This window comes from Comamonas granuli NBRC 101663 (assembly GCF_000739995.1).
GTDB lineage: Bacteria > Pseudomonadota > Gammaproteobacteria > Burkholderiales > Burkholderiaceae_C > Simplicispira > Simplicispira granuli.
Map to the genome: position 1 here is coordinate 165,433 of NZ_BBJX01000001.1, position 112,173 is coordinate 277,605.

Genomic DNA, 112,173 nt, shown 5'->3' on the forward strand with positions numbered 1-112,173 from the left:
GAATCAGCGCGCAGTCATGAAAATAATGTATGGCAGCGCCAAACCCGCCCCGCGCGCCCTGCCTGGGGATGCGCGCCGCACCAGGGCCTGGTGCGGCCCGGTCCTACACGGCGGCGCCGCTGCCGGCCTGCGTCTGCAGGTATTCCCACAGCGCCTGCGCGGTGCCCTTGGGCGGCTCCTTGCCGGTGGGCTTTTCGCGGTAGGCGCGCACGTCCATGACCATCTCCAGCGGTGCGCCGCCCGGGGGCACGGCGCTGACCAGGCGGCGCGCCTTGAGCTCCTTCTTCACCGCGCTGTAGGGCAGGAAGGCCACGCCCTGCCCTTCCAGCGCCATGGCCTTGAGGCCCTCGGCCATGTCGGTCTCGTACACGCGGTCGAGGTGGATGGGCGTGCTCGACTGCTTGAGGATGAGCTCGGTGATGCGCCCGAGGTAGGCGCCCGGCGCGTAGCCCAGGTAGGGCAGCGGCTCACTGGGCTTGCCCGGCAGGCAGTACAGGGGGCGGCCCTCGGCGTCGGGCTTGCTGTAGGGGGCCAGGGGCTCCTTGCCCAGGCTGACCATCTCGTAGCGGTCGGCGCCGAGCTGGAAGGGCTGCGAGTCGTGGTGGTAGGTGATGAGCAGGTCGCAACTGCCCTCGACCAGGCGCATGAGCGCGTCGTGCACGTTGAGCGCGATGAGCCGGCTCTTGAAGGGGCCGAACTTGTCGCGCAGGCCCGCCACCCAGTTGGGGAAGAAGGTGAACGCCAGCGTGTGCGGCACGGCGAACTCGATCATGTCCTGGCTGGTGGTGCCGTGCGTGCGCAGCATGGCGCGCGTGTTCTGCAGGGCCTGCAGGATTTCCAGCGACTGGTCGTACAGCGTCTTGCCGGCCGCCGTCAGGTGCGTGGGGTAGGAGCTGCGGTCCACCAGGTCCGTGCCCGCCCAGGCCTCCAGCGCCTGGATGCGGCGCGAGAACGCCGGCTGCGTGACGTGGCGCAACTGGGCGGAGCGGCTGAAGCTGCGCGTTTCGGCCAGGCTGACAAAATCCTCAAGCCATTTGGTTTCCATCGGCGAATTATCACTCCGCCGCGCCGCCGGCCGCCGGCGCCGCGCATGGGAAATCCCCGGGAACGCGCGCACGCCGCACCCCGCATAATGCGCTGTCGCCCTGCCTGGGCGGCCGGGCGCTGCGCCCGTGGCCGAGTACCCCCCGATCCCATGTCCCACGCCCCTGCCCCGGGTTCCGATCCCGACGACTGCGCCCCCGTGGCGCCCGAGCCCACTGCCGAACCGCGCTCGCTGCGCCTGGAAGACGCACTCACCGCTGGCGCCATGGCGCTGCTGGCGCTGATCACCTTCGCCAACGTCATCGTGCGCTATTTCACCGACTCCTCGTTCGCCTGGACGGAGGAGCTCTCGGTCTTTCTGATGATCGTGCTCGCGCTGGTGGGCGGCTCCTCGGCCGTGGCGCGCGACCGGCATATCCGCATCGAGCTCTTCTGCGCCAGCGGCACGGCGCGGCGGCGCCGGCGCCTGGCGCAACTGGGCGCGGCCCTGGTGGCCCTGCTGTTCGCCCTGATCGCGGTGGTGAGCGTGCGCGTGGTCTGGGACGACTGGCGCTTCGAGGAGACCTCGCCCGGCATCGGCGTGCCGCAGTGGTGGTATTCGGCCTGGCTGCCGGTGCTCGCAGCGCTGATCGCCTGGCGCGCCGTGGGCCTGTTCCTGCAGCGCACGCGCCAGCCCGACGCCGCCTACCTCGCGGACGAGGCCGCGCCCGCACCGGAGCGCCAGCCATGATCGCCACGCTGCTGTTTGCCGCCTTCGCCGTGCTGATGTTCCTGGGCGTGCCCATTGGCGCGGCCCTGGGCCTGGCGGGCGCCACGGCCATCGGCCTGGCCAATGCCGAGTCGCAGTGGTTCGGCCTGCTGGCCGTGCCGCAGAACTTCTATGCCGGCCTGGGCAAGTACCCGCTGCTGGCCATCCCCATGTTCGTGCTGGTGGGCTCCATCTTCGACCGCTCGGGCGTAGCGCTGCGCCTGGTGAACTTTGCCGTGGCCATCGTCGGGCGCGGCCCGGGCATGCTGCCGCTGGTGGCCATTGCCGTGGCCATGTTCATGGGCGGCATCTCGGGCTCGGGCCCGGCCACGGCGGCGGCCGTGGGCGGCGTGATGATCGCCGCCATGGCGCGCGCAGGCTATCCGGCGGCGTTCTCGGCCGCCGTGGTCGCCGGCGCCGCGGCCACCGACATCCTGATCCCGCCCTCGGTGGCCTTCATCGTGTACTCGGTGCTCGTGGCGGGCGCCTCGGTGCCCGCGCTGTTCGCCGCGGGCATGTTCCCCGGCGTGCTGGCCGGGCTGGCGCTGGTCATCCCCGCCGTGTGGCTGGCGCGGCGCCACCACATGGGCCACCTGGAGGCCGACCTGCCGCGCCCGCCGTTCTGGCGCAGCCTGCGCGAGGCCGCCTGGGGGCTGGCCGCGCCCGTGGTCATCCTGGGCGGCATGCGCATGGGCTGGTTCACGCCCACCGAGGCCGCCGTCGTCGCCGTGTTCTACGGCCTGTTCGTGGGCATGGTGGTGCACCGCACCATCCGCGTGCGCGATCTGTTCGAGATCCTGCGCGAGGCGGGCGAGCTCTCGGCCGTGATCCTGGTCGTGGTCTCGCTCGCCGGCATCTTCGCGTTCTCGCTCTCCACGCTGGGCGTGATCGACCCCGTCACGCGCGCCATCGTGGACTCGGGCCTGGGCGAGGCGGGCACCCTGGCCGTGCTGCTGGTGCTGCTGCTCGTCATGGGCATGTTCCTCGACGGCATCTCCATCATGCTGATCTTCGTGCCTCTGGTGCTGCCGCTGGTGCAGCACTACCAGTGGGACGTGGTGTGGTTCGGCACGGTGCTGGTGCTCACCATCGCCATCGGCCAGTTCACACCGCCCATGGCCGTGAACCTGATGGTGGCCTCCAAGATCGCCCAGGTGCGCATGGAGGCGACCACGCGCTGGGTGCTCTGGTTGGTGCTGGCCATGTGCGTGGCCATGCTGCTCGTCGTCGTCTTCCCGCCCATTGCCCTGTGGCTGCCGGCCCGCCTGGGGTATTGATGTTTTGTGGCTCCAGTGCTTGATGGGCAAGCGCTGGCAGCTTCTTTTTCTGTAGCAAACCAAGGAGACCTGAACCATGCAACTGCGCACCTTCCTCACTGCCACCGCGGCCGCCGCCACGCTGCTGACCCTGGGCCTGGGCACCGCCCAGGCCCAGGCCTACAAGAGCGAATACCGCATGTCGCTGGTCGTGGGCACGGCCTTCCCCTGGGGCAAGGGCGGCGAGATCTGGGCCCACAAGGTCAAGGAGAAGACCCAGGGCCGCATCAACATCAAGCTCTACCCCGGTGTGTCGCTGATCCAGGGCGACCAGACGCGCGAGTTCTCGGCCCTGCGCCAGGGCGTGATCGACATGGCCGTGGGCTCGACCATCAACTGGTCGCCCCAGGTCAAACAGCTCAACCTGTTCTCCCTGCCCTTTCTCATGCCGGACTACGCCGCCATCGACGCGCTGACCCAGGGCGAGGTGGGCAAGCAGCTCTTTGCCACGCTGGACAAGGCCGGCGTCGTGCCCCTGGCCTGGGGCGAGAACGGCTACCGCGAGCTCTCCAACTCCAAGCACGCGGTCAAGAGCCCAGCCGACATGAAGGGCCTGAAGATCCGCGTGGTGGGCTCGCCGCTGTTTGTGGACACCTTCACCGCCCTGGGCGCCAACCCCACACAGATGAGCTGGGCCGACGCCCAGCCCGCCTTTGCCAGCGGTGCCGTCGATGGGCAGGAAAACCCCATGAGCATCTTCACCGCCGCCAAGCTGCACAACGTGAACCAGAAATACCTCACGCTGTGGGGCTATGTGGCCGACCCGCTGGTGTTCGTGGTGAACAAGGAGGTCTGGAACTCCTGGACGCCCGCCGACCGCGAGGCCGTGCGCCAGGCCGCCATCGAGGCAGGCAAGGAGCAGATCGCCATCGCGCGCAAGGGCCTGGTCGAGCCCGGCCAGCCGCTGTTCAAGGACATCGAGGCCAATGGCGTGACCGTCACGCGCCTGTCGCCACAGGAGCGCGAGGCCTTCGTCAAGGCCACCCGCCCGGTGTACGCCAAGTGGAAGGCGCAGATCGGCGCCGACCTGGTGGACAAGGCGGAGAAGGCCATCGCAGCGCGCAAGCCCTGAGAAGGTGTGAACGAACCCACCATGCCCGCTCATCCCGCCAAAACACACCCGCTCGGCGTTGCAAATGCTCGCCATAGCACGCGCTATGGCTGCGCTTTGCGCCTTGATCGGCCGCGTTGTGACGGCCTGCTCGGGCACGCCGGATTCATTCATACCTTCTGAGCATGCCTGCGGGCCGCCCCGGGCGGCGGCCCTGGCGCCGCGCGCCCAGGCGGCGCCCTCAACAGCTATTATTTCAATAGCTGGCAGCGCTTGATGGATCAGCGCTAGGGGCTTTTTTCCCCATTGTTTTGCTGCAGCGCCCACATGCGCGCATAGCGCCCGCCGGCGGCCAGCAGCGCGGCGTGCGTGCCGCGCTCGGCGATGCGGCCGGCCTCCATCACCAGGATTTCGTGCGCATCGACCACGGTGGAGAGGCGGTGCGCGATCACCAGCGTGGTCTTGCCCTGCGCCACGGCGCGCAGTTCGGCCTGGATGGCGCGCTCGTTCTGCGAGTCCAGGGCGCTGGTGGCCTCGTCGAAGACCAGGATGGGCGGGTTCTTGAGCAGCGTGCGCGCAATGGCCACGCGCTGCTTCTCGCCGCCCGAGAGCTTGAGGCCGCGCTCGCCCACCATGGTCGCGTAGCCCAGGGGCTGGGCGGCGATGAAATCGTGGATGTGCGCGGCGCGCGCGGCCTGCTCCACCTCGGCCTGGGTGGCGCTGGTGCGGCCGTAGGCGATGTTGTAGGCCACGGTGTCGTTGAACAGCACGGTGTCCTGCGGCACGATGCCGATGGCGCGGCGCAGGCTCTCCTGCGTGACGGCGCGGATGTCCTGCCCGGCGATGGTGATGCGCCCGCCCTGCACGTCGTAGAAGCGAAACAGCAGGCGCGCCAGCGTGCTCTTGCCCGCGCCCGAGGGGCCGACCACGGCCACCGTGCGGCCCGCCGGGATCTCGAAGCTCACGCCCTGCAGGATGGGCCGCGCCGGGTCGTAGGCGAAGTGCACGTCCTCGAAGCGCACGCTGGGCTGCTGCAGGCCCTGCAGGGCCGGGGCGCCCGGCGCGTCGGCCACTTCCTGCGGCCGGTCCATCAGGGTGAACATCTTGTCGAGGTCGGTGAGGCTTTGCTTGATCTCGCGGTAGATCACGCCGAGAAAGTTCAGCGGGATGTAGATCTGGATCATGAAGGCGTTGACCATGACCAGGTCGCCCAGCGTCAGGCGGCCGGCGGCCACGCCCTCGGTGGCGCGCCAGAGCATGGCCACCAGCCCCACGGCGATGATGCACTGCTGCCCGGTGTTGAGCAGCGAGAGCGAACTGCGGCTCTTGAGCTGCGCCAGGCGCAGGCGCTCGAGGCTCTCGTCGTAGCGGTGCGCCTCGAACTGCTCGTTGTTGAAGTACTTGACGGTCTCGTAGTTCAGCAGCGAGTCGATGGCCTTGCTGTGCGCGGCCGAGTCGAACTGGTTGGCCTGGCGGCGAAACTGGATGCGCCACTCCGTCACGCCCACGGTGAAGGCGATGTACAGCGCCAGCGCCGTGAGCGTGATCACGGCAAAGCCCGCGTCGAAGCGGCTGCCCAGCACGGCCAGCACGAGCAGCACCTCGACCAGCGTGGCCGCGATGTTGAACAGCGCGAACGACACCAGCGACTCGATGCCGCGCACGCCGCGCTCGATGTCGCGCGTCATGCCGCCGGTCTGGCGCTCCAGGTGAAAGCGCAGCGACAGGCCGTGCAGGTGCTCGAAGGTGCGCAGCGCAATGCTGCGCGCCGCGCCGTGCGTGGCCTTGGCGAACACCAGCTCGCGCAGCTCGTTGAACAGCGAGGTGCACAGGCGCAGCCCCCCATAGGCCAGCAGCAGGCCCACGGGCACCACGAGCAGCGCGGTGGCGGCGCCCGGTGGCGGCGCCATGGTGTCAACAAGCTGCTTGAGCAGCAGCGGCACGCCCACGTTGGCCAGCTTGGCCCCCACCATGAAGGCGATGGCGGCCAGCACGCGCCCGCGGTACTGCCAGAGGTAGGGCAGCAGGCGGCCGAGCGTGCTCCAGTCGGAATGCGTGCGCGCCGTCTCGACGGCGGCGGGGGAGGAGGAATCGCCGTGGCGGCGCATGGTCATAATGCCTGTTGCAAACCAAACCCGAGATCGTACCCATGTCCCTGGATTCCAGCCGTCCCCCCGCCGATTTGCCCACCGACAAGGAACTGGTGCTCAAGGTCATTCCCATGCCCGCGGACACCAATGGCAACGGCGACATCTTCGGCGGCTGGGTCATGGCCCAGGTGGACCTGGCCGGCTCGGTGCTGCCCGCGCGGCTGGCGCAGGGGCGCATGGCCACGGTGGCGGTCAACGAGTTCATCTTCAAGCACCCGGTGCGCGTGGGCGACATCCTGTCGCTCTACGCCGGCATCACGCGCGTGGGGCGCACCTCCATCACCGTGGAGGTGGAGGTCTTTGCCGAGCGCTTTGCCCAGCAGGGGGAGTACGCCAAGGTGACCGAGGCGCGCCTGACCTATGTGGCCATAGACGCCGACGGCCGCCCGCGCCCGCTGCCGGCGCGCTGAGCGCAGCGCCCCCGTCCCTCAAAAGCGCGCGAAGTCCGGCGCGCGCTTTTCGATGAAGGCCGTCACCGCCTCGGCCAGCTCGGGCGACTGCAGGCTCGCCTGCAGCGCCTCGCCCTCGGCCGCCAGCGCCGCCTGCAGCGCCGCCGCATGGCCCTGGCGCAGCAGGCGCTTGGCCGCGGCCACCGGGGCGGGCGCGAGCTGCGCCAGCGCCTCGGCCGTCTGGCGCGCATGCGCCAGGGCCTGGCCCTCGGGCGTCACCTGCGTCACCAGGCCGGCGCGCAAGGCGGTTTCGGCGTCGAAAGGCTCGCCCAGCAGCACGATCTGGCTCGCCAGGCGCATGCCCGCGCTCAGCGGCAGCAGGTAGCTGGAGCCGAACTCGGGCACCAGGCCCAACCGTGCGAACGGCAACTGGAAGCGCGTGCCCTGCGCGGCGTACACGAAGTCGCAGTGCAGCAGCAGCGTGCTGCCGCCGCCGATGGCCAGCCCATGCACGGCAGCCACCAGGGGCTTGCCAAAGCGCGTGAGGCGCTGCAGCAGCCGTGACAGGGCGGACTTGTCGTAGCCTTCGGCGAGCAGGCCGTGCTGCACGCTCTTGAGGTTGGCGCCGGCGCAGAACGCATCGCCCTCGGCGCTCAGCAGCACCACGCGCACGGCGGGGTCGGCGTCGGCCTGGGCCAGGTGCGCCTCCAGGGCATCGAACCAGGCGTCGTCCATGAGGTTGCGCAGGCCCGGCTGGCCAAAGCGCAGGTGCAGCACCTTGTTCTGGATTGCGGAATGGAAGGTGGGGGTCATCAAGCGGTCTCCATGAAAACGGGGGGCGGCGGGCCGAGGAACAGGGCCAGGGCCTGCTCCGCCAGGGCATCGGGCGGCAACGGCCCCTCGGGCCGGTACCACTGCACGGTCCAGTTGAGCGCGCCCAGGATGAACAGGCGCGCCAGGCGCGGCTCGGCGCGCAGCAGGCCGGCGGCGTGCAGGGCCTGCAGCACGGGCATCCAGGGCGCCTCGTACGCGGTCTTCAGGCGCGCAATGGCACTGCGCTGCGCGGGCGAGAGCGCGCGCCACTCGTACAGCATCACGGGGATGAAGTCGCCCTCGGGGCCGAACAGGACTTGCATGTGGTGGCGCACCAGCGCCGCCAGGCGTGCATGCGCCGGCGCATCGGCCGGCAAGGCCTGAAGCAGGGCGTCCTGGCTGCGCACGGCCTGCTCCAGGCCCTCGTGCACCACGGCGTGCAACAGCGCGCTCTTGCTCTCGAAATGGTAGAACGGCGAGCCGCTGCGCATGCCGGCAGCAGCGGCGATGTCGCGCGTGCTCACGGCGGCGAAGCCGCGGCTGCGGAACAGGCGCGCGGCGCTGCGCACCAGCTCGCGGCGGCGGTTGCCTTCGTCGCGCGCCTCGGGGGGCTTGCGCGGACGCCCGCGCGCACGCCGAGGCGCGTCAGCGGCAGCGGTGTCGTGCACGTCCATGCACCGCACGATAGCCGGGCTTCAGGTTTTTAGCAAGCGCTTGCTTGGTGAATATACCGGGCGGGCGCGGCACCCCGGAGGTATTTGACTTCCGTGGCCCATGCTGCAGGCAACACCCACAGCACATGCAACGGGCGCGGCCAGACCAGCGGCCGCCGCGCAAGGGCAGCCCCGCCGCGCTGGCGGCGTCCCCCTGCCCGCAGCGCACAGCGCTGCGAGAGCGGGGGGAAGGCCCGCAGGGCCTCAGGGGGGTGTTCTATTTCTTCAAGCCGGGACGGCAACCGCCTCTGCCGGCCGGCTGGCGCGCGCTGCCGTGCCCACCTCGACCTCGCCGCTGAGCTGGCCGCCCTCCTCGATCACGAGCTTGCCGTAGCGCACCTTGCCGCTGACCCGGCCTGTGCCGTGGATGACCAGCTTCTGGCGCGCCGTGAGCGTGCCGCTGAACTCGCCGTGGATCTCGGCGATGTCGATCTCGGCGGCGCCGCGGAAGGCCCCCTGCTCGGCAATCTGGATCACGCGCGAATCCATGGTCGCCTCGACCGTCCCCTCGACCACCAGCGTATCGCAGTCGGTGATCTCGACCCCCTTGAGCTTGATGTTGGGCCCCACGGTGAGCTTGCTGCCCGTGGTCTCGGGCACCGCCTTGGGCGCGGCGGCGGCGGCCTGCGCTGCGGCTGCGCTGCTGGCGGCGGCCTGGGCCGCGGCGTGGGACGTGCCCGCGGCATGCGGCAGCACGGCGGACGAGGAACGGGGGGCGAGCGCATCGGGTTCGCGCCGGCCAAAGAAGGGGTTTTGCACGGCCATCGGTTCTCCTGAGGACAAAAAGCCCATGGTAGGAGCCGTGCCCGCGCCAAACACCCTGCATTGCGCAAGATCGGTAACCAGGTGGTTCAACCGTTGCATGCGCTTGCAGTCTTTGCAAAGGCCCACAGGCCCGCGCGGTCTCAGGACACGATGTAGGCGGCCGCCCCGGCGGACATGAGCTTGCCGTCGGGGCCGAGGAACTCCATGCGCGTGGTGGCCACGCGCGAGCCCAGGCGCAGCACCTCGGCGCGCAGCTCGAAGTGGCTGCCGATGCCGGGGCGCAGGTAGTCGATGCGCAGGTCGATGGTGCCCAGCTTGGCGAAGCGGTGCAGGCGCTGCAGGGGCTCTTCGTCCATGTGGCGCGCGCCGATGGCGGCCATGACCGCCAGGCCGCCCATGGCATCCAGCCCGGCGCTGATGACGCCGCCGTGGATGCGGTTGTAGGCGAAGTGGCCCACGAGCTCGGGCTTCATGGCGATGCGGCCCACGACCCCGTCGGCCTGCAGGCGCTCGATCTTCAGGCCCAGCACCTGGTTGAAGGCGATGCGCTCCTCGAAGATGGCCTTGAGCCCGGCGACGAACTCGGGCTCGAAGGGCGGCGGCGGTGCGGAGGACTTGCTCATGGGACTCCTGGGCTGGGCGGGCGCTGCGCCCAAAAGCTATGAATCTTATAGCTGCTAGCGCTCTGTTCAAGAGCGCCAGAGCCTATTTTCATCCCAAACCCATCAGCATTGGCTGAAGTCTGGCTTGCGTTTTTGCATGAAGGCGGTGAAGGCTTCGCGCGCGGCGGGTTCGCCCAGCATGCGGCCAAAGCTCGCACCTTCGGTGGCCATGCGTTCGAGCACGGGCGCAGTCTGCCCGAGCTTCATCAGGCGCTTGGTCTCCACCAGGGCGGACAGCGGCTTGGCCGCGAGCTTGCGCGCCTGGGCCTGGGCCACGGCATTGCATTCGGTGGGCGGCACCACGCGGTTGACCAGACCCACCTCCAGCGCCGCCTCGGCCATGAAGGGCTCGCCCAGCAAGAGCGCCTCGGCCGCGCGGTGGTAGCCCAGCATCTGCGGCAGCAGCAGGCTGGAGGCCGCCTCGGGGCACAAACCCAGGTTGACGAAGGGCATGGAGAACGCGGCGTTGTCGCCCGCGTAGACCAGGTCGCAGTGCAGCAGCAGGGTGGTGCCTATGCCCACGGCCGGCCCGCAGACGGCGGCGACCACGGGTTTGGGAAAGCTGGCGATGGCGCGCAGGAAGCGGAACACCGGCGAATCCTGCGAGGCCGGCGGCTGCTGCAGGAAGTCGCCGATGTCGTTGCCGGCGCTGAAGACCGTGGGGTCGCCCTGGATCACGACCACGCGCACGCTGTCGTCCTGCGCGGCGGCTTCCAGGGCGTCGGCCAGCGCGGCGTACATGGCGCGGGTGATGGAGTTCTTCTTGTCCACGCGGTGGAAGGTCAGCGTGGTGATGCCGCCTTCGGCGTGCACGAGGATGTCGGTCTGCGGTTCGCTCATGGGAGATCCTGGGGGTGTGCGAGGGCGCGGGCCCTCATTCCTTGTAGTAGACGATCTGGTGGCTGGTGGCGAGCATGGTGCCCGCCTCGTTCCACAACTGCGCGGTCTGGTCGAAGAAGCCGTTGCGGAACTCCTGCGCACGTGCCTGCCCGAGCACGAAGCCCGTGCCGGTGGCCTGCAGTTGCGCGGCGCTGGCGTGGAAGTACACGGTGATGGACACCGTGCCCGCGGGCACCTGCACCGCACGGCGCAGCCACACGCGCGGGAAGAACACGTCGGCCAGCGCGGCGAGCGCGCAGAAATCCAGCGGCCGCTCGGGCGTGTCGCGGATCCACAGTTGCGTGAGGCTGCTGTCGCCCTGGCCGTTCCAGCGCTGCGGCAGCGCGCCCGCGACGGGGCGCAATTCGTAGCGGTTGAACCACTCCACGCCGCCCACCGGGCCGATGCGCTCCAGCGCCTCGGGCTGGGGCACGGCGGGCATGGGCTGATCCGACAGGCTCCAGGTCTCGCGCCGCGCGGCCGTCACGGCCGTGGCCGTGGTCGTGACCACGCTGGCGCCCTGGGCGTCGGTCTGCAGCAGCGAGACCGTCCAGTGCTGCGTGGAGCGGTTGGTGCGCACCGGCACGGCCTGCACGGTGAACGGCCCCGTGGACAGCGCCGCGGCGTAGTTCACGGTGAGCGACAGCGGATCGCCCAGGCGCTCGGGGTGCAGCAGGATGGCCTGCAGCAGCGTCGCGGCCGTGATGCCGCCGAACGGCCCGACCATGTTCCAGTACGCTGCGTGGGTGTGCCCGCGGTAGTGGCCCGGCGCCGTGGCTTCGAGCGCGAGGGCCTGATCGAAGGGGTGGTGGTGTGTGCTCATGGTGCCGAGTGTGCCGCGAATCCGCGCATCATGCCGTCGTGCCGGCGACTGGCGTGCCGGTGTGCGCCAGCCCCTGTAGCTGCGCCACCGCGCGCGGCCACAGCGTCTGGCGGAACTGCTCGCGGAAGAAACCGAAATGCCCGATGCGCAGTGCCTTCACGTCCTGCGGCGCGATGCGCTCGACGCGCGTGGGCGCGTTGCTGTAGAGATTGACCAGGGCGTGCGTGCCGCGCAGCGTCATGAGTTCGTCGTCGCTCATGGACAGCGCCAGCACCGGAAAGCGCACCGCGCCGTAGCTCTGCGCCACGGCCGGCCCCTCGGCGCCCACGCTGTAGGTGGGGCTCAGGCACCAGCGGCGCCACTGCAGGATCACGCCGGCCGGCAGGTCACCCACCTTGCGCAGCTTGCGGCCGGGGAAGTAGCCGCACAGGCGCGTGGCCAGCGGCACCAGCACCCACCAGAAGTACGGAACCATGCGCTTCAAGCGCGGCGCGTTGTCGCGCCAGTAGCCGCTGCCGGCGGCCACGCTGAGCAGGCCGTCCACCTGACTGGGGTCACGCAGCAGGCCGGGCAGCTGCGCGCCCAGGCTGTGGCCCAGCAGGTACAGCGGTTGCTGCGGCAGCGCCGCGCGGGCGGCCGCGATCACGGCCTCGTAGTCGCGCGCCCAGTCGAACAGGTCGGCGCGCACCTCGCGCATCGGGCCCACGAGCGAATCGCCATGACCCCGGTAATCGAACGTGGTGACGCGAAAGCCCTGCTGCGCCAGCCACTGCGCGAACGAGGCGTAGTAATCCTGCCGCACCCCCATGGCCCCGCCGATGACCACGCTGGCGCGCGCCGCGCCCTCGGGCTCGAACACGCACAGCGCCACGCTGACACCTTCATCGACCCGCAAGGTCTGCTTGTTCATGCCTGTCTCCTGTCCATCATGCCGATCTGCGTCGACTTGAGTTTCAGAACACTCCGCCCTCAAGAAAGGGCCTGCACCCCGCCCTCAAGGGCGTAGCGAGCGGGATGGGCTGCTAGGCGGACGGAGCGCAGCAACCGGAGCGTACTTGCGGTACGCGAGGATTGCGAGCACCGCCCAACGACGCAGACCGCCCGCGCAGTAGCCTTACACCGCCTCGAAGATGCCGGCGGCGCCTTGGCCTGTGCCCACGCACATCGTCACCATGCCGTACTTCAGCTTGTGGCGGCGCAGCGCGTGCACCACCGTGGCGGCGCGGATGGCGCCCGTGGCGCCCAGCGGGTGGCCCAGGGCGATGGCGCCGCCCATGGGGTTGACCTTGGCCGGGTCCAGGCCCAGCGTGTTGACCACGGCGAGCGACTGGGCGGCAAAGGCTTCGTTGAGCTCGAACCAGCCGATGTCCTCGTGCTTGAGGCCGGCGTAGCGCAGCGCGGCGGGAATGGCCTCGATGGGGCCGATGCCCATGATCTCGGGCGGCACGCCGCGCGCGGCGTAGCTCACGAAGCGCGCCAGCGGCGTCAAGCCGAACTGCTTGACGGCCTTCTCGCTCGCCAGGATCAGCGCGCCCGCGCCGTCGCTGGTCTGCGAGCTGTTGCCGGCCGTGACGCTGCCGCGCGCGGCGAACACGGGCTTGAGCTTGGCCAGGCCTTCGAGCGAGGTGTCGGGGCGCGGACCTTCGTCCAGGTTCACGGTGCGGGTCTTGATCCTGACTTCACCGGTGGCCAGGTCGGGCGTGCGCTCGACCACGTCGATGGGCGTGATTTCGTCGGTGAACTCGCCGGCCTTCTGCGCCTTGAGGGCGCGCAGGTGGGATTCGAGCGCAAAGGCGTCCTGCATCTCGCGCGTTACCTTCCACTGCTGGGCCACCTTCTCGGCCGTCAGGCCCATGCCGTAGGCGATGCCGACGTTCTCGTCACGGGCGAACACCTCGGGGTTGAACGAGGGCTTGTTGCCGCCCATGGGCACCATGCTCATGGATTCGGCGCCACCGGCGATCAGCACGTCGGCCTCGCCCACGCGGATGCGGTCGGCGGCCATCTGGATGGCCGTGACGCCCGAGGCGCAGAAGCGGTTGACGGTGACGCCGCCCACGGGGTGGTCGAACGCCAGGCCCATGGCGATGCGGGCCATGTTCATGCCCTGCTCGCCCTCGGGGAAGGAGCAGCCGATGATGGCGTCTTCGATCGCCTTGGGGTCCAGCGTGGGGACCTGCAGCATGGCGCTCTTGATGGCGGCCACCAGCAGGTCGTCGGGGCGGGTGTTGCGGAAGTAGCCGCGGCCCGAGCGCCCGATGGGCGTGCGCGTGGCGGCAACGATGTAGGCGTCTTGGACTTGTTTCATGATGAGATCCTTACCTTGAGAGGTTGGGGCCTAGGCCCGCTGCTTGGCTGCGGCGTTGGGTCCCGCAACGGCACTGGTGGTTTTCTTGGCCGAGGGCACCCAGGCCCAGATGAATTCGCATTCGACCGGCTGCGCGCCCGATTCGTCGCTCACCTGCACGGCCACGGTGACTTCGCCCTTGTCGCTTTGCTGCATGAGCGCACGCTGCTCGTCGGTCAGCGTGGCCACGGCGCGCAGGGCGCCCTGGGCACGCCGCTTGAAGGCGACGCGCAACTCCTTGGCCAACGGCAGGCAGTCGTCGCGCACGTTCATGCCCACCACCATGCCGGTGGCCGTTTCGGCCAGCAGTGTCATGGCGGCGGCGTGCACGCCGTGGATATGGTTCTGCACGCGGCGCTGGTTGGCCACGGCGATCTCCACGCGCTGCGGCGTCAGCGCCACGTACTGCAGGCCAGCCGTGCCGGTGAACGGTACGGCGCGGCGCAGCACCCAGTTGCGCGCCCAGGGGCGGGCGAACGCGGGCACCCGGTCGAGCTGGCCCAGGGTGCGGGCCAGACGGTTGGGGCGCGCGAACGCGCTGGCGGCGGGAGCGGCGTTCATGTCAGTTGCGCACGGGCTTGCCGGTGGACAGCATGCCCATGATGCGTTCCTGGGTCTTGGGGTGGTCGAGCAGGCTGCAGAAGGCCTTGCGCTCCAGGGCCATGAGGTACTCCTCGCTGACCAGGGTGCCGGCATCCACCTCGCCGCCGCACACCACGCCCGCGATCAGGCTGGCGATGTGGAAGTCGTGCGCGCTGATGAAGCCGCCGTCACGCATGTTGACGAGCTGCGCCTTGATGGTGGCAATGCCGCTGCGGCCCGCCACGGGGAACAGGCGCTTGTGCGGTGCACGGTAGCCGCTGGCAAACATGGCCTTGGCCTCGTTGATGGCAACGAACAGCAGTTCGTCCTTGTGCGCCACGACCACGTCGCTCTCGAGCAGGTAGCCGAGCTTGCGCGACTCCAGCGCGCTGGTGCCCACCTTGGCCATGGCGGCGGCGGTGAAGCCTTCGGTCAGGAAGGGCAGCACGTCCTTGGAGGTGGATAGCTGCATGTTCTCGGCCGCGCGGCGGGCGATGTAGGTCAGGCCGCCCGCGCCGGGCACCAGGCCCACGCCGACTTCGACCAGGCCGATGTAGCTTTCCATGGCCGCCACGCGCTTGCTCGAATAGATGGCCAGCTCACAGCCACCGCCCAGGGCGATGCCGCGGATGGCGGACACCACGGGCACGTTGGAGTAGCGCAGCGCCAGCATGGCTTTCTGCAGTTCGGCCTCGGCGCCTTCCACGGCCTTGGCGCCGCCCATCATGAAGGCGGGCAGCATGGACTGCAGGTCGGCGCCGGCAGAGAACATCTCGTCGGGCGACCAGACCACCAGGCCCTGGTAGCGCTCCTCGGCCATGGCCTGGGCCTTGAGCAGGCCCTCGATCACACCGCCGCCGATGGCGTGCATCTTGGTCTTGATGGAGGCGATGAGCACCTGCTCGTCCAGCGTCCACAGGCGGATGGACTCGTCCTCGAACAGCGTGGTGCCCGCCGTCTTGGCGCTGGGGGCGTTGGCGCCCAGCACGCTCTCGGGGAAATGCTGGCGCGCATACACGGGCAGGCTGCGCGGGGGCACGAACTGGCCGGTGGTGGGGTTGAACGAGCCTTCGGGCTGGTGCACACCGCCGCGCTCGGCCACGGGGCCCTTGAACACCCACTCGGGCAGCGGTGCCTTGCACAGCGCCTTGCCGGCGTCGATGTCTTCCTGGACCATCTGGGCGACTTCCAGCCAGCCTGCTTCTTGCCACAGCTCGAAGGGGCCCTGCTTCATGCCAAAGCCCCAGCGCATGCAGAAGTCCACATCGCGGGCGTTGTCGGCGATCGATGCCAGGTGCACGGCGGCGTAGTGGAAGCTGTTGCGCAGGATGGCCCACAGGAACTGGCCTTGCGCGCCTTCGGCATTGCGCAGGAGCTTGAGGCGCTCGGCCGCGGGCTTCTTGAGCATGCGGGCATAGACCTCGTCGGCCTTCTGGCCTGCGGGCACATAGTCCTTGCTCGCCAGGTCGAAGCGCAACACGTCGCGGCCCACCTTCTTGAAGAAGCCAGCCTTGGTCTTCTGGCCCAGGTGGCCCATGTCCAGCAGGGTCTTGAGCACTTCGGGCGTGGCGAAGCTGGCGTAGAAGGGGTCGGTCTCGATGGACAGCGTGTCCTGCAGCGTCTTGATGACGTGGGCCATGGTGTCCAGGCCCACCACGTCGGCGGTGCGGAAGGTGCCGCTCGAGGCGCGGCCCAGCTTCTTGCCGGTGAGGTCATCGACCACGTCGTAGCTCAGGCCGAAGTTCTCGACCTCTTTCATGGTGGCCAGCATGCCGGCGATGCCCACGCGGTTGGCGATGAAGTTGGGCGAGTCCTTGGCGCGCACCACGCCCTTGCCCAGCGTGCTGGTGACAAAGGCTTCGAGCGCGTCGAGGTAGCGCGCCTCGGTCGTAGGGGTGTTGATCAGCTCCACCAGCGCCATGTAGCGCGGCGGGTTGAAGAAGTGGATGCCGCAGAAGCGCGGCTTGATGGCGTCGGGCAGCGCCTCGGAGAGCTGGGTGATCGACAGGCCCGAGGTGTTGGACGCCACGATGGCGTGAGGCGCGACGTGCGGCGCGATCTTCTGGTACAGGTCGAGCTTCCAGTCCATGCGCTCGGCGATGGCCTCGATGACGAGGTCGCATTCCTTGAGCAGGTCCATGTGCTCTTCGTAGTTGGCCTGCTGGATCAGCGCGGCGTCCTCCGCCACGCCCAGGGGCGCGGGCTTGAGCTTCTTGAGGTTGTCGACGGCGCGGGTGACGATGCCGTTCTTGGCACCTTCCTTGGCCGGCAGGTCGAACAGCACCACGGGCACCTTGACGTTGACCAGGTGCGCAGCGATCTGCGCGCCCATCACGCCAGCGCCGAGCACGGCGACTTTCTTCACTTGAAATCGGGACATGTTATGCGTTCCTTGTTGAATGGCCTTGCCGCGCGCGGGCAAGGCGGCAGGCCTTACTGGACCCGGATCCAGGTCTGCGTGCGGCCGAAGGGGCCGATGGAGCCGCGCACTTCGAGCTTCTTGCCGCCCTCGACGGGCGTGAGGCGCAGGGTGTAGTTGCGGCCGTTCTCGGGGTCGAGGATCTTGCCGCCCTCCCACACATCCTTGCCATCGGCCTTCTTGGCGTTGCGGATGATCTCCAGGCCCAGCAGCGGCTTGTCCTTGCGGTCGTCGCTGCACTCCTTGCACAGGTCGTCGGGCTTGGCGTCCTTGGTCAGGCGCCTTTCGAGCAGGCCGCTGAGCACGCCCTGGCCGTCGGCCTTGATGCGGATCTCGGCCTTGGCCTCACCGGTCTTGTCGTCCACGTTGCGCCACAGGCCCTCGGGCGTCATCTGGGCCCACGAAGGGGCGGCAATCACTATGGAAACGATAGCTGCTAGCGCTTTATTCATGGGCGTTCCAGTGCAAAAAGACTTGAAATCGGTGGGCCATGGGCTGGTTACGCCAGCACCAGGTCGGTGTCCATCAGCGCCTTGGCGCCGGTGCGGGCGGTGCGCATCAGCGTCGCCGTCTCGGGGAAGAGCTTGGCGAAGTAGAAGCGCGCCGTCTGCAGCTTGGCCTGGTAGAACGGGTCGGTGCTGCCCTCGGCGATCTTGCGCAGCGCCACCTGCGCCATGCGGGCAAAGAAGTAGCCGAACACCAGGTGGCCGGCCACGCGCAGGTAGTCCACGGCGGCAGCGCCCACTTCGTCGGGGTTCTGGAAGCCCTTGAAGCCGATCTCGGTGGTGAACTTGGTCATCTGGTCGCCGAGCACGGCGATGGGGTTGATGAACTCGGCCATCTTCTCGTTCACGCCCTCCTCCTCCACCAGCTTGGCGACGAGCTTGCCGAACTTGCGCAGCGTGGCGCCGTTGTTCGACAGCACCTTGCGGCCCAGCAGGTCCAGCGACTGCACGGTGTTGGTGCCTTCATAGATCATGTTGATGCGGTTGTCGCGCACGTACTGCTCCATGCCCCATTCCTTGATGTAGCCATGGCCGCCGAAGACCTGCATGCAGGCATTGGTGGCGATGTGGCCGTTGTCGGTCAGGAAGGCCTTGGCGATGGGCGTGAGCAGCGCAAGCAGGTCGCCGCTGTCCTTGCGCACCTTCTCGTCGGGGTGGTGGTGCTCCTTCTCCAGCAGCATGGCGCAGAAGGCCTCCAGCGCACGGCCGCCGTCGGCGTAGGCCCGGGCGGTGAGCAGCATCTTGCGCACGTCGGGGTGCACGATGATGGGGTCGGCGGGCTGGTCCTTGGCCTTGGGGCCGCTGAGCGAGCGCATCTGGATACGGTCCTTGGCGTAGGCCAGGGCGTTCTGGAAGGCCACCTCGGTCAGGCCCAGGGACTGGTTGCCCACGCCCAGGCGCGCGGCGTTCATCATCACGAACATGCCCTGCATGCCCTTGTTGGGCTGGCCGACCATGGTGCCCACGGCGCCTTCGAGCGTCATCTGGCAGGTGGCGCTGGCCTTGATGCCCATCTTGTGCTCCAGGCCGGAGCAGTAGATGCCGTTGCGCTCACCCAGGGAGCCGTCCTTGTTCACATGGAACTTGGGCACGATGAACAGGCTGATGCCCTTGATGCCGGGGGGCGCATCGGGCAGGCGGGCGAGCACCAGGTGGATGATGTTCTCGGCCATGTCGTGCTCGCCGGCGCTGATGAAGATCTTGTTGCCGGTGATCTTGTAGGTGCCGTCGGCCTGGGGCTCGGCCTTGGTGCGCATCAGGCCCAGGTCGGTGCCGCAGTGGGGCTCGGTCAGGCACATGGTGCCGGTCCACTCGCCGCTGGTCATCTTGGGCAGGTAGGTCTGCTTCTGCTCGGGCGTGCCGTGCGCTTCCAGCGCGGCATAGGCGCCGTGCGTGAGGCCGGGGTACATGGTCCAGGCCTGGTTGGCGCTGTTGAGCATCTCGTAGAACATGGTGTTGACCACGTAGGGCAGGCCCTGGCCGCCGTACTCGGGGTCGCAGCCCAGCGCCGCCCAGCCGCCCTCGATGTACTGGGCGTAGGCTTCCTTGAAGCCCTTGGGCGTGGTCACGCTGTGGTGCACCGGGTCCAGCGTGCAGCCCTCGGCGTCGCCCGAGGCATTGAGCGGGAAGGCCACCTCGGCGGCGAATTTGCCGCCCTCTTCGAGCACCGCATTGATGGTGTCGGCGTCGATGTCGGCGTGCTTGGGCACCTGCTTGAGCTCATCCACGACGTTGAACACTTCGTGGAGCACAAACTGCATGTCGCGCAATGGCGGCGTGTAGGAAGGCATGGGGCTACTCCTTGGGGGTTGGGGTGGAAACGGGGGAGGAAACCGCCGCGGGCACAGGGGCGCCGTAGCGGGCGAGAATGTTGTCGAAGCCGGTGACGGCGCGCGCGATGGAGCCGGGGCTCTTGAGGAAGCGCGCCTCGTAGTGCAGCGCCAGGATCAGGCCGTGGATCTCGAACAGGATCTGGTCCTCATCCACCTGGGCCTGCAATTGGCCCAGCTCCTTGGCCTGGGTGATGGCACGGCGCATCGCGGCCAGCCAGGTGAGCACCGACTGCGCCAGGGCGTCGCGCACCGGGCCGGTGCGCTCGTCGAACTCCACGGCGCCGCTGATGTAGATGCAGCCCGAGTCGATCTCGACCGAGGTGCGCTTCATCCAGTTGCCGAACAGGGCCCGCAGGCGCGGAATTCCGCGCGGCTCGGACATGGCGGGGTAGAACACCTCCTGCTCGAAGCAGTGGTGGTATTCGCGGATCACGGAGACCTGCAGCTCCTCGCGCGAGCCGAAGTGCGCAAACACGCCGGACTTGCTCATGCCCATCACGTCGGCCAGGGCGCCGATGGACAGCCCCTCCAACCCGATGTGCGTGGCCAGGCCCAGGGCGGCCTCGATGATGGCCTGTTTGGTTTGCTGCCCCTTCTGCAGCACGCGGCTGCTCGCCGTGCGCGCACGGCTGGCACGGGACGGGGCGAGGGGGGATCCGGAGGCTGGCATAGGGCTTACAAAAACGAACGGTCGTTCTATTTTGCAGCAATTTCCTACCAGTGCCTACCCCACCCCCAAAAATAGAGAGGCACCTCCAAATTGGCGTTGCACGCGTGCCACCGCCGCGCTCACAGCATGCGCGCCAGGCTTTCCTGCAGGTGCTCGGTCGGCAGGCGCTCGCCCGTGCGCACGAAACGGTGCAGCCGCCCCAGGGCAAAGGCCATGAGCATGCTGGCCCCCACTTGCGCATCGACGCTGGGCGTCGCCGATCCCGCCGCGCCCGCGGCCGTGCGCAGGCACTGGCGCAGGCTCGATTCGATGCGCTCGAAAAACCGGTTCATGCGCGCCTGCAACCGCTCGTGCTCCAGCACCAGGGCGTCGCCCGCCATCACGCGCGCCAGGCCCGGGTTGCGCTCGCCAAACTGCAGCAGCAGCGCCACCACGCGCGCCGCCTGCGCCACGCCGCCCTCCTCGGGCAGGGCGCTGGCCTCCTGCGCAGGCTCGCCCTCGCGCCCCACGATCTGGGCCACGCGCGAGAACACCGCGTCCTCGATGAAGTCGATCAAGGCCTCGAACATCTGCGCCTTGCTGGCAAAGTGCCGGTACAGCGCCGCCTCGCTCACCTGCAGCCGCGCCGCCAGCGCCGCCGTGGTGATGCGCTCCGCACCCGGCTGCTCCAGCATGGCGGCCAGCGCCTGCAGGATCTGCTCGCGCCGCTCGCCCGGCCGCGGCCGGCGCCGCGGGGCTGGGGGGAGCCGGGTGGCGTCGTCCATGTCAATGGCTCTTGATCATGGTGCCGTAGGCCTGGTCGGTCAGGATCTCCAGCAGCATGGCATGGGGCACGCGCCCATCGACGATGTGCACCGCCTTCACGCCCGCCCGGGCCGCGTCGATCGCCCCGGCCAGCTTGGGCAGCATGCCGCCCGAGATCGTGCCGTCCTGCACGAGCGCATCAACCTCGCGCGGCGTCAGCTCGGTGATCAGCTGCCCCTGCTTGTCGAGCACGCCGGGGATGTTGGTGAGCAGCAGCAGCTTTTCCGCCCGCAGCACCTCGGCCAGCTTGCTCGCCACCACGTCGGCATTGATGTTGTAGCTCTCGTTGTTCTCGCCGAAGCCGATGGGGCTGACCACGGGAATGAAGGCGTCGTCCTGCAGCGCCTTGACCACGCTGGGGTCTATGGCCACGATGTCGCCCACCTGGCCCACGTCGTGCTCCAGCGCGGGGTCCTTGTGGTCCAGCAGCTTGAGCTTCTTCGCGCGGATCAGGCCGCCATCGCGCCCCGTCAGGCCCACGGCCTTGCCACCCGCCTGGTTGATCAAACCCACGATGTCCTGCTGCACCTCGCCGGCCAGCACCCATTCGACCACTTCCATGGTCTCGGCGTCCGTCACGCGCATGCCCTGGATGAACTGGCCCTGCTTGCCCAGGCGCTTCAGGGCCGTCTCGATCTGCGGACCGCCGCCGTGCACCACCACCGGGTTCATGCCCACGAGCTTGAGCAGCACCACGTCCTCGGCGAAGTCCTGCTGCAGCTCCGGGTCGGTCATGGCGTTGCCGCCGTACTTGATGACCAGGGTCTTGCCGTGGAACTTGCGGATGTAGGGCAGCGCCTGCGCAAGGATCTCGGCCTTGTCGCGCGGGGCAATGGAGAGAAGGGCTTCAGTGGTCATGGAACGGGGCACAAAGGCGCGAAAACTCAGGAATCCGCAAATTGTGCCGCATTCCACCGCGGGCTCAGCGCCGCAGCCAGGCCGGCACCTTGAAGCGCACAATGGCCAGGTAAGCCGCCACGTAGGTCACCACGAACAGGGCACAAAAGGCCATGAGCACCCAGGTGTTGTTCCAGAACAGCACCGCCGGCACCACTGTGAGCAGCGTGAACCCCCACAGATAGGGCGAGGTGCGGTTGTTGCGCATCAGCATGCGGCGCGAGGCATCGTCATGGAACACGCTGCGCACGATGCGCCGGTAGATGAGCTGGTGGAAATGCAGCGCATCGGCCACCCCCGGCGAGACGCCGCGCACCCATTTGCGGTACATGGAGAACACCGTCTCCCACACCGGGTAGATGAGCAGCAGCATCGGGAACCAGGGCGAGACCTGCGCATTGCGCTGCACCAGCGACACGCTGGCCAGCGCAATCACCACGCCCCACACATAGGCCCCACCATCGCCGGCGAACAGCATGCCGCGCGGGTAGTTCCAGAGCAGAAAGCCCCCCGTGGCCGCCGCCGTGGACACCAGCAGCGCCGCCAGCGCCCGGTCCCCCACCTGCAGCGCCACATGCGCCAGCGCCAGGCACACGATGACGGCCACCATGCCCGCCAGGCCGTTGTAGCCGTCGATGATGTTGAAGGCATGGGGCAGGCCGGCGATGGCGAGCAGCGCCAGGGCCATGCCGATCCAGGGCGCGCCCGCCCACAGCCAGTCCAGCCAGGGCAGGTCCAGGCGCGGCACCGCCAGGCCCAGCAACAGCACGGCCAGCAGGCCCGAGACCGCCGTCAGGCCCAGGCGGTAGCGCACGGTGAGCCGCTGGGTCAAATCCTCCGCGATACCACCGGCCGCTGCCGGCAGCAGGGTCAGCAGCCACAGGGCCACCCAGCCGCCCAGCCGCAGCGAGCCCACATCTCCCAGCCAGGACTGCGCCATGCCCAGCCCCCAGGCGGCCATGGTCCCCAGCAGCACCGCCAGGCCGCCCAGGCGCGGAACATCGCCATGGTGAAAGCGCTGCGGCATGCCCTCGCTGTAGTTGGCGGCGTGGCTGCGCATCCAGCGCACGATGAAGCCCGCAGCCAGTGCTGCGACGACAAAAGCCACCACGGACAGGAGAATCATGGAGCGCCGATGTTACCCGTGCCGGTACCACGCGCCGGTAACGCTTTGCACGCCCAGCGGTAGGCCGGCGACCGCCACAGGCGCAGCAGGCTGGACACGTGCCAATACAAGTGATCCCAGCGCCGGTGGCTGGCGCGCTGCCCGGCATGCACCACGCGCACCGCTGCGCGCGCCAGCACCCATCCCGCGCGGCGCAGGCGCAGGCACAGGTCCACGTCTTCGCAATACATGAAGTACGCCTCGTCAAAGCCCCGCAGGTCTTGCCACACCCGCTGCGGCAGCACCATGCAGGCCGCGTTGACCCAATCCACGCGCGCCTCGCGCCGCCCCAGCACACGGCGCCGCCAGAGCGCCGCAGGCGTTGGCAATTCCCGCTCGCTGTCCTGCACCTGCCCTTGCGCATCCACCTGCTCCGGGTAGGCGCAGCCCACCCCGGGCCGGCGCGCCTGCTCCAGCAGGGCCGGGAATGGGTCCGCAGCCGCCAGCGCCACATCGGGGTTGAGCACACAGACGAAGGCCTCGGCGGCGCCGGCCAAGGCCCGGTTGTGGTTCGCGCCGAAGCCCAGCGGTGCCGCATTGCGGCGCACCTCGAGGGCGAAGGGCCAGCCCCCCGCAGGGGCAGCCGGCTCGGGTTCAGGCAGGTTCAGCGTCAGCACCACCCGGGTGACGGCCCCGGCGCTGTGCGCTGCCATGCCGTGCAGCAATGCCTGCACGCTCGCGCCGTGCCCATGGCTCACGATGGAGACGGCCAAGCCATGGCCTGCGTCCGCCGATCCCATGTGCGCTCAGGGCTGCAGCCAGCCGTTCACTTCCACCACACTGGCCAGCCGGTCATCACCCGCCAGCGACTGCAGGCGCAAACGCGAGACCAGGTACACATACCGTGCCTGCGCCAGGTCGCGCAGCGCGGCGATGCGCTGCTGCTCGGCGTTGAGCACGTCCAGCGAGGTGCGCGACCCCGCCTCATAAGACTTGCGGCTCGACAGCACGGCCTGCTCGGCCGAGCGCACCGCCTGCTCCAGCGCCTTGATGCGCAGCACGCCCTCGGTCACGCCGCGGAATTCGCGGTACACGCGCACGCCCAGGTCGCGCCGCGTGGCTTCGAGCATCTCCTGCACGCGCGTCTGCGTGGCGACGGCCTGGCGCACGGTGGAGCTCACATACCCGCCGGAATAGAGCGGGATCGACAGCTGCAGGCCGAGGGTCTTGTTGTCGTAGCGTGAATTCACGCTGGTCACGGTATCGCTATTGGTCCTGGCCCACTGCGCCACCGCATCCAGGGTGGGCCGATGGCCTGCCTTGGCTTTCTCGATCTCCTGGCGTGCCGCTTCAAGCTGCGCTTGCAGGGATTGCAGTTCCGGACTGTGCTCTTCAGCGCGCGCGATCCACTCCTGCACCGAGGCAGGCACAGGCTCCTGGGGCACGAAGCGCGCGGCATCGACCCCGGCCAGCGCCTCCACCGGCTGGCCCGTCAAGGTCTCAAGGCGGTGGCGGGTATAGCTTTCGTTCTGGCGCGCCTCCAGCTCCTGGGCGACGGTCATGTCCAGCCGCGCCTGGGCGTCATCCACGTCGGTGCGCGTGCCCGATCCGGCAGCGAAGCCCTTGCGCGCCGCGTCGAGCTGCGTGGTGTACGTGGCCTTTTGCGCCTGCACCAGCGCCACCTGCTCACGCGCCAGCAAGGCGTCGAAGTAGCTCTCCCCGACGCGCACCACCAGGCTCTGCTCGTCGCGCTCCAAGGTCGCATCGGCGTCCTGCACCTGTGCCTCGGCCTGCTTGAGCTGTGCCGTGAGATAGGGGCGGTACAGGGGCTGGCGCACCGACAGCACCTGGCTGCCCGACCAGTACTGTGTCTGGCTGGTGGTCGGCTGGCCGAGGAAGTTACGCCCCTCGCTGGTCAGGTCGTTGTAGTTGCGCCCGGCATTGAACGAGACATTGGGGAGCAATTGAGAACGTGCCTGGGGCAGGCGCTCGCGCCCCGCCTCGGCGGCGGCGCGCGATGCACGGATGCTGGCATCGTTCTCCAGCGCAGCCTCGTAGGCCTGGCGCAAGTCCATGCCCCATGCGGAAGCTGCCAGCCCGGCCGCCAGCGCCGCCCCCACCAAGGCGCCCCGCAGGCGGCGGCCCGCCCCAGGCGCTGCATCACCATCGACGAAGAACACCATGGTTCACTCCTCCTTCATCGAGGCCGACACGCGCTTGATCAGCGGATGCAGCAGATACGTCAGCATGGAACGCTCGCCCGTCTTGAACACCACTTCCACCGGCATGCCCGGCTGCATGCGGCGCTTGCCCAGACCCTGGATGCCCTCGGGCGTGAGCTGCACGCGCGCCAGGTAGTAGCTGATGCCGGAGTGCGGGTCGGTGAGCAGGTCGCCCGATACCGACACCACCTGGCCCGCGACCACCAGTTGCGGCGAATGCGCGAAGGAGTTGAAACGCACGTCCACCGGCAGGTCGGCGTGCACGCGGTCGATCAGGTGCGGCGCCACCTGCACCTCCAGCAGCAAGGCCTCGTTGCCGGGCACGATGTCCATGAGCTTCTGTCCCGGCGCAACGACGCCACCCACCGTCTGCACCGCCAGCCCCACGACCTGGCCAGCCGCCGGGGCCTTGATCTCGGTGCGCCCCAGATCGTCGGACAAGGCCTTGAACTTCTGCTCCTCGGAGAGCACCTCGCGGCTCACGTCGGCCAGTTGCGTGTCCACCTCACGCCGGTAGTCCTGCTGGCGCGAGATGGCCCGCTGGCGCAGCTCGCCGATGGCGCGCTGGGCACGCACCGTATTGCCCTGGATGTCGGCGATCGCCGATCGCACGTCCGCCACCATGCGCTCGAGTTCCAGTTGCCGGTTGCGCGGCGCATAGCCTTCCTTGACCAGGCCGCGCAGATTGCCCAGCTCCTCGTCCACCAGCGCCAACTGGCTCTTGCGGTTGGTCAGCATGCCGGCATATGCCTCCAGCAGGCCCTGCTGCCCCTGGATGCTTTCCTCGATGGACTGCAGGTCCGAGCGCAGCAGGCTGCGCCGCGTCATGAACAACTGCTCCTGGTTGAACATCTGCTGGCGGATCAGCGGATCCGCCGCCGCCTTCTCCAGGTCCGGGTGGAAACTGACCTTCGCCGCGCCGGTCTGCTCGGCCTGCAGGCGCCCCTGCATGGCGCGCAGCCCCAGGTAGCGCTGGCGCGCCGACTCGTAATTGGCGCGCGCCATGGCCTCGTCCAGGCGGATGAGCAACTGCCCCTCCTTCACCTCGGCGCCCTCGTGCACGAGCACTTCCTTCACGATGCCGCCGCTCAGGTGCTGGACCGCCTTGCGCTTGGTGTCCAGCGCGACGAGGCCCTGCCCCGGCACCCCTTCGTCCAGGGGCGCCAGGCCGGCCCACAGCAGAAAACCGCCAAAACCCACGGCCAGCGCCCACAGGCCGATGCGCCCCGCGCGCCGTGCCTCGCGCGCTCCGGAGGTATCCGCCGCGGCTGCACGCTCCGCGCCCTGGGCCAGACTGGCCTCGATGTTCTGAGAATTCATGAGTGGTGTAGCCATGATCCAACTCGGCAATCAAAAAATGTCAAAAAAGTCCAGTGGCGCAGCCTATGCAGGCTGGGCGGCTCCCAGCGCCCCGCCAGGCTGTGCCGGTGTCGGTGCCTGTGCCGTGCGCAGCGCCGCCAGCACCGCATCGCGCGGGCCGTCGGCCTGCACGCGCCCGTCGCGCAGGATCAGCAAGCGGTCGGCCACCGCCAGAATGCCCGGGCGGTGGGTGATCAGCACCACCGTCCTGCCTGCCGCCTTCAGGCCCTGCACCGAGCGCACCAGCGCCAGTTCGCCCACATCGTCCAGGTTGGCGTTGGGCTCGTCGAGCACCACCAGCACCGGATCGCCGTACACCGCCCGCGCCAGCCCGATGCGCTGGCGCTGCCCGCCCGACAGCAGGCCGCCCGCTTCGCCGATCGGCGTGTCGTAGCCCTTGGGAAAGCGCAGAATCATCTCGTGCAGACCGGCACTGCGTGCCGCGGCGATCACCTTCTCGGACTGGACCTCGCCAAAACGGGCGATGTTTTCGGCGATCGTGCCCTCGAACAGCTCGACGTCCTGCGGCAGATAGCCCAGGTAAGGCCCCAGCTCGGTACGGTCCCAGCCCTCGATGGGCAAGCCGTCGAGCAGCACCTCACCCGCCACATCGGGCCAGATGCCCACCATGGTGCGCGCCAGCGTGGATTTGCCCGACCCCGAAGGCCCGAGCACCACCGTCACCGTCCCGGGCTGCACGGCCAGGCTCACGCCTTGCAGGATGGGCGCCTTGCGCCCGGGCGCGGTGGCCACTACGTCGCGCAGCGTCAATGCGCCCTGGGGCGCCACGCGCTTGAGCGCCGGATCGCGCGCCGGGTGCTCGCTCAGCAGGGCCTCCAGGCGCTCGAAGGCCGAACGGGCGCCAATGAAGGCACGCCACGTGCTCACCACCATGTCGATGGGCGCGAGTGCGCGCGACATCAGGATGTTGGAAGCAATCATGCCCCCGGGGGACAACTGCCCGTCGATCACCAGCAGCGCCCCCGCGCCCAGCGCCAGGGACTGCTGCGAATAACGGATGAACTTGCTCCACGCCGTGATGCGGTGCGCCAGCGACTGGGAGGCCGACTGCAGCGCCAGCGCGCCCTCGTGGCGCTCCTGCCAGTGCGGACGCAGGTTGTGCACCATGCCCATGGACTCCAGCACCTCGGCATTGCGCAGCTTGCTCTGCAGATAGCCGCCCGCCTCGGACGCCGCCTTGCTCGCTGCCTCGGCAGGCGCCACGGTGCGGCGGTGGCCGAACCAGGCCAGCGCGAGCTGCACCAGTGCAAAGAATATCGAGAGCCAGCCCAGGAACGGGTGCATGAAGAACAGCACCGCAATGTAGATGGGCGCCCAGGGAACGTCAAAGAACGCAAAAATGCCGTTGCCCGTGAGGAACTGGCGGATCTGGATCAGGTCGCCAAAGGCGCGCGCCGGCCCGGTGCTCGACTGGCTCAGGTAGGCCTCGAAGCTGGCGTTGAACACGCGCGTGCCCAGCGCCTCGTCCAGGCGCACACCGGAGCGCACCAGCACGCGCGAGCGCATCCACTCGGAAAACGCCATCACGGCAAACAGGAACAGCGTGATCAGCGACATGGCCAGCAGGGTCAGCTCGCTGCGGCTCATGAGCACGCGGTCGTACACCTGCAGCATGTACAGCGTGGGCGTGAGCATGAGCACGTTGGCCACCATGCTGAACGCGCCCACCATGATGAATTCGCGCCGGAAGGCCCACAGCACCTGCGTGAGCTCGCTGCGCTCGAAAAAGGAAGGATTTTTCATGTTCTGATTCCCGTGCCTGCCTCAGGCCGTGCCCAGCGCCTGCTGCGCCACCTGCTGCTGCGCCTGTTGCTGGGCTTGCTGCTGCGCTGCTTTCTGCAGGGCCGCCAGCACCTCGTCGCGCGGGCCGAAGGCCTGCGTCTGGCCGTCGCGCAGCACCAGCATCTTGTCCGCCACGGCCAGCACGCTGGTGCGGTGCGTCATCACGACGAAGGTCGTGCCGCGCGACTTCATGAGCCGGATGGCGTTGGCCAGTGCGGCATCGCCCTCCTCGTCCAGGCTGGAGTTGGGCTCGTCGAGCACCACGAACACCGGGTCGCCATAAATGGCGCGCGCCAGGCCCACGCGCTGGCGCTGGCCGCCCGAGAGCATGGCGCCGTCGCGCCCCACCGGGCTGTCATAGCCCTGCGGCAGAGCCATGATGAACTCGTGCAGCCCCACGGCGCGCGCCGCTGCTTCCACCTTGGACTGATCCACCTCGCCGAAGCGCGCGATGTTCTCAGCCACCGTGCCATCGAAAAGTTCCACGCCCTGGGGCAGGTAGCCCACGTGCGCGCCCAGCTCCGATTTGTCCCAGGTGAACACGTCTGCGCCATCCAGGCGCACCTTGCCCACCATGGAAGGCCACAGCCCCATGAGCAGCCGCGCCAGCGTGGTCTTGCCCGAAGCCGAAGGTCCGACCACGGCCAGCACCTCGCCCGGGTTGAGCGCAAACGTCACGCCGCGCAGAATCTGCGCCGTGCCGCCCGGCGCGCCGGCCATCAGCGGTTCGACCTGGAGCGCGCCGCGCGGCGCGGGCAGCGGCATGCCCTCGCCGCGCTCGGGCACGGCGCGCAGCAACTGGTCCAGCCGCGCCCAGGCATCGCGCACATTCACCACCGACTGCCACTGCGATACCGCCTGCACCAGCGGGGCCACCACGCGCCCGCCGAACACCGAGGCCATGATCATCATCACATCACCGCCATTGAGCGTGCCGTGCAGCAGCAGCCAGCAGCCCAGCCCCAGCAGGCCCGAGCTCAGCGTGGTCTGCAGGAACTTCGATACCGCCTGGTAGCCGCCCGCCGCCTCGGAGGCCCGCGCCTGCAGGTTCAGGAACTCGCGCTGCTTGGCCATCCAGCGCGCATGGATGTCGCGCAGCATGCCCATGGACTCGATCACCTGCGCATTGCGCAGCGAACCATCGGCATATTGCTGCGCGGCAATGGCGCTGCGGTTGGCCTGCATCAGCGGCGGCTTGGTGGCGCGCTCGTTGAGCCAGGCCACCAGCGTGATCACGCAGGCAAACGCGATCGAGGTCCAGCCCAGCACTGGATTGATGAGGAACAGCAGCACCAGCATGATCACCGACACCGGCGACTCCATCAGCCCCAGCAGCACCGGCGAATAGAGGAATTCGCGGATTTGCCGGAAGTCGTTCAGCGGCTGCTGCGTCCCGCCCGGAATGCGCCGCAGGTTGGCGTCGAAAATGGCATGGAAGACGCGCGAGCGCATGCGCTCGTCGAGCTCCACGCTGGCGGCGCGCATGACCTCGCTGCGCGCCCATTCCAGCAGCTCCATGACCACGTACACGCCCAGGATCAGCAGCGTCAGCATGGCCAGCGTCGTGTGGCTGCGGCTGTTGACCACGCGGCCATACACCTCCAGCATGTAACCCGAGGGCGCGAGCACCAGCAGGCTGGACAGCAGGCTGAACCAGCCCACACGCACGAAATAAGGCCGCAGCGCGGCCACGGCCGCACGCAACTCGGACGGAGCCTGGTTCACGGCAGGGTTGGGAGCATTCATACGGTTTCTTCCACCATCACATATTCAGGAATCTCGGCATCCCGGCCCTCCGCGGGGGCCGCGCCCTCCGGCGGCGCATCGGGATCCGCCAGGAAAAATGACAAGCCATACACGCCATCGGCACCCCGCGCCAGCACGATCTCGCGCAGTTTGCGCTCGTGGAACAGCGCTTCGTCCTGGGCCTGCAGCGCCAACTGGAAGCGCATGCGCCCATCGAGGGTGAACATGGACAACTGCCCCGCCTTCAGGCTCAGCGTATGGCGGTCGAAATACACCGGACAACTGTCCGCAAAGCGCAGCAGCGGCAGGGGCTTGTCCCCCAGCCGCGACAAATGAAAAGGGCTGGCCGGATGCTGGAACACCATGCGGCAGGTGCGCGAGACCGAATAGATGGCGTTGCACACCATCTGCGAGCCCATTTCGGGGAACTGCTCGCGCAACTGCCGGTAGGCCAGATGGTGCAAGGCCACCCGGTTCCACACCCGCGTCTGCTGCACCAGCGGCGCCAGGGCATTGCACACCCGGGCAAATCCTTGCTGCAAGGCCTGCAGGCGCGCCGCCTGCTCAGGCGATGCGTTCAAGGGGATGCGCAGCACGGAATTCATATAGGACGCGCAGTGTATCAAACTCCTATATGAAATTCCTGCGAGATTTGGCTGCGTGACAAATAAACCACACACGCCTGGTCAGCCACCCCCCAAAGCCTCCACCCACGCCAATTGCTGCGGCAGGCATACGCGGCGCAAGTCGTACTGCGCCTGCGCAAAGGCACGCGCCCTGGCTCCCAGTACGGCGCGGGCGCCCGCATCGTCCAGCAAGCCGCACACCGTGCCGGCCAGCGCCTGTACATCGAAGAAGTCCACCAATCGGCCGGTATCACCGTCGATGATGGCCTCCCGCACAGGGGCGGTATCGCTGGCCACAATGGCGCAGCCGGCGCTCATGGCCTCCAGCAGGCTCCAGCCCAGCACGAAAGGGTATGTCAGGTACACATGGACCGCGGACACCTGCAGCAGCGCAACATACTGTGCATACGGCAACTGCCCCAGAAAATGCACCCGCTCCCAATCGGCATCCGCCACCTGGCCGCGCACCTCGTCGATAAAGATCTGCTTCCAGGTACTGCCCTGCGGAGCGGGGGCGCCATAGCTCACGCCGTCGCCCCCCACGATCAGCACGCGAGCGCGCGGGCGCTGTCGCAGGATCTCGGGCAAGGCCCGCATGAACACGTGGTAACCCCGGTATGGCTCCAGGTTGCGGTTCACAAAGGTGACCACCTCGTCGCCATGCGCCAGCTCCAGGCCCGCGCCCAGTCTGATCCGCACCTGGGGATTGGGCGCCACGGCCTGCGTATCGATGCCGTCATGGATCACGGCGATGCGCTCGCGCAGGCGTGCCGGAAACGTGCGGGCCTGCCATTGCGTGGGCGCCAAAGCGGCGTCTGCCACCTCCATGTGCAGCAGATGGTTCACGTTTTTCATGTGCAGCCGCGCCGCCTCGCCCGGCCCCTGCGAGGGGAACTCCGGGTCGAACCCCACATCCGCACCGCGGGCGTGGTAGTAGAACTCGCAGTAAATACCCAGCCGCGCTTGCGGCCACACCTCTTTGAGGAACAGGCTCTCGCCCCATCCGGGGTGGGCAATGATCACGTCCGGCGCAAACCCCTCGGCAGCCAGGCGCACGGCTTTTGCCAAGGCCGCCTCGCCGCGAATCACCTTGCTCTCCAGGTCCAGCAACCAGGGGTGGACACCCGGGGCATTGCCCTGCTGCGGCATGTAGCGCTCCACGCGCACTCCCTGCCATGGCGCAGGCGCATCCGCTCGCCCCATGGCCAGGGCCCGTACCTCATGCCCCGCAGTGGCGGCCAGGGCGGGCGCCAGGTGCTTGAACTGGCCAGGGAAATTCTGGTGAACGAACAGTATCTTCATGGAGCGGCGCACAGCAGGCAGAACGCCGGACTGTACACGCGCCCTCGTGCGCTGGCCGCTCAGCCGCCCAGGACCGGGTCCAGCGGCACGGGCAGGGTGCCCACCAGCGAAGCATTCCAGGAGCCATCCAGGTGCGCCACATGGAAAATCTCCTGCGGGCCCGCCACCCCATCGGTCACCTGCGTCACATCAGTGTTGTTCAGGATCAGCCACACGTCGGCGCTGTTGCGCGTATCGGCCGTGATGACCACCGACTTGTTCACCTGCGCAGGCTGGCGGAACAGCTTGCCCGGACCGAACAGCGCCAGCACATCGGCCGCGGTGGCCGCGCGCGACACCAAGGATGCGCCCGAGCCGCTCACCCAGGCGCCATTGTTCTCCACCAGCACCACCGCGCCATTGGCCAGGACCAAGCCCGGTGCATCGGTGGCCAGCCGTGCCGTCAGAGCAGAAATATCCACCGACTTGTTGAGCAGCCGCGAAAAATCCAACTGGTCCTTGCCCTCACCAAAATCCGTGATGGTGACCGGCGCACCGCCCGCCTGGTACACCGTGCTGTCCGGCAGAACGAAGCGGTCGTCCCCCAGCCCGCCGGTCGCCGTATCCCGCCCGCCCGTGAAGAAGATCGTGTCCGCACCGGCAGAGCCCAGCCAGCGATCAGCCTGCGCCGTCCCCAGCAAGGTCGACCCGCCCACCGGCGCCGTCACCGACACGGCCTGCGACGGCCCGGCGGTGAACACCAGCTTGCCCTTGCCTACGGCATCGCCAGCATCGATGCTGGTAACCCCGCGCGCCATCTCGGCATTGAAATCCACCACCGAGCCTGACAGCCCTCCATCCAGGCTGTAGAACACCTTGAAGGCCGCCTTGCCCGCGAGCGTGTACCGGCCCAGTGCGGCATTCCACACCAGATCGCCCGCCAGGTCGCCATACAGCCTGACGGCGTTGCCCTGGCGGTAGAACGCCAGCTCCCCGCCCGTGGCAGACAGCCCCCCGGCCGCCAGTGCGGCGATGATGCGGCCATCCGTCGTTGCAGGTTGCGTCGCCAGCTCTGCCACTGACGCTTCGCGGCCCGCGCCCGCCAGGTACAGCAGCGCCGTCTCCACCCGGTCGGGCGGCGCCGTGGCCAGCGACGGCAGGCCGGAGACCACCGCCAGCATCTGCGCGCGGGACAGCCCGGCGTCGAGCAAATCCGTCAATTGCTGCGCCAGCACGGGGCTGAAGGCCCCCAGCGCACGCCCGAGCAGGGCCGAAACAAAATCACCATGGCGCGGATAACCGGCGTCGCTCAAGGCAAACCCCGGCACCCCCAGCACAATGCCGGCCAGATCCGCCAGCGTGCTCCCGCCGCGCAGCATGTCCATCATGGTGCCAAACAGCGGCGCATCCGGCGCACGGTTGAACGCCAGGAAAAACATGCGCACCAGCTCGTCCGCCGGGCTTTCCTGCATCACCGTGGCCGAGGTGTACAGCGTCTTGAGCACCTCGCCATACGTTGCGGTGCCGCTATCGACCCGCTGCGCCAGGACGGAGAGCATGACGGGTGACGGCTGCTGCAGCGACAGCGCCTTGTAGAACCGCGTGACCGTATCGAGCGATGAGGGGGTAGTGGACTTGACCATGCGGCCCAGTATAGGCAGCGCCCTCGCCCGCCATGGGCCGAATAGCCGCGTCTACGCGCCGCAATTGCACCCATCCCGCCAGGGACAGACGCCATCGCCCCCCATCATCAGTGGAGGGCGCCCGCCTGCGGCGCCCCCGCGCCGCCGCCCGCCTCCGCCAGCCAGGCGGGCCAGGGCTCCATGGGCCAGGGCGCCTGGCGCCAGGCATGGCAAACAATGCCCAGCCACTGGCGCAAGGCCTGCGCTGGCATGGCCATGGCCGCCACCGGCCCCTGGTTGCCCAGGAATACCAGCCGCACCCCGGCAGGCCCGTGGGCCAGGTCAATCGATTCCACCAGCCACTCGGGGCTGGCAGCCTGCGCCGCCACGGGGGCCTGCGGCTCCAGGCCCGCACAAGCAGCCTGCTGGGCGAACCCCTGCAGCGTGCCGGCGTACAGATGCTGCAGCGGCTCGTGCTGTTGCGGCGCATCGTGCTCCTGCAGCCAGGCCAGCAAGGGCGGCAACAGGCGCAGCAGCAGGCGCTGTGTCAGCCACAGCACCACCGGCAGGCCCTGTGGCAGCTCGCCCGCCAGCGAGAAACGGTCCTGCACCCTGTCGTAGCGGGTGGTGACACGCGCCATCTCCGGCACCATGCCACCGCCCATGGTCAGGCTGCGGGCAACTGCGCGCGCAGTGCCTGCAGGTATGCCGCCCGTGCCGTCTGGGCCATACCCAACTGCACTCGCAGGCGGGCGATCTCCTGGTCGGCCACCTGGATGTTGCCGATCTGCACGCGTGCCTGCTCGCTCAGGCTGGCAATGGGGTACTGCTTGCCATCAAAGTCGAGCGTGGGGGTTTGAGCGGAGGTCGTGGTCATGTGGGCTATCCCTTGGGGTCGGTTGTACACCGGCAGGCGAATGTGCCACCGGCAAAAAAATCGCCGCTGGGCAGCGGCGCCCGCCATTTTAGTCGCACGCATGCGCCCAGAGCCGTGCCCCGGGAACAGCCCGCCTTTTGTGCTGTTTATCAGGCCACTGCGCAGCAGCGGCGGCGGGCATAGTCGGACCGTCGTTCTTCAGCCTACCCAGCGCCTGCCATGACCACCGTTACCAGCACCCAGGCCGCCAGCCCCACCGGCAGCACCACCACCGCGCAGGCCGCCCGCCTGCAGGACACCGTTCAAGCCCTTGCACAGACCTTTGCCACGGCCCTGCTGGAATCCCTGGGCGGCAGCACCCGCACTGCGGCGCCGGCGGCCACCAGTCCCCCCCAAGCTACCGCCTCCACCGGTACGGCCAGTGGGGCCGCCGGCACACCGGCCGCCACCGCCGAGCGCTCCAGCTCCGCCACCCCCTGGCGCGCCCCCTGGCTGGCGGGAGCAGAAAACGCCGGCAGCTACCTGCACGCCCCCGACGCCGACGCCGCAACGCGCCAAAGCGGCAAGCCCGACACCGCCACCTTCATGAAAGCCACGGGCGCGGATTTTTCGACCGCAAGTTCGCTGCTATATGGTGTGATGGGCAGCAACGAGGACTTCCGCGACTGGAACGCCATCATGGCCGCGCCCGACCCCGTGCTGGCCGCCCGCCAGGCCGCGGGGGCGCAGTACCAGAGCAGCCTGCCCTACGCCAGCCAGGGCGGCGGCTTCAACCCCGGGGCCGAGCAGATTCTGGCGCAGTCCGGCCCCTATGCCTGGCTGCGCGTGGAAGACCGCGAAGGCCTGTGGCTGCTCGACGGCCAGGGCCAGGCGCTGCGGCAGATGCCGCTTTCGGCACCGGACATATTGCGCGCCTCGCGCGACTTCGGCATGGACGTGGGCCAGCTTACGGACCTGGCCGACCAGATGGATGCGCTGGGCGTGCGCTACCAGCCCGGCCAAATGCATGCCGGCTCCAACCACGGCGTGGACTTGCGCAGCCTGGCCAGTGGTGGCATGGGCGCTGCCTACGACTGGACCAGTGACCCGCTGGCCCACCTCAAGGGCCCGGGCGCCCAGGATGCCGTGGCCGCCAACGCACGGCTCGCCCAGGAGCTCGGACTGACGCCGTCCCGCGGCACCGGCGCCACCACCGGCGGCAATGCCGGCCATGCGGTCGGCCCGGCGCGCCCCAGTGCGGAAGCCGCGAACACTGCGGGCACGGGCGGCGCGGGCAGCAATGCGCTGTTGGAGCAATTGCTTGCCCAGCTTCAAGCGGCGCTGACGAACGCCAAGTGACCCAGCGGCGGCCCAGCCGCTGCGGGGTTAAAGCGGGGTGTATTCCAGCCCTCTGGTCTGCAGCCCCACCAAATCGATATGTTGCTGGTGCACCGGTGATTCTGCGACGATCCGGAACATCTCGGCCCGGGAGAGCAAACCGCCATCCAGGTAGCCCGCCAGCGCCGCTTGCGTGGCCTCCGAGGGCGGCGTGCCGACGGCATTTTGGTAGATATAGTGCACGAAGGACGCATTGTCGGCACCCCCCGCCCACTGCGCCAGCACCCCGCTGTCCACCAGCAGTTGCGCCGCTTGCACCAGTGACGGGCCGCCGTCGAAATAAGCCACCAGCGCGCCCACCAGCGCCATATTGCCCAAGGCCTGCGGCCCCAGTGCCACGCCGAGCAAGAGACTGGCCCGGCCTGCTGGCTCGTCCTTCTGCAAGTCCAGGGCCAGTACCCGGTCGGTGAACACCAGGCGCTCGACATCGGCCAGCGTGTCCTGCCCGTCGCGGCCTGGCACGGAGTCGGTGAGCGACCACCGCCCTCCAGCGAGCGCTGTCACGGCATAGTGGCTGCGCGGGCCATGCAGAATCCACCGGTCCGTTCCGGCGCCTGCCTCGAACCATTCGTTGGCTGCGCTGCTGGCGGCGGTATCGCCCTGGGCCGTCCCCGCCACCAGCGTTTCCGCCACGGGGGACAGCCGCACGGCATAGGTCCCTGCGGTGCCTGCCGGGCTGGTGGACGGCGCGCTCACCGCCACGTAGTAGCTGCCGGGGCGCACTACGGCGCATTCCAGCAAGGCATTGAAGCCGGCGCCCGAATCGTCGTCCTGCGCGAGCAGCGAACCATCGGCGGCATAGAGGGACACCATGGGATCGCCCAGCGTGCCCTGCTGCGTGCTCGCACCCTGCACGTCGAAAGCATAGACCCCCGTGGTCAGATCCACCCGGAACCAGTCCACATCGCCCACCCGCTCCAGCCTGGCCGCCAGCGTGGTGTTCAGCGAAAGCGCCCCGGACGCCTGCGCGCTGGCCCCATGGTCGTCGGGCCATTGCGCGGTGCCGGACACCAGATCGTCATTGCCGACCAGGGCACGCAAAAACCACTCCCAGGTGCCATTGCCATGCAGCCCGGCATACGTGGAGTGGTTGTTTGCGGTACTGCCTGAAGAGAGCACGCCCACCACATCGACACCGCCCTGGGGGAACCATTGCAGCAAGGGGCCGCCGGATGCTCCCGCCCCCAGCAGGGACGGGATCTCGAAAACGCCGTAGCTGGATGAAGGCACGGCATAGACCTGTTCCGCCATCATGCCGGTACCCCTGGCGGGGTAGCCCACCATCAGCCCGCTGGCGCCGGCCACCGCCGGGGCAGCGTGCACCCACCCCGTGGCATCTCCGATGCGCGACTGCAGGCCGATGAGCGCCAGGTCCCATTGGGCCTCGGCCGTGGTGACCAGGCCGTCGCCATCGCGGTCCCAATCCTGGGTGCGAGCGTCGATTTCTCCCCAATCGGCGTAGGCGCCCAGGGGCTGCTGCAGCGTGGGCCAGGTGTCTGCGGCGGGGCTGATGAGAATATCGCTTGCCCAGCCGCCCCGGCTGGCGTCGTAGACGACGTGCATGGCCGTGAGCACGTCGTTGACTCCCACCACCACCCCCGAGGCAGAGGTGCGCGAGCCATCCACCCAGGTGCATTCGATATAGCAAATGGCCCGGTAGGGTGCTTCTGTGCGTTGGGTGATTTCGTACATTGGGACTGCCGGGCGTCAGTTCGGATGCAAGGCCATGCGATAGCTGCTTGCGTTTACTGTACCTGCAGTGAAATCAAGCGCTTCAGTCTACTCCTGATTTAATAGCTGCCAGCGCTTGCCAGACAAGCGCTACAGGCATTTTTCATCAGTACACTTTCCACCCTCATGCTCCTGAGGTCATCGACGGCCTGCTCACTCAAAGAGCTCGGCATGGGTTCCGGTACGGACAAAAATCACCAGGCCGTATTTGCCCATGTCCTCTAGACGGTAGAGCAGCAAAAAATCGCCACCAATGTGGCATTCACGATGGCCCTCCCAATTGCCGCCCAGCGGGTGGTCAAGCCACTCTGGCCCCAAGGGGGCATCGTTCGCCATCAGGAGCAGCATGGCCTCTTTCAGGCGCTTCATGTCATAGCGCCCCGATTGCGTCAGCCGCTGCCAATCCTTATAGAAACTCTTTGCATAGTCTGCGGCGCGGGGAAAGACCGCACGCTTACTGGCTGCCGTTTTTTTCGAGCTCATCAAACAACTCGGCGGCAGAGCTGAAGCGCGCCCGATGTGCCGCAGCCATTGTGTCGGCCTCCTGCATCGCCGTTTGCGTTTGGGCGTTGGGCACCTTGAGGGCAAAGGGCAGTTGTTGCTCGGCAACCACCCGCGTCAAAAATACGCGCACCGCATCAGAAACGGACAGCCCCATGGCCGCCAATGTCTCGGTCGCCTGCGCTTTCAGCCTATCGTCCAAGCGGACATGCACCATGGAAGTCATTCGTCTCACCCTTTTTGTCAGTGAGATACATTGTATAGCGCCAACTGAAAATACCAACCGCGCAGGCACCTTGCCAGCACCGCAGTCTCAAGCAGCGCGGCGCTCAAACACCTGGCGCGCTGCGGCCATGCCGCGCATGGCGCGTTGCTGGCGGTGGGCGGCCCACTGCAGGAGTTGCGCAGGCGTGCCAACGGCCGAAGCGAAGCTGCGAAAGAAGGTATCGGCAGCGTTGATGAATGCTTCGGCGTCCATGCCCAGGCGCTGCAGCACGGCGGGCGTTGGCGCAGCAATGCTGCCGCGCTTGTGCGGGTGCACCGCGCGGCCTGTGACGTCCACGAGCTCCAGGTACTCTTGCAGCCCAAAGGGCACGGCCTGTGCGAACCGGCCCGTGGGGTCGAAGGGCATGAGCGGCGCCTCGGGCAGCGCTGCCAGCTCCTGCTCGGGCTGCAGGCTGGGCAGGCGCAGCGCACCTGGCTGTGCGCCTTGCACCCCGGGCTCGCCGCCTGCCACTGCCGCATTTTGCGTGGCGTGAGGCGCAGTCACCGGTACAAATGACCGCCCCCGCAACTCGGCCAGACGGGCGGCGATGGAGGAGTGGGCACTGTCCTCCAGGGTTTGCGCCATACCTGCGCGAATGGGGTTCAGATCCACATAGGCCATGGCCGCCAGCAGGGCCTGTTCGTCCAGCAGGGCCTGGCTCTTGAAACGCCCCTCCCAGAAGTGGCCCTTCACGCCATCCTCGGCATTGGCCTGGCGCGCTATGGATTCATTGAGTACACGCATGAACCACGACAGGTCGCACAGCCGCTGGCGGTAGGTGTGGGCCATCTCCTGCACCTTGGCGTGCTCGGCATCGCCCATGGCAGCGCGGACGGCCGGCTGCAGATAGCGCTGTACCAGCATGGGGCCGGTGAAGAGCCGCGTCCACCGTGCGAGCACCTCGTCGTCCGTCAAGACTGCGGCGCGCTCGGCGTCCACACGCAGCACCACATGGTAGTGGTTGCTCATCACCGCATAGGCCGCCACGTCGATGGTGAACACCGAGGCCAGCTCACGGATGCGGGTTTCGATCCAGCCGCGGCGGTGCTCGAAGCTCTGCCCGCTGACGGCATCGCGCCCGCAAAGAAAGGCACGGCGCACACACCGGTTGACCACGTGGTACCACGGCGTTTCGGCCAGCGAGATAAGGGAAGAGCGGGGACGGGTCATGGGCGGAATCTAGAAAAGTAAGGTTAGTGTGTCAATTAAAGTGGATGTCCTTTTAGTTACTATACAATTCATGCAATTAAAGTGGGTGTCCTGTATTTATCTTTAAAGTGGGTGTCCCTTTTATTCACGCAAAGGAAGGCACGGCGCACACACCGGTTGACCACGTGGTACCACGGCGTGTCGGCCAGCGAGATAAGGGAAGAGCGGGGACGGGTCATGGGCGGAGTCTAGAAAAGTAAGGTTAGTGTGTCAATTAAAGTGGGTGTCCTTTTATTTAGGGTACGACGGCGGCCAGTGCGCAAAAAAGAACCCCCACTGCCTTGTAGGCAGCGGGGGCTTCGAGGTTCTCACCTACACCGCCTACCGAGGTAGGCGGTGTCTCCGGGGGAGATTAATACACTGCGAAGTTGGCAGCAACCAGCGCACCAACACCACCCAAGGTAGTAATACCGGTCAGCGAAGCCAACTGTACGCCGGCGCCAACGACAGCCGAGTCGGCATCAGCCCAAACTTCTGCCACACCAGTTGTGGTATTCAAGAACACCAGAACATAGTCGTCAGTAGCTGCATTCAGACCATTGACAGCAAGCTCCGCAGCCGCAAAGTTGGCATATCCAACACCATTCAGAACGATGATGTTATTGTCTGCTGCTGCGTTGAACGAGAAAGCGCCTGTGTTTGCAGCAATGATGCCGGCTGCAACATCCGATACATCAAAGGCCAGCACGTCGCCACCAACACCAGCCGCGAAGTCAACAATGACATCACGATCAGTGGCTGTTGCATTTGCAGCCGTAAATTGGATGCGATCAGAGCCCAAACCAGTCGTGATCGTATCGATACCAGCACCACCGGTGATGACGTCAGCACCAGCGCTACCAACGATCGTATCGTTACCAGTTGCGCCAGACGCATCAATGTTCAAGTTGTGCAAACCACCAGTCATGCCAGATGCATTGATGTTCAACACGGAGACGGACGCCGTGGCAACCGAATCAAACGAACGGATGTTCAAGGTTTCCAACTGCGTTGCAGTAGCCGTGTGGTTGGAGTCCACCAGGTTACCCACCACGGTGTCGTTCAGCGTCAGAGTCAGGGTCTGGGAAGCAGCCGAAGATTCGTTCGTGAAGTCGATGGTCTGGAAGTTGCGAACTTGTGCCAAGTCGTTGATCGACACGTTGGCAGTGTTTACCACTTCATAGACGTTGTTGTTACCGATTGCAGCAACTGCAGTATCGGCATCACCACCGTTGAGACTCATGTTCTGGTTGGCGCTGGTGTCATCCAGAATAATGCGGTTGGAGGATACCAAACCGCTACCGGTGCTACTGTTAGCACCCACGAAGGTGACCCACTTGTTCTGTGCCAAACCACGCAGATCGATCACTGCGTCATTTTCGGAATCAGTTGCCAGGTCTCCATCGTTATTGATGATAGTCAGACGGTTACCCGCGTCGGTCTGGCTGATGAAGTCGTTGTCGATAGCCAGATAGTAAGCGCCAGCATTTTGAGCAACGCGAACACCGCCGTTAGCAACCAGTGTGTTGGTGCCCAGACGAACCACATCAACGCCAGACAGGTTATCCCACTCGGAAGTTTGGACATCAATACGACCTGCGAATTCGCCGTCGATCACGATCGTGTCAGTACCCGTACCGGCCTTCACGGTGTCACCTGAAGTAAAACCAGCGGTTGCAACACCTTGCGCGTCGAAAATCAGCGTATCGTTGCCAGACCCGGTGGTGATGTCCATAGAAGACACACCGTCAGCACGAGTCAAGTCACCAAGACGCAGTTCAACGTTACCCACGTAGCTGCCTGCAGCCACATTCTCAACCGCCAGACGGTCTGCACCAGCAACGCCGTTGGACATCGCACGAGCGACAGCCGTATCACGAGTAAGAGCAACGAAGGAGGTGAGGTCACCAGCGGCACCGTTGGTGGCGTTACCGTAACCGCTCACACCACCAGCACCGGCGGAAGTGCCGCCATCGCTGTCGTTGCTGAAGTACTGACCCGCACGGCCTCCGTTCAGGGTCAGAGTACTGCCAGCTTGCGTGAAGGAACCAGCGTTGTTCAGGAACACGGTGTTGGATTCCGTGTCGTTGTCGGTAATAGTGGTCAGTTCGGCGTCTGCAGCGTTCAATTGGAAGTTAAACACTGGGTCACTATTAACGCCGTCAACAATAGTCACACCGGCCGTGTTGGTGGTCGTGTCGGTGCGATATGTAACATTGATGACATTGTTGGCAATGTCGCTGTTGCCCGTGGTACCGTGAGCCAGTGTGATGGCGTTGGCCTGCGCATCGGTGTATTGGTTAAGGTTAACGGTCATGCCTTCAGCAGCGGACACGTTAACAGCACCAACACCATTGTCTTGACCTTCGTTACGAATGAACGTAGTGGCCAAAGCATCGAAAGCGCGCGCATCAATCGTTGCAGTGTCTGCAGTCACAACACCGCCTTCGCTATCATGACCGGACAGCACTTGCAGGGCTTGCACATTGGTCACAGTGGCAGTTCGCGTCGCACCAGTGCCCAGAGCGGAAATGATGTTGTTGCCACCGATCACCAGGGTGTTGGTGCCTGCGCCACCAGCGATGCGATCAGCGTCAGTTGCAGTCGCATCCAGATTCACGCCGTTGAGCAGCACGAAGGTGTCATTTCCAGCGCCACCGGTCACGGTCATCTGAACTGGCAGACCAGAGGTATCGTCCAGTCCAGCATTCAGTTCGGCGCCCAAGTGGATGCGCAAGTTACCCGTCAGGCTGCTAGCGTCGATGGCGGTCAACGAACCAGCCACGTTGACCAGGCCACCAGCGAAGTTGCTAGCTTCCTGCTGCTGTCTGCCCATCACAGCATTTACTGTGCCAAGGGTCACGTTCTGTGTGCCGCTGATGTTCAGGGTCTGCAGGTCTTCAGCAAAGAGGGTGCCGATGGCATTGGAGGCACCAGAAGACACCAGATTGATCGTCTCAAAACCCTGAGCTGGAGTACCCGCGTTTTCCTGCACCACCACGGAGCCCACCACCGCATTGTTCAGGGTCAGGGTAGTGCTGTCATTGTTGGCAGAAACTGCACTGCCCAGGTAGGTGAACGAAATGTTACCAGTCGGAGCGTTGGAGTTATTGATCGAGAGATTCGCGGTTGCAGAAGTAATGTTCTGAGCCGTGAATTGGCCACTGGTGTTAACACGAGACACATTGATGGCGTTCACACCAGCAGCGTCTTGCATATCCAGAATCTTACCGTCCGTACCTTGAACGCTAACGTTGATGGTTTCGACGCCGCGCAGGGTCGGGGTGATCGTTGGGGTCACGCCAAAATCGCGATCGTCAACAAACGAGAAGTTCAGGGTAGGGTTGGTGCCCGTACCCGTCAACACATCGTCATCATCGAGAGTATTGACCTGGTCTGTACCACCGGGGGTGAAGCCACGCGGAGCGTTGAAAATGTTACCCACCAGGGTATCGGCGCCAGCGGTGAGGGTTTGCACCGAAGCGTCGACAACCGCGTCAGCCACGTTGGTGGGGTTGTTGCTGTAGGCGTTGTTGCTGGCAACCAGCTTGTTCCAGGCCGTGGCAGCGGCGCCGTAGGTGGCGTCGGCTTCCAGGTTGCTCAGCAGGTTGATCAGGTTCAGCACGATCTGACCGCGCGCCTGCACGGGGTAGGCTGTGAAGATCTGCACCAGGGCGTCTTCCAGCACTGCGTTGTCGATGCCTACGTTCTTGAGCACCGAGTCTGCCAGCGTGGCCGCGGGCACGGTGTAGAAGCCCTTGCCGATTTCAGCAGCGTAGGCGGCAGGGCCGTTCTGGGCTGCGAAGGCCAGGTTGTTGGTGTAGGTGTTGTAGCCTGCGGCCTTGCCGTTGAAGGCCTGGTACAGGCCCGTGACGACTGCCGGATTGCCAATGATGCTAGCGGGCATTTGATTTCCTCAAAAAAGTGGATGAAAGCTCAAACCAGTGATGGGCTGGCAGGCGGCTGCGCACCTTTTGGCGCGCGCACCACCCCACCCTCCATGACAAGTCAGCTCCGGCATTATCACACGCACCTCCATCAAATGATGCTGTGCGCGCGCAACGCTTTTAGCAAACTTGGATCGGACTGTACGTGACCATGTGCCGTGCCTCAAGTGATGGCGGTCACACGTTTCTTGCGATGCCTGGGCGATGGAGCGGTTTGTTGCCGTTACACAACAGAACAGCTTCAAGTGGCACATGAAGTGTGCGCCGCAAACTGCAAGCGCCACAGCGGCGCCGCTTACCACTGCGTGCGCAGCGCTATGTAGGGACCGTGGCTTTGCAGGCGGAACAGCTCCAGGCTGGAGCGCTGGTGCACCCATTCCGCCCCTACAGACCATTGCCAGGCCTGGCGCAGGGTGAACTGGTATTCCAGCCGCGCGGTCTGGCGCTGCAGCGTGCGCACCGCGCCCTGGGCCAGCAGGGGGCTGTAGCCGGTGGCGTCGCGGTAGTGGCTGGCCTCGGCGTCCAGCAGCAGGCCGCTGGCGGCGGCACTGCGCCACCAGGGCGCCAGGGGCAGGTAGGCCGCCAGGCGCACACTGTACTGGTGCTGGTTGCCGCCGGGGCGGTCGGCGTGCTGCGCGGCGTCGAGCCCCGCGCGGACGCTGGCCAGCCACTGGGCGCCGTTGTCGCGTTCGCACGCCAGGCTGGCGGCAGCACCCAGGTAGTGGCCGGTGAGTACGGCATTGGTCTGGTGCTGGCGCTGCTGCAGCTCGCCGCCCACGCGGCCCTGGCACTGGCGCAGGGGACCGGTATGCCACTGCTGGGCCAGGCCGACCGTGGCTCCCAGCGATACATAGCGCGCACCCGCCTGCGCCTGCAGCAGCCCCAGGGCCGCCCCGGCGTAAGGGACGGCGGCACCCAGGCCGGTAGCCGGGGGGCGGTATTCGGCCTGGATTTCAGCCATGTGCGTGCCCGTGCCGTTGGCCGAGGGGCTGCGGCGTGCACGTACGCTGGCGAGCACGTCCCAGCGGCTGCCGTCGGCGCGCTGGCGGCGCATTTCCAGTTGCCAGTCGGCACGGGCGTAGATGCCGGCGCGCGCCTGGTAGCTTTCGTCGAGCGGCAGAATGACGGGCTGCCCGCCGATGGTGACGGAAAGCGCGCCGAGGTTGGGCGCGCCGCCCAGGTTGCTGTCGTACCCCAGGCGGGCAGCGACGCTCATGCGCCGCTGCCAGCCCGCATCGGGCGGGGCGGCCAGGGCCTGGCGCTGGGTTTGCAGGGCCAGGCGCAGGTGCGGGGGCAGGCTGGTCTCGGCGAGCAGTGCGTCGAGCATGGCCTGGGCAGAGGCCGTGTCGCCCACCCCGGCCAGGGCAACGGCGTAGTCCACGCGCGCCTCCTGGAGGGCGGGGTCGAACATCAGGGCGCGCTCCAGGTGGTCGCTGGCTTCGCTGTAGCGGCCTGCCTGGATCAGCATGCGCCCGAGCGCCGCCAGGTAGGCGGGGTTGCGCTGGCAGGCGCCGTGCACGGCCATCCAGGCGGCAAGGGCCGCGTCACCCGTGCCCGCGGGGAGTTCGGCCAGTGCGGGGCACGCTGCCGTGCCCTGGGGCTGCGGCTCTGCCTGGGCATGCGCTGCGGCCTGCATGCCCAGCAGGGCGGCCAGCGCAAGAAACACCCGGGTATCAGTACGGCGTGTCTGCGCTGAGCGGATAGGCATAGATATGGTGGGGCACCCGCATGCCGTCCAGCAGGAAGGTGCCCATGGATTCAAGGTCTACGCCCCCAACCTGCCCGGCCAGGCCTTCGCCCACAAGGATGGGGTGCGCGAGTTCGGCCGTCATGCCCACGAGGCGGCTGGCAATGGTGACTGTGCGCCCCATGACCATGTGCGTGCGCCGGCTGGCCAGGCCGAAGGAGCCGGCCATGGCCAGGCCGGTTTCCACACCGATGCCGAGCGACAGCGGCTCGAGCCCGGCGGGGGCGGGGTCGGGCAGTACGCCCTTCATGGCGGCCAGCAGATCCACCGCGGCCTGCAGGGCCTGTTGCGCGTGGCTGGATGCCGGGGGGCTGCTGGCGGCGCGGGCGGGGGTGTCCTGGGGGGTGCCATTCCAGACGGCGATGATGGCGTCGCCCTGGAAGGCCTCGATGACGCCGCCGTGGCGCTCGATCACCTGGGTGGCCGTGGAGAAGAACGCATGCAGCACGGCGGCAGCCTCTTCGGGCGGGCGGTTTTCGCAGTAAGCGGAGAAGTTGCGGATGTCGGCAAACAGTACCGAGACCTGCTGGGTGCTGGCGCGGATGGCGCTGGACGGGCTCTGGTACACCAGGGCCGCTGCCACCGGGGCGGGCAGGTAGCTGGAGAGGTGGGTGTAGAGCTGGTCGCGGTCGATGCGGCTGCGGGCATGCTCCAGGATGCCTATGGCCGAACCCGCCAGCACCGTAAAGAGCGCGGGCGAGACCCAGCCGACCCAGAGCGAGAAATGCGTGAGCAGCACCGCATGGATCGCCCAGAGCAGCAGGGCCCAGCCGCTGGCCACCAGGGGCAGCAGGTAAATGGGAAAGCGATGTGCCACGGTCTGCTTGCCTGCGGTCCGCGGGCGGTAGCGCAGCAAGAGGATGACGCCCACCCCGGCCAGGGCCGCCAGCGCTTGGCCCAGGGCCTGGGCCCGGGGGGTGTAAGGGGTACGCCCGTCGATGAGCGCGGTCATGATCTGCAGGTGGGCCTGCAGCCCGGAGCTGAAGCCACCATAGGGGGTGGCGATGGAGTCGTTCAGGCCGAAGGCACTGCTGCCTACCAGCACCCAGGCGTTGCGCAGCAGCCCTTCGGGGGTGCGCCCGGCCAGCACGTCGGCAGCAGAGAGGCTGACGAAGCTATCGGGGTGCTGGAGCCAGGAGACGCGCAGGTCACCCCGCTCATCGAGGGGAATGGGCGCCGTGAGCTGCGGCGCCTGCAGGCTCCAGGCGGGCTCCAGCCAGCCGGTGCCGCGCTGCAGCGCCACAGAGCCCGCCCCCGTGGCCTGCATGAGCGCAGCGATGCCCAGCGCGGGGTAGGCCTTGCCGCCATAGCAGATGACGGCGGGCTGGTGGCGCACCACGCCATCGCTCGCAACGCGGGGGGTGATGTGCCCGGTGAAAGGGGTCTGCAGGGCTGCGATGTTGCCCAGGTAGCCCGTGGCTTCGGCAAACGGTGCCGGGCACCCGGCCCAGGCCAGGGCGCCGGCAAGCTGGCCGGCCGACGTCGGCGCGCCCTGCTCCAGAGCAAACACCTGGGCCAGTACGGGCTGGTGCTGCTGCACGGCACGGGCCAGGATTTCGTCGCCCGGGCGGCTTTCAGAGAAGACGACGTCGAGGACCTGCTCGCGCACACCGGCCCGCGCCAGCTGCTCCAGCAGCCGGGCCTGGGTGGCGCGCGGCCAGGGCCATGGGCCGATTTCACGCAGGCTGCGTTCGTCGATGTCCACCACGATGACGCGGTGCTCGGCCGCATGCTGGGCCGCACTGCGCCAGACGAAGTCACCCGCACGCTCCTCGGCCTGCCGCAGCACTCCTGGGGCCAGCCACTGCAGCAGCCCCCAGACGAGGGCCGCTCCCACCAGGCCGAACAGTGCTGCGCCGTGCCGCGTGAGCCAGCGCGCTTGCGAGGAGGCCAATCAGCGTCCCCAGAGCGTGACGCCCGTCAGGCCGCCTGCGGGAAGGGTTTTCTCGAAGAAGTACCCGGCTTCCCGGCGGTCGTTGGACAAGGCTCCGGCAACAAAGGCGTCGCCCCCGCGGGACTGGAAGATGCCACCGGGCAGCACGGCACCCTGGGCACCGACCGATTGCGCGCCAAGCGGCGCGCTGGACAGGCGCAGGGTGGTGGCAAAGGTGGCGCGGGAGAAGTCCACGCTCAGCGTACCCCCGTCCACCTGCACGGCCTGCGCCATGGATGGCGGCAGGCCTTCAGGCCGCAGGCTGGCAACGCCCGCCGTGAGCCGGAAGCTGGCGCTGCCTTCGGCCTGTGCGGCGGATGCCGAAGCCAGAGAAGCGGGCTCGCGGAACAGGCCATAGACGCCGTTGCCCACGGTGCTTTCGCGGTTCAAGCGCGCTTCTTCGAAGGATTTGCTGAACTGATCACCCTCCCAGGGCTGGGCAAAACGCCCCCAGACGAGCTGGCCAGGATGGGGCTGGGCCAGCGCGGCCACGGTGGCACCACGTGATTCGCTCATGGCTGCCTTGTCGGCCGCAGTGTCGCCATGCGCGTCGGAAGCCAGGGTCTTGCCGCGCTGCAGGTCGGCTGACGCGAGCACGGTAGAGCGCGTGCGGCCCGCGGCCAGCGCCTCGGTGGGCACGAGCTGGGCGCTGGCGTGCTGACGGCTCATTTCGAGCATCTGGCCCTTCATGTCCTCGGAGAGCATTTTCTCGCCGCCATTGAGGCAGGGGCCCAGCGTGGCCTGGCAGCCGCCCGCCAGCGGAGCCATGAGCACGGCGCCGGAATACACGGACACCAAGGTGCTTTCAGGGCCGGACTGAACGATGAAGTCGGTGCCCTTGACGCCAATGGCGGCCATGGGGGTGTTGAGCCGGAAGCGGTCGCGTGCCGCCTCGCCCCAGGAGCCGGTGATGGAGCGCACCACGCCTTCGTCAAGCCGGAATTTGATAGCGCTCAGGGCGGGTTTGTCGCTGGAGTGGGCATAGCTTTCAATATGCAGTCGGCTGACGGGGCGCACGCTCACGCGGGCGCCATCGACGAAGCGCAGGTGCACATGGCCGCCAGCGCCGGTTTCAATACGGTCACCCACGCGGATGGCAACGCCCTTGTCTGCGGGCGCAGCCTGACCCGTGGCACTGATGATGCGCGCCGAGCCAATCACCAGGGTGGCCTCGCCCACGACGGGGGCCTGGCCATCGCCAGAGAGGGCACGCACTGGCGTGGAGAAAGCGAAGGCGCTGATCGCAAGCATGACCGCCGCCCGGATGGAGAGGGAGGAACGATGATGGTTGGTGGACTTCGGGTTCATGGCTGTACCTGTAACTCAAAGAATTGTCGCACTTCCCGCTGCTGCGGCATGTGCGCCCCGTCACACGCGGTTGGCACGGGGTGACGGATACACTCGGACCGAATGCCGGTATCGCTTCATTTACTGAGCCAGTTTCCTTTGCTGCAGCCTTTGCCCCAGGAGGTACTGGAGCCCCTCTCCGCACAGATGTCGCTGCGCTCGTTCGAGCGCCGGGCGGTGGTCATGTCCAAAAACGATACACAGCCAGAGCTGGGTTTTTTGGTGGATGGGCGGCTGCAGGGGGTGGACTTCACGGTGGACGGGCGCAGTGTAGGGCTGTACTTCGTGGATCCAGGCGATTATTTCGGCGAGCTGTCGGTGGTCGATGGCCAGGCCGCCGCGGAGCACGTGGTGGCGGCCACCAAGTCCACCGTGGCGCTCCTGGGCGCGCAGGCCGCCCGGGCGCTGATCTCCCAGCACCCGGATCTGGCCTGGACGGTGATGATGCGGATGGCCCAGCGTGTGCGCTCGGTGATTGCGCAGCGCACGCTGCTGGGGCTGCCCAACCCGTTCCAGCGCCTTTGCGTGCTGCTTTTACAATTGGCGCAGTCCAACGCGCCTCATGGCCAGGCGGTCGATCAGGTGCCCACCCACCAGGAGCTGGCCATCATGATCAACGCCAGCCGCGAGACCGTGACGCGCGCCTTTCACGTGCTGTTCCTGCACAAGGTGCTAGAGCGCGAGGGCAATACCCTGAAGCTGGTGCAACCCGACTTCTTGAAGGATGTTGCCGAAGGGCGCGCCGCCCCACCCAAGGCCTGAGAGGCTGCGAGGCTGAATCCCTGGCCTGAGTATCCGAAGGCCAGACTGACACTCATGGAGCATTCCATTCTTTCCTACCTCGTGCCCTGGCGCCATGCGGGCCTGATCCGGCAGTTTGCCGCGCGCGAGATCGCAGCCCGCTACCGCCAGTCTTGGCTCGGCACGCTCTGGGTGGTGCTGACGCCCTTGCTGCTGCTGTGCGTGTACACCGTGGTGTTTCGGCATGTCTTCAAGCTGCGCTGGGGAGGCGCCGACGAGTCAAACCTGGCATTCGCCCTGCGCCTGTATGCGGGGCTGGCGGTGTTCAACTTCTTCTCGGAGTGCGTGGTACGCGCGCCGCGCCTGGTGCTGGACCAGCCGCATCTGGTCAAGAAAGTGCTGTTCCCCTTGGAGATCCTGCCCTGGGTGAATGCCCTGGCGCAACTGGTGCATCTGGGCATCGCAGCGCTGCTTCTGGTGCTGTTGACCGCAGCCAGCACGGCCAGCGTGCCCGCCAGCGCACTGGCCCTGCCGCTGGTCTGGCTGCCGCTATTGCCGCTGTGCGTAGGGCTGGGCTGGATACTGGCTGCCGTGGGCACCTACGTGCGGGATGTGGGGCAGGTGATCGGGCTGGTGCTGAGCCTGCTGCTTTTTGTCAGCCCGGTGTTCTTCCCCGTCGAGGCGCTGCCGCCCAGCGTGCGCGGCTGGGCCCTGCTCAACCCCCTGGCGCTGACCATGACGCAGACGCGCGAAGTGCTGCTCGCAGGCCATTGGCCCGACTGGTCCGCCCTGTGCCTACAGGCGACGGGTTGCGTGCTGCTGGCAGTAGCAGGGGCGGTCTTCTTCCGCACGACGCGCAAGGGGTTCGCCGATGTCGTCTGAGCTGGCCATTGCACTGCAGCAGGTGGGCAAACGCTACGCCCTGTACGACAAGCCGAGCGACCGCCTCAAGCAGTTGCTGTGGGGACGTTGGCGGCCCTACCAGCGGGAGTTCTGGGCACTGCAGGATGTGAGCTTCGAGGTGCGGCGCGGGGAGGTGGTGGGCATCGTGGGCCGCAATGGGGCCGGCAAGTCCACCCTGCTGCAATTGGTATGCGGAACGCTGGAGGCCACGAGCGGCAGCCTGCAGGTCCACGGCCGGGTGGCGGCCCTGCTGGAGCTGGGCGCCGGCTTCAGCCCGGATTTCTCCGGGCTGGAGAACATCTATATCAATGCGGCCATCCTGGGCCTGTCACGCGCGCAGGTGGATGCCCACCTGGACGGCATCCTGGCTTTCGCGGACATCGGGGAGTTCATCCACCAGCCGGTGAAAACCTACTCCAGCGGCATGTTCATGCGGCTGGCATTTGCCGTGGCCACGAGCGTGGAGCCGGACATCCTGGTGATCGACGAGGCGCTGTCGGTGGGCGATGGCGCATTTGCACGCAAGTCGTTCGACCGCATCATGCGTCTGAAGGATGCCGGCAAGACGATCCTGTTCTGCTCGCATTCCATGTACCAGGTGGAAGCCCTGTGCTCGCGTGCGCTGTGGATCGATGCCGGCCGCTTGCGTATGGATGGCAGTGCGGCCGATGTGACCAGCGCCTACGGCGCCAGCCTGAATGCCGGGGTGGCGGCAGAGGATGGGCAGGCCCTGCCCTTGGCTGCAGCGGGCACGGGATGCGGCCGCATCACGCGGGTTGTTGCCGAGGTTGATGGCCAGCCGGTAGCGCCGGGGGCGCCGGCCTGCGTGGAGTCGGGTGTATCGGAGCTGCGCCTTACGCTGGAGTTCCAGATGGATCCGGCACTGCCCGCGCCAGCGCTGGCCCTGGGCATTTCCGACAGCAATACGCTCACGGTAGCCAGCGCCACGACGCACAATGACGGCGTGGCAGTGCATATGGATGGACAAGGCCTGGGCCAGGGAACCATTGTTTTCGAGCGCTTTCCCTTGCTCAAGGGACGCTACAGCGTCACGTGCTTTCTGGTCAGCGAGGATGCGATCCATGTGTACGACCAGGTGGAACGCAGCATCCTGATCGAGGTACGCCAGCAGGGCTTGGAACAGGGACTGGTGCGTTTGCCGCACCACTGGGTGGTATGACGGCGCCCACGAACGCTGCGGCACCAGCCGCCAGTATGCACGGCCTGCAGGTGCGTGCCTTGCAGCCCGCGGACCGCGATGCGCTGCTGGCGCTGCACCGCGCGGTGTTTGCGTCGGAGGTGGATACGCGCTGGTATGACTGGAAGTATGACGCAGGGCACGGCTGCGGCTCGGGCGCCTGGGCAGATGGCGCCCTGGTGGCGCATTGCGGCGGCATTGCACGCACACTGTGGCTTGCCGGCCAGCCTACCGCGGGCCTGCAGATCGGGGACGTGATGGTGGAGCCGCGCTGGCGGGGCATCCTGACACGGCGCGGGCCGTTCTTCCATGCCTCCAGCCATTTCTACAGCTCGCAGATCGGCACCGGCAAGCCTTTTGCGCTGGGGTTCGGCTTTCCCGGCGAGCGGCATTTGCGCCTGGCCACCAAGGTAGGACTGCTGCGCGACGGCGGCGGCATGCAGGCGCTGCACTGGCATACGCAAGGCGTGGATGCGCTACCGCGCTGGGCCTGGCGCTGGGAGCCTCTGGAGCCGCAGTCTGCAGGTTTTGCGGCGGCCGTGGACCATGCCTGGCTCAGCATGCAGCGCGCAACGGCGGCACTGGCGCTCGGCGCACGCGGTGTGGACTATGTGCGCTGGCGCTTTGTTGAACGCCCAGGCCGAAAGCACGGCTTCTTTGCCTTGCGCAGGCCCTGGTCCCGCGAGCCAGCGGGAATTGCCGTGCTGGATGTGGATTCCAGCGATGCCGCGCTGTGGCTGGACTGGATCGGCCCGCCCAGCTTGATGGCGCTGGCCAGCCGCGCCTGCCGCCACGAGGCCGCCAGGCACGGTCGCCAGCGGCTGGAGCTGTGGTGCACCGACGCCGTGGCGCAGGTGCTCGCGCCATCGGGCCTGGCCCACCGTGCAGAGGTACTGCGCCTGGGGATTGTGAATACATCGGTGCTTGATGCAGATACCACGGCGGGCTTGCACTGGTGGCTGACAGGCGGGGATACGGACTTTTTATGAGCAAGGTTTTGGCTGCCACGGAGAAGCTGGCTTTCGTCGCCTGTGTGAGCGACGTGGAGGTATTGCAACGCTGCCTGCTGGCCTCACCCTGCATCGCGCAGGGCCGTTGGTCGCTGCAGGCGTTCTTCAATGCCCGGGATGCAGCCGGTGCATTCAACAGTGCGCTGGCCGCCACGCCCCCAGGCACCTGGCTGGTATGGGTGCACCAGGATGTGCTACTGCCCGAGGGCTGGGACACCCGGTTCCTGCAGGCGCTGGCGCAGGGAGTGCAGCAGTTCCCTCAGGCCGTGGTGGCGGGCGTCTATGGCATCAGTGGCCGGGGCGCCGTGGCACGTCGCGCAGGCCATGTGCTGGACCGCGGCACCCTGCTGCGCGAGCCGTGCCCCCTGCCCTGCCTGGCCGACAGCCTGGACGAGCTGCTCTTTGCGGTGCAGGCAGGCCACGGACTGACGCTGGACCCGGCGCTGGGTTTCGACTTCTACGGGACCGATGTGGTTCTGCAGGCGCAGTCGCGAGGGCTGCAGGCGCTGGTGGTGGATGCCTACTGCGAGCATTGGTCGAACACGCCGACGGGGCGGGTGATTCCCGCTTCGCTGGCACGCCGCATCCAGGCCAGCGGGACGGCATTCGAGCGCAAGTGGGCCCACCGGCTGCCGGTGCAGACCTCCTGGCTCGCGGTGGAGCGCCCCGGCGACGTGGACCGGTTTCTCGCCCAATTCGAGCTTCGCCAGCCATGACGGTGCTACGCCGCATTTTTCAGCGTTGGCGCCCTGGGGTGTGGCGCTGGGTGCAGGCTTTGCACCATATCGATTTCGCCTGGGTGCTTCCTGCCATGGCACGCCTGCCGCTGGCCTGGGGATACCGGCTCGCAGAGTGGCGCGGGCGGTTGAATGCGCGCACAGGCCGTGATTGGCGCTCGATGGCGCTGGGTATGCGCCATGTCCAGCGCCAAGCCCTGGCGGGCTACCACCTGCTGCCGGTGCAGGCCAGCGATGCGCAGCGCCTGCTCTGGAGCCGGGAACGCTTCGTCGTGGAAGCGCGCGATGAATTCGAGGCACGGCTCACCGCGGCAGGCCGGCTGGCCGCATTGCGCTGCCGGCATGTCTTCCCCCCTGGGGGGAGCTTTGCCGGCGTGGCACCGGAACGCAGACGTGGCCTGCTGTTGCTGACGCCGCATTTCGACAGCTTTTTCCTGGGCGTGGCGTTTGCCGCGCGCGGCGGCGCCAAGGTGAACCTGATGTCTTCCGCGGTAACGCACGATGCGCGTGTGGACCGTGCGGTGCAGCAGCATTTTTCGGCCAAGTACCGCGGCCTGGAACCTTATCTGAATGGCGGCCGTGTGCTGGACATGGAGGCCGGCATCCGCCCCTTTTACCGCATGCTGGAGCAGGGCGAGGCATTGGTGGTGCTGGGCGATGCGCCGGTGCTGCCGCAGGGCGTTGCCACGCAGGTGGATTTTCTCGGCGCGTCCCGGCTGTTGGCAGGCGGGGCCTTGCGCATGGCGCAAAAGGCGGACTGCGACCTGGGGGGCTACATCTGCCGCATGGAGCGCCCCGGGGAGTACGTGATGGAATGGTGCGAGCCCGGCCCGGCCAACGACCCGGAGACGGTGCGCCGTGTCTATGCACTGTTCACACGCGCGATCGAGCAATCGCCCGGCCATTGGTGGGCCTCCGATTTGCTGCCAGCGATGCCGCCCTGCCCACCCCGAGCGCCCGCATACCATGTGCTGGCATTCACCGATAGCCCCCTGGAGGGCTCGGCCGAGCTGAACTTCGGCCTGCGTGCGCTGCAGCGCCAATGGCCTGGAGCGATGGACGGCGGCAGCACGCGCTGGCACATGGCCCGCCATGACACGGCCCCGCCACTGGCAGCCTTCCTGGAGGATGCGGACACAAGCCACCTGCTGGTCGTGCTGGACCCGGCGGTGCTGGGCACCGCCGACTTGCCGCTCCTGCTGGCGCAGTGCCTGGATGCCTGCGGCGAAGCCGTATGCGCCGTTGCCGAGGACGCGCGTTTTGCCGTTAACGAGTGGGCGCCGGACTACATCACGCAGGCGGATTTCGAACGCTATGTGGCACGCCGCGGCCACCTGCCAACACACGCCCCGACACGCCCGCCGGAGCCGCCCAGAAGGCCTTTGGTCTACATGCTGCGGCTCGACCGGCTGCGCGCCCGCGACCCGCGGCCCGCCGCCTGGGACGAGCTGCCACAGGCGCTGGGCAGCGCCACGGTGCTGGCTCCGCGTGCTTTCGTGCACGGGTATGCCGCCTACCAACAAGGCAGCCGGTCCGAGATGCTGGACATGCTGCCCGAGGGCGTGCAACGCCTGCTGGATGTGGGGGGTGGCGAGGGAGGCTTTGTCCAGGCATTTCTCCGGCAGCGCGCAGGGGCGGCCCTGCTGGTGGAGCCCGGCACCCAGGCCGCACGCAGGGCCCGGGAGCGTGGCCTGGAGGTGTTCGCCGGCCCGATCGAGCAGCTCGATCCGGAAAGCGTGGGTCGGTTCGATGCCATCAGCTTTCTCGACGTTCTGGAGCACCTGGAGGAACCCTTGCCGGCGTTGCGACAGGCGCGCGCACTGCTGGCGCCAGGCGGCGTGGTCCTGGTCTCCGTGCCCAATCTGGGTTACTGGTCCGTGGTGCGGGACTTGGCGGGCGGCCGGTTCGATTACCTGCCGGTCGGCATTTTGTGCCGTACGCACCTGCGCTTCTTCACGCTGCGCAGCCTGGAGGAATTGCTGGCCGATGCGGGGCTCGAGATCGTCCGCTTGCGCCGCCACACGCCCGCCCCCTCGGTAGAACAACGGCAGTTCGTGCAGGCGCTGGAGGCTGCGGGCCTGCCTTGTGACCACGATAGTCTTGCCACGGAATCCTTGCATGCACTGGCCCGCGCGCGTTGACATCGTGGTGGTGAACTACCACAGCGCCGATGATGTCTGCACCGGCCTGGAAGCGCTGGGCACCTGGCCGCACGGCGCCATCTGGGTGGTGGACAACAGCGGCGACGCGAGCGAAGCGCAGGCGCTGCGGGCCATGGCGAGCCGGCGCGCCGAGTGCACGGTGATCGACGCGGGCGCCAACCTGGGTTTCGCTCGCGCCTGCAATCTGGCGCTGTCGCGCTCGTCGGCGGAATATGTGCTGCTGCTCAATCCGGATGCACGGATCACGCAGGCGCACCTGGAGGTGATGCTGCAGACCATGGTGCGCTCGCCCCGCCTGGCCGCGGTTTCGCCCGCCACGTACTGGAATGCCGAGATGAGTTTTGTGCTGCCCCGCCCCAGCGCGCAAACACCACTCGCCCACCTGGGCCACGTGGCGGCCACCTGGTGGCCGCGCGCAACACGCATGCTGGCCGAGCACGGCGTACGGCGCACCCAGAAGGAAATGGCTGGGGGTACCGCCGTGCCGGTGGATTTCCTGGCAGGGGCCGTGCTGCTATTGCGGCGCAGTGCAGTGGAGGCAGCCGGCGGCTTGTTCGACCCCGGGTACTTCATGTTTTTCGAGGATGCGGATTTATCGCTGCGTCTGCGACGCGCGGGCTACGCGCTGGCTTTGGTCCCGGCCGCCCAGGCCATGCACCACTACCGCCACAAGCCATTCAAGGCGGCATTGATGGCACAAAGCCAAATGCACTATTTCAGCCTGCGCCACCGCTGGTACCTGCGGCTGAGCGGCGGACTGCGCGGTGTGGAACGGTGTGCGCGGCCCGTGGCCGCGCCCGCCTGGTATCCGACCCTGGGCACCCTGGCAAGTGCGCAGGCATTTGCCGCCGCCACCGGGGGCGCCCGGGTGGAGGCGTTCAGCCCTTCGCCATTGATGATGCCGGCCATCGCGCGGCCCAGCCATCATGCAGGGCACGGTTTCACACCCGAGGAATGGGCCTTGCTGGAGCCCGGCGCCTATGTGGCATGGCTGACGGAGGGGCGGCGCGGGCGCTGGGTACACTTCGTGCGGAGCAGCCCTGAGGAGCCGCTTCCCACGCCCCCGACCCGCTGACATGTCCCCTGAAAATCTACCCAGCCAGCGCGAGGATCCTGTCATCGAAATGCTGCGCGGGCTTGCCGCATGCATGGTCGTGGGGACGCACTACGCGTCCATGGTGGCTGCGCACCCGGGCCTATGGGGTTTCGCGAGTACCGGGGTCGATCTGTTCTTCGTGCTCAGCGGCTATGTGTTCGCGCCCTACCTGCATGGCCGCCCTCTGGCAACCCTGCCGCACCTGGTGCGCCGTTTCTTCCGCCTCGTACCGCTGTACTGGACCGCCCTGGCCTGCTACCTGCTGCTCAGCACCTTGCAGGGGCGAGATCTCCTCTACGTAGCTGAGCACTTCTTTTTCCTGCACACGGCACGTTCTCTGGAAATCGCCACGTACTACAACTCCGCCTTCTGGAGCCTGCCCCCCGAAGTCGAGTTCTACCTTGTCCTGCCCATACTGGCCTGGGCGGCCACGCGCTGGCGCCTGGCCTGGGGGGCGACGCTGGCGGTGGCCATGCACCTGGCTCTTGTGGCGGCCGCTGACCCCGCCAGCCAGGCGGTGACCGCCCGTGCCATCGCCACCATCCATCTGCCAGGACTCTTGTGCGAATTCGCGCTCGGCGCCATGGCCTGGCATCTGGTGCAAACCGCTCCGGGGGCGGGGCAGCGGGCGTTGCGCCTGGCGCTGGGCCTGTTGGCCCTCGCAGCAGCCATGGCGCTGTTCCATGTCTTCGTCGCAGATACGGGAGCCCAGCGCGACCCGGCCCCCCTCTGGATTGGCGGCAATATGGGCCTGCTGGCTGCCACAGCCTACGCTTTGCTGGTCAGCGCCGTGGCTGGCGCGCCGGGCGCTGCCGGGCGGGTTCCGCTGGCGGCGTTCTGGTTCTGGCTGGGGCAGTGCAGCTATGGTGTCTACCTGCTGCACAACGCCAGCCCCCAGGCACTTCAGCTTCTGGGCTGGAAGCCACAGGGGTGGGCAGGCATTCTTGCCTGCATTGTGCTCACGCTCGGCGCGGCGTGGACGGCACACAAGGCGATCGAGCGCCCCATGCGCGCCTGGGGCCGGCGGATCAGCCTGCGCTGGCACGCGCGGCCCCGGCCTGCACAAGGTTGAGTGCGCCTCCGCCTGGGCCGCCGCCAGCGCAATGGGACAATACCGGCTTCATCCCATGGGTTGCCTGGCCGCAGCCCTGATTTCTCACCGCCACCAGAGTACCGAAGACCCGCTGTGGACCCTCAGCCAAACCCTGTTGCCGTTGTCATTCCCTGCTACCGCGTGCGCGAGCAGGTGCTCGGCGTCATCGCACGCATCGGGCCGGAAGTCTCACGCATCTATGTGGTGGACGATGCTTGCCCGGACGGCTCCGGTGCGCTGGTTCAGGCGCAGTGCCAAGATCCGCGCGTGACGGTATTGCGCCATGCGGCAAACCGCGGCGTGGGCGGTGCCGTGATGACAGGGTACCGGGCGGCCCTCGGTGATGGCGCCTGCATCATCGTCAAGGTCGACGGTGATGGGCAAATGGACCCGACCCTGATTCCGCATTTCGTGGCTCCCATCGCGCGCGGTCAGGCCGACTATGCCAAGGGCAACCGCTTCTACAACCTGACCCATATCCGCCAAATGCCTGCCGCGCGGCTGTTTGGCAATGCCGTTCTGTCCTTCATGGCGAAGCTCACGACGGGCTACTGGAGCCTGTTCGACCCGACGAACGGGTACACGGCCATCCACGCGAAGGCTGCGCGCTGCCTGGATTTCAGCCAGATCAGCGAACGCTATTTCTTTGAAACCGACATGCTTTTCCGCCTGAATACGGTGCGTGCCGTGGTGGTCGATATCCCCATGGACGCCCGCTATGGGGACGAGAAAAGCAATCTGCGCATCCGCCGGATCCTGGGGGAATTCCTGTTCAAGCATGGCAAGAACCTGTGCAAGCGCATTTTCTACAACTATTTCCTGCGCGACATGACGGTGGCCTCGCTGGAGCTGGTATTCGGCATATTGCTGTTGGCATTCGGCGTGGCGTTCGGCAGCTACCATTGGTGGACCGGTCTGGCCCATGAGACGGCGACGCCCCCCGGCACGGTGATGCTGGCTGCACTGCCCACGCTCGCCGGCCTGCAGTTGCTGCTGGCATTCGTGGGCTACGACGTCGCCAACCAGCCACGCCGCCCCATCCACCCCGACCTGCCCGACCCAGCGCCCGGAGACACTGCGCCGTGACCGTACGCCAACTTTGCTTCGTCGTTTTCACCGTATTGGCTCTGTCCGTGGGGCAAATCCTGTTCAAGCTGGCTGCCCGCGACATGCGTCCCGGCGATCCATGGCTGGAGCAGGTGGCGCTGAATGCATGGCTGTACGTGGCCTTGGCGGTGTACGGGGTGGCCACCATCGTCTGGGTGCTGCTGTTGCGCCATGTGGCCTTGCAATTGGCCTATCCGTTTGTGGCGCTCGCGTTTTTCTTCGTCCCGCTGCTGGCGCATTGGATTCTGGGTGAAACGCTGCGCTGGCAGACCTTCGCCGGGGCCGGATTGATATTGTTGGGTGTATGGATCTCCGTTGGTTGGCCAGCCCGATGAGCAGGAGCCACGGAGCCTCATTCTGGCCCGCCAGCATTTGGGCGCTGGGCGCTTTCGCGCTCCTCAGCGTTCTGTCCTTGCTGGTTCCGCCCATGCAATCGCCCGATGAGAACGCCCATCTCATGCGCGCCGAAATGCTCTCCCACGGGCAGTGGCTTCTGCAGCCCCCGCCTGTGGGCACGCCGGTCGAGCTCGCCAGCCCAGGCGGCGAGGTGGACGCAGGCCTGGCGCAGTACAGCCATGCCTTCATGGAGACCATAGCGCCCCCCGGAGGGCCAGCACCCGCGGCAGTGCGGGAAAAAACCGCGCACTGGAACTGGGCGCATGCCACGGTCTTCTACCCCGCACCAGGCACGGGCTACTACTTCCCGCTGATTTATGCGCCGCAGGCACTGGCCCTGTGGCTGGGTCGCACCCTGGGGTGGAGCGTGCCGGACAGCTACCAATTGGCACGCTCCTGCGCTTTGCTGGTGGTATGCCTGCTGACCACCATGGCGTGGCGGCACATACCCCCCAATCCCGCTGTCATTGCTGTGGCGACCTTGCCCATGGGCCTTTTCCAGGCCGTATCGCCCACCCTGGATGGAATCACAACGGCGCTGGCCTTGCTGGCCATCAGCCAGTTCATCGCCCATGCCCGGACTCCTTCATCCCAGCCGGGACAGTCCCTGCCGTGGGGGTTTCTGGCCTGCATTTTTCTGCTGGTGACGAGCCGCACCCATCTGCTGCCGCTGCTGCTGCTGCCGGTGTTCCTGGCCTGGAAACGCCAGTCTGCGGCCGCCTGGGCAGCCACCGCTCTGCTGGTGGCCGCGTGCCTGGCATGGTTGGGCTTTGCCATGGCCTCGACGACGGATGGACGTGTGGTGCGCGAGCACTCCACCACAGAGATCGTGCTGCTGTACGCAGGACATCCCGCTGAATTCCTCGCACTGCTGGGGCGCACCTTGGGGAACCACGAACTGGTGCGGTTCTATGGGCAATCGTTCATCGGCATTCTGGGGTGGCTGGACACGCCGCTGAAAAGCGCGCGCTACGAAATTCTCAGCGCAGGGCTGCTGCTTGCAGCCAGCCTATCGTTTCTCTGGCGGCGCCCGGCAGACGCCGCCGCGCGGTGGCTGCTGTGCGCCGTGGCGCTGGCGTCCTGCCTGCTGGTGTTCGTGGCACTGGCCGTGACCTGGACGCCCTATGCTGCACCGGCCATCGCTGGCGTGCAAGGCCGCTATTTCGTGGTCCCTGCGCTCCTGCTGGGCTATGCTTTGGGAGACACCGCGCCCCATCGGCCGGCTTGGCAGCGATGGGGCCTGCGCGGACTGGGGGCCGGCATGGTGCTGGTGTCGCTCGCAGTTCTCGTGGAAACCCTGGTGCAGCGCTACGCGTTCTGGCCCTGAGGCCGCACCTGCGCACCTTTTGCTGTTTGCTCTCTTTCTGTGGAACCGGACCTCATACCCTACAGCGCCGCCGAAACCATCGCCGCGCATTCCGTCGTCGTCCTGGCGCCGCACCCTGATGACGAGGTGTTCGGCTGTGGCGGCGCCATCGCGGCACACGCGCATCGGGGAGTGCCGGTGCATGTGGCCATTCTGACCGATGGGGCCGGAGCCGGCGACCCGGCACTGCGCGCACAGGAATCCTGCAAGGCAGCCGCCATACTGGGCTACGCCGCCCCGGAGTTCTGGGGCGTCGCGGACAGAACCTTGCTTAGCAGCGAGCCGCTACAGCAGCGCCTGCTCGAGACACTGCAGCAGCACGGTGCAGACCTGCTGTATGCGCCCTCCCCCTGGGAGGTGCACCCTGATCACCGGCAGGCATGCGCCATGGCCATGCAGGTGGTCCAGCGCCTGGGGGGACGGGTGCGCCTGGCGTTCTACGAAGTCGGCGTTCCGCTGCGGCCCAATGTCCTGCTGGACATCACCGCCCACCTGCCAGCCAAGCAGGCCGCCATGCAGTGTTTCGCCTCACAGTTGCTGCGTCAGGACTATGCCCGGCAGATCGAGGCGCTGAACACCTACCGCACCTACACGCTGCCCAGGCACGTGCTGGCCGCCGAGGCCTACCGGGTGGTTTCTGCCGACCAATTGGTCTCGGGAGAGATGGCTGGGGAACTGCGCATGGCTTCGGCCACAGTGGACCGTTCCGCGCAGGTCCCGTCCGCCAGCGGCCCCCTGGTGTCGATACTGATACGCAGCGTGGGACGGCATCATCTGGCCCGCGCCCTGGATTCCGTGGCCACGCAAACCTACGCGCGCATCGAGGTCACGGTCGTGGCTGCCAGCAGCGAACACCCGCCACTGCCCGGATTCTGCGGTCCGTTCCCCGTCCACCTGCACCAGACGCAGGAACCTTTGCCACGCAGCAAGGCCGCCAACAAGGCGCTGGACGTGGCACGTGGAGACCTTCTGCTTTTTCTGGATGACGACGATTGGCTGATGCCGGACCACGTGGCCCGGCTGGTGAGTGCCCTGCAGGCGCATCCCGCAGCACTGGCCGCCTATGCCGGCGTGGCATTGGTGGACGATGGCGGCAAACCGCTGGGCCAGGTGTTTGATCTGCCCTTCGACCGCACGCAGATGCAGGCCGGCAACCTGATGCCCATCCATGCCGTGCTGTTCGACCGTGCCCTGCTGTCCAAGGGATGCCGCTTCGATGAGGCCCTGGACCGCTATGAGGACTGGGATTTCTGGCTGCAGGTCGCACAACACACCGCCATGGTGCATGTCCCCGGGATCAGCGCAGCATATGTGGTGCACGCCAGTTCCGGCGTGCACGAGGATGCCGGCCCGCGCAGTGCCCATACCCAGCGCATCTACGCAAAGCACAGTCCGCGTTGGAGTGAGGATGACTGGGCAGCACTCATGGAGCGCAATTGGGCCTACCCTGAACTGGCGCGGCAGCACAATGCAGACCAGCAGGCCCAGCGGGCACTGGGGGCTCTGCAAATGACCAACGCCGAGTTGAACAGGCAGCTCGCAGCCATGACCGAGAGCAGGAGCTGGCGCATCACGGCCCCCCTGCGCAGGGCGTCCGCCCGGTGGTCGGCAGCGCAGCGGCTGGCCAAGCGCGCCCGGGAGATCGTGTCCACCGAGGGATTTGCCGGTGTCCGCTACCGGGTAATGCAAAAGCTGCACGCCCCGGTACGCTACGACGCCTGGATGCGCCGCGCCAGACAGGCGACGCTGGCGTCCAGCGCCGCCATGCGCGCCGAATCGCACGATTGGCACGCCCGGCCGCTGCTGTCCATCGTGATGCCGGTCTACAACCCCCCCCTGAATCTGCTGCGAGAAGCCGTCGAATCAATCCAGGCACAGGTCTATGAGCATTGGGAGCTTTGCATAGCCGACGATGCTTCGCCAGACCCGGGCGTCTGGGAATGCCTGCAGCAATTCTGTCGTGCAGACGCACGGGTACGCGCAGTGCGCCGCACCCGCAACGGGCACATTTCGCAAGCGTCGAACAGCGCCCTGGAACTGGTCACCGGGGAATTCATCGTCCTGATGGACAACGACGACCTGCTGCCTCCCGATGCGCTTTATTGGGTGGCAGATGCCATTCGGCGCCACCCTACAGCCCAGATCCTGTATTCAGACGAAGACAAGATCGATTCCAGCGGCACACATTTCGGGCCGTATTTCAAATCGGACTGGAACCACGCCCTGTTTCTCGGGCATAACATGATCAGCCACCTGGGGGTGTACCGCACGGACCTGGTTCGCCGCATGGGGGGCTTCCGGCAGGGATACGAAGGGTCGCAGGATTACGACCTCGCGCTGCGCTGCATCGAGCACATAGCGCACAGCGACATCATTCACATTCCCAAAGTCTTGTACCACTGGCGTGCGATCGAAGGCAGTACGGCCTTGGCCACGGGAGAAAAACCCTATGCCGTGGACGCTGCACAACGCGCGCTGACAGACCACCTGGCGCGCACCGGCCTGCCTGGGCACATCACGGTATCGAGCCTGTCGAACTATGTCTGCGAGCGCCCGTTTCCTCAGGCACATGCCTTGAGTCTTATCGTCGTGGGAGCGCACGATGGCAATGCCCCATGGATAGACCGGCTGCGCAGCAGCCTTCCCCTGGTGGAAGTGCAATGCTGCCGCGACATCACCACGGCATTCGGCCACGCACGTGAGGCCAAGGGAAGCCTCGTGGCCATCGTGCGGTCGGGGCTGGTGCCGGACACCGATACCAGCCTCTCATCGATGGCTGGATGGGCTGCGGACGACGATGTGGGCATCGTCGCTGGATCAGTACGAACCCACGAAGGTGCCTTGGCTGCGGGTGGACTGGTATTGCACCCGGCGCTCGGCTGCACCCCTCTGCTGCCCGGCCTGCCCAAAGGGAACCCGGGGTACATGGGGCGAGGGACATTGACCCAGGAACTATCGGCCGTGGCATGGGATTGCATCGTGCTGCGCCGATCGGTGCTGGAGGCTTGCGGGAGCCCGGACGCCGCGCTTGGCGGCGGCGATCTTGCCGCCACGGCCTTTTGCCTCCGGTTGCGTGCGGCGGGCCTGAAAGTCCTCTGGAGCCCAGAAGCGTCCTGGAGCGCTCCTGCGGCCTATCACAGAGAGAAAACAACACGCGCGCAGCGCGCCCGCTTCGACCAGCATGTCAGACCCATGCACCATGCCCTGCTTGCGCGAGACCCGGCATACCACCCTGCCTTGCGCAGTCTCCCGGCCGATTTCACACTGAAAGCAAACTGACCGGCTGCCCGGCCGGTCAGTCGCGCGCCGGCAGCACCAAAGGCCCGGTGCGTCCCTGCCAGCCATGGACGCCCCCCTTCACCCACATGCGGAAATACGCCAACCGGCCTGGCACCAGCGTGGAAAACACGAGAAAGCGCTTGAGCTGGCGCAGAGCCATGTGGATCTTGGCCATGCGACCCACGCGGCAGGAGCGCAGTACCAGCACCAGATTGCGGGCCTGGTAGTAGTGCCGCCATGGCGCATGCAGCGAAATCTCTTTCCCCAGCACACGGATCACCTTGTCACCCAGGGTGTGCTCCAACAGCGCGGCGCATGATCCGAAGACCCGATAGCCCAGAGCGCGAGCCCGCAGGCACCACTCGATGTCCACCCAGTCGATGAAGAAGTCCTCACGCATCAGTCCTACGGTGCGCAGCACGGGGGCAGGAATCAGGCAGCCCGAGGCAATCAGGTCGTCCACCTCCCACACCCGCTGTGCGTCGGAACACTCGAGCGTGCGCAGGCGCCCGCGCTGGAACCGCCGAAAGGGCGTGCGCGCCACCCCCCGCCGGGGATCGAAATGGCGCGGCCCGGCTGCAGCCGCCTGAGGGTGAGCGTCCAGCGCCTCGAGCAAGCGCCGGACCATGTCAGGCGCAGGAAGACTGTCGTCGTCCATGAGGAGCACATGCGAGGCTCCATGCTCCAGCGCCCAGGCGATGCCTTTGTTCTGCGCGGCACCTATGCCCAGATTGCCATCAAGCCAGATGGCCTGCAGCCGTTGCGCCGGCCACCGGGACTGCAATTGCCGCAACGATGCCGGCGAAGCGTTGTCCACCCATACGATGGTCGCAACCTGCGGAAGCAGACGTTCGAATTGCGCGGCAAGACGCTCTGGATCGCTGCCGTAGGACACCACCACGGCATGCACTTGGCAGGTGGACGGACTCATCCGCGCCGCACCAGCAGCACGCTATCCGCCGTGCACGGCTGCCCTGGTGCCGCAGCGCAGCGGATCGCTTTCACAAGTCGGCCTCGGCCAGTGACTTGCCCGCCCGGTCCTTGGCGGACAACTGCACGGGCACATCCACATGGGGCCAATCGATGCCGATGGCAGCATCGTCCCACGCAATGCACCGCTCATGCTGCGGCGCATAGTAGTCGGTAGTCTTGTAAAGGAAGTCCGCGGTTTCGCTGAGCACGATGAAACCATGCGCGAAGCCCGGCGGCACCCACAACTGGCGGTGGTTGTCCTCGCTCAGCTCCGCGCCCACCCATTGCCCGAAGGTGGGTGAACTCTTGCGGATGTCCACGGCCACGTCGAACACGGCTCCGCGCACCACGCGCACCAGCTTGCCCTGGGGCTGCTGGATCTGGTAGTGCAGGCCGCGCAGCACGCCCCGGCTGGAACGGCTGTGGTTGTCCTGCACGAACTGGTAGTGGGTGCCGGTGGCGTCGTTGAAGGCTTGCTGGTTGAAGCTCTCGAAGAAAAAGCCCCGGGCATCGCCGAAGACCTTGGGTTCAAGCAGAACAACGTCAGGAATGGCCAGGCGGGTGGCTTGCATGGGCGGGTCTCTCGCAGGGGTCAGTAGACTTTTTCGTTCAGCAGGCGCAGCAGGTACTGGCCATAGCCATTCTTGGCCAGGGGGCGCGCCAGTTGTTCCAGGGCCAGGCTGTCTATCCAGCCGCTGCGCCAGGCGATTTCCTCGGGGCAGGCGATCTTCAGGCCCTGGCGGTGCTCCAGCGTGGCGATGAACTGGCTGGCTTCGAGCAGGCTCTCGTGCGTGCCGGTGTCCAGCCAGGCGTAGCCGCGGCCCATGATTTCCACGTTGAGCTGGCCCTGCTGCAGGTACAGGCGGTTGAGGTCGGTGATCTCCAGTTCGCCGCGCGGCGAGGGCTTGAGGCTTTTGGCGAGTTCGACGACCTGCGGATCGTAGAAGTACAGGCCGGTGACCGCGTAGTGGCTCTTGGGGGCCTGGGGCTTTTCCTCGATGGAGAGCACCTTGCCCTGGGCGTCGAACTCGGCCACGCCGTAGCGCTCGGGGTCGTGCACATGGTAGGCGAACACGCTGGCGCCGGTGCTGCGGGCATGGGCACTGCCCAGCAGCTCATGGAAGTCGTGGCCGTAGAAAATGTTGTCGCCCAGCACCAGGGCACTGGGGCTGCCGGCCAGGAACTGCTCGCCGATCAGGAAGGCCTGGGCCAGGCCGTCCGGGCTGGGCTGCACGGCGTATTGCAAGCTGAGGCCCCACTGGCTGCCATCACCCAGCAATTGCTCAAAGCGCGGCGTGTCCTGCGGCGTGCTGATGATGAGGATGTCGCGTATGCCCGCCAGCATGAGGGTGGACAGCGGGTAGTAGACCATGGGCTTGTCGTACACCGGCAGCAGTTGCTTGCTGATGGCCAGCGTGGCGGGGTGCAGGCGGGTGCCGGAGCCGCCGGCGAGGATGATGCCTTTGCGTTGTGTCATGGGCGGGGGCGGTTCCATTCAGAGGATTTCGGTGAGCATGCGCGCGACGCCCTGCTGCCAGTGCGGGAGCGTGAGGCCGAAGGTGGCCTGGAGCTTGCGGGTGTCCAGGCGCGAGTTGTGCGGGCGCCGGGCCGGCGTGGGGAAGGCGCTGGTGGGCACGGGCGCAATCTCGGTTGCTTTTATTTTGATAGCTGCTGACGCTTGCCCTGCCTGCGCCAGCACGTATTTTGCATAGGAATGCCAGTTCGTCTCGCCGCCGGCCACGCAGTGGTACAGGCCGCCGTCCTGGGGCCGGTGCTGCAGGTGACGGATGGCGTGGGCGGTGACGTCGGCGAGCAGGTCGGCACCCGTAGGCGCTCCCCATTGGTCGTCGATGACGGTGAGGCGTTCGCGCTCCTGCCCCAAGCGCAGCATGGTCTTGGCGAAGTTGCCGCCGCGTGCGGCGTAGACCCAGCTCGTGCGCAGGATGAGGTGGCGGCAGCCCGATTGCTGGATGTGCTGCTCGCCCTCCCACTTGGTGGCGCCGTAGATGGACAGCGGCGCCGGCGTGTCGGTCTCCACCCAGGGGCGGGTGCCGCTGCCGTCGAACACATAGTCGGTGCTGTAGTGCACCAGCAGCGCGCCCAGGCGCGCGGCTTCCTGGGCGATCAGCCCCGGCGTGGTGGCGTTGAGCAGGCGGGCGAACTCGGGCTCGCTCTCGGCCTTGTCGACAGCGGTATGGGCGGCGGCGTTGACGATGACGTCCGGCTGGAGTGCACGCACCGTGGCGGCCACGCCCTCGGGGTTGGCAAAGTCGCCGCAGTGCTCCGGGCTGTCGAAGTCCAGCGCCGTGACCTGGCCCAGCACGGCGAGGCTGCGCTGCAGCTCCCAGCCGACCTGGCCGCCCTTGCCCAGCAGCAGGATGTTCATACCGCCGCGCCTTCGTACTGCTTGGCCACCCAGTCGCGGTAGGCGCCGCTTTGCACCTGGGCCACCCATGCCGGATGGTCCAGATACCACTGCACGGTCTTGCGGATGCCGGTCTCGAAGGTCTCGGCGGGGCGCCAGGCGAGTTCGCGCTCGATCTTGCGCGCGTCGATGGCGTAGCGGCGGTCGTGGCCGGGGCGGTCCTTGACGTAGGTGATCTGCGCCTTGTAGCTCTGACCGTCGGCCCGCGGGCGCAGTTCGTCCAGCAGGGCGCAGACGGTGTGCACGATCTCGATGTTCGGTTTTTCGTTCCAGCCGCCGATGTTGTAGGTCTCGCCCAGGCGCCCGGCTTCGAGCACGCGGCGGATGGCGCTGCAGTGGTCCTTGACGTAGAGCCAGTCGCGGATCTGCATGCCGTCGCCGTACACGGGCAGGCTCTTGCCGGCCAGGGCGTTGACGATCATCAGCGGGATGAGCTTTTCCGGGAAGTGCAGCGGGCCGTAGTTGTTGCTGCAGTTGGTGGTGAGCACCGGCAGGCCGTAGGTGTGGTGCCAGGCGCGCACCAGGTGGTCGCTGGCGGCCTTGCTGGCCGAGTACGGGCTGTTGGGTTCGATCTGGTGCTCTTCGGTGAAGGCGGGGGCGTCGGGCGCGAGCGTGCCGTAGACCTCGTCGGTACTCACGTGCAGAAAGCGGAACGCTCCTTTTTCAGTAGCATCCAGCGCTTGCCAGTAGTGCCTTGCAGCCTCCAGAAGCCTGAAAGTGCCGACCACGTTGGTCTGGATGAAGTCCTCGGGGCCGTGGATGGAGCGGTCCACGTGCGACTCGGCCGCGAAGTTGACAATGGCGCGCGGCCGGTGCTCGGCCAGCAGGCGCTCGACCAGGGCGCGATCGGCGATGTCGCCCTGCACGAAAACGTGGCGCGCATCGCCCTGCAGGCTGGCCAGGTTGTGCAGGTTGCCCGCGTAGGTCAGTTTGTCGAGGTTGACGACGGGCTCGCCACTGTGGGCGAGCCAGTCGAGCACGAAGTTGGCGCCGATGAAGCCGGCGCCGCCGGTGACGAGGATCATGGGAAGGGCTTGCGCAAAGGCGGAGAAAACGCAGGATTATCCCAGCCTCCTGCGCAAGCCTGCTTCCACATGTTTCAGAAGTGGATGCCCCGCATCATCTGCTGCATGGCAATGGCCTCGGCCGAGAGCTGCGGCTTGCTGCCCTTCTCGCCCTTGGCCGCCGAGGAGTCGGGGAACATGCGGAAGCTCGCGTTCATGCCGATCTGCGCCACGCGCGGCAGCAGGGCATGCAGCACCTGGCCGGTGATGCCCAGGCGCGTGGCGATGCGCACGGGCTTGAAGATGCAGGCCTGGGCGATCATGTCGGCGGCCTCCTCGGGGCTCAAGGTGGGCACGTTGTTGTAGATCTGCGTGGGCGCGATCATGGGCGTGCGCACCAGGGGCATGTTGATGGTGGTGAAGGTGATGCCCTGATCGGCGAACTCGCTGGACGCGCAGCGCGTCCAGGCGTCCAGCGCCGCCTTGCTCGCCACGTAGGCGGAGAAGCGCGGCGCGTTCGTCAGCACACCGATGGAGCTGATGTTCACCACATGGCCCTTGCGCTTTTCCACCATCTTGGGCAGCAGGCCCATGGTCACGCGCAGGCAGCCGAAGTAGTTGAGCTGCATGGTGCGCTCGTAGTCGTGGAAGCGGTCATAGCTCGACTCGATGGCGCGTCGGATGGAGCGGCCCGCGTTGTTGATGAGGAAGTCCACGCCGCCATGGTCGGCGATGAGCTGCTGCACGAAGCGGTCGCAGTCCTGCATGTCGGCGATGTCGGCCGCATAGGCGATGAAGCGGTAGCCCTTGTCCCGGGCCTCCTGGCAGGCGGCATCGAGCTTGTCCTGGTCGCGCCCGCAGATGATGGTGGTGGCCCCCGCCTCGGCGAACTTGTGCGCCGCCGCCAGGCCGATACCCGAGGAGCCGCCGGTCACCAGCACCACCTTGCCCGCCACCGTGCCCTTGAGCGAGCGGTCGATGAACAGCTCGGGGTCGAGGTGGCGCTCCCAGTAGTCCCAGATGCGCCAGGCGTAGTCCTTGAGGTTGGGGCAGGCCACGCCCGTGCCCTTGAGCGCGGCCGCGGTTTCGCGGCAGTCAAAGCGCGTGGGGTAGTTCACGAAGGTGAGCATGTCCTCGGGCAGACCCAGGTCCTTGAGCACGGCATTGCGCACGCGGCGCACCGGGGCGATGGCCATCAGCGTCTTCTTCACGCCCTTGGGGATGAAGCCCAGCAGCGCGGCGTTGACGAAGAGGTTCATGCGCGGCGCATGCGCGGCGCGCGAGAAGATGTCGAGCACGTCGCCCACGCGGTAGCCCACCGGATCAACGAGGTGGTAGCACTTCTTGGCTATGCCCTCCTGGTGGCTGATGGCGTGGATGGCATTGACCACGAAGTCCACGGGCACGATGTTCACGCGCCCGCCCTCCAGACCGATGGCTGGCATCCAGGGCGGCAGCAACTGGCGCATGCGCTGGATGAGCTTGAAGAAGTAGTACGGGCCGTCGATCTTGTCCATCTCGCCCGTCTGGCTGTCGCCCACCACCATGGCGGGGCGGTACACCGTCCAGGGCTGCTTGCACTCCTGGCGCACGATTTTTTCGCTCTCGTGCTTGGTCATGAAGTAGGGATGGTCCAGGCCCTCGGCTTCCTCGAACATGTCTTCGCGGAACACCCCCTCGTACAGACCGGCCGCGGCGATGGAGGAGACATGGTGGAAATGCCCGGCATCGATCGCCTTGGCGAACTCCACCGTGTTGCGCGTGCCCTCGATGTTCACGGCCACCTGGCTCTCGGTGTCGGCCGAGAGGTCATACACCGCGGCCAGATGGTGGAAATGGTCGATCTGGCCCTTGAGCTTCTTCACGTCCTCCGCCGCCACGCCCAGCTTCTTCGCCGTGAGGTCGCCGAACACGGGGATGGCGCGCGCGGCGCTCACGCCCCAGTAGCTGCGCAGCTCGGCCACCTTGCCCGCGCTTTCCTTGCGCAGCAGAAAGTACACCACGCTGCCCTTGCGTTCCAGGAGTTTCTTGACCAAACGCTTGCCGATGAAGCCCGTGGCTCCTGTCACGAAATACTGCATGTTGAAAACTCCGGTTGAAATTGCCCGTTCATTCTTGCGCAAGCCCGCTGCCGGCGACTTCAGCAAAAACCCGTGGCGATCCTAGCGGAGACCGGCACCGCCAGCGCTAGACGGCACCCTCTACGTTTTTAGGAGCGCCAGCCTACACGCGGCGCACCGCGCGGCGTACAGTCCGGGACATGCCACAAGCAGCCTGCCTGGCGGCACCCCATCAACCCATCCACGGAGGCCATATGGTCAAGAAACTGCAGAAACTCAGCAACGACAAGAAGAAGACGGGCGCTCAGCTCTCGAGCACCGTCAAGGACTCGGCCCAGCAGATCTGGCTCGCCGGCCTGGGTGCATTTGCCAAGGCCCAGGAAGAAGGCGGCAAGGTGTTCGAAGCCCTGGTCAAGGAAGGCCTGTCCATCCAGCGCAAGACCCAGGCCGTTGCCGAGGAAAAAATCTCGCAGGCCTCCAGCCGCGTGACCAGCATGGCCAGCGACATCGGCTCGCGCGCCGCCGGCCAGTGGGACAAGCTCGAATCCATTTTTGAAGACCGCGTGGCCACCGCCCTGTCCAAGCTGGGCGTGCCCACCGCACGCGACCTGGACGTGCTCAACGCCCGCATCGACGCCCTGGCCAAGAGCCTGGGCAAGACCCCGCCGCCCGCCAAGGACGCGGCCCCCAAGAAGGCCGCGGCCAAGCCCGCCGCCAAGCCCGCTGCCAAGAAGGCACCCGCCAAGGCTGCAGCCAAGGCCGCTGCCAAGCCGGCCGCGAAGCCTGCCGCCAAGAAGGCCGCGGCCAAGCCCGCCGCCAAGAAGGCACCCGCCAAGCGCGCCCCCTTTCCCAAGGTGACGCCGCGCGCCGCCGAGCCCACCGCCGCTGCCGACACGGCCGCCAGCGCCTGACGCATCGCGCCCCCGGGCAGCGGGCCCTATCGGGCCGCTGCCGCCAGGCGGCTGCCGCGCTCCGGGCGTGGCAGCCGCTTTGCTTTGCGGCAGCGCAAGATGCCGCAGTGCAACATGCGAGAAACGCCGCATCGTCGGTTAGAGTAGCTCCAGGGAACCTTTCGATCCGCTGCATGAGGACCAGCACCCATGGTGAAAAAAGCGCCGCGCCGCACCGCTGAACGCATACTGGAAGTCACGCTCGAACTGTTCAACCGTTTTGGCGAGCCCAACGTCTCGACCACCCTCATCTCGGCCGAGCTGCGCATCAGCCCCGGCAACCTGTACTACCACTACCCGGCCAAGGACGAGCTCATCAACGCGCTCTTCGATCGCTACGAGCGCGCCCTCACCGAGCTGCTGCACGCCAGCGGCGGCGTGCGCAACGTGGAAGACGCCTGGTTCTTCATGCACACGCTGTTCGAGCTGATCTGGCAGTACCGCTTTCTCTACCGCGACCTCAACGACCTGCTGTCCAAGAACCGCCGCCTGGAGACGCACTTCCAGAAGGTGCTGGAGCACAAGACCGCCTCGGTGCGCGCCCTGCTCGATGGCATGCGCCGCGCCGGCAGCCTGGAGATGGACACGCACGGCACCGAACCCACCGCCACCAGCATGGTGGTGGTGCTGACCTACTGGCTGAGCTTTGAGTACGTGCGCGACCCGCGCCGCGCGCTGGAGCCCGAATGCGCCCAGGCCGCACTGCTGCGCGGCGCACACCACGTGCTCAACCTGCTCATGCCCTACCTCGAACCCGGGCAGCGCGCCCACCTGCTGCAACTGGCCAGCGCCTACCGCAGCGCTGCCTGAGCCCCGCACACACAACACCACCAACGACGGAGACACCCATGGCCCACTGGACCCCCTTCCCCCACGCCGGCGAATTCGACTACGACGCGGCCAGCCTCAAGAAGCACTGGGCCCGTCTGCACGCCGGCGACGCCGAACCCCTGCCCAAGAACGCCGCCCTGCTGCAGGCCTGGGCCCACTACCACAACGGCGAGTTCCAGCAGGCGGCCGAACAAGGCCTGGCCCTGGGCGGCGATGGCATCACGGTGGCCAACAAGGCCACGGCGATCTACGCCACCTACCTGGAGAAGAAGGAAAAGACGCGGCTGGACCTGTTCATGCAAGTGGCCGAGCGCGCCCAGGCCCAGGCCCAGGAGCAGCCCCAGAACGCCAACGCCTGGTACTGGAACGCCTACGCCCTGGGCCGCTACAGCCAGGGCATCAGCGTGGCCAAGGCCCTGGCGCAGGGCCTGGGCGGCAAGATCAAGGAGTCGCTGGAAAAGGCCATCGCCCTCGCCCCCAAGCACGCGGACGCGCGCATCGCCCTGGGCGCCTTCCATGCCGAGGTCATCGACAAGGTCGGCGCGCTCATCGGCGGCATGACCTACGGTGCCAAGAAGGACGCCGGGCTCAAGCTCTTCCAGGAGGCGCTCAAGCTCAACCCGGGCTCGGCCATCGCCATGGTCGAATACGCCAACGCGCTGGTCATGCTCGAAGGCGACAAGAAGATGAAGGAAGCCACCGCCCTCTACGAAAAGGCCGCCGCCACCACGCCCATGGACGCCATGGAGCGCCTGGACGTGGAGATGGCCCAGGCGGAACTGGAGGACTAAGCGCTCTGCGGCGGCCCGAACCGTCGGGCCGCAATCTCCAGCAGACCGTCGAAGATCAGGTTTTCCACCAGCTCGAAGGGGCGCGTCATGCTGGGCGCCATCTTCCAGCCTGCGCCGCCGGTCATCATGCACTGGGGCTCCTGGCCGCAGCGCTGCAGCAGGTGCTGGTAGACGCGCTCGACCGCGCCGGCAATGGCGTAGGTGCCGCCGCTGGTGAGCGCATCGCTGGTATTGGTGGGGAAGGGGCGCACCTCGCCCGTGGGCACGTGCAGGCCGGCCGTACCCGACTCCAGGGCACGCAGCATGATGCCGTGGCCGGGCAGGATGAGCCCGCCCAGGAAATGCCCCTCGGCGTCTATGGCCTCCACGGTCACGGCTGTGCCCACCATCACCACCACCAGCGGGCGCGCCGGGCCGCGTGCGAGCATGCGCTGGCGCGCGCCGATCATGGCCACCCAGCGGTCGCAGCCCAGGCGCGCGGGGTGGTCGTAGCCGTTGGTCAGCCCGGCCTCCTGCGCACCGGGCACGACCCAGTGCGGGTCCACGCTCCACAGCTCCATCTGCTCCTCGACGCGGCGGCGCACGGCATCGCCCGCCACCACGCAGCCGAGCATGCGCTGGGGCGCCGCCAGGTGGGCCCAGGCCGTCTCCGACAGGCGGTCGATGTGGTCCAGGAATTCGGCGCCCTGGGCCAGCAGGGCCGCGCCCGGACGCGGCGCCTCGTACAGCGCCCACTTCAGGCGCGTGTTGCCAACGTCGATGGCCAGAAAAGTCATGGCGGGCATTATGAAACCAATTGCCGGGGGCGCGCCTGTCACCTGCGCGGCAGGCTGGGCGCCGGCGGGTCAGCTCTGCCGCCAGGGCAGGCCATGGTGGCGCCAGCCGCCGCGCTGGCCGCGGTGCGCGTGCTCGTCGGGGTCACCCTCGAAGCCTTCGAGCACGTTCCAGGCCTCCAGGCCCAGCCGCGTCGCCTGCTGCGCCGCGGCGATGGAGCGCACGCCGCTGCGGCACAGCAGCAGCGCCTTGCGCCCCGGGGGCACGGCAGCGCGGATCTGCGCGTCGAAGTCCGGGTTCAGGGCCATGCCGGGCCACTGCTTCCAGGCCACGGCCACGGCGCCGGGCACCTCGCCCACCCAGGCGCGCTCGGCATCGCTGCGCACGTCGACGAGCACCGCCTCGCCCGCCTGCACCCATTGCCAGGCCAGGAGCGGCGACACATCGCCCGCATAGCCCTGGGCGCGGCGCTCCGCACACTGGCCGCGCATGGCGGCGGCGTCGTGGCGCAGGCCCGATTGCCGGTTGGCCGGCAGGGCCTCGTGCATGCGCTCGGGCGGCGGCAGGTGCAGGCCCTGCATGAGGGCGACGAACTCCTGCTCGCTGCGCCCGGCCACGCGCGCGTTGCCCGTGCGCTCGGCGGCGATGCTCGAGTGGCTGCGCCCCGCATAGTCGTGCCCGGGCCAGACCAGGGTCTCGGGCGGCAGCGCGAACAGCACCTGCGTGATGCTGCGCCAGAGCGCGTGCGCATCGCCCGACTGGAAGTCGGTGCGCCCGCAGCCGCCCACGAGCAGGGTATCGCCCGTGAACACATGGCCGCGCCACAGGTAGCACATGCTGCCCGCCGTGTGCCCGGGCGTATGCAGCGCGCGCAGACGCTCGCCGCCAAAGTCCAGGGTGTCGCCGTCGGCCAGTTGGCGCTGGGCCGTGCCTATGCCGCAGCCGGCGGGCGCCGCGGTGTGCGCGCCCGTGTGCTCGGCCAGCAGACCGGCGCTGGTGATGTGGTCGGCGTGGTTGTGCGTCTCCACCGCCCAGCACAGGCGCAGGCCGCGCGCCTGCAGCACGGCCAGGTCGCGCTCGATCTGCGCATCAACGGGGTCGATGATCAGCGCATCGCGCGTGTGCGGGTCGTGCAGGAGGTAGGTGCAGGTGCCCGAGGCGGGGTCCAGAAGTTGCAGGGGGTGCATGGCGTTTTGGAGTCAAATGGCGTCGTAAGGCGCGTATTCACTGCGCAAGCAGCTATTCAATGCAGAGCACGCCGTCCCAGTCCGGCACGGGTTCCTCGCGCAGGTGGCGGCGCAGGCGGGCATGGTCGGGCAGCACGCTGGCCACGGTGTTCCAGAACTGCGGGCTGTGGTCCATGACGCGCAGGTGCGCCAGCTCGTGCACGACCACGTAGTCGATGACGGCCTGCGGGTGGTGCAGCAGGCGCCAGTTCAGGCTGATGGAGCCGTCGGCGCGCGCGCTGCCCCAGCGCGTCTGGGCGCTGGACAGGCGCAGGCGCGTCCAGCGCACACCCAGCAGCGGCGCAAAGTGGTCCAGGCGCGCGCTCAAGTGCAGGCGCGCATGGCGCATGAGCCAGGCCTGCACGGCGTCGCGCACCTGCGCGGGTTGCGCCGCCGCCGGCAGGCCGATGCGCAATTGCCGCTCGGCGTGCGCACCGTCCTCCTGCAGCACGCCCAGCAGGCTGTGGCGCGCATCGAGCACCACGCGCAGCGGCTGGCCCAGGAAGGGCAGCACGGCGCCGTCGCCCCAGGCGATGCGCGCATGCACCTGGCGCTGCTGGCGCAGCCGGGCCTTGGCGAGCTTGCGCAGAATCCAGCCCGACTTGGCGCGCAGGGCGGCCTCCACCGCCGCCAGCGTCACCCAGGCGGGGGCGCGCACGGCCAGGCCCTCGGGGCCCACGGTAAAGCCTATGCTGCGGCGGCGCGCGCGCTCGAAGCGGTAGGCCACGGCCGCGCCCTCCAGGCGCAGCTCCCGGTTGGCCTGCGGATGGGCGTAGCGCGCCGGGGTGAGGATGTCGGGGAGCGCCGCAATCGCTTCATTTTTGATAGCTGCTTGCGCTTGTATTTCGGGCGCCGCAGGCCTTTTTTCCTCTATTTTTTGCCCCTGGGGCGCTGGCACGCACCAGTCCAGCGCCAGTTGCACGAAATGCGGCATGCTCAGGCGCGCAGCACGTGGTCGGCAAACGCGGCCAGGTCGGCGTGGACCTGGGCGGACGCGGTCCAGGCCGGCTCGGCCGGCGCAGGGCCCAGCCAGTGCAGTTGCGCCCCCAGGGCGGCGCCCGCCTGCAGGTGTTCGGGGCAACTGCCGGCCACGAGCACCGCGTCGGCATCGACGTTGTAGCGCTCGCAGATCTGCTCGAGCAGGCCGGGGGCGGGCTCGCGGCAGTGGCAGCCGTCCTCGGTGGTGTGCGGGCAGAAGAACACGGCGTCGATGCGCCCGCCCGCGGCGGCCAGTTGGCGGTGCATGCGCGCATGGATGGCGATCAGCGTGGCCATGTCGAACAGGCCGCGGCCCAGGCCCGGCTGGTTGGTCGCCAGCACCACGTGCCAGCCGGCGTGGTTCAGGCGCGCGATCGCGTCCAGCGCACCGGGCAGGGGTGTCCAGTCGTCGGGCGCGGCCACATACCCTTCGGCCCCCAGGGCATTGATGGTGCCGTCGCGGTCGAGGATGACGAGTTTCATGGCGCCATTATCAATCGCCAGCCCGTGGCGTAGTGCCCGTACCAGCGCCCCTGCGCGCGCTGCAGCTCCAGGCGCTGGCCATTGGCCCAGGCGGCGGCCTCGGGGGCGTCGATGAGCACCTGCTGCGGCGCCGGCACGCCCTCGATGCGCAGCACCAGCTCCGTGCCGCCCGTGCTGTGCAGGTGGGGCGCGCGCGCGCGGCTGCCCAGCACCTGGGCCTGCGCGGGGGGCTGCGCCTGCAGGCCTTGCAGGTTGGCCGCGTGCAGCCCCAGGGCCGCGCAGCCCGCCAGGCAGGCCAGCACCCAGGCGCCCAGGAGCACGCGGCGCACCGCGGCGGCCCCGCGGCGGCGCGCCAGCAGCGCCAGCAGGGCGGCCGCCACGAGCACGGCGGCGAGCGCCGCCAGCCAGGGCAGGAACAGGTCCAGCGCCGTGGCCTGGGGCGGCGGCAGGGGGGACAGGCGCCACGCGGGCGGGCCCGGATGGCGCTCGGCCTGCCACTGCAGCCCCCAGCGCAGCGCCGCCAGCAGCGCAGGCGGGGCAAACAGCCACCAGGCCGTGCGCTGGGTGCGGGCGGCGTCAGTGGTCATGGCCACAGGACCGGCGGCGGCTGTGCAATCCACGGCCCCTGCAAAGGGCGGCCACCGCGCACGGGCCGCACTGCGGTGCGGGAAGCGTCCCCCGGCCCGCAGCGCGCCGTGCTGCGGGAGTGGTGGGAAGGCGCCGAAGGCGACACTGGGGGCGGCCCCTTGCTCAAGCCAGGCGCGCGAGGTCGGCGACGCGGTTCATGGCCGTGTGCAGCGTCTTGAGCAGGCCCTGGCGGTTCAGGCGCAGATCGAGCTGCTCGGCGTTGACCATGACGTCGTCGAAGAAGGCATCGACCGGCGCGCGCAGCACGGCCAGGGTCTGCAGGCTGGCGGTGTAGTCGCCCGCGGCGAACTGCGCATCGGCCTCGGGCACGAAGCGCTGCAGCGCGGCGTACAAGTCCTGTTCCGCCTGCTCCTGCAGCAGGGCGGGGTTGACGTGCGGGTCCACCGGCCCCTCGACCTCGGCCTTCTTCAGGATGTTGCCCACGCGCTTGTTCGCCGCCGCCAGGGCCGGGGCCTCGGGCAAGGCGGCAAAGGCGCGCACGGCGGCGAGCTGCTGCCCCACCTGCGCCAGGCGCTGCGGGCGCAGGGCGAGCACGGCATCGACCTCCTGGGCGCTGTAGCCCTGCTCGCGCAGCACGCCGGCGAGGCGTTCGTAGATGAACGCGGCCAGCGGTGCGCTGGCGTCCTGGATGCGCTCGCCAAAGCAGGGCACGGCGCTGGCGAGCAGCGCGTCGAGGTCCAGCGGCAGGTGCTTCTCGACCAGCATGCGGATCACGCCCAGCGCATGGCGGCGCAGCGCAAACGGGTCGCGGTCGCCCGTGGGCAGGTTGCCGATGCCGAACATGCCCACCAGGGTTTCGAGCTTGTCGGCCAGCGCGACCACCACGCCCGCCATGTTGCGCGGCAGCTCGTCACCGGCGAAGCGCGGCTTGTAGTGGTCCTCGATGGCGTCGGCGATGACCGCGCCCAGACCGTCGTTGAGCGCGTAGTAGCGGCCCATGGTGCCCTGCAGCTCGGGGAACTCGCCCACCATGTCGGTCACGAGGTCGGTCTTGGCGAGCAGCGCGGCCTGGTCGGCCTGCTGCACGAGCTGCGCATCGCCCAGGCGCGCGGCAATGGCCTGGGCGATGGCGCGCACGCGCTCCACGCGCTCGCCCTGCGTGCCCAGCTTGTTGTGGTAGACCACCTTGGAGAGGCTGTCCACGCGCGAGGCCAGGGTCTTCTTGCGGTCCTGGTCGAAGAAGAACTTGGCGTCGGCCAGGCGCGGGCGCACCACGCGCTCATTGCCGCCGATGACGAAGCTCGCGTCCTCGGGACGGATGTTGCTCACCACCAGGAACTGGTTCGTGAGCTTGCCCGTGGCGTCGAGCAGCGGGAAGTACTTCTGGTTGGCCTTCATCGTGAGGATGAGGCATTCCTGCGGCACGCCAAGGAACTGCGCCTCGAACTGGCAGACGAGCACATTCGGGCGCTCGACCAGTGCGGTCACTTCGTCGAGCAGGGCCTCGTCCTCGATGGGGCGCACGCCGCCACCCACGCGCGCCGCAGCCTGCGCGAGCTGGCGCACGATCTCGGCCTTGCGCTGGTCGAAACTGGCGATCACGGCGCCATCGCGCTCCAGGGTCTCGGCGTACTGGTCGGCGTGGGCCATCTCCACCACCGGCTGCGCCGCCTCGAAGCGGTGGCCGTGCGTCGTGCGGCCCGCGCTCAGGCCCAGCGCCTTGACGGGCACGACGGTGCTGCCGTGCAGGGCCACCAGGCCGTGCGCGGGGCGCACGAAATGCACGCTGCTCCAGCCGGGCAGCTCGCAGTCGGTCTCGAGCTGGTAGCTCATCACCTTGGGGATGGGCAGCAGGCGAATCGCTTCGTCCAGGGCCTTTTGCAGGCCCGTGTCCAGCGTGGCGCCGCTGGCCAGGCTGTCGTAGAACAAGGCCTCGGCCTTGCCGTCGCTCGCGCGCTGCAGCCGGGCCACGGCGGCAGCCGGGTCGGACAGGTCGGCGCCCAGCGCCTGCAGCTTCTTGAGCAGCGCGGGCGTGGCCTGGCCGTCGGCCGTCAGGCCCACGCTCACGGGCATGAGCTTTTGCCGCACGGCCTTGTCCTCGGCCTTGAGCCAGACATGGCGGATGTGCGCCGCCAGGCGGCGCGGCGAGGCGTAGGCGGTGACGCCCGAGTCCTCGCCCACCAGGCCCTGGGCCCGGAGCTGATCGAACAGCACGCCGGCGAAGGCATCGCCCAGCTTCTTGAGCGCCTTGGGGGGCAGCTCTTCCACAAACAGTTCGACGAGAAGGTTTTGCGTGGTCATGGTGGTGGTGCTTCCTGCTGCGCTCAGGCGGCCTTCTTGGGCATCTGTGCGACCCACTCGCGCGGCGCCATGGGAAAGCCCAGGCGCTCGCGGCTGTCGTAGTAGGCCTGCGCCACGGCGCGCGCCAGATTGCGGATGCGGCCGATGTAGGCGGCGCGTTCGGTCACGCTGATCGCGCCGCGCGCGTCCAGCAGGTTGAAGGTGTGCGCGGCCTTGAGCACCTGCTCGTAGGCGGGCAGCGCGAGCTGCTGCTCCATCAGGTACTGGGCCTGCTTTTCGTGCGCCGCAAAGGCCTGGAACAGGAAGTCGGCGTCGCTGTGCTCGAAGTTGTAGGTGGACTGCTCGACCTCGTTCTGGTGGAACACGTCGCCGTACTTCAGGCCCGGCGCATAGACCAGGTCGTACACGTTTTCCACGCCCTGCAGGTACATGGCCAGGCGCTCCAGGCCGTAGGTGATCTCGCCCGTGATGGGCCGGCAGTCGATGCCGCCGACCTGCTGGAAGTAGGTGAACTGCGTCACCTCCATGCCGTTGAGCCACACCTCCCAGCCCAGGCCCCAGGCGCCCAGCGTGGGGTTCTCCCAGTCGTCCTCGACGAAGCGGATGTCGTTCTTCCTGAGGTCGAAGCCCAGGGCTTCGAGCGAGCCCAGGTAGAGCTCCAGGATGTTGCTGGGTGCGGGCTTCAGGACCACCTGGTACTGGTAGTAATGCTGCAGGCGGTTGGGGTTCTCGCCGTAGCGGCCGTCCTTGGGGCGGCGGCTGGGCTGCACGTAGGCGGCCTTCCAGGGCTCGGGGCCGATGGCGCGCAGGAAGGTGGCGGTGTGCGAGGTGCCCGCGCCCACTTCCATGTCGTAGGGCTGCAGAAGGGCGCAGCCCTGGGCGTCCCAGTAGGACTGCAGCTTCAGAATGATTTGCTGGAAGGTCAACATGAGGTCTTGGGCGCTGGCAGGGCCAGGGCCGGCAATGGGCAAAGAGGTATCGGCAACGGAAACCGCTGGCATGGCCCATTCCGCAGGAATCAGGCCATTGCGGCACGGAACCCGTGATTTTACGGCGCACTGCCACGCACAAAGGCCGGGGCCCCTGGGGGAGCCCCGGCCTGGGCCAGCGGCAGGGCGTGCGCTGCGCTGCGGGGCACGGCGGGCGCACACCCAGCGGATCGGATCAGTATTCCCAGAAGATGCGCTGCAGCTCCTGGCTGTCCTGGGTCTTGGTCAGAGCCACCATGGCCAGGATGCGGGCCTTCTGCGGGCGCAGGTCATGCGCCACCACCCAGTCGTATTGGTCGTCCGGCTGTTCGGCATTGCGGACGACAAAGCCATCGGGCACACGGGCCGCGCGGATCACCTGCACGCCCTGGGCACGCAGGGCCCGGAGCGCGCCCACTGCCTGCGCGGCCACCGAGCCGTTGCCCGTGCCTGCGTGGATCAGCGCCCTCACGCCCGCCTGGCCGTAGGCCTCGATGGCGGTGGTGTTCATGTGGCCGTAGCCGTAGACGATGTCCACGGCCGGCAGGGCCTGGATGTCGTCGATGTTGAACTCTGATTGCATGGTGTGCCGCTTGACGGGTGCACGGAACCAGTAGTTGCGGCCTTCCACCACCATGCCCAGCGCGCCCCACTGGCTCTTGAAGGCTTCGGTCTTGATGTTGATGGTCTTGCTCACATCGCGGCCGCTCTGGATCTCGTCGTTCATGGTGACGAGAACGCCTTTGCCCGCGGCATCCTGGCTGGCAGCCACGCTGACGGCGTCGTACAGGTTCAGCGCGCCGTCGGCGGACAGGGCGGTGCCGGGGCGCATGGAGCCCACCAGCACGATGGGCTTGCGGGTGTGCACGGTGAGGTTCAGGAAATACGCGGTCTCCTCCAGCGTGTCGGTGCCGTGGGTGATGACGATGCCGTCCACATCGGCCTGCCTGGACAGGGCCGCCACGCGCCGGCCCAGTTGGAGCAGGTGTTCGTTGGTGAAACTCTCCGATGCGATCTGGAACACCTGCTCCCCCGAAACCCGGGCCAGACGGGCGAGTTCGGGCAGGCCCGCCAGCAGCTTGTCCACCGGCACCTTGGCGGCGGCATAGGTAGCGCTGTGGACGGCCGAGGCACCGGCCCCGGCAATGGTGCCGCCGGTGGCCAGCACCACCACATGGGGCTTGGCGGCCTGGGCCAGGGCCACGGTGGACAGGGCGGAAAGCACCACCCCCGCAAACCAGCGGCGGGGGATGGACGAGGGGCGAGAGGAAGAGGAAATGTGCATGAACTGGTCTCCGAATCGTTCTTCAGGTGCCACCCGTTTGCCGAAAGGCCGGCGTCGGGCGGTAGGGCATGGTATGAGAAGCAAATGCACAGATAAATGGAATAATTGCCATTACCCTATGAATCAAATTCACACCCCGGCACGATGAACCTGCGCCAGATCGAAGTCTTCCAGGCGGTGCTGCAGACCGGCAGCATGAGCGCCGCCGGGCGCTTGCTGTGCATCACCCCATCGGCGGTCAGCAAGGCCATCGCGCACACCGAGCTGCAACTGGGCTACCGGCTGTTCGAGCGCACCCCTGCGGGCCTCACCCCCACGCCGGAGGCACAGGTGCTGGCGGTGGAGTCCGGCAACATCCACCGCCAGCTCGACGCCCTGCAACGCACGGCACGCAACCTGGCCACGGCAGAACTGGGGGAGGTGCGGCTGGCGGCGATCCCGTCCGTCAGCCACGAGTTCCTGCCCGCCCTGCTGTGGCGGCACGCCCAGCTTCACCCCCAGGTGGGCGTGGAGGTGCGCACCATCCACCAGGACCAGATGACCCAGGCGCTGCTCACGCGTGGCGTGGACTTCGGGCTGGGCTTTTTTGAACACCCGCACCCGCAGATTCACAGCGACCTGCTGGTCAGCGGCCGCCTCTGCATGGCCGTGGCGCGGGCCGTGTGGGAGCGCGCGCCCCGCGCTGCCAGCATGGCCGCCCGGCTGGCCCGGGTGCCCGCCATCCGCCTGGTGGGCGAGGACCCGATGCGCCACGCGATAGACGCCACGGCCCAGCGCCTGGGCACGCCGGGCAACCCCGCCATCCAGGTACAGACCTCGCGTCTGGCGCTGGAGCTGGTGCGTCTGGGCATGGGCTGGACGGTGGTGGACTTCCTCACCGCCATGCGGCTGGACCAGGCCCACACCGTGGCCCTGGAACTGCCCGATGTGCCGCCCGTGTCGCTCTACAGCTACCGCGCCAGCGCCCACCCGCCCGGGCTGCATGCCACACGCATGCTGGCCATGCTGCCCGGGCTGCTGCACACGGCACTGTCGCCGCGCCCGCAGCGATGACGGCATGAAAAAGCCCGCCGCCGCAAGCGCGGGGGCGGGCCTTCAGGCCAAGCGCGCGTGCTGCGCGCTCAGGCGCCCTGCCAGCGGCGCAGGACCAGGCTGGCGTTGGTGCCGCCAAAACCGAAGCTGTTGGACAGCACGGTGGTGAGCAGCGCATCGCGCGTCTTGGTGACCAGGGGCATGCCGCCGAGCAGCGGGTCGGGCGTCTCGACGTTGATGGAGCCGGCGATGAACTGCTTGCCCAGCATGATGAGGCAGTAGATCGCCTCCTGCACGCCCGTGGCGCCCAGCGAGTGGCCGGTGAGCGACTTGGTGCTGGAAAACGGCGGCACGGTGTCGCCAAACACGGCCTGCATGGCACGCACTTCCTGCATGTCGCCCACGGGCGTGGAGGTGCCGTGGGTGTTGATGTAGTCGATGGGACCGTCCAGCCCTTCCAGGGCCTGGCGCATGCAGGCAATGGCGCCGTCGCCCGAGGGGGCGACCATGTCCTCGCCGTCGCTGGTGGCACCGAAGCCCACGACCTCGGCCAGGATGGTGGCGCCGCGCTGTTCGGCATGCTCCAGGCTCTCGAGCACCACGGCGCCGCCGCCGCCGGCGATCACAAAGCCGTCGCGGTTCGCGTCGTAGGCACGCGATGCCTTCTCGGGGGTGGCGTTGTACTTGCTCGACATGGCGCCCATGCCGTCGAACAGCAGCGACATGCCCCAGCTCAACTCCTCACCGCCGCCGGCAAACATCACGTCCTGCATGCCCCAGGCGATCTGCTGCGCCGCAGCGCCTATGCAGTGCGCCGAGGTGGAACAGGCCGAGGTGATGGAGTAATTGATGCCCTTGACCTTGAAGTTGGTCGCCAGGCAGGCCGAGACGGTGGAGCTCATGCAGCGCGTGACCTGGTAGGGCCCCACGCGGCGGATGCCTTTGTCGCGCAGGGTGTCCGCGGCCTCGATCTGGTGGGCCGGCGAACCGCCGCCCGAGCCCATGATGAGGCCGGTGCGCGGGTGGCTGACCTGCTCGGGGGTGAGGCCGGCCTGGGCGATCGCGTCTTCGAGGGCGATCTGCGCGTAGGCGGCCGCATCGCCCATGAAGCGCAATTGCTTGCGGTCGATGCGCGCCTCGACGTCGATATGGGGCACACCGGCGACCTGGCTGCGCAGGCCCATCTCGGTGAACTTCTCCACCGCCTGGATGCCGCTCCGGCCCTCGCGCAGGGCGGCCTCGACGGTGGCCAGGTCGTTGCCAATGCACGAGACGATGCCCGCGCCCGTGATGACTACGCGCTTCTTGGTCATGCCGCTTCCTTGCTGTCGCCCTCGCGCAGGAACAGACCCACGCGCAGGTCATTGGCCACGTAGATTTCCTTGCCGTCGGCGAGCAGGCGCGCGTCGCCGATGGCCATGTTGAGCTTGCGCTTGATGACGCGCTTGATGTCGATTTCGTACCGCACGAGCTTGACATCCGGGCCCACCTCGCCGGTGAACTTGACCTCGCCCGCGCCCAGCGCGCGGCCCCGGCCCGGCAGGCGCAGCCAGGTGAGGTAAAAGCCGATGAGCTGCCACATGGCGTCGAGCCCCAGGCAGCCGGGCATGACCGGGTCGCCCTGGAAATGGCAGGCGAAGAACCACAGGTCGGGCCGCACGTCCAGTTCGGCCTCGATGCGGCCCAGGCCGTGGGCGCCGCCATCGCTGTCGATGTGCGTGATGCGGTCGAACATCAGCATGGGCGGCAGCGGCAGGCGCCCGCTGTCGGGACCGAAAAGCCGGCCCTCGCCCGAGGCGATCAGTTGGTCATAGGAAAAGGATTCGGCCATCGTCAGTCGTGCTCCGCGCTGGCGGCTGGGGCCGCCGCCGTTGGTTTCATCGAGGGTCCCGCAAGGGATGTGCAACAAACGCCCATTATCCCGTATGCCCCGGCACAGCCCGGCGCCGCCCGCGCGCGGCCCAGGCCGCCAGCAGCGCCAGGGTGCCCAGCCCCCACAGGGGCCACAGCCCCCAGCGCCCCGCCCACCGGGCGTAAGGCGTGGGTGGGCCGTCGCGCCCCTGGACCTGTCCGGTGAGCATGCCGCGCTCGTGGCGCGCGAACTGCTGCACGACCACGCCGCGGTGGTCGATGATGGCCGTGGCGCCCGTGTTCGTGGCGCGCACCATGGGGCGCTCGAACTCCAGCGCGCGCATGCGGCTGATCGCCAGGTGCTGGTCTATGGCCAGCGTGTTGCCGAACCAGCCGATATTGCTCAGGTTCACGAACACCGTGGGGGCCGCCGCCGCGCCCTGTGCGAACTGCGCGGCCAGCTCTTCGCCGAACAGGTCCTCGTAGCAGATGTTGGGCGCCAGGCGCTCGCCGCGCCAGGCGAAGGACGGCTGTACCAGTGCGCCACGGCGGAAGTCCCCCAGCGGGATGTGCAGCAGGTCGGTGAACCAGCGGAAGAAGGGCGGGATGAACTCCCCGAAGGGCACGAGATGGTGCTTGTCGTAGCGGTAGGGCCGCTCCTGCCCCGGGCGCAGGCCGAGCACGGAATTGGTGTAGCCCTGCTCCATGCTGCCCAGCGGCATGCCCAGCAGCGCGGCCCGGCCCTCCGCGCCGTAGTGGCTGGCGAGGTCTGCCAGGTAGCCTTCGGGCAGTTGCGCAGGCAGCAGAGGCAAGGCGGTCTCCGGGGCCACCACCAGGGCCTGGTGCGGCTGCAGCAGGCGCTCGCGGTACCACTGCAAGGCCATGGGCACGCCCGAGCCGGGCTGGAATTTCTCGTCCTGCGGGATATTGCCCTGCAGCAGCACCAGCGGCAGGGGCGCACGCGGCGGAGCCTGCGGCGCACGGCAGTCCTGGACGGCGCAATCGCGCTGCAGCGCCGCCGCACCCAGCAGGCCCGCCAGCAGCAGCGCCAGCGCCCAGGCGCGCCCGCGGTGCAGGTCCGGCACCCGCGCCTGGGCCAGCAGCATGGCCAGGAAGGCGGCCACGGCCCCCACGCCATAGACCCCGCCATAGCGCGCCAGTGCCGCCAGCGGGCCCTGCACATGCGCATAGCCGCCCGCCCCCCAGGGGAAGCCCGTCCACCAGGTGCCGCGCGCCAGCTCTGCGAGCAGCCAGAGCGCAGCAAAAAAAAGAGCGCCTAGCGCCCTGTTGGCGGGCCTTAGAGCCCAAAACAGTCCTGAAACCACTGCATAGTAGCTGCCCAGGAAAAGCGCCAGCACCAGCACGGCCGCCACGGCCAGCGGTGCCGCCAGACCGCCGTAGATATGCATGGAGATGAACAGCCACCAGAACGTGCCCGCGAGCCAGGCCGTGGCGAAGGCCCCGCCCATCCAGGCCGCGGCGCGCCAGCCCGGCGCCCTGTGCAGCAGGCGCGCAAAGACCACGAGCGCCGCCACCTGCAGCCACCATGCGGGCTGCCCGCTGCCCGGCAACGCCAGCGCCGCGGCCTGCGCCAGGCCCGCGCACAGCGCCAGCGGCACGGCCCGCCGGCTCCAGGGGGCGGTGGTGCTCATCCGGTGCCGGATGCGGAATCCTGGGGCCGGGGTTCCACCTTGAACCAGCGCACCGCCCCGCCCTTGGTGTGCAGCACGACGAATTGCAGCCCACACAGCACGAGCTGCTCGCCGCGCTTGGGCACATGCCCCATCTCGTGCGCGATGAGGCCGCCGATGGTATCGAACTCCTCCTCGGGGTCACTGCCCGCCAGGTCCACGCCAAAGGCCTCGGCCACGCGCTCCACGGGGGTGTCGCCGCTCACGCGGTAGGTGTGGTCGGCCAGGGCGAAGATGTCGCCCTCGTCCTCGGGAATGTCGAACTCGTCCTCGATCTCGCCGACGATTTGTTCGAGCACGTCCTCGATGGTGACGAGACCGGCGACGCGGCCGAACTCGTCGATGACCACGGCCAGGTGGTTGCGGTTGCCGCGGAACTCGCGCAGCAGGTCGTTCAGTCCCTTGCTCTCGGGAACGAACACCGCCGGTCGCAGGAGCGCGCGCACATTCAGGTCCGGCGAGCGCTGCAGCTTGAGCAGGTCCTTGGCCATGAGGATGCCGATGATGTTCTCGCGCTCGCCCTGGTACACCGGAAACCGCGAATGCGCGGTGTTGATGATGAGCTTGAGCATCTCCTCATAGGGCGCATCGATGTCCACCAGGTCCATGCGCGGCGCGGCAACCATCACGTCGCCCGCGCTCATGTCGGCCATGCGGATCACGCGCTCGAGCATGACGCGCGACTCGGCGCCGATCACTTCGTTGCTCTCGGCCTCGGCCAGGGTCTCGATCAGCTCTTCGGCCGAGTCCGGCCCCGGGTGGATGAACTCCACCAGTTTTTGCAGGAGCGTGCGCTTGTCTTCGGGGGGACGCGCAGGGTGCGGTTCTGACACAGCCTTGGACGCAGGACGTGCGGTAGTGGAACAGACCCCGAGGATAACGGATTGCCCGCGGTGCCGGCACGGGCAGCGGATGGCGCCGCAGCACGCGGTCTGCTAGGGTGTGGGCACGGCGTCTCGGTTCTTGCAACAGCAAGGGATTTCCCGGGCGCCAGAATGTAAATAAACGTTAACATTTATCGGCACGCAACGGGACCACCCGGCTGCGGCCATGGGACTGCATAGGAGGCGCGCCGCACATGATCGCATCTGGCATGGGCCTGGGCAAAAGGCTCACACTGAGTTTCACCGTCGTCATCGCCTTCATGGCCCTGGTGTCCATTCTGGCGTCCCTGCGCATCCAGGGCCTCAACGCCGAGATCGAGGCGCTGGTCAAGGACCGTTATCCCAAGACCAATGTGGCCAACCACATCAAGGACCAGATCAACGAGATCTCGCGCAGCATGCTGGGCGTGCTCATCATGACCAACCCGGCCCAGGTCAAGGCCGAGATCGAGCACATCGGCAAGATCGACGCTGCCAACAACGAAGCCATCGCCCAGTTGGAGCGCATCATCACCGACGAGCAGGGGCGCGCGCTGCTCAAGGCCATCATCGAGATCCGCGACAAGTTCCGGCCGCTGCAGGGCGACTTCGTGAAGCTGGTGCAGGAGGACGCGAAAGACGAGGCACAGCTCAAGTACCTGTTCTCGATGCGGCCGCTGCAGAAGCGGTATTTCGACGCACTCGACGGCTTCGTGCAATACCAGAACAGCCAGATGGAGAGCGCGGGCGACGTCTCGGCCCAGGTGGCGCGCCAGACGGTGCTGCTCATCAGCGTGCTTGCCGTGGCTGCGGCCGTGGCCAGCGCAGTGGTGGGCCTGCTGGTCACGCGCAGCATCGTGACGCCGCTGAACCACGCCGTCACCGTGACGCGGCGCGTGGCGGCCGGCGACCTGACCAGCGCCATCGAAGCGGGTGCGCAGGACGAAGTGGGCCGCATGATGCAAGGCCTGCGCCACATGAACGACAGCCTGCGCCAACTCGTCAGCGAGGTGCACTCCAGCTCCCACACCATCGCCTCCGACGCCCAGGAGATCGCCGCCGACAACAGCCTGCTCAACGACCGCACGCAGGAACAGGCCCAGTTGCTGCAGGAAACCGCCTCGGCCCTGCACGACCTGACGGCCATCGTGCACCACAGCGCCGACAGCACCCAGGAGGCGGGGCGCCTGTCGACCACGGCCTCCGATGTGGCCGAACGCGGCGGCCAGGTGGTGGCCCAGGTGGTGCAGACCATGGGCGCCATCCACGGCTCGTCGCGCAAGATTGCCGACATCATCGGCGTCATCGACGGCATCGCGTTCCAGACCAACATCCTCGCGCTCAATGCCGCCGTCGAGGCGGCGCGCGCGGGTGAACAGGGCCGTGGCTTTGCCGTCGTGGCGTCCGAGGTGCGCAGCCTGGCCCAGCGCTCGGCCACGGCCGCCAAGGAGATCAAGCAGCTCATCGACGACTCCGTCGCCAACGTGGAAAACGGCCACCGCCTGGCCGGCCAGGCCGGTTCGACCATGACCGAGGTCGTCGAGAGCGTGCAGCGCGTGAACACCATCATGGGCGAGATCACGCGCGCCCACCAGGAGCAGAATTCCAGCATCGCGCGCGTGAACCAGTCCATCGGGCACCTCGAGGAGGTGACGCAGCACAACGCCGCCATGGTGGAAAAGGCCGCCCAGTCCGCGCAGTCCATGCACAATGAGGCCCACCACCTGGCCACCGCCATCCGCCGGTTCAAGCTGGGTGCCGAAGGCCCGGTGCCGGCAGACCAAGCCGCGCCCGGCGCCCTGCCCGCCCTGCCGTGCTAGCGCGACTGCTGGCACGCCCCCGTTCACTGCGTAGCGATTTTCAGGAGATCACACATGTCATTTCGGGCCGCCTTCCAAGCGACTCTTGCCGCCACCGTTCTGTCTGCAGCCTGTGCCTTTGCGCCCCTGCATGCCGCCGAAGTCGGCGGGGTGAAGATCGAGGACACCGCCACCGTGGCAGGCAAGAACCTGGTGCTCAACGGCTACGGCATGCGCCAGATCTTCGTCGTCAAGGCCTACGCCGCCGCGCTGTACCTGACGGAGAAGAAGGGCAGCGCAGCGGACATCCAGGCCATGACGACGCCCAAGCGCGTGGCACTGCACATCCAGCGCGAGATCAACAGCGACGAGTTCGGCCAGCTGTTCATCACCTCGATGAACAAGAACTCGACCAAGGAGGAAAAGGCCAAGGTGGTGAACCAGACCGTCAAGTTCGGTGAAATGTTCGCCAGCCTGGAAAAGGTCAAGAAGGGTGACGTGGTCACGCTCGATTGGGTGCCCGACAAGGGTACCGTGAGCACACTCAACGGCAAGCAGATCGGCGAGACACTGCCCGACATCGCCTTCTACAACGCCGTGCTGCGCATCTGGCTGGGTGACAGCCCAGTGCAGAACGACCTCAAGCGCAGCCTGCTGGGCGAGAAGTAAGCCGCACCACGCGCGGGCCCGCCGGGGAGCGCGCGGCCCGCGCCGGCTTCAGCCGCCCTGCATGCTCAGGGCCTTGCGCACGCTCTCGCCCATGTCGCGCACGCCGGCAAGAAACATCTCCCACTGGCGCGACTGGCGCTTGAGCTGGTAGTCGACCTCGGCGTACTGCTGCTCGATGAGCTCGGCCATGCGCGAGTCCAGGCTGGGCGGCGGCAGCGCCAGAAAGGCCTCAGACTCGCTGCCATCGCACTGCACCCGGGCGCCCGCGTTGCGTGCAATGCGCAGCATGGCCGTGTTCTCCGACAAGGCATGGATGTAGACCATGCCCACCCCGGCATTGCGCGCGTGCATGATGGCACGGTCGAACAGCCGCGCGCCATAGCCGCGCCCGCGCGCCGCTGGCGAGACGGACACGCCGAACTCCGCGCTGTGCGGATGCCCGGGCAGCGGCGCGTAGGCCAGGTGCGCCATGGCGACCAGATCCAGACGGCGGTTGTAGATGCCGTAGATGTCGTCGCGCGCGAAATCGAGCTGTTCCACGTAGCGGCGCACCTGCTCGTCGCTCGCGGCATAACCGAAGCGCAGGTAGCGGTCGCCCGACTCGAGCGCCAGCAGATGTGCAGCAATACGCTCGCGGCTGCTGGGCGCAAGCGCGCGTATGGGCACCATGGGGTGCCACGCGCCCGCCGCGGCAGGCGCCGCAGGCACGGACGCGGGCGCCGGAGGTCCGGATTCCAGGGCGCCTAGGGCTGCGTCAAGCCATTCATTGCGGTGGGTCATGCCGCAAATATAAGGGTTTTCCCGAATAACGCAAGCGCCTTTGCTGCAATGCAGCATCCGGTGCGGGCTCCACCGGCCCGCACCGCGCTTCAGACGGGCACCGCAGTGGTCGTCTTCACGCGATCGAGCACGAAGCTGGTCTTGCAGTCCTGCACGCTGGGGTGCTTGAGCAGGGTGTCCATGATGAAGCGGCTGTAGTGCGCCATGTCGGCCACCACCACGCGCAACAGGTAGTCCATCTCGCCGGTGAGCGAGGCGCACTCGACCACCTCGGGCCAGGTCTGCACGCTGGCGCGGAACAGATCCATGGGGTTGCGCTTGTGGCTTTCGGTGTGTTTTTCGAGGCGTACGTTGAGGTAGGCCGTCAAACCGAGGCCCACGGCCTCGGGACGCACCAGGGCCACGTAGCGGTCGATCACACCGCTGTCCTCCATGCGCTTGACGCGGCGCAGCACCGCACTGGGCGACAGACCCACCTGCTCGCCAATCACCTCGTAGGTTTCGCGCCCGTTCTCTTGCAGGCAGCGCAATATGGCCCGATCCAGCTTATCCAATGCGTCGTTGGTATTCATGACGCAAATTTTACGCAGAAAAACCGCATTGGAACGCATTGTTTTTGCTCATAGGGTATGCACCGATGGCTGTGAAACCACCGTCGTCAGACAATCTTTTTTGCAAAAACGCACGATCGTTCGTTTTTCGCACCATACCTAGGAGACAATCCATGATCGGTTTCGTCCGCCGCGCGCTGCGCGGCCTCGCTTTCGCGTGCGCCTCCCTGGCCCTGCTGCACAGCGCGCATGCGGGCACCTACACCCAGACGCGCTACCCCATCGTGCTCGTGCACGGCCTGTTCGGCTTTGACTCCGCGCTGGGGGTGGACTACTTCTATGGCATCCCCGAGGCCCTGCGTCGCGACGGCGCCAAGGTGTACGTGGCGCAGGTGTCGGCCGCCAACAGCACCGAGGTGCGCGGCGAGCAACTGCTGGCGCAGGTCAAGAACATCCTCGCACTCACGGGCGCACAGAAGGTCAACCTCATCGGCCATTCGCACGGCGGCCCGACCACGCGCTATGTGGCAGGCGTGGCTCCGCAACTCGTGGCCTCGGTGACCTCGGTGGGCGGCGTCAACCGCGGCTCGCGCGTGGCCGACATCCTGCGCGGCGTCGCACCGGCCGGCAGCGTGAGCGAAAGTGTCGCCAACACGGCCGCCTCGGCCCTGGTCACGCTCATCAACCTGGTGTCCGGCGGCTCCCGCCTGCCCCAGATGCCCACCGCCGCACTCGATTCGCTCACCACCGCCGGATCGGCCAAGTTCAACCAGCGCTTTGGCGCTGGCGTGCCCACCAGCGGCTGCGGCAACGGCGCCGAGCTGGTGAACGGTGTGCGCTACTACTCCTGGACCGGCACCCGGACCCTGACCAACGTGCTCGACGTGAGCGACGCCCCCCTGGCCCTCATGGGCGTGGTGTTTGGCGAGGCCAACGACGGCCTGGTCTCGGCCTGCTCGTCGCGTCTGGGCAAGCACCTGGGCGACTATTCGCAAAACCACCTGGACGAGGTCAACCAGTTCCTCGGTCTGCGCGACTGGTTCGCCACCGACCCCGTGACGGTGTACCGCGACCACGCCAACCGCCTGAAGAACCTGGGCCTCTGACCCCCGGCCCGCCACCGCCCATGCGTCGCAGCACCATCGCCTGGGTCGGTGCCGGCCTGCTCGCCGCCGCAGCAGCCCTGTGGTGGCTGCAACCGGACGGGTCTGCCGCCAGCGCCCCCGGCAGCGGCGCGGGCGCACAGACCGGCCCCGTCGCCAATGGCCGGCCGCTCGCCACGGACGCGGTGGGCGGCGCAGGCAGGCAGGGCAATGGCGCATCCGCCCCTGGCAGCGCAGGCGCCGACCCGCTGCTCACCCCCGGCCTGCGCGACGCCATCGAGGCGCTGCTGCATGCCGCGGGCGAAGCCCCCGACCCCGAAACGCTCAAGCAGCGCATCGCCGCGCTGGCGGGCCAGCACTTTGCGCCCGAGCTGGTCACGCGCGCACTGGCCCTGGCCGGGCGCTACGTGGACTACCGCGTCGCCCTGGGCCAGCTCAAGCCGCCGGCCGACGCCAGCGATCCGCGCGCCCTGCGCACCGCCGCCGAGCAGCGGCGCACGCTGCGCCTGCGCTATTTCGACGGTGACGAGTACGATGCCCTGTTCGGCCAGGAGCAGTTGCTCGACGACTACATGCTGGCGCGCCTGGAGATCGAGCGCAACAGCGCACTCGACGCCCCCCAAAAGCGCCTGGCATTGGCCGATGCCGAGGCGCAACTGCCGCCGGCCTTGCGTGCCGCACGCGCCGAATCCGTGGCCCATGTGGCTGCGGCGCAGCAGACGGCCGCCTACGACGCACAGGGGGTGGACGACGCCACCCGCTTCGCCCAGCGCGCTGCCACCCACGGCGCCGAGGCCGCCGGGCGCCTGGCCCGCCTGGACCAGGAGGAACGCGCCTGGAACGCCCGCCTGGACCAGTACCAGCAGGCGCTGAACCAAGGCCAGGAGCCAGCGCGGCTGGAGCAACTGCGCCACCAGCTCTTCTCGCCCGAGGAGCAATTGCGCATCGACGCGGCGCTGGCGTTGCGCCAGAACACCGGGGCGCGCTGAAACCCTGCATACGCACACCCCTCACGTGCGCATGGCCTTGCGTTGACGCAAATTTCCTGCGTATACCCATGCACAGAGAAGGTAATTTGCGCAAATATTGAGCTCCGTCAAACCTACAGTGCGGGACTGGCATCCACACACGACGGAGACACCATGAACGCAGCGCTGCCCGAGCAGGCACAGAACGACATCGCCGCATGGGACAACCCCATGGGCACGGACGGCTTCGAATTCATCGAATACGCCGCTCCCGACCCGGCGGCCATGGGCCGGGTGTTCGAGAGCATGGGCTTCAGGCCCGTGGCGCGACACCGCCACAAGAACGTGCTGCTGTACCGCCAGGGTGGCATCAACTTCATCGTCAACGCCGAACCCGACAGCTTCGCCCAGCGCTTCGCGCGCCTGCACGGGCCCAGCGTCTGCGCCATCGCCTTCCGCGTGCACGACGCCAAGGCCGCCTACGAGCGCGCCGTGTCGCTGGGGGCCTGGGGCTATGCCGGCAAGGCCGGCCCGGGCGAGCTGAACATCCCGGCCATCAAGGGCATCGGCGACAGCCTGATCTACTTCGTGGACCGCTGGCGCGGCAAGGGCGGCGCGCAGCCCGGCGACATCGGCAACATCGGCTTCTTCGACGTGGACTTCGAGGCCCTGCCGGGCGTGAGCGCGGAGGAGGCGCTGCACCCCTTCGGCCACGGCCTGACCTACATCGACCACCTCACGCACAACGTGCACCGCGGGCGCATGGCCGAGTGGGCCGACTTCTATGAGCGCCTGTTCAACTTCCGCGAGATCAAGTACTTCGACATCGAGGGCCAGGTCACGGGCGTCAAGAGCAAGGCCATGACCAGTCCCTGCGGCAAGATCCGCATCCCGATCAACGAGGAAGGCAAGGACAAGCCCGGCCAGATCCAGGAGTACCTGGACATGTACAAGGGCGAGGGCATCCAGCACATCGCCATGGGCTCAGACGACCTCTACGCCACGGTGGACCAGCTGCGCGCCAGCGGCGTGCGCCTGCTCGATACGCCCGACACCTATTACGAACTGGTGGAAAAGCGCATTCCGGGCCACGGCGAGCCGCTCGACGCCCTGCGTGAGCGCAAGATCCTGATCGACGGCAAGAAGGATGCGCTGCTGCTGCAGATCTTCAGCGAGAACCAGCTCGGCCCCATCTTCTTCGAGTTCATCCAGCGCAAGGGCGACGACGGCTTCGGCAACGGGAATTTCAAGGCGCTGTTCGAGTCCATCGAACTGGACCAGATCCGGCGCGGCGTGCTGCAGGCGCCTGCAGGAGCCACATCCCCCTGAGTCGCCTGCGGCGCCTTCCCCCTTCTCTCGAATGGCTGCGCCATTTCGGGAAGGGGGACGCTCCCAGCGCGGCGGGGCGGCCCTTGCGCGGGAGCCCTGGCCTGGGGTGCGCCAGTGGCATGCGCCGTGAATGGTGCATGCACCCTGAAATACAGAAAAAGGAGACACCATGGCCGTCGAACCTGTCGTCTATGGAGCCAGTGAGCGCCCCCCGCGCGGCGACTATGCGCGCGCCAATGCGGACTACACCTGCGCCCAGGACTGGGCCGCCTACACCGCCCGGGGCCACGACACCTACCGGCGCCTGTACGAGCGCCAGAGCGCGCAGTTGCCCGGGCTGGCGAGCGAGGCCTTCATCGCCGCCCTGCCCTCGCTGGGCGTCAAGGACCACATCCCGCGCTTCGAGGAGATCAACGAGCGCCTGTACCGCGCCACGCGCTGGGAGATTGTGGCGGTTCCGGGGTTGATCCCCGAAGTGCCATTCTTTACGCTGCTGGCGAACCGCCAATTCCCGGTGACGGACTGGATCCGCACGCCCGAGGAGTTCGACTACATCGTCGAGCCCGACATCTTCCACGACCTGTTCGGCCATGTGCCGCTGCTGTTCAACCCGGTGTTCGCCGACTACGTGCAGCGCTACGGCCAGGGCGGCCTCAAGGCGCATGCCCTGGGCGCCTGCGAAATGCTCGCGCGCCTGTACTGGTACACCATCGAGTTCGGGCTGATCCGCGAGCCGGCCGGCCTGCGTGCCTACGGGGCGGGCATCCTGAGTTCGTCGGGGGAGCTGCCCTACGCGGTGCAAAGCCCCGAGCCGCAGCGCCTGCCGCTGCAACTGGAGCGCACCATGCGCACGCGCTACAAGATCGACAGCTACCAGCAGACCTATTTCGTGATCGACAGCTTCGAGCAGTTGTTCGACATGACGGCGGCCGACTTCGCGCCGATCTACGAACGGCTGCGCAGCCAGCGCGCATTTGCCGCCAACGAGCGCGCGCCGCTCGAGGACGCGGACACCGCAGAGGGTTTTGCCAGCTTCCGCTGCGTGCTCGAGCGCTGAGATCGCACACACGCGCTCAGGCTCAGGCGGCATCCTGCTGCAGCAGCGCCAGGCAGGCCTGCACCACCTCGGGGTGGCAGGCCATTTCCACATGGGCCACGCCGGCGATGAAATGCTGCCGCGCACCGGGCAGCGCAGCCGTACGTGCCGGAAAGACGATGTTGTCGCAATTGGAATACCAGCAGGAAAAAGCCTGCGCCCGGCTGGCAGGCTCATCGAGCTGCAGGCGCTGCAGCCAGGGGCTGGCCAGTTGCATCTGGCGCCCATTGGCTGCGCGGCTCCAGCGCCCCAGCCAGGTGCCGCCATGCGGCGTGCCCAGGGTGACGACATGGTGCACGCGGCTGTCCGCCTGCTGGGCACGCAGCCAGGCGCGCGTGGCCAGACCGCCCATGCTGTGGGCAATGATGACGGGCGCCATGCCCGTGGCCTGGGTCACGCGGCGCACGGCGTCCTCGATGGCGGGCACATAGGCGTCGATGGAGCCGAACACGGGCTCCAGGTTCACCGCCACATAGGCATGGCCACGCGCGCGCAGCAGCGGCATCCAGGGTAGCCACAGCCCGCGGTTGCACAGAAAGCCATGCACCAGCACCACGCCGCGCCGCCCCGTGGGCGCCTCGGGCAGCCAGTCGGCCACGGACTGGCTGCGCAGCGGCTGGCGCCAGCAGAACACGGTGAAGAAGCAGCGCGTCTCGGCCGCCAGCGCGCGCAGCACCTGCCCCAGACGGGCGCGGGGCGCGGCGTCGCTGCGGTTGACCGCGTGCATCAGGACAAACGGCAGCGCCATGCCCACGGCCCAGAACAGCAGGGCCAGTGCCAGGCCCTGGCAGGCCAGCGCGGTGCTCTGCGCCCCGGCCCACAGCACCCAGGCCAGCAAGCCCAGCAGCGTGGCGCCCAGGGCCGTGGCCTGCAGGCGGGCCAGCGCACCTGCGGGGTGCCGGGGAGATTCGGTAGTTTTCATGCGGACATTGGAGCGGGCGCAAAGGCGGGCCCGGCGTTTTTGGGTGTAATGCACGCAGCATAGAACATCGCCTTGAGCCCCATGGACGCCGCCGACACCATCCGCCAGTGCATTGACGAGGTCACCACCCAGCGCCAGCGCTGTCTGGACGACCCCGCACTGGACGGCGCGGTGCGGGCCGTCAAGCAGCTGCAGTCGCGCCGCTTTGCCGGCACCTACGCCGACCTCATGGACGACCCGCTCTACCGCCAGGCCACGCGCTTTTTCCTGGAGGAGCTCTACAGCCCCGGCGACCACAGCGACCGCGACGCGCAGTTCGGCCGCATCGCGGGCACGCTGCAGGCGGTGTTCCCCCAGGCCGTGGTGCAGACGGCCACCGACCTGGCCCTGCTGCACGCGCAGACCGAGCGCCTGGACTACGCCATGGGACAGGCCTGGCTGCACCTGCCCGCCACGCATGCGCACGCGCCCTCGGACGCGCCCCGCTACGTGGCCGCCTGGCGCGGCGTGGGCGAGCGGGCGGCGCGCGGGCAGCAGCTTGCCAGCGTGATGAAGCTGGGCGAGGACCTCACACGCTTCACACGCATGCCCGGGCTGCGCATGATGCTGCGCATGATGCGCGGCCCGGCTCAGGCGGCCGGCCTGGGTGCGCTGCAGCACTTCCTGGAGTCGGGTTTCGACACCTTCGGCCAGATGGCGCGCCAGCGCGGCGCCGTGGAGCATTTCCTGGCCACGGTGCATGAGCGCGAGGCGGCGCTCATGCAGGCCCTGTTCGACGGCGACCCTGTCGCCTGCGGGACGCAATTGGGCGCCACCCTGGGACTTGCCCGGTAACCCGTGCCGCGGGCTTGCGCACAGAATCAGGTTTTTGCTTTTTTGACCCCTGAAGAACGCATGGACAAGATCTGGCTCAAGAACTATCCCCCGGGCGTGCCGCACGAGGTGGATCCCACGCAATACCGCTCGGCCGCGCACCTGCTCGAGGAGGCCATGCAAAAGCACGCGGCCAGCCCGTTCTCGGTGTGCATGGAGCGCTGGATGAGCTATGGCGAACTGGAGCGCCATTCGGCCGCGCTGGGCGCCTGGCTGCAGGGTCAGGGGTTGGAGCCGGGCGCGCGCGTGGCCATCATGCTGCCCAACGTGCCGCAGTTCGCCGTGAGCATGGCGGCCGTGCTGCGCGCGGGCTACACCTGCGTGAACGTCAACCCGCTCTACACCGCGCGCGAGCTCGAACACCAGCTCAAGGACTCAGGGGCGACCGCCATCGTCATCCTGGAGAACTTCGCCCATACGCTGGCCGAGGTCATCGAGCACACCAGCGTGAAGCATGTGGTGCTGGCCTCCATGGGCGACCTGCTGGGCCCCTGGTATGGCCGCTGGATCACCTTCGCCGTGCGCCATCTGGCCAAGATGGTGCCGCCCTTCGAGCTGCCGCTCGCGGACGGGCGGCAGGTCATCCCGTTCAAGCGCGCGCTCACGCTGGGCGCACGCCGCAAGCTCCACCCCAGCCAGGCGACGCTGGACTCCATCGCCTTCCTGCAGTACACGGGCGGCACCACGGGCCTGTCCAAGGGCGCGGTGCTCACGCATGGCAACATCGTGGCCGCCACGCTGCAGGCCGAGGCCTGGTTCACCCCGGCGCTGGCCCGGATCGGCGACGTGACCAAGGCCAACAGCATCGCCGCGCTGCCGCTGTACCACATCTTCGCGCTCACGCTGTGCCTGCTGGCCATCCGCCAGGGCTCGCGCCTGACGCTGATCCCCAACCCGCGCGACATCCCGAAGTTCGTCGAGGTGCTGAAAAAGCGCCCCTTCCACATGCTGCCCGCGGTCAACACGCTGTTCAACGCGCTCCTGCAGAACACGCAGTTCCGCGCGCTCGACTTCTCGCACCTGTGCGTCTCGCAGGCCGGCGGCATGGCGGCGTCCGAGGGCACGGCGCGCCAGTGGCAGAAGGTCACGGGCAGCACCATGATCGAGGGCTGGGGCATGAGCGAGACCTGCGCCATCGGTACCAACAACCCGGTGAGCAACACCACGTTCTCCGGCACCATCGGCCTGCCGCTGCCGGGCATCGACATCGCCATCAAGGACGACGAAGGCCACAGCCTGCCCGTGGGCGCCGCGGGCGAGATCTGCATCCGCGGCCCCAACGTCACGCCGGGCTACTACCACCAGCCCGAGGATAACGCCAAGGCCTTCACCGCCGATGGCTTCATGCGCACGGGCGACATCGGCGTCATGGACGCGGACGGCTACACGCGCATCATCGACCGCAAGAAGGACATGATCCTGGTCAGCGGCTTCAACGTCTTCCCCAACGAGATCGAGAACGTCATCTCCACCTGCCCCGGCGTGATCGAGTGCGCGGCCATCGGCGTGCCCGACGAGAAGCAAGGCGAAGCCGTCAAGGTGTTCGTGGTGCGCAGCGATGCCTCGCTCGAAGAGAGCGACGTGATGCGCTTTTGCCATGAGAACCTCACGGGCTACAAGCGCCCCAAGTACATCGAGTTCCGCGACGATCTGCCCAAGTCCAACGTGGGCAAGATCCTGCGGCGCGAGCTGCGCAAATGACCGTCATGCCCCCTGTGCCGCACCCATGGCATATGCTGTGCACGGTGCGACACGGGGCCACTGGTCATTACTACTGATTTAATAGCTTATGGCGCTTCATCCATCGGCCCTACCGCCCGAAATCACCGTATTCGAACGGGGCTGGCTGTCGTCCAACAACGTGCTGTTCACGGGGGCACGCTCGGGCACGGCGCTGGTGGACACGGGCTACTGCACGCATGGCGGGCAGACGGTGGCGCTGGTGCGCTCGGCCCTGGACGGGCGGCCGCTCGAGCGCATCCTCAACACCCACCTGCACAGCGACCACTGCGGCGGCAACGCCGCGCTGCAGGAGGCCTGGCCCGGGGTGCACACGGCCATCCCGCCCGGGCAGGCGGCGCTGGTGCGCGACTGGGACCCCTACGCCCTGAGCTACACGCCCACGGGCCAGGACTGCCCGCGCTTTCGCTGCGATGGCGTGCTGCAGCCCGGCACCGAGGTGCTGCTGGGCGACCGCCCCTGGCAGGTGCACGCCGCGCCGGGGCACGACCCGCACTCCATCATCCTGTTCGAGCCGCAGGAGCGCCTGCTGATCTCGGCCGACGCGCTGTGGGAGAACGGCTTTGGCGTGGTCTTTCCCGAGCTCGACGGCGAAGACGCCTTCGCTGCCGTGGCCGATACGCTGGACCTGATCGAGCGCCTGGCGCCGCGCACCGTGATCCCGGGCCACGGCCCGCTGTTTCACGACGCGCCGCGCGCGCTGGAGGCGGCGCGCCGGCGGCTCGACGGCTTTGTGCAAAACCCCCTCAAGCACACGCAGTACGCCGCCAAGGTGCTGCTCAAGTACAAGCTGCTCGAATGGCAGCGCATCCGCATGGCAGACCTGCGCGCCTGGACGCTGGCCACGCCGCATTTCCGCACCATGCACCAGCGGCATTTCGGCGGCCAGGACTTCGATGCCTGGCTGCAGGGCCTGGCGCAGGACCTCGTGCGCTCGGGCGCCGCGCGGCACGAGGGCGACTGGCTCGTCAATCTGTGAACCCCTCTTGCGGAGTGCCCCATGCAGACCGCCCCCGTTGAAACCATCACCCTGGCGGGTGGGTGCTTTTGGTGCACCGAGGCCGTCTTTGCCCGCGTGCGCGGCGTGGTGGACGTGCAAAGCGGCTACGCCAACGGCCATGTGCCGGCCCCCACCTACGAACAGGTCTGCACCGGCAGCACAGGCCACGCCGAGGCGGTGCGCGTGCGCTTCGACCCTGCCCAGGTCAGCCTGCGGGAACTGCTGGAGATCTTCTTTGCCACGCACGACCCCACGACGCTCAATCGCCAGGGGCACGATGTGGGGCCGCAGTACCGCAGCGGCATCTACACCACGCACCCGGAACACGAGGCGGTGGCCCGTGCCCTGCTGCAGGAGCTGCAGGAGGGCGGGCACTTTGCCGCGCCCATCGTCACCGAGCTACAGGCCCTCACGGCCTGGTGGCCGGCCGAGGACTACCACACGGACTATTTCAACCAGCACCCGCACCAGGGCTACTGCGCCGCGGTCATCGCCCCCAAGCTGGAGAAATTCCGCGCCACTTTTGCGCGCCTGCTCAAGAGCGATTGAACCGGCGGGGCTCAGGGCAGGTCGCTGTTGACCTCGGGCTCGGCCGCGCCGCGCGGGCCGATGGTGCCCAGGCGTGCCTTGAGCGACTGCGGCTGGCCGGTGATGAGGGCGGCGTAATTGGTGGTGTTGGCCAGCACCTTCTTGACGTAGTCGCGCGTCTCGGCGAACGGAATGTTCTCGGCCCAGATGGCGGCGTCGAGCACGGGGCCGTTGCGCCAGTTGCGCGGGCGCCCCGGCCCGGCGTTGTAGGCGGCCGCGGCCATGGGCATGGAGCCGCCGAAGTCGTCCAGCGCCAGCTTGAGGTAGGCCGTGCCGATGGCGATATTCGTGTCGCGCTCGTTGAGCTGGTCGGTGCTGAAGCCCGCGATGCCGATTTTCTTGGCCGTCCAGCGCGCCGTCGCGGGCATGACCTGCATCAGGCCCGAAGCCCCGACATGCGAGCGTGCATCCATGATGAAGCGGCTCTCCTGCCGGATCAGGCCGTAGACGTAGGCCGGGTCCAGGCCGATGGCGCGTGCGCGCGCCAGGACCGCATCGTGGAAGGGCATGGGAAAGCGCTGCGCCATGTCGATGCTGGTGCGCGTGCGCTCGCTGGTGTTGATGCAGCGGTCCCACACCTGCTGCTGGCAGGCGAAATCGGCCGCGGCGAGCAGATCGCGCTCACCCATGCCGCCGTTCTGGTGCAGATTGGTGCTGTAGTTCCATTCGCGCACCCCCTCGGCGCGCAGGCCGATGAGGATGGCGTACAGGCCGCGGTTGAGGCCCGGGTGGGCCCGGGCGCGCGCCTTCTCCTCCTCGGTCAGGGGCGCGGGGGGCGGGGGCAGGCTCACGCGCTGGCCCAGCTCCTCCAGCGCCAACTGCTCGTAGAAGCCACGCGTACCCGCAATGCCCTCCAGCAGGCGCTGGGCCTGGGCCCGGTCGGCCTCGGCGGGGCGGCCCGCGAGCAGCGCGCGGGCCTTCCAGTACACCCAGGTGCTGTCCTGGCGCGCCTCCTCGCCCATGGCGTCTATGGCCTTGCGCACTTCCTTCCACTGCCCGGCGCGCAGCGCGGTGCGCGCCTTCCAGGCGAGCAGGTCGTCGTTCAGGTCGGAATCGCGCGTGACGTTGGCAAAGTAGCCCATGGCGCTGGCCGACAGCTTTTGCGCCGCGGCCTTGCCGATCACGCCCCAGGCCCAGTTGCGCTCTTCGCTGGAGAGGTGCACGCCCCATTTGTTGTCCAGCAGGTTGGCCGCGCCATCGGCGTCGCTGCCCGCCAGGCGGACCAGGGACAGCAGCACCAGCTCCTGGCGCGCCCGGCCTGCCGCGCTGGAATGGGCGCGCAGGAACTTGGTGGGCGCATCCAGCGCCTCGCGCAGGCGCGGCAAGGCGTCGGGCGCGACGATTTCCACGGCCGCGCGCACCACGCCGGGGCGGTTGGCCTCGACGGCCAGGCGCGCCTTGCGCCAGATGTCGAGCGCGCTGAGCTGCCGGGCCGTATAGAGCTCGCTGGCAGCGTGGGTGCAGCCGTCGTCCTGGTCGCGCTGCGCGTACCAGGCGCGGCGCACCTCGTCGCCCACCTGCGTTGGCGCCTGGCCCTTGAGGGCGTCGATCAGCAGCGCATAGCAGCGCACCTCGCGGTCGTCCTGCATGCGGTACTGGGCGTGCACTTCGGCAAACTGCGCCCAGTCGCGGCGCTGGCCCAGCAGGCGCAGCCAGTCGTTGCGCAGGCGGTCTTCCTGGTAGGTGCCGGCCCAGCGCTGCAGAAAGGACTGCACCTCCTGGGCGCTCGCCTCGTTCAGGCGCGCCTTGAGTTCCCAGTAGGCGGCCCAAGGTTCGAGCGCATGGCCGCGCGCCTGGGGCAGGAGCTGCTCGAGCTTTTTGCGCTCGCCCTTGCGGAAGGCCTGCTGCATGTCCAGCAGCACCTGGTCGCCCTTGCCGGCCTGCGCGGCGCAAGGCAGGGCGGAGAATGCCAGCAGCGCCGAAGCGGCCAGCGGTGTCAGAATCTTCAACCAATGCATGGGGGAATTATGTGATGGACAAGACAGCCCTGCGGCGCGCCCTGGTAGAGCAACGCCTGAACCTGCCCGACCGCCTACAGCGCGCCGACGCGCTGCAGCAAATCATGCGCATCTGGCTCATCCACCGCCCTGACACAGTGATCGGCGCCTACTGGCCCATCAAAGGGGAATTCGACCCTCTGCCGGCCCTGCACCGCTGGAAGGAAGACGGTGAGCTGCTGGACGAGCCGCTGCGCCGCCGCATCGGCCTGCCCGTGATCAACAAGCAGCACAAGACGCTGACTTTCCACGCCTGGTACCCCGGCTGCCCCATGGAGGAAGACGCCTACGGCATCCCCAAGCCCAAGGACACCGAGCTCATCGTGCCCACGCTGCTGTTCGTGCCCTGCGTGGGCTATGGGCCGGGCGGCTACCGCCTGGGCTATGGCGGCGGCTTTTACGATCGCACCCTCGCCACGCTGCAGCCGCGCCCCTTCACCGTGGGCCTGGGCTATACCCACGGCTACCTCGACGAGTTCCTGCCCGAGCCGCACGACCTGCCACTGGACGCCATCCTGAACGACAACGGCGTGGTCTGGCCCGTCTGAGTATTCAGCCTTTATTAGTCACGAATATGGAACAGTTAGTTGTTTTTTGGCTTGTTTATCAATCATTCGAGGCGATTTAAAGTTGAGTCCATGGTGAAGACGCCGCATTGCAAGGCCCTCGCCACAGGTCTTTTCCCTTTATTCGTCACTTCCGAAGGACACGCCATGAACGCTACCGCACGCACCCTCTCCATCGCCGCCGTCGCCGCCCTCGCCTCTTGGGGCGCCCAGGCCAATGATCTGTATGGCACCAATTTCGAAGCCGGTGTCCAATCCACCCGCAGCCGCGCCGAGGTGCGCACCGAAGCCGCCCAGGCGGTCACGCAGTTCAAGAACTTCGTGGCGGTCGACGCGAACGCCGCGCCCTCCACGCTGGACCGCGCCAGCGTGCATGAGCAAGCGGTACAGGCCGCACGCCTGCGCCAGATCGCCATCGGCAACCGCGGCTGATTGCGGATGCGCACGCCGGGCATGCGCCCGGCGTGACCGCAGCATGCGCCCGGAGAATGCCCATGACGCCCCGTGCCTTCATCCACCTGCCCGAGCTGGCTGGCCGCTTGACGCCGGCGGATGCCTGCGGGCTGCGCCTGACCGATGAGGTGCTGGCCGCCTGGGACGCGCAAGCGCGCCAGCAAGGCCTGCCGCCCGACTGGCGGCTGAGCACGCAGGAGGTGGAGCGCTCGCGCCAGACCGTGCTGGCCGGGCAGGATGGCAAGGACCTCTGGGTGTTTGCCTATGGCTCGCTGATGTGGAACCCCGGCATGCACTTCGAAGAAGTACGCCGGGCGCAACTGGATGGATTTGTCCGCCGCTTTGCCCTGGCGACCGCCATAGGCCGCGGCACCCCCGAATGCCCGGGTCTGGTGCTGACATTGCAGCGCCAGGCCGGCACCTGCCAGGGCCTGGCGTTTCGCATCCACCGCGCACGGGTCGAGACCGAATCGCGCCTGCTGTGGCGGCGCGAAATGATCCGGGGCAGCTACTGCCCGGCCCTGCTGCCGCTGGACACCCCCCAGGGTGGCATCCAGGCGCTGGTGTTCACGGCCAATACCGCCCACCCGCAGCACCGCCAGGGTCTTTCGCTGGCCGAGACGGCCGCCACCATTGCCAGCGCCTGCGGCAGCATAGGCACCAACCGTGACTACCTCGACCAGTTGGCCGGGCAACTGGACGTGCTGGGCATCGTGGACACGCATGTGCGCACGCTCGCCGCCGCCGTGCGGCAGCAGCGCGCACCCACCCAGCACAAGACCGGCGATCGGCATACGATGGCTGGCCCCTGAACCCTGCAGATCTGCGGGCCGGCCGGAACATCCGGCCCGCAACCGCACCTGCTGCTTCGCAGGCATTCACCCCAGGAGAAATTCATGTCCAAGGTCCTTGTTCTCTATTACTCGACATATGGCCATATGGAAACCATGGCGCAGGCGGTGGCCGAAGGGGCCCGCTCCACCGGCGCCACGGTGGACGTCAAGCGCGTACCGGAGACGGTGCCCGCCGACATCGCCAAGAACGCGCATTTCAAGCTCGATCAGGCCGCCCCCGTGGCCACGGTGGCCGAGCTGGAGCACTACGACGCCATCATCGTCGGCGCCCCCACGCGCTTTGGCCGCATGCCCTCGCAGATGGCCAGCTTCCTCGACCAGGCGGGCGGCCTGTGGGCGCGCGGCGCGCTCAACGGCAAGGTGGGCGCAGCCTTCACCTCCACGGCCACCCAGCATGGCGGCCAGGAGATGACGCTGTTTTCCATCATCACCAACCTGCTGCACTTCGGCATGGTGATCGTGGGCCTGCCCTATAGCTTCCAGGGCCAGATGACGCTCGACGAAGTGGTCGGCGGCAGCCCCTACGGCGCCACCACCATCGCCGGCGGCCAGGGGCAGCGCCAGCCCAGCGCCATCGAACTGGAAGGCGCACGCTTCCAGGGCCGCCTGGTCGCGGAAACCGCGAACAAGCTGTTCGGCGCCTGAGCGCGCTGGACCGCGGGGCGGCGCACGCGCTGCCGCACCCATAGCTGCTGCCCAGGCGCGGCGGCACCCCTGCCTGCGCGGCATCCCGGTCCACGGGATGCCGCGCCCATTCCTGCCCAGGCTGCCAGCGCGCGGCCACGCGCTGTTTTATTACACATATTTGCAATATGAATTTGTTTTGTGTAATATCTCATCGCCATGCCCCACTCCCCTGCCCCGGAGCCCAAAGTCCAGCCCAAGCACCTGCTGCTGGAATTGCTGCTCGCCACGGACGAAGACTCCCTGCCCGTGAGCCACGCCGTGGCCGCAGGGGCGGTGTTTGGCCTGAGCGAAAACCATGTGCGCGTGACGCTGGCGCGGCTGGCCGCGCAGGATATGGCCCAGGCGACCGAACGCGGCGCCTGGCGCCTGGGGCCGGCGGCGCGAAGCCTGGCGCAGGACGTGGCGAACTGGCGCCGCACCACCGAGCGCCTGCGCCCCTGGAACGGGCAGTACGTGGCCGTGCACTGCGGCCACCTGGCGCGCAGCGACCGCACCAGCACCCGCCAGCGTGAGCGCGCCCTGCACCTGCTGGGTTTTGCCGAGCTGCAGCGCGACTTCTGGCTGCGGCCCGACAACATCGAGGCGGACATCGCCGCCATCCGCGCGCGCCTGCACACCCTGGGGCTGGAGCGCGGCGCCGTGGTCTGCGGCTGCACCCAGCTCGACGCCACCACCGAGGCCGCCGTGGACGCGCTGTGGGACGGCGCCGCCCTCAACCAGGGCTACCGCGCCACGCGGGAGCGCCTGCAGCGCTGGCTGGAGGGCAGCGCAGGCCTGCCCACCGCGCAGGCGGCGCGCGAATCCTTCTTCCTCGGCGGTGCGGCGATCCGCCAGCTCGTCTACGACCCGCTGCTGCCCGAGCCCATGGTGGACGGCGCGCTGCGCCAGTCCTTCATTGCCAGCGTGCTGGCCTTCGACCAGGCCGGGCGCGCCATCTGGCAGCGCTTTTACGACGCCCTGCCCAGCCCCGACACCGCCACGCGCCGCGCCCGGCTGCGCCTGGCCTGATTCCCCCTCGCGACCGGAGACCCGCCATGACCGCCCTGAATGACACCCGCGCCCTGCCCAGCCGCTACCTGGCCGAGACCCACGAGGTCGTGAACGTCTCGTGCGAGCTGGCCGACTACAACATGTACGCCCAGGACACCGCGCTGCGCGAGGCCGTGCAGCGCGAGGGCGCCGCCTGGGCCAATGCCGACCTGCAGCGCTTCGGCCAGCTCACCGGCGCGGCCGAATACCTGGAGCAGGGCGCGCTGGCGAACAAGCACCTGCCCGAGCTGGAGACGCACGACCGCTTCGGCAACCGCATCGACCTGGTGAAGTTCCACCCCGCCTACCACCGCCTGATGGACACGGCCATCACGCACGGTCTGCATTCCTCGCCGTGGACGGACCCGCGCCCCGGCGCCCATGTGGCGCGCGCCGCAGGCAACTACCTGCACACCCAGGCCGAAGCCGGGCATGGCTGCCCCATCACCATGACCTTCGCCGCCATCCCCACGCTGCGCCTGCAGCCCGATCTGGCGGCCCAATGGGCCCCCAAGATCACCGCGCGGGTCTACGACCCGCGCAACGTGCCCGTGGCGCAGAAGGTCGGCGTCACCATCGGCATGGCCATGACGGAAAAGCAGGGCGGATCGGACGTGCGCGCCAACACCACCCAGGCCTACCCCGTGGGCCAGGGCGGCCCGGGCCAGATGTACGAGCTCGTGGGCCACAAGTACTTCGTCTCGGCGCCCATGTGCGACGCCTTCCTCGTGCTGGCGCAGACGGCCAAGGGCCTGTCGTGCTTTCTGCTGCCGCGCTGGCGCCCCGACGGCAGCAAGAACCCCATGCAGGTGCTGCGCCTGAAGAAGAAAATGGGCAACGCCTCCAACGCCTCGAGCGAGACCGAGCTGCGCGGCGCACTGGCCTGGATGGTGGGCGAGGAAGGGCGCGGCGTGCGCAACATCATCGAGATGGTGGCCATGACGCGCTTCGACTGCATGGTGGGCTCCAGCGCCGGCATGCGCATGGCGCTGTCGCAGGCGCTGCACCACTGCGCGCACCGCAGCGCCTTCGGCAAGCGCCTGGTGGAGCAGCCGCTGATGCAGAACGTGCTGGCCGACCTGGCGCTCGAGAGCGAGGCCGCCATGGTGCTGTCCCTGCGCATGGCGCGCGCGCTGGACGAGCGCGCCGACAGCCGCCACGAAGACCTGCTGGTGCGCCTGATGACCGCCGTGGGCAAATACTGGATCTGCAAGCGCACGCCGCAGCACGCCTACGAGGCCATGGAGTGCATCGGCGGCAGCGGGGTGATGGAGGACAGCATGTTCCCGCGCCTGTTCCGCGAGTCGCCCGTCAATGCCATCTGGGAAGGCAGCGGCAACGTGCAGTGCCTGGACGTGCTGCGCGCCATGGCCAAGGAGCCCGAGGTGGTGCAGGCCTTCTTCGACGAGCTGCGCCCCACCCAGGGCCAGAACCCCCACCTGGATGCGCAGGTGCGCGCGCTGGCGCAGGAGATCAAGGAGCCGGCCGGCATGGAATACCGTGCGCGCCACGTGGTCGAGCGCATGGCACTGGCCATGCAGGCCTCGCTGCTGCTGCGCGTGGCCCCCGATTTCGTGGCCGACGCCTTCTGCGCCTCGCGCCTCGATGGCCAGGGGAGCTTCCACTACGGCGCACTGCCGCGCGGCGCACAGGTGCAGGCCATCATCGAGCGCGCCACGCCGCGCGTGGGCTGAAGCGCCAAGGCGCACCACCGATACCCCTGACGCCAGCGGCGCCTTGGGCGCGCGGCTGGCGCCGGCACGGGGCTTTGTCCTACCATGGGCCGCTTCGCAGCGGCCTTTTGCGCCTCTGGCCTCCGGCAAAGGAATCCCCATGCTCCAGCTCTACATCGGCAACAAGAACTACTCCTCCTGGTCCATGCGCCCCTGGGTGCTCATGCGCCAGGCGGGCATCCCCTTCACTGAAGTCATGGCGCGCTTCGACAGCTTTGCGCCCGACTCGCAGTTCAAGGCCCAGCTCGCCGGGGTCTCGCCCACGGGCAAGGTGCCAGTGCTGGTCGATGGCGCCCTGGTGGTTTGGGACACCCTGGCCATTGCCGAATACCTGGCCGAGACCCACCCCGACAAGAACCTCTGGCCCCAGGACAAGGCCGCCCGCGCCCGTGCCCGCAGCGTGGCGGCCGAGATGCACAGCGGCTTTGCCGCCCTGCGCGGCGCCTGCCCCATGAACATCGAAGCGCGGCTGCACGACACCGGCGCCCTGCTCTGGCGCGACCGCCCCGCCATGCGCGCCGACGTGCAGCGCCTCATCGACATGTGGAGCGAGCTGCTGCAGGAACACGGCGGCCCCATGCTGTTCGGCCGCTTCAGCATTGCCGACGCGTTTTACGCCCCTGTGTGCATGCGCCTGGCGACCTACGGCCTGCCCGTGCCCGCGCACATCCAGGCCTACGTGCAGCGCGTGCAGGAGTTGCCCGGCGTCAAGGCCTGGATCGACGGCGCGCTGGCCGAGAACGACTTCCGCGCGTTCGAAGAGCCCTACCGGCTGGGACGCTGAGGCATGCCGCCATGAGGCTGCACGTGCTCTCGGACCTGCACCTGGGCGTGCACGGCATGGAACACCCGCGCACCGACGCGGACGTGGTCATCCTCGCGGGCGACATCGCCCGCCCCGCCCAGGCCGTCGCCTGGGCCTGCGGCTTCGACCGCCCCGTGCTTTACGTGCCGGGCAACCACGAGTTCTACGGCTCCAGCCTGGACGAGACCGCCGAGGCGCTGCAGCGGCTGTGCGCGGGCACCCCCGTGCAGGTGCTCGACAACCGCGCCCTGGAGTGGCAGGGCGTGCGCTTTCTCGGCAGCACGCTGTGGAGCGATTTCCGCATCCTGGGCGAAGGCGCGGCACGCGCGCAGGCCATGGCCGAGGCGCAGCACTTCATGCGCGACTTCTCCCGCATCCGCAGCGGCCGGGCGCCCGGGGACGCGCTGTTCACCCCGCAAGATGCCGCCGACCTGTTCGACGCCAACACGCGCTGGCTGCAGACCCAGCTCGCCCAGCCCTTTGCCGGCCCCACCGTGGTCATCACGCACCACGCGCCCTCGCCGCGCAGCATCCATCCGCGCTTTGCGGGCTCGCCGCTCAACGGCATATTCGTGTCCGATGCCGAGCACCTGCTCGCCCAGGGCGCAGCACGCCTGTGGATCCACGGCCACACGCACGACAGTTTTGACTACCGGCTGCACGGCACGCGCGTACTGTGCAACCCGCGCGGCTACGGCAAGGAGGGCATGAACGAAAACGCTCAGTTCGATCCGCACCTGGTGGTCGAAGTCGCGTAGCGCCGGCCCTCACCCCTGCCGGAACTGCTTGCGCAGGAACGGCTTGTGGCGCGCGATGTGCGCCAACTGCGCCGGGGCGATGGCGCCGCCCAGGGTCTCGTCCTCGGTGTTGAGCACGGCGTTGGCGTAGCGCATGGCGCGCGCCACCACCTCAGCCTCGCTCACGCCCTGCTGCGCAGCCAGGTCCATGGCCACGCGGCGCATGGCGCGCTGCGACAGCACCCACATGGCGCCGAAGGCGTCCCACGCTTGGGCAGCCTCCAGCGCCTTGTCGCGCTCGGCCAGAATCTCGTTCAGGGGCTTGGCCAGCACCTCCTGCAAGGCGTCGAGCTGCTCCTGCAGCGCCTCGGCGTGCTCCTGCAGTTGCGCCGCCGCGGCCTCGGCGGCGCTGGGCGCGGCAGGCGCGGGAAGGGGCAGGCTGCCATCGGGGTTGGGCTGGACGATGGTGATGGCGGAGGAAGTGGACATGGGAGACATGGGCAAACTCCTGGCGCGGGCAGGGGCGTGAATAGTAACTACACTGCCCGCATGCAGATCTACATGGTGGGGGGCGCCGTGCGCGACCGGCTGCTGGGCCGCCCCGTGAACGACCACGACTGGGTGGTCGTGGGCGCCACGCCCGAGCAGATGGTGGCCCAGGGCTACCTGCCCGTGGGGCGCGACTTTCCGGTCTTTTTGCACCCGCAGACGCGCGAGGAATACGCGCTGGCGCGCACCGAGCGCAAGAGCGGGCGCGGTTACCGCGGCTTCGTGGTGCAGACCTCGCCCGACGTGACGCTCGAAGAGGACCTTTCGCGGCGCGATCTCACTATCAATGCGATAGCTATTGGCGCAGACTCCACGGGCGCTGAGGCCATTTTTGACCCCCATGGCGGCGTGCGCGACCTGCGTGACAAGCTGCTGCGCCACGTGACCCACGCCTTCCACGACGACCCGGTGCGCATCCTGCGCGTGGCGCGCTTCGCGGCGCGCTTCACCGACTTTTCCGTAGCCCCCGAGACGATGGCGTTGATGCGCTCCATGGTGGCGCACGGCGAGGCCGACCACCTGGTGGCCGAGCGCGTGTGGCAGGAGCTGGCGCGCGGCCTCATGGAGGAAAAACCCTCGCGCATGTTCGAGGTGCTGCGCCAGTGCGGCGCGCTCCAGGTGGTGCTGCCCGAGGTGGACCGCCTGTGGGGCGTGCCCCAGCGCCCCGACTACCACCCCGAAATCGACACCGGCGTGCACCTGATGATGGTGCTGGACATGGCCGCGCGCCTGCAGGCCCCGCTGGCCGTGCGCTTTGCCTGCCTCACGCACGACCTGGGCAAGGGCACCACGCCCCAGGATGTGCTGCCGCGCCACATCGGCCATGAGCAGCGCAGCGCCCAACTGCTCAAGGGCCTCAGCGAGCGCCTGCGCGTGCCCACCGACTGCCGCGAGCTGGCCGACGTGGTGGCGCGCGAGCACGGCAACATCCACAGGAGCGGCGAGCTGGGCGCAGCCGCCCTGGTGCGGCTGCTCGAGCGCTGTGACGCCATCCGCAAGCCGGCGCGGCTGGACGAGATCCTGCTGGCCTGCGAGTGCGACGCGCGCGGGCGCCTGCACTTCGAGGCATCGCCCTATCCGCAGCGCGCACGCATCAACGGCGCGCTCGCTGCCGTACAAACGGTTGCTACCAGTGTGATAGCTGCTCACGCAGCATCCAAGGGCGTTACAGGCCAAAAAGTGGGTGAACTGATCCACGCGGCACGCGTGGAGGCCGTGGCGCGCTGGCTGGGCCAGGGCTGAGTTCAGACCACCGAGCGCACCCAGCGCTCGATGTCCGCCGCCCCCAGGGCGCCCGAAATGCGCGCGCGCTCGCGCCCGCCCTGGAACAGCACCATGGTGGGAATGCTGCGGATGGCGTAGCGCGCGGCCAGGGCCTGGTGCTCTTCGGTGTTGAGTTTGGCCAGGCGCACCTGCGGCTCGAGTGCGCGTGCGGCCTGGGCGAAGGCGGGCGCCATCTGGCGGCAGGGCCCGCACCAGGGCGCCCAGAAGTCCACCAGCACGGGAATGTGGCTGCGCCCCACATGGCGCTCGAAGCTGGCGGCATCGAGCTCCAGCGGCGCGCCGGCAAACAGCGGGCGGTGGCAACTGCCGCAGTCGGGTTGGCTGCCGAGCTGCGCCGCCTGGACGCGGTTGGTGGTGTGGCAGTGGGGACAGACGATGTGCAGGGCTTCGGTCATGGCAACTCCTTGACGTGCACATCGGGCCGCGCCGCGCCGAATTCAAGAGCGCCCGCGCGGCGCGCCGTCACAGCCACTTGGCGAGCAGGCTCAGCAGCAGACTCAGCACCACGGTGCTGGCGAGCGGAACGTCCCACTCGCGTCCGAACAGCCGGAACCGGAAATCCCCCGGCAGCTTGCCCAACCCCAGCCGCTGCAGCCAGGGCGTGAGCCCGTTGATGAGCACCAGCGCCAGGAAGACGACGATGAGCCAGCGCAGCATGTCAAAGCCGGTGGCTGCGGTCGCCCTGGGCGAAGCCGACCGCATCCCAGGGCTGGCCCTTGCCCAGCAGCAGCACCTGGAACAGCTCGCCCATCTCGTGCTCCATGAGCAGCTTGGCGGCCATGGCGCGCTCGGCCAGGGGCGCCCGCTCCATGGCCTGCGGCAGGCCGCAGTTGATGAGGAAATGCGCCTGCGTGGTGTAGCCCAGCAACTGCCATTCCTGCCCCGCCGGCAGCGCCTGCTCCTGTGCGGCCAGCACGATGCCGGTGAAGTTCACGTGGGCGGTGATGTCCTTCAAGCCCACGTCCGCGAGCGGGTTGGCGTCGGCCTGGTGCGCGCGGTGGCACATGAGCGTGCCCATGTGGCGCTGCGGGTGGTAGTACTCGCGCTCGCCAAAGCCGTAGTCGATGAGCAAGAGCGCGCCGCGCCGCAGCTTCTCGCCCAGGGTGCGCACAAAGGCCTCGGCCTGGAGATGGATTTCGGTCAGGTAGTCGTGCTCTCCCGCCACGGGAATGGGCGGCTGCAGCGGGCTCGGCCGGTCCTCCCAGACGAAGGCGCCCTGCGCCAGCGCCACGCCGCGCTCGTGCCACACACCGCCGGTGCGCACCAGCAACTGCACGGGCATGGCGTCGAGCAGCTCGTTGCCCACGACCACGCCCTCCATGGCCTCGGGCAGCGCGTCCAGCCAGCGCAGCTTGTGCGCATGCGCGGCCAGGCGCTCCTGCTGGCGCGCACGCAGGCTGCCGGACAGGTCCACGATGGTGTAGCGCTGCACCGCGTCGCCCAGCGCGTCGAGCAACTGCTGCGCCAGCGCCCCCGAGCCCGCGCCGAACTCCCAGACCTCGCGGGTGCCCGTCTGCTGCAGCGCCTGGCGCACCTGCACGGCCAGCGCCTGGCCGAACAGGGGGGTCAATTCGGGCGCGGTGACGAAGTCGCTGCCCGAACCGGGCAGCATGCCGAACTTGGGCAGGTCGCCCGCGTAGTAGCCCAGGCCGGGGGTGTAGAGCGCCAGCTCCATGAAGCGGTCAAAGCCGATCCAGCCGCCGGCGGCGCCAATGGCCTGCGCGATGCGCGCCTGCAGGGCGGTCGTTAAACTTGTGGGTTCTGTCGTCACGGCCCGCATTGTCCCCGAATGTCCACCGTTCCCCGCCCGCGC

Annotated in this window: 103 protein-coding genes and 1 pseudogene (1 of these 104 only partly in view); 41 read left to right on the plus strand and 63 right to left on the minus strand. The window is 68.0% G+C overall.

All coding sequences use genetic code 11. The features are described 5' to 3' along the window. Window positions 1–103 precede the first annotated feature (103 nt). Entirely contained in the window at window positions 104–1,045 is a 942-nt protein-coding gene (locus CGR01S_RS00770; RefSeq protein ID WP_042421392.1) for a LysR substrate-binding domain-containing protein, read from the minus strand. A 150-nt stretch (window positions 1,046–1,195) separates the two neighbouring features. Here CGR01S_RS00770 and CGR01S_RS00775 point away from each other — a divergent pair, with 150 nt between their 5' ends. The 3 genes from CGR01S_RS00775 to CGR01S_RS00785 all read left to right on the plus strand — a co-directional run bounded on the left by CGR01S_RS00775 (window position 1,196) and on the right by CGR01S_RS00785 (window position 4,180). Further along, complete coding sequence (locus CGR01S_RS00775) at window positions 1,196–1,774, plus strand: TRAP transporter small permease (RefSeq protein ID WP_042421393.1); 579 nt, start codon at window positions 1,196–1,198, stop codon at window positions 1,772–1,774. Further along, window positions 1,771–3,069 carry a TRAP transporter large permease gene (locus CGR01S_RS00780; RefSeq protein WP_042421395.1) on the plus strand — a complete coding sequence of 433 codons (1,299 nt, stop codon included), beginning with the start codon at window positions 1,771–1,773 and terminating at the stop codon, window positions 3,067–3,069. Before CGR01S_RS00775 ends, CGR01S_RS00780 begins: the two co-directional genes overlap by 4 nt. Window positions 3,070–3,145: 76 nt before the next feature. Next, window positions 3,146–4,180, plus strand: a complete 1,035-nt coding sequence (locus tag CGR01S_RS00785) for a DctP family TRAP transporter solute-binding subunit (RefSeq protein ID WP_042421396.1) — start codon at window positions 3,146–3,148, stop codon at window positions 4,178–4,180. A 266-nt stretch (window positions 4,181–4,446) separates the two neighbouring features. Here CGR01S_RS00785 and CGR01S_RS00790 read toward each other — a convergent pair whose 3' ends face one another. Further along, window positions 4,447–6,267 (minus strand): ABCB family ABC transporter ATP-binding protein/permease, encoded by a 1,821-nt coding sequence (locus CGR01S_RS00790; protein ID WP_042421755.1) that lies wholly within the window; start codon window positions 6,265–6,267, stop codon window positions 4,447–4,449. Between the two features lie 41 nt (window positions 6,268–6,308). On the opposite strand from CGR01S_RS00790, the gene CGR01S_RS00795 reads away from it, so the two are divergent. Next, on the plus strand, window positions 6,309–6,719 hold the full coding sequence (locus tag CGR01S_RS00795) for an acyl-CoA thioesterase (protein WP_042421398.1): 411 nt from the start codon (window positions 6,309–6,311) through the stop codon (window positions 6,717–6,719). 18 nt (window positions 6,720–6,737) lie between these two features. Here CGR01S_RS00795 and CGR01S_RS00800 read toward each other — a convergent pair whose 3' ends face one another. The 26 genes from CGR01S_RS00800 to CGR01S_RS00925 form a co-directional block, all read right to left on the minus strand. Then, window positions 6,738–7,511 carry an enoyl-CoA hydratase/isomerase family protein gene (locus CGR01S_RS00800; RefSeq protein ID WP_042421401.1) on the minus strand — a complete coding sequence of 258 codons (774 nt, stop codon included), beginning with the start codon at window positions 7,509–7,511 and terminating at the stop codon, window positions 6,738–6,740. Further along, entirely contained in the window at window positions 7,511–8,185 is a 675-nt protein-coding gene (locus CGR01S_RS00805; protein ID WP_042421402.1) for a TetR/AcrR family transcriptional regulator, read from the minus strand. Before CGR01S_RS00805 ends, CGR01S_RS00800 begins: the two co-directional genes overlap by 1 nt. Window positions 8,186–8,449: 264 nt before the next feature. Then, window positions 8,450–8,989 carry a bactofilin family protein gene (locus tag CGR01S_RS00810; protein ID WP_042421403.1) on the minus strand — a complete coding sequence of 180 codons (540 nt, stop codon included), beginning with the start codon at window positions 8,987–8,989 and terminating at the stop codon, window positions 8,450–8,452. Between the two features lie 140 nt (window positions 8,990–9,129). After that, window positions 9,130–9,612, minus strand: coding sequence for a thioesterase family protein (locus CGR01S_RS00815; protein ID WP_042421404.1), 483 nt, complete (start codon window positions 9,610–9,612; stop codon window positions 9,130–9,132). A gap of 102 nt (window positions 9,613–9,714) precedes the next feature. After that, window positions 9,715–10,491 (minus strand): enoyl-CoA hydratase, encoded by a 777-nt coding sequence (locus CGR01S_RS00820; RefSeq protein ID WP_042421405.1) that lies wholly within the window; start codon window positions 10,489–10,491, stop codon window positions 9,715–9,717. 34 nt (window positions 10,492–10,525) lie between these two features. Continuing rightward, a complete protein-coding gene (locus CGR01S_RS00825; protein WP_042421406.1) occupies window positions 10,526–11,353 on the minus strand; it encodes an acyl-CoA thioesterase in 828 nt (275 codons plus the stop codon). A 28-nt stretch (window positions 11,354–11,381) separates the two neighbouring features. Next, window positions 11,382–12,263 (minus strand): alpha/beta hydrolase family protein, encoded by an 882-nt coding sequence (locus CGR01S_RS00830; protein ID WP_042421407.1) that lies wholly within the window; start codon window positions 12,261–12,263, stop codon window positions 11,382–11,384. Between the two features lie 204 nt (window positions 12,264–12,467). Beyond that, window positions 12,468–13,661 carry an acetyl-CoA C-acyltransferase gene (locus tag CGR01S_RS00835; protein WP_042421408.1) on the minus strand — a complete coding sequence of 398 codons (1,194 nt, stop codon included), beginning with the start codon at window positions 13,659–13,661 and terminating at the stop codon, window positions 12,468–12,470. 30 nt (window positions 13,662–13,691) lie between these two features. Beyond that, a complete protein-coding gene (locus CGR01S_RS00840) occupies window positions 13,692–14,261 on the minus strand; it encodes a DUF4442 domain-containing protein (protein WP_042421409.1) in 570 nt (189 codons plus the stop codon). 1 nt (window position 14,262) lies between these two features. Next, the gene (locus tag CGR01S_RS00845; RefSeq protein WP_042421411.1) at window positions 14,263–16,662 is read right to left on the minus strand and encodes a 3-hydroxyacyl-CoA dehydrogenase/enoyl-CoA hydratase family protein; all 2,400 of its coding nucleotides are present in this window, start codon (window positions 16,660–16,662) and stop codon (window positions 14,263–14,265) included. 53 nt (window positions 16,663–16,715) lie between these two features. Then, a complete protein-coding gene (locus CGR01S_RS00850; protein ID WP_042421418.1) occupies window positions 16,716–17,153 on the minus strand; it encodes a DUF2147 domain-containing protein in 438 nt (145 codons plus the stop codon). 47 nt (window positions 17,154–17,200) lie between these two features. Then, a complete protein-coding gene (locus CGR01S_RS00855; protein ID WP_042421427.1) occupies window positions 17,201–18,997 on the minus strand; it encodes an acyl-CoA dehydrogenase C-terminal domain-containing protein in 1,797 nt (598 codons plus the stop codon). A gap of 4 nt (window positions 18,998–19,001) precedes the next feature. Further along, window positions 19,002–19,709, minus strand: a complete 708-nt coding sequence (locus tag CGR01S_RS00860; protein WP_042421429.1) for a TetR/AcrR family transcriptional regulator — start codon at window positions 19,707–19,709, stop codon at window positions 19,002–19,004. 119 nt (window positions 19,710–19,828) lie between these two features. Next, window positions 19,829–20,473 (minus strand): nucleoid occlusion factor SlmA, encoded by a 645-nt coding sequence (gene slmA, locus CGR01S_RS00865; protein WP_042421431.1) that lies wholly within the window; start codon window positions 20,471–20,473, stop codon window positions 19,829–19,831. A gap of 1 nt (window position 20,474) precedes the next feature. Beyond that, window positions 20,475–21,371 carry an acetylglutamate kinase gene (argB, locus tag CGR01S_RS00870; RefSeq protein WP_042421433.1) on the minus strand — a complete coding sequence of 299 codons (897 nt, stop codon included), beginning with the start codon at window positions 21,369–21,371 and terminating at the stop codon, window positions 20,475–20,477. Window positions 21,372–21,435: 64 nt separating this feature from the next. Continuing rightward, the gene (locus CGR01S_RS00875; protein ID WP_042421435.1) at window positions 21,436–22,536 is read right to left on the minus strand and encodes an MraY family glycosyltransferase; all 1,101 of its coding nucleotides are present in this window, start codon (window positions 22,534–22,536) and stop codon (window positions 21,436–21,438) included. Continuing rightward, a complete protein-coding gene (locus tag CGR01S_RS00880; protein WP_084690500.1) occupies window positions 22,533–23,315 on the minus strand; it encodes a glycosyltransferase family 2 protein in 783 nt (260 codons plus the stop codon). The genes CGR01S_RS00875 and CGR01S_RS00880 overlap by 4 nt, the downstream gene beginning before the upstream one ends. Window positions 23,316–23,321: 6 nt before the next feature. Continuing rightward, a complete protein-coding gene (locus tag CGR01S_RS00885) occupies window positions 23,322–24,698 on the minus strand; it encodes a TolC family outer membrane protein (protein WP_042421437.1) in 1,377 nt (458 codons plus the stop codon). Window positions 24,699–24,701: 3 nt separating this feature from the next. After that, window positions 24,702–26,057, minus strand: coding sequence for an HlyD family type I secretion periplasmic adaptor subunit (locus CGR01S_RS00890; protein ID WP_156967472.1), 1,356 nt, complete (start codon window positions 26,055–26,057; stop codon window positions 24,702–24,704). 63 nt (window positions 26,058–26,120) lie between these two features. After that, on the minus strand, window positions 26,121–27,860 hold the full coding sequence (locus tag CGR01S_RS00895; RefSeq protein ID WP_042421440.1) for a type I secretion system permease/ATPase: 1,740 nt from the start codon (window positions 27,858–27,860) through the stop codon (window positions 26,121–26,123). Window positions 27,861–27,881: 21 nt separating this feature from the next. Beyond that, window positions 27,882–29,645: a type I secretion system permease/ATPase gene (locus CGR01S_RS00900; protein ID WP_042421442.1), complete on the minus strand. Its 1,764-nt coding sequence runs from the start codon at window positions 29,643–29,645 to the stop codon at window positions 27,882–27,884. Further along, entirely contained in the window at window positions 29,642–30,226 is a 585-nt protein-coding gene (locus CGR01S_RS00905; RefSeq protein ID WP_245616714.1) for a hypothetical protein, read from the minus strand. The genes CGR01S_RS00900 and CGR01S_RS00905 overlap by 4 nt, the downstream gene beginning before the upstream one ends. 105 nt (window positions 30,227–30,331) lie before the next feature. Continuing rightward, entirely contained in the window at window positions 30,332–31,573 is a 1,242-nt protein-coding gene (locus CGR01S_RS00910; RefSeq protein ID WP_042421446.1) for a glycosyltransferase family 4 protein, read from the minus strand. A gap of 59 nt (window positions 31,574–31,632) precedes the next feature. After that, the gene (locus CGR01S_RS00915) at window positions 31,633–33,195 is read right to left on the minus strand and encodes a calcium-binding protein (RefSeq protein ID WP_042421448.1); all 1,563 of its coding nucleotides are present in this window, start codon (window positions 33,193–33,195) and stop codon (window positions 31,633–31,635) included. Between the two features lie 107 nt (window positions 33,196–33,302). Then, window positions 33,303–33,839 carry a hypothetical protein gene (locus CGR01S_RS00920; RefSeq protein WP_042421450.1) on the minus strand — a complete coding sequence of 179 codons (537 nt, stop codon included), beginning with the start codon at window positions 33,837–33,839 and terminating at the stop codon, window positions 33,303–33,305. Window positions 33,840–33,841: 2 nt separating this feature from the next. Continuing rightward, window positions 33,842–34,051, minus strand: a complete 210-nt coding sequence (locus CGR01S_RS00925) for a DUF6447 family protein (RefSeq protein WP_042421452.1) — start codon at window positions 34,049–34,051, stop codon at window positions 33,842–33,844. A gap of 219 nt (window positions 34,052–34,270) precedes the next feature. Here CGR01S_RS00925 and CGR01S_RS17160 point away from each other — a divergent pair, with 219 nt between their 5' ends. Continuing rightward, window positions 34,271–35,389: a hypothetical protein gene (locus tag CGR01S_RS17160; RefSeq protein ID WP_042421454.1), complete on the plus strand. Its 1,119-nt coding sequence runs from the start codon at window positions 34,271–34,273 to the stop codon at window positions 35,387–35,389. 27 nt (window positions 35,390–35,416) lie between these two features. On the opposite strand, the gene CGR01S_RS16090 is transcribed toward CGR01S_RS17160, so the two are convergent. The 8 genes from CGR01S_RS16090 to CGR01S_RS00970 all read right to left on the minus strand — a co-directional run bounded on the left by CGR01S_RS16090 (window position 35,417) and on the right by CGR01S_RS00970 (window position 48,048). Further along, window positions 35,417–37,120, minus strand: a complete 1,704-nt coding sequence (locus CGR01S_RS16090) for a DVUA0089 family protein (RefSeq protein WP_052382465.1) — start codon at window positions 37,118–37,120, stop codon at window positions 35,417–35,419. Between the two features lie 192 nt (window positions 37,121–37,312). Then, the gene (locus CGR01S_RS00940) at window positions 37,313–37,642 is read right to left on the minus strand and encodes a type II toxin-antitoxin system YafQ family toxin (protein WP_084690501.1); all 330 of its coding nucleotides are present in this window, start codon (window positions 37,640–37,642) and stop codon (window positions 37,313–37,315) included. Beyond that, window positions 37,614–37,886 carry a type II toxin-antitoxin system RelB/DinJ family antitoxin gene (locus tag CGR01S_RS00945; protein ID WP_042421457.1) on the minus strand — a complete coding sequence of 91 codons (273 nt, stop codon included), beginning with the start codon at window positions 37,884–37,886 and terminating at the stop codon, window positions 37,614–37,616. The genes CGR01S_RS00940 and CGR01S_RS00945 overlap by 29 nt, the downstream gene beginning before the upstream one ends. 87 nt (window positions 37,887–37,973) lie before the next feature. Beyond that, the gene (locus CGR01S_RS00950; protein WP_042421459.1) at window positions 37,974–39,095 is read right to left on the minus strand and encodes a transposase; all 1,122 of its coding nucleotides are present in this window, start codon (window positions 39,093–39,095) and stop codon (window positions 37,974–37,976) included. Window positions 39,096–39,486: 391 nt separating this feature from the next. Beyond that, window positions 39,487–43,020, minus strand: a complete 3,534-nt coding sequence (locus tag CGR01S_RS16570) for a beta strand repeat-containing protein (RefSeq protein WP_156967473.1) — start codon at window positions 43,018–43,020, stop codon at window positions 39,487–39,489. Window positions 43,021–43,355: 335 nt separating this feature from the next. Next, window positions 43,356–44,726, minus strand: coding sequence for a tetratricopeptide repeat protein (locus CGR01S_RS00960; protein WP_042421462.1), 1,371 nt, complete (start codon window positions 44,724–44,726; stop codon window positions 43,356–43,358). A gap of 7 nt (window positions 44,727–44,733) precedes the next feature. Then, complete coding sequence (locus CGR01S_RS00965; protein WP_042421464.1) at window positions 44,734–46,701, minus strand: CHASE2 domain-containing protein; 1,968 nt, start codon at window positions 46,699–46,701, stop codon at window positions 44,734–44,736. Next, window positions 46,702–48,048 (minus strand): FecR family protein, encoded by a 1,347-nt coding sequence (locus CGR01S_RS00970; protein ID WP_084690502.1) that lies wholly within the window; start codon window positions 48,046–48,048, stop codon window positions 46,702–46,704. A gap of 138 nt (window positions 48,049–48,186) precedes the next feature. Here CGR01S_RS00970 and CGR01S_RS00975 point away from each other — a divergent pair, with 138 nt between their 5' ends. The 12 genes from CGR01S_RS00975 (at window position 48,187) to CGR01S_RS16100 (ending at window position 63,175) form a co-directional block, all read left to right on the plus strand. Continuing rightward, window positions 48,187–48,849, plus strand: coding sequence for a Crp/Fnr family transcriptional regulator (locus tag CGR01S_RS00975; protein ID WP_217997520.1), 663 nt, complete (start codon window positions 48,187–48,189; stop codon window positions 48,847–48,849). 54 nt (window positions 48,850–48,903) lie between these two features. Next, on the plus strand, window positions 48,904–49,710 hold the full coding sequence (locus CGR01S_RS00980) for an ABC transporter permease (protein ID WP_042421469.1): 807 nt from the start codon (window positions 48,904–48,906) through the stop codon (window positions 49,708–49,710). Continuing rightward, window positions 49,700–50,911: an ABC transporter ATP-binding protein gene (locus CGR01S_RS00985; RefSeq protein WP_042421471.1), complete on the plus strand. Its 1,212-nt coding sequence runs from the start codon at window positions 49,700–49,702 to the stop codon at window positions 50,909–50,911. The genes CGR01S_RS00980 and CGR01S_RS00985 overlap by 11 nt, the downstream gene beginning before the upstream one ends. A gap of 35 nt (window positions 50,912–50,946) precedes the next feature. Further along, window positions 50,947–51,918 (plus strand): GNAT family N-acetyltransferase, encoded by a 972-nt coding sequence (locus CGR01S_RS00990; protein WP_042421473.1) that lies wholly within the window; start codon window positions 50,947–50,949, stop codon window positions 51,916–51,918. Further along, window positions 51,915–52,655 carry a hypothetical protein gene (locus CGR01S_RS16825; RefSeq protein WP_042421474.1) on the plus strand — a complete coding sequence of 247 codons (741 nt, stop codon included), beginning with the start codon at window positions 51,915–51,917 and terminating at the stop codon, window positions 52,653–52,655. Before CGR01S_RS00990 ends, CGR01S_RS16825 begins: the two co-directional genes overlap by 4 nt. Window positions 52,656–52,750: 95 nt before the next feature. After that, the gene (locus CGR01S_RS16095) at window positions 52,751–54,817 is read left to right on the plus strand and encodes a methyltransferase domain-containing protein (RefSeq protein WP_169742441.1); all 2,067 of its coding nucleotides are present in this window, start codon (window positions 52,751–52,753) and stop codon (window positions 54,815–54,817) included. Beyond that, window positions 54,795–55,913 (plus strand): glycosyltransferase family 2 protein, encoded by a 1,119-nt coding sequence (locus CGR01S_RS01005; RefSeq protein ID WP_042421477.1) that lies wholly within the window; start codon window positions 54,795–54,797, stop codon window positions 55,911–55,913. The genes CGR01S_RS16095 and CGR01S_RS01005 overlap by 23 nt, the downstream gene beginning before the upstream one ends. Before the next feature lies 1 nt (window position 55,914). Beyond that, entirely contained in the window at window positions 55,915–57,006 is a 1,092-nt protein-coding gene (locus CGR01S_RS01010) for an acyltransferase family protein (RefSeq protein ID WP_042421479.1), read from the plus strand. Between the two features lie 114 nt (window positions 57,007–57,120). After that, complete coding sequence (locus CGR01S_RS01015; protein ID WP_042421481.1) at window positions 57,121–58,113, plus strand: glycosyltransferase family 2 protein; 993 nt, start codon at window positions 57,121–57,123, stop codon at window positions 58,111–58,113. Continuing rightward, the gene (locus CGR01S_RS01020) at window positions 58,110–58,469 is read left to right on the plus strand and encodes an EamA family transporter (protein WP_042421483.1); all 360 of its coding nucleotides are present in this window, start codon (window positions 58,110–58,112) and stop codon (window positions 58,467–58,469) included. Before CGR01S_RS01015 ends, CGR01S_RS01020 begins: the two co-directional genes overlap by 4 nt. After that, a complete protein-coding gene (locus CGR01S_RS01025; protein WP_084690505.1) occupies window positions 58,439–59,857 on the plus strand; it encodes a DUF2142 domain-containing protein in 1,419 nt (472 codons plus the stop codon). Before CGR01S_RS01020 ends, CGR01S_RS01025 begins: the two co-directional genes overlap by 31 nt. A 39-nt stretch (window positions 59,858–59,896) precedes the next feature. Continuing rightward, window positions 59,897–63,175: a glycosyltransferase gene (locus CGR01S_RS16100; RefSeq protein WP_052382467.1), complete on the plus strand. Its 3,279-nt coding sequence runs from the start codon at window positions 59,897–59,899 to the stop codon at window positions 63,173–63,175. 16 nt (window positions 63,176–63,191) lie between these two features. Here the strand turns inward: CGR01S_RS16100 and CGR01S_RS01035 are convergent, their stop codons facing one another. From CGR01S_RS01035 to CGR01S_RS01060, 6 genes are all read right to left on the minus strand, one after another. After that, complete coding sequence (locus CGR01S_RS01035; RefSeq protein ID WP_245616715.1) at window positions 63,192–64,076, minus strand: glycosyltransferase family 2 protein; 885 nt, start codon at window positions 64,074–64,076, stop codon at window positions 63,192–63,194. A 100-nt stretch (window positions 64,077–64,176) separates the two neighbouring features. Further along, the gene (gene rfbC, locus CGR01S_RS01040) at window positions 64,177–64,719 is read right to left on the minus strand and encodes a dTDP-4-dehydrorhamnose 3,5-epimerase (RefSeq protein ID WP_042421488.1); all 543 of its coding nucleotides are present in this window, start codon (window positions 64,717–64,719) and stop codon (window positions 64,177–64,179) included. 20 nt (window positions 64,720–64,739) lie between these two features. After that, window positions 64,740–65,624, minus strand: a complete 885-nt coding sequence (gene rfbA, locus CGR01S_RS01045; protein WP_042421765.1) for a glucose-1-phosphate thymidylyltransferase RfbA — start codon at window positions 65,622–65,624, stop codon at window positions 64,740–64,742. Between the two features lie 18 nt (window positions 65,625–65,642). Continuing rightward, complete coding sequence (gene rfbD, locus CGR01S_RS01050) at window positions 65,643–66,533, minus strand: dTDP-4-dehydrorhamnose reductase (protein ID WP_042421490.1); 891 nt, start codon at window positions 66,531–66,533, stop codon at window positions 65,643–65,645. Beyond that, window positions 66,530–67,597, minus strand: a complete 1,068-nt coding sequence (gene rfbB, locus CGR01S_RS01055) for a dTDP-glucose 4,6-dehydratase (protein WP_042421492.1) — start codon at window positions 67,595–67,597, stop codon at window positions 66,530–66,532. The genes rfbD and rfbB overlap by 4 nt, the downstream gene beginning before the upstream one ends. Before the next feature lie 74 nt (window positions 67,598–67,671). Then, the gene (locus CGR01S_RS01060) at window positions 67,672–69,657 is read right to left on the minus strand and encodes an SDR family oxidoreductase (protein WP_042421493.1); all 1,986 of its coding nucleotides are present in this window, start codon (window positions 69,655–69,657) and stop codon (window positions 67,672–67,674) included. Between the two features lie 233 nt (window positions 69,658–69,890). Between CGR01S_RS01060 and CGR01S_RS01065 the strand changes: the two genes are divergently transcribed. The 3 genes from CGR01S_RS01065 (at window position 69,891) to CGR01S_RS01075 (ending at window position 72,208) form a co-directional block, all read left to right on the plus strand. Further along, window positions 69,891–70,547: a phasin family protein gene (locus CGR01S_RS01065; RefSeq protein WP_042421495.1), complete on the plus strand. Its 657-nt coding sequence runs from the start codon at window positions 69,891–69,893 to the stop codon at window positions 70,545–70,547. 189 nt (window positions 70,548–70,736) lie between these two features. Continuing rightward, window positions 70,737–71,396: a TetR/AcrR family transcriptional regulator gene (locus CGR01S_RS01070; protein WP_042421496.1), complete on the plus strand. Its 660-nt coding sequence runs from the start codon at window positions 70,737–70,739 to the stop codon at window positions 71,394–71,396. Window positions 71,397–71,434: 38 nt separating this feature from the next. Beyond that, window positions 71,435–72,208 carry a hypothetical protein gene (locus CGR01S_RS01075; protein WP_042421498.1) on the plus strand — a complete coding sequence of 258 codons (774 nt, stop codon included), beginning with the start codon at window positions 71,435–71,437 and terminating at the stop codon, window positions 72,206–72,208. Here CGR01S_RS01075 and CGR01S_RS01080 read toward each other — a convergent pair. From CGR01S_RS01080 to CGR01S_RS01115, 9 genes and pseudogenes are all read right to left on the minus strand, one after another. Beyond that, window positions 72,205–72,984 (minus strand): type III pantothenate kinase, encoded by a 780-nt coding sequence (locus CGR01S_RS01080; RefSeq protein WP_042421766.1) that lies wholly within the window; start codon window positions 72,982–72,984, stop codon window positions 72,205–72,207. The genes CGR01S_RS01075 and CGR01S_RS01080 overlap by 4 nt on opposite strands. A gap of 69 nt (window positions 72,985–73,053) precedes the next feature. Further along, complete coding sequence (locus CGR01S_RS17240) at window positions 73,054–73,473, minus strand: rhodanese-like domain-containing protein (RefSeq protein WP_369345544.1); 420 nt, start codon at window positions 73,471–73,473, stop codon at window positions 73,054–73,056. A 195-nt stretch (window positions 73,474–73,668) separates the two neighbouring features. Further along, window positions 73,669–74,169 (minus strand): annotated as a pseudogene (locus CGR01S_RS17245) (MBL fold metallo-hydrolase); the annotation flags it as partial. A 52-nt stretch (window positions 74,170–74,221) separates the two neighbouring features. Further along, window positions 74,222–75,142 (minus strand): M48 family metallopeptidase, encoded by a 921-nt coding sequence (locus CGR01S_RS01090; RefSeq protein ID WP_042421502.1) that lies wholly within the window; start codon window positions 75,140–75,142, stop codon window positions 74,222–74,224. Between the two features lie 2 nt (window positions 75,143–75,144). Further along, window positions 75,145–75,669 carry a D-glycero-beta-D-manno-heptose 1,7-bisphosphate 7-phosphatase gene (gmhB, locus tag CGR01S_RS01095; RefSeq protein WP_042421503.1) on the minus strand — a complete coding sequence of 175 codons (525 nt, stop codon included), beginning with the start codon at window positions 75,667–75,669 and terminating at the stop codon, window positions 75,145–75,147. Continuing rightward, window positions 75,666–76,256 (minus strand): hypothetical protein, encoded by a 591-nt coding sequence (locus CGR01S_RS01100; RefSeq protein WP_042421505.1) that lies wholly within the window; start codon window positions 76,254–76,256, stop codon window positions 75,666–75,668. The genes gmhB and CGR01S_RS01100 overlap by 4 nt, the downstream gene beginning before the upstream one ends. Window positions 76,257–76,419: 163 nt before the next feature. Then, window positions 76,420–78,558 (minus strand): glycine--tRNA ligase subunit beta, encoded by a 2,139-nt coding sequence (glyS, locus tag CGR01S_RS01105; protein ID WP_042421507.1) that lies wholly within the window; start codon window positions 78,556–78,558, stop codon window positions 76,420–76,422. 23 nt (window positions 78,559–78,581) lie between these two features. Next, window positions 78,582–79,487, minus strand: coding sequence for a glycine--tRNA ligase subunit alpha (gene glyQ, locus CGR01S_RS01110; RefSeq protein WP_042421509.1), 906 nt, complete (start codon window positions 79,485–79,487; stop codon window positions 78,582–78,584). 235 nt (window positions 79,488–79,722) lie between these two features. Further along, window positions 79,723–80,811, minus strand: coding sequence for a type II asparaginase (locus tag CGR01S_RS01115; RefSeq protein WP_042421511.1), 1,089 nt, complete (start codon window positions 80,809–80,811; stop codon window positions 79,723–79,725). Window positions 80,812–80,955: 144 nt separating this feature from the next. Here CGR01S_RS01115 and CGR01S_RS01120 point away from each other — a divergent pair, with 144 nt between their 5' ends. Beyond that, on the plus strand, window positions 80,956–81,864 hold the full coding sequence (locus CGR01S_RS01120) for a LysR family transcriptional regulator (RefSeq protein ID WP_042421513.1): 909 nt from the start codon (window positions 80,956–80,958) through the stop codon (window positions 81,862–81,864). A gap of 68 nt (window positions 81,865–81,932) precedes the next feature. Here CGR01S_RS01120 and fabB read toward each other — a convergent pair whose 3' ends face one another. The 4 genes from fabB to CGR01S_RS01140 form a co-directional block, all read right to left on the minus strand. Further along, the gene (fabB, locus tag CGR01S_RS01125) at window positions 81,933–83,156 is read right to left on the minus strand and encodes a beta-ketoacyl-ACP synthase I (protein WP_042421514.1); all 1,224 of its coding nucleotides are present in this window, start codon (window positions 83,154–83,156) and stop codon (window positions 81,933–81,935) included. Further along, the gene (fabA, locus tag CGR01S_RS01130) at window positions 83,153–83,674 is read right to left on the minus strand and encodes a 3-hydroxyacyl-[acyl-carrier-protein] dehydratase FabA (RefSeq protein ID WP_042421516.1); all 522 of its coding nucleotides are present in this window, start codon (window positions 83,672–83,674) and stop codon (window positions 83,153–83,155) included. Before fabA ends, fabB begins: the two co-directional genes overlap by 4 nt. Before the next feature lie 85 nt (window positions 83,675–83,759). Next, the gene (gene lnt, locus CGR01S_RS01135; protein ID WP_042421518.1) at window positions 83,760–85,346 is read right to left on the minus strand and encodes an apolipoprotein N-acyltransferase; all 1,587 of its coding nucleotides are present in this window, start codon (window positions 85,344–85,346) and stop codon (window positions 83,760–83,762) included. Beyond that, window positions 85,343–86,218 carry a CorC family transporter gene (locus tag CGR01S_RS01140; RefSeq protein WP_042421520.1) on the minus strand — a complete coding sequence of 292 codons (876 nt, stop codon included), beginning with the start codon at window positions 86,216–86,218 and terminating at the stop codon, window positions 85,343–85,345. The genes lnt and CGR01S_RS01140 overlap by 4 nt, the downstream gene beginning before the upstream one ends. A 245-nt stretch (window positions 86,219–86,463) precedes the next feature. Between CGR01S_RS01140 and CGR01S_RS01145 the strand changes: the two genes are divergently transcribed. Both CGR01S_RS01145 and CGR01S_RS01150 read left to right on the plus strand, forming a co-directional pair. Continuing rightward, window positions 86,464–88,068 (plus strand): methyl-accepting chemotaxis protein, encoded by a 1,605-nt coding sequence (locus tag CGR01S_RS01145; RefSeq protein ID WP_042421522.1) that lies wholly within the window; start codon window positions 86,464–86,466, stop codon window positions 88,066–88,068. Between the two features lie 54 nt (window positions 88,069–88,122). Continuing rightward, entirely contained in the window at window positions 88,123–88,716 is a 594-nt protein-coding gene (locus CGR01S_RS01150; protein WP_042421524.1) for a chalcone isomerase family protein, read from the plus strand. A gap of 48 nt (window positions 88,717–88,764) precedes the next feature. On the opposite strand, the gene CGR01S_RS01155 is transcribed toward CGR01S_RS01150, so the two are convergent. After that, entirely contained in the window at window positions 88,765–89,496 is a 732-nt protein-coding gene (locus CGR01S_RS01155) for a GNAT family N-acetyltransferase (protein WP_084690506.1), read from the minus strand. Between the two features lie 89 nt (window positions 89,497–89,585). Then, entirely contained in the window at window positions 89,586–90,068 is a 483-nt protein-coding gene (locus CGR01S_RS01160) for an Lrp/AsnC family transcriptional regulator (RefSeq protein ID WP_156967476.1), read from the minus strand. A gap of 152 nt (window positions 90,069–90,220) precedes the next feature. Here CGR01S_RS01160 and CGR01S_RS01165 point away from each other — a divergent pair, with 152 nt between their 5' ends. The 4 genes from CGR01S_RS01165 (at window position 90,221) to phhA (ending at window position 94,504) form a co-directional block, all read left to right on the plus strand. Next, on the plus strand, window positions 90,221–91,153 hold the full coding sequence (locus CGR01S_RS01165) for an esterase/lipase family protein (protein ID WP_042421529.1): 933 nt from the start codon (window positions 90,221–90,223) through the stop codon (window positions 91,151–91,153). A 20-nt stretch (window positions 91,154–91,173) separates the two neighbouring features. After that, window positions 91,174–92,139, plus strand: coding sequence for a lipase secretion chaperone (locus CGR01S_RS01170; protein WP_042421531.1), 966 nt, complete (start codon window positions 91,174–91,176; stop codon window positions 92,137–92,139). A 153-nt stretch (window positions 92,140–92,292) separates the two neighbouring features. Beyond that, entirely contained in the window at window positions 92,293–93,447 is a 1,155-nt protein-coding gene (gene hppD / locus CGR01S_RS01175; RefSeq protein ID WP_042421534.1) for a 4-hydroxyphenylpyruvate dioxygenase, read from the plus strand. Window positions 93,448–93,616: 169 nt separating this feature from the next. Continuing rightward, window positions 93,617–94,504: a phenylalanine 4-monooxygenase gene (gene phhA, locus CGR01S_RS01180; RefSeq protein WP_042421536.1), complete on the plus strand. Its 888-nt coding sequence runs from the start codon at window positions 93,617–93,619 to the stop codon at window positions 94,502–94,504. A gap of 22 nt (window positions 94,505–94,526) precedes the next feature. Here the strand turns inward: phhA and CGR01S_RS01185 are convergent, their stop codons facing one another. Further along, window positions 94,527–95,465: an esterase/lipase family protein gene (locus tag CGR01S_RS01185; protein WP_084690507.1), complete on the minus strand. Its 939-nt coding sequence runs from the start codon at window positions 95,463–95,465 to the stop codon at window positions 94,527–94,529. Window positions 95,466–95,546: 81 nt separating this feature from the next. Between CGR01S_RS01185 and CGR01S_RS01190 the strand changes: the two genes are divergently transcribed. The 4 genes from CGR01S_RS01190 to msrA all read left to right on the plus strand — a co-directional run bounded on the left by CGR01S_RS01190 (window position 95,547) and on the right by msrA (window position 99,627). Continuing rightward, entirely contained in the window at window positions 95,547–96,299 is a 753-nt protein-coding gene (locus tag CGR01S_RS01190) for an FFLEELY motif protein (RefSeq protein ID WP_042421538.1), read from the plus strand. Between the two features lie 60 nt (window positions 96,300–96,359). Further along, the gene (locus CGR01S_RS01195; protein ID WP_042421540.1) at window positions 96,360–98,039 is read left to right on the plus strand and encodes an AMP-binding protein; all 1,680 of its coding nucleotides are present in this window, start codon (window positions 96,360–96,362) and stop codon (window positions 98,037–98,039) included. Between the two features lie 88 nt (window positions 98,040–98,127). Continuing rightward, entirely contained in the window at window positions 98,128–99,057 is a 930-nt protein-coding gene (locus CGR01S_RS01200; RefSeq protein ID WP_042421541.1) for an MBL fold metallo-hydrolase, read from the plus strand. Window positions 99,058–99,078: 21 nt separating this feature from the next. Then, the gene (gene msrA / locus CGR01S_RS01205; protein ID WP_042421543.1) at window positions 99,079–99,627 is read left to right on the plus strand and encodes a peptide-methionine (S)-S-oxide reductase MsrA; all 549 of its coding nucleotides are present in this window, start codon (window positions 99,079–99,081) and stop codon (window positions 99,625–99,627) included. Between the two features lie 11 nt (window positions 99,628–99,638). On the opposite strand, the gene CGR01S_RS01210 is transcribed toward msrA, so the two are convergent. Continuing rightward, window positions 99,639–101,624 (minus strand): lytic transglycosylase domain-containing protein, encoded by a 1,986-nt coding sequence (locus CGR01S_RS01210; protein ID WP_042421545.1) that lies wholly within the window; start codon window positions 101,622–101,624, stop codon window positions 99,639–99,641. A 14-nt stretch (window positions 101,625–101,638) separates the two neighbouring features. Between CGR01S_RS01210 and CGR01S_RS01215 the strand changes: the two genes are divergently transcribed. From CGR01S_RS01215 to CGR01S_RS01250, 8 genes are all read left to right on the plus strand, one after another. Then, complete coding sequence (locus CGR01S_RS01215) at window positions 101,639–102,211, plus strand: 5-formyltetrahydrofolate cyclo-ligase (protein ID WP_042421548.1); 573 nt, start codon at window positions 101,639–101,641, stop codon at window positions 102,209–102,211. Window positions 102,212–102,376: 165 nt separating this feature from the next. After that, entirely contained in the window at window positions 102,377–102,661 is a 285-nt protein-coding gene (locus tag CGR01S_RS01220; RefSeq protein ID WP_042421550.1) for a DUF4148 domain-containing protein, read from the plus strand. 62 nt (window positions 102,662–102,723) lie between these two features. Further along, window positions 102,724–103,494, plus strand: coding sequence for a gamma-glutamylcyclotransferase (locus CGR01S_RS01225; protein WP_042421552.1), 771 nt, complete (start codon window positions 102,724–102,726; stop codon window positions 103,492–103,494). A gap of 84 nt (window positions 103,495–103,578) precedes the next feature. Beyond that, on the plus strand, window positions 103,579–104,181 hold the full coding sequence (gene wrbA / locus CGR01S_RS01230; RefSeq protein ID WP_042421554.1) for an NAD(P)H:quinone oxidoreductase: 603 nt from the start codon (window positions 103,579–103,581) through the stop codon (window positions 104,179–104,181). 198 nt (window positions 104,182–104,379) lie between these two features. After that, the gene (locus tag CGR01S_RS01235) at window positions 104,380–105,231 is read left to right on the plus strand and encodes a PaaX family transcriptional regulator C-terminal domain-containing protein (protein ID WP_042421557.1); all 852 of its coding nucleotides are present in this window, start codon (window positions 104,380–104,382) and stop codon (window positions 105,229–105,231) included. 26 nt (window positions 105,232–105,257) lie between these two features. Then, window positions 105,258–106,946, plus strand: a complete 1,689-nt coding sequence (locus tag CGR01S_RS01240) for an isovaleryl-CoA dehydrogenase (RefSeq protein ID WP_042421559.1) — start codon at window positions 105,258–105,260, stop codon at window positions 106,944–106,946. 139 nt (window positions 106,947–107,085) lie between these two features. After that, window positions 107,086–107,769 (plus strand): glutathione S-transferase family protein, encoded by a 684-nt coding sequence (locus CGR01S_RS01245; RefSeq protein ID WP_042421561.1) that lies wholly within the window; start codon window positions 107,086–107,088, stop codon window positions 107,767–107,769. Window positions 107,770–107,780: 11 nt separating this feature from the next. Next, window positions 107,781–108,548, plus strand: a complete 768-nt coding sequence (locus CGR01S_RS01250) for a metallophosphoesterase (RefSeq protein ID WP_042421563.1) — start codon at window positions 107,781–107,783, stop codon at window positions 108,546–108,548. 9 nt (window positions 108,549–108,557) lie between these two features. Here CGR01S_RS01250 and CGR01S_RS01255 read toward each other — a convergent pair whose 3' ends face one another. Then, window positions 108,558–109,016: a hypothetical protein gene (locus CGR01S_RS01255; RefSeq protein ID WP_042421565.1), complete on the minus strand. Its 459-nt coding sequence runs from the start codon at window positions 109,014–109,016 to the stop codon at window positions 108,558–108,560. 60 nt (window positions 109,017–109,076) lie between these two features. On the opposite strand from CGR01S_RS01255, the gene CGR01S_RS01260 reads away from it, so the two are divergent. Further along, the gene (locus CGR01S_RS01260; protein WP_042421567.1) at window positions 109,077–110,318 is read left to right on the plus strand and encodes a multifunctional CCA addition/repair protein; all 1,242 of its coding nucleotides are present in this window, start codon (window positions 109,077–109,079) and stop codon (window positions 110,316–110,318) included. A 2-nt stretch (window positions 110,319–110,320) separates the two neighbouring features. On the opposite strand, the gene trxC is transcribed toward CGR01S_RS01260, so the two are convergent. The 3 genes from trxC to CGR01S_RS01275 all read right to left on the minus strand — a co-directional run bounded on the left by trxC (window position 110,321) and on the right by CGR01S_RS01275 (window position 112,140). Further along, window positions 110,321–110,755 carry a thioredoxin TrxC gene (gene trxC, locus CGR01S_RS01265; protein ID WP_042421569.1) on the minus strand — a complete coding sequence of 145 codons (435 nt, stop codon included), beginning with the start codon at window positions 110,753–110,755 and terminating at the stop codon, window positions 110,321–110,323. Window positions 110,756–110,822: 67 nt separating this feature from the next. Further along, on the minus strand, window positions 110,823–111,017 hold the full coding sequence (locus CGR01S_RS01270; protein WP_042421571.1) for a DUF2905 domain-containing protein: 195 nt from the start codon (window positions 111,015–111,017) through the stop codon (window positions 110,823–110,825). Window position 111,018: 1 nt separating this feature from the next. After that, entirely contained in the window at window positions 111,019–112,140 is a 1,122-nt protein-coding gene (locus CGR01S_RS01275) for a class I SAM-dependent methyltransferase (protein ID WP_042421574.1), read from the minus strand. A gap of 9 nt (window positions 112,141–112,149) precedes the next feature. Between CGR01S_RS01275 and CGR01S_RS01280 the strand changes: the two genes are divergently transcribed. Beyond that, window positions 112,150–112,173, plus strand: the 5' portion of a protein-coding gene (locus CGR01S_RS01280; protein ID WP_042421575.1) for an SDR family oxidoreductase. The gene runs 777 nt beyond the window's last position; 24 of the gene's 801 nt are visible here — the first part of the coding sequence; it begins with the start codon at window positions 112,150–112,152; its stop codon lies off the right edge, out of view.

Bases quoted from the DNA above. Each gene is read 5' to 3' on its own strand.
- CGR01S_RS01155 (WP_084690506.1), bottom strand. From the start codon at position 89,496: ATGACCCACCGCAATGAATGGCTTGACGCAGCCCTAGGCGCCCTGGAA.
- CGR01S_RS00860 (WP_042421429.1), bottom strand. From the start codon at position 19,709: ATGCCAGCCTCCGGATCCCCCCTCGCCCCGTCCCGTGCCAGCCGTGCG.
- phhA (WP_042421536.1), top strand. From the start codon at position 93,617: ATGGCCGTCGAACCTGTCGTCTATGGAGCCAGTGAGCGCCCCCCGCGC.
- CGR01S_RS17160 (WP_042421454.1), top strand. From the start codon at position 34,271: ATGACCACCGTTACCAGCACCCAGGCCGCCAGCCCCACCGGCAGCACC.
- CGR01S_RS00885 (WP_042421437.1), bottom strand. From the start codon at position 24,698: ATGGTGTTCTTCGTCGATGGTGATGCAGCGCCTGGGGCGGGCCGCCGC.
- CGR01S_RS00845 (WP_042421411.1), bottom strand. From the start codon at position 16,662: ATGTCCCGATTTCAAGTGAAGAAAGTCGCCGTGCTCGGCGCTGGCGTG.
- wrbA (WP_042421554.1), top strand. From the start codon at position 103,579: ATGTCCAAGGTCCTTGTTCTCTATTACTCGACATATGGCCATATGGAA.
- CGR01S_RS01235 (WP_042421557.1), top strand. From the start codon at position 104,380: ATGCCCCACTCCCCTGCCCCGGAGCCCAAAGTCCAGCCCAAGCACCTG.
- CGR01S_RS00785 (WP_042421396.1), top strand. From the start codon at position 3,146: ATGCAACTGCGCACCTTCCTCACTGCCACCGCGGCCGCCGCCACGCTG.
- CGR01S_RS01080 (WP_042421766.1), bottom strand. From the start codon at position 72,984: ATGACTTTTCTGGCCATCGACGTTGGCAACACGCGCCTGAAGTGGGCG.
- rfbD (WP_042421490.1), bottom strand. From the start codon at position 66,533: ATGAACATCCTGCTGCTGGGCAAGGGCGGCCAGGTCGGCTGGGAGCTG.
- CGR01S_RS00990 (WP_042421473.1), top strand. From the start codon at position 50,947: ATGCACGGCCTGCAGGTGCGTGCCTTGCAGCCCGCGGACCGCGATGCG.
- CGR01S_RS00855 (WP_042421427.1), bottom strand. From the start codon at position 18,997: ATGCCTTCCTACACGCCGCCATTGCGCGACATGCAGTTTGTGCTCCAC.
- trxC (WP_042421569.1), bottom strand. From the start codon at position 110,755: ATGACCGAAGCCCTGCACATCGTCTGTCCCCACTGCCACACCACCAAC.
- CGR01S_RS01210 (WP_042421545.1), bottom strand. From the start codon at position 101,624: ATGCATTGGTTGAAGATTCTGACACCGCTGGCCGCTTCGGCGCTGCTG.
- CGR01S_RS00920 (WP_042421450.1), bottom strand. From the start codon at position 33,839: ATGGGCGGTGGCATGGTGCCGGAGATGGCGCGTGTCACCACCCGCTAC.
- fabB (WP_042421514.1), bottom strand. From the start codon at position 83,156: ATGACCAAGAAGCGCGTAGTCATCACGGGCGCGGGCATCGTCTCGTGC.
- CGR01S_RS00815 (WP_042421404.1), bottom strand. From the start codon at position 9,612: ATGAGCAAGTCCTCCGCACCGCCGCCGCCCTTCGAGCCCGAGTTCGTC.
- CGR01S_RS01250 (WP_042421563.1), top strand. From the start codon at position 107,781: ATGAGGCTGCACGTGCTCTCGGACCTGCACCTGGGCGTGCACGGCATG.
- CGR01S_RS01245 (WP_042421561.1), top strand. From the start codon at position 107,086: ATGCTCCAGCTCTACATCGGCAACAAGAACTACTCCTCCTGGTCCATG.
- CGR01S_RS01215 (WP_042421548.1), top strand. From the start codon at position 101,639: ATGGACAAGACAGCCCTGCGGCGCGCCCTGGTAGAGCAACGCCTGAAC.
- CGR01S_RS01170 (WP_042421531.1), top strand. From the start codon at position 91,174: ATGCGTCGCAGCACCATCGCCTGGGTCGGTGCCGGCCTGCTCGCCGCC.
- slmA (WP_042421431.1), bottom strand. From the start codon at position 20,473: ATGGACGACGCCACCCGGCTCCCCCCAGCCCCGCGGCGCCGGCCGCGG.
- CGR01S_RS16095 (WP_169742441.1), top strand. From the start codon at position 52,751: ATGGCACGCCTGCCGCTGGCCTGGGGATACCGGCTCGCAGAGTGGCGC.
- CGR01S_RS01145 (WP_042421522.1), top strand. From the start codon at position 86,464: ATGATCGCATCTGGCATGGGCCTGGGCAAAAGGCTCACACTGAGTTTC.
- CGR01S_RS01240 (WP_042421559.1), top strand. From the start codon at position 105,258: ATGACCGCCCTGAATGACACCCGCGCCCTGCCCAGCCGCTACCTGGCC.
- CGR01S_RS00780 (WP_042421395.1), top strand. From the start codon at position 1,771: ATGATCGCCACGCTGCTGTTTGCCGCCTTCGCCGTGCTGATGTTCCTG.
- CGR01S_RS00800 (WP_042421401.1), bottom strand. From the start codon at position 7,511: ATGACCCCCACCTTCCATTCCGCAATCCAGAACAAGGTGCTGCACCTG.
- CGR01S_RS01260 (WP_042421567.1), top strand. From the start codon at position 109,077: ATGCAGATCTACATGGTGGGGGGCGCCGTGCGCGACCGGCTGCTGGGC.
- CGR01S_RS01225 (WP_042421552.1), top strand. From the start codon at position 102,724: ATGACGCCCCGTGCCTTCATCCACCTGCCCGAGCTGGCTGGCCGCTTG.
- CGR01S_RS16825 (WP_042421474.1), top strand. From the start codon at position 51,915: ATGAGCAAGGTTTTGGCTGCCACGGAGAAGCTGGCTTTCGTCGCCTGT.
- CGR01S_RS01115 (WP_042421511.1), bottom strand. From the start codon at position 80,811: ATGCACATTTCCTCTTCCTCTCGCCCCTCGTCCATCCCCCGCCGCTGG.
- glyS (WP_042421507.1), bottom strand. From the start codon at position 78,558: ATGACCACGCAAAACCTTCTCGTCGAACTGTTTGTGGAAGAGCTGCCC.
- CGR01S_RS00820 (WP_042421405.1), bottom strand. From the start codon at position 10,491: ATGAGCGAACCGCAGACCGACATCCTCGTGCACGCCGAAGGCGGCATC.
- CGR01S_RS00945 (WP_042421457.1), bottom strand. From the start codon at position 37,886: ATGACTTCCATGGTGCATGTCCGCTTGGACGATAGGCTGAAAGCGCAG.
- CGR01S_RS16090 (WP_052382465.1), bottom strand. From the start codon at position 37,120: ATGTACGAAATCACCCAACGCACAGAAGCACCCTACCGGGCCATTTGC.
- rfbA (WP_042421765.1), bottom strand. From the start codon at position 65,624: ATGACACAACGCAAAGGCATCATCCTCGCCGGCGGCTCCGGCACCCGC.
- CGR01S_RS00875 (WP_042421435.1), bottom strand. From the start codon at position 22,536: ATGATTCTCCTGTCCGTGGTGGCTTTTGTCGTCGCAGCACTGGCTGCG.
- CGR01S_RS00825 (WP_042421406.1), bottom strand. From the start codon at position 11,353: ATGAGCACACACCACCACCCCTTCGATCAGGCCCTCGCGCTCGAAGCC.
- CGR01S_RS00890 (WP_156967472.1), bottom strand. From the start codon at position 26,057: ATGAATTCTCAGAACATCGAGGCCAGTCTGGCCCAGGGCGCGGAGCGT.
- CGR01S_RS01270 (WP_042421571.1), bottom strand. From the start codon at position 111,017: ATGCTGCGCTGGCTCATCGTCGTCTTCCTGGCGCTGGTGCTCATCAAC.
- CGR01S_RS01220 (WP_042421550.1), top strand. From the start codon at position 102,377: ATGAACGCTACCGCACGCACCCTCTCCATCGCCGCCGTCGCCGCCCTC.
- CGR01S_RS00850 (WP_042421418.1), bottom strand. From the start codon at position 17,153: ATGAATAAAGCGCTAGCAGCTATCGTTTCCATAGTGATTGCCGCCCCT.
- CGR01S_RS01255 (WP_042421565.1), bottom strand. From the start codon at position 109,016: ATGTCCACTTCCTCCGCCATCACCATCGTCCAGCCCAACCCCGATGGC.
- CGR01S_RS01010 (WP_042421479.1), top strand. From the start codon at position 55,915: ATGTCCCCTGAAAATCTACCCAGCCAGCGCGAGGATCCTGTCATCGAA.
- CGR01S_RS00915 (WP_042421448.1), bottom strand. From the start codon at position 33,195: ATGGTCAAGTCCACTACCCCCTCATCGCTCGATACGGTCACGCGGTTC.
- CGR01S_RS01165 (WP_042421529.1), top strand. From the start codon at position 90,221: ATGATCGGTTTCGTCCGCCGCGCGCTGCGCGGCCTCGCTTTCGCGTGC.
- CGR01S_RS01070 (WP_042421496.1), top strand. From the start codon at position 70,737: ATGGTGAAAAAAGCGCCGCGCCGCACCGCTGAACGCATACTGGAAGTC.
- CGR01S_RS01060 (WP_042421493.1), bottom strand. From the start codon at position 69,657: ATGCAGTATTTCGTGACAGGAGCCACGGGCTTCATCGGCAAGCGTTTG.
- CGR01S_RS01190 (WP_042421538.1), top strand. From the start codon at position 95,547: ATGGACGCCGCCGACACCATCCGCCAGTGCATTGACGAGGTCACCACC.
- CGR01S_RS01100 (WP_042421505.1), bottom strand. From the start codon at position 76,256: ATGACCACTGACGCCGCCCGCACCCAGCGCACGGCCTGGTGGCTGTTT.
- CGR01S_RS00880 (WP_084690500.1), bottom strand. From the start codon at position 23,315: ATGGGATCGGCGGACGCAGGCCATGGCTTGGCCGTCTCCATCGTGAGC.
- CGR01S_RS00895 (WP_042421440.1), bottom strand. From the start codon at position 27,860: ATGAAAAATCCTTCCTTTTTCGAGCGCAGCGAGCTCACGCAGGTGCTG.
- CGR01S_RS01195 (WP_042421540.1), top strand. From the start codon at position 96,360: ATGGACAAGATCTGGCTCAAGAACTATCCCCCGGGCGTGCCGCACGAG.
- glyQ (WP_042421509.1), bottom strand. From the start codon at position 79,487: ATGTTGACCTTCCAGCAAATCATTCTGAAGCTGCAGTCCTACTGGGAC.
- CGR01S_RS00925 (WP_042421452.1), bottom strand. From the start codon at position 34,051: ATGACCACGACCTCCGCTCAAACCCCCACGCTCGACTTTGATGGCAAG.
- CGR01S_RS00970 (WP_084690502.1), bottom strand. From the start codon at position 48,048: ATGAACCCGAAGTCCACCAACCATCATCGTTCCTCCCTCTCCATCCGG.
- rfbB (WP_042421492.1), bottom strand. From the start codon at position 67,597: ATGATCCTCGTCACCGGCGGCGCCGGCTTCATCGGCGCCAACTTCGTG.
- CGR01S_RS01005 (WP_042421477.1), top strand. From the start codon at position 54,795: ATGCACTGGCCCGCGCGCGTTGACATCGTGGTGGTGAACTACCACAGC.
- lnt (WP_042421518.1), bottom strand. From the start codon at position 85,346: ATGAGCACCACCGCCCCCTGGAGCCGGCGGGCCGTGCCGCTGGCGCTG.
- CGR01S_RS01120 (WP_042421513.1), top strand. From the start codon at position 80,956: ATGAACCTGCGCCAGATCGAAGTCTTCCAGGCGGTGCTGCAGACCGGC.
- CGR01S_RS01160 (WP_156967476.1), bottom strand. From the start codon at position 90,068: ATGAATACCAACGACGCATTGGATAAGCTGGATCGGGCCATATTGCGC.
- CGR01S_RS17240 (WP_369345544.1), bottom strand. From the start codon at position 73,473: ATGCGCGGCCAGTGTGCGGAGCGCCGCGCCCAGGGCTATGCGGGCGAT.
- CGR01S_RS00790 (WP_042421755.1), bottom strand. From the start codon at position 6,267: ATGCGCCGCCACGGCGATTCCTCCTCCCCCGCCGCCGTCGAGACGGCG.
- CGR01S_RS00835 (WP_042421408.1), bottom strand. From the start codon at position 13,661: ATGAAACAAGTCCAAGACGCCTACATCGTTGCCGCCACGCGCACGCCC.
- CGR01S_RS01090 (WP_042421502.1), bottom strand. From the start codon at position 75,142: ATGCCGCATTTCGTGCAACTGGCGCTGGACTGGTGCGTGCCAGCGCCC.
- CGR01S_RS00950 (WP_042421459.1), bottom strand. From the start codon at position 39,095: ATGACCCGTCCCCGCTCTTCCCTTATCTCGCTGGCCGAAACGCCGTGG.
- CGR01S_RS00940 (WP_084690501.1), bottom strand. From the start codon at position 37,642: ATGAGCTCGAAAAAAACGGCAGCCAGTAAGCGTGCGGTCTTTCCCCGC.
- CGR01S_RS00910 (WP_042421446.1), bottom strand. From the start codon at position 31,573: ATGAAGATACTGTTCGTTCACCAGAATTTCCCTGGCCAGTTCAAGCAC.
- CGR01S_RS00830 (WP_042421407.1), bottom strand. From the start codon at position 12,263: ATGAACAAGCAGACCTTGCGGGTCGATGAAGGTGTCAGCGTGGCGCTG.
- msrA (WP_042421543.1), top strand. From the start codon at position 99,079: ATGCAGACCGCCCCCGTTGAAACCATCACCCTGGCGGGTGGGTGCTTT.
- CGR01S_RS00795 (WP_042421398.1), top strand. From the start codon at position 6,309: ATGTCCCTGGATTCCAGCCGTCCCCCCGCCGATTTGCCCACCGACAAG.
- CGR01S_RS01275 (WP_042421574.1), bottom strand. From the start codon at position 112,140: ATGCGGGCCGTGACGACAGAACCCACAAGTTTAACGACCGCCCTGCAG.
- CGR01S_RS01075 (WP_042421498.1), top strand. From the start codon at position 71,435: ATGGCCCACTGGACCCCCTTCCCCCACGCCGGCGAATTCGACTACGAC.
- CGR01S_RS16570 (WP_156967473.1), bottom strand. From the start codon at position 43,020: ATGCCCGCTAGCATCATTGGCAATCCGGCAGTCGTCACGGGCCTGTAC.
- CGR01S_RS01065 (WP_042421495.1), top strand. From the start codon at position 69,891: ATGGTCAAGAAACTGCAGAAACTCAGCAACGACAAGAAGAAGACGGGC.
- CGR01S_RS01025 (WP_084690505.1), top strand. From the start codon at position 58,439: ATGGATCTCCGTTGGTTGGCCAGCCCGATGAGCAGGAGCCACGGAGCC.
- CGR01S_RS00805 (WP_042421402.1), bottom strand. From the start codon at position 8,185: ATGGACGTGCACGACACCGCTGCCGCTGACGCGCCTCGGCGTGCGCGC.
- CGR01S_RS01185 (WP_084690507.1), bottom strand. From the start codon at position 95,465: ATGAAAACTACCGAATCTCCCCGGCACCCCGCAGGTGCGCTGGCCCGC.
- fabA (WP_042421516.1), bottom strand. From the start codon at position 83,674: ATGGCCGAATCCTTTTCCTATGACCAACTGATCGCCTCGGGCGAGGGC.
- CGR01S_RS00980 (WP_042421469.1), top strand. From the start codon at position 48,904: ATGGAGCATTCCATTCTTTCCTACCTCGTGCCCTGGCGCCATGCGGGC.
- rfbC (WP_042421488.1), bottom strand. From the start codon at position 64,719: ATGCAAGCCACCCGCCTGGCCATTCCTGACGTTGTTCTGCTTGAACCC.
- CGR01S_RS00775 (WP_042421393.1), top strand. From the start codon at position 1,196: ATGTCCCACGCCCCTGCCCCGGGTTCCGATCCCGACGACTGCGCCCCC.
- CGR01S_RS00810 (WP_042421403.1), bottom strand. From the start codon at position 8,989: ATGGCCGTGCAAAACCCCTTCTTTGGCCGGCGCGAACCCGATGCGCTC.
- hppD (WP_042421534.1), top strand. From the start codon at position 92,293: ATGAACGCAGCGCTGCCCGAGCAGGCACAGAACGACATCGCCGCATGG.
- CGR01S_RS00770 (WP_042421392.1), bottom strand. From the start codon at position 1,045: ATGGAAACCAAATGGCTTGAGGATTTTGTCAGCCTGGCCGAAACGCGC.
- CGR01S_RS00900 (WP_042421442.1), bottom strand. From the start codon at position 29,645: ATGAATGCTCCCAACCCTGCCGTGAACCAGGCTCCGTCCGAGTTGCGT.
- CGR01S_RS00985 (WP_042421471.1), top strand. From the start codon at position 49,700: ATGTCGTCTGAGCTGGCCATTGCACTGCAGCAGGTGGGCAAACGCTAC.
- CGR01S_RS01150 (WP_042421524.1), top strand. From the start codon at position 88,123: ATGTCATTTCGGGCCGCCTTCCAAGCGACTCTTGCCGCCACCGTTCTG.
- CGR01S_RS00840 (WP_042421409.1), bottom strand. From the start codon at position 14,261: ATGAACGCCGCTCCCGCCGCCAGCGCGTTCGCGCGCCCCAACCGTCTG.
- CGR01S_RS01200 (WP_042421541.1), top strand. From the start codon at position 98,128: ATGGCGCTTCATCCATCGGCCCTACCGCCCGAAATCACCGTATTCGAA.
- gmhB (WP_042421503.1), bottom strand. From the start codon at position 75,669: ATGAAACTCGTCATCCTCGACCGCGACGGCACCATCAATGCCCTGGGG.
- argB (WP_042421433.1), bottom strand. From the start codon at position 21,371: ATGACCACTGAAGCCCTTCTCTCCATTGCCCCGCGCGACAAGGCCGAG.